This window comes from Micromonospora sp. NPDC050784 (genome assembly GCF_044456765.1).
Classification (GTDB): Bacteria; Actinomycetota; Actinomycetes; order Mycobacteriales; family Micromonosporaceae; genus Micromonospora; species Micromonospora foliorum.
In genome coordinates, this window is the sequence record NZ_JBITGG010000010.1 from 1 (window position 1) to 114747 (window position 114747).

The following is a 114747-nucleotide window of genomic DNA, read 5'->3' on the forward strand; positions in this document are numbered from 1 at the left end:
CGGCGCCGACGAACACGGGGGGCCCCGGGGCCGGGCCTCCGCCCCCCCCCGGGGCCAACCGGGGCGACATGTGTTGCCGGGCGCGGGCCCCCCCCCCGGGGGGGTGGGGGCCCCGCGGGGGGGGCCCCCCCGGGCCCCCCCCCGTCGGTGAACAGATCCCAGGGGTACGCGCGTCTCAGCCGCCGACGGGCGCGGTCTCCCTACCGCCCTGCGGCTGCTCGGGCTTGACCGAACGCAGCAGCACGCTCGCCACGTCGATCACCTCGACCTGTTCGCCGGCACCCTTGCCATTGACCCCGTCGTTGAGCATGGTCGAGCAGAACGGGCAGCCGACCGCGACCGTCTTCGCGCCGGTGGCCATGGCCTCCTCGACCCGGTCCACGTTGATCCGCTTGCCGATCTTCTCTTCCATCCACATCCGGGCACCGCCAGCACCGCAGCAGAAGGAGCGCTCGCTGTTGCGCGGCATCTCGGTCAGGTCGCCCGCGATGGCGTCACCGAGGACCTCACGGGGGGCCGCGAAGACCCGGTTGTGCCGACCCAGGTAGCAGGGGTCGTGGTAGGTGACGCCGCCGTCGACCGGCTGCACCGGCGTGAGCTTGCCGGTGGCGACCAGGTGCGCGAGCAGTTGGGTGTGGTGGACCACCTCGAACTCGCCGCCGAGCTGGCCGTACTCGTTGCCCAGCGTGTTGAAGCAGTGCGGGCAGGTCGCGACGATCTTGCGCTTGGCCTTCTCCCGGCCCTCGAACGCCTCGTTCAGCGTCTCCACGTTCTGTTGGGCGAGCATCTGGAAGACGAACTCGTTGCCGATCCGTCGCGCCGGGTCACCCGAGCAGGTCTCGCCCTCGCCCAGGATCGCGAACGTCACGCCCGCCTCGTTGAGCAGCGTGGCCACCGCGCGGGTGGTCTTCTTGGCGCGGTCCTCGAACGCACCGGCGCAGCCGACCCAGAACAGGTACTCGAAGTCGTCCACCTCGCCGACCCGGGGCACCTCGAAGTCCAGGCCCTTGGTCCAGTCCTCACGGGTGTTCTGCGGGGCGCCCCACGGGTTGCCCTTGTTCTCCAGGTTGCGCAGCATCACGCCGGCCTCGGAGGGGAAGCTCGACTCGATCAGCACCTGGTAGCGGCGCATGTCGACGATGTGGTCCACGTGCTCGATGTCGACCGGGCACTGCTCGACGCAGGCGCCGCAGGTGGTGCAGGACCAGAGCACGTCCGGGTCGATGACACCGCCCTCCTCGGCGGTGCCGATCAACGGCTTGTCGGCCTCGGCGAGGGCCAGCACGTCCAGGTGGGCGAGCTGCGCCTGGGTGGCCTTCTCCTCGCCGGTCAGGTCCTTGCCGCCGCCGGCCAGCAGGTAGGGCGCCTTCGCGTACGCGTGGTCGCGCAGGCTCAGCACCAGCAGCTTCGGCGACAGCGGCTTGCCGGTGTTCCAGGCCGGGCACTGCGACTGGCAGCGACCGCACTCGGTGCAGGTGCTGAAGTCCAGGAGGCCCTTCCAGCTGAACTGCTCGACGTGGGCGACGCCGAACTGGTCCTTCTCCGGGTCCGCCTCCTCGAAGTCGAGGGGCTTGCCCTGGCTGGTCATCGGGCGCAGCGCGCCGAGACCGGAGCCGGCCGGCTTGGCCGGCTCCCGCTTGAAGAAGATGTTGGGGAACGCCAGGAAGCGGTGCCAGGCGACGCCCATGGTGACGTTCAGGGAGATGACGATCAGCCACGTCATCGAAATAATGATCTTGATGGCCGCGGCGACGCTGACGCCGTCCGACCAGTCGGGCAGCACCGCACCGACCGCGTGGCTGACCGGGGTGGCCCAGACCGGGAACTCGAAGTGGTCGGTGGCCACCTTGAAGCCCCGGATCACGAAGCCGAAGATCAGGACCAGCAGCACGATCCACTCGACGAAGTAGCCCTGCCACATCGTCGAGCCGGTGAACCGGGACCGCCCACCCGGACGGGTCGGCCGGTTGCGCAACCGGATCGCCATCAGCACCAGGATGCCGACCAGACCCAGCACCCCGATGATCTCGGTGACCAGACCGAAGATCGTCCAGTGCCCGATGATCGGCAGACCGCCGTCGGTGGTGACCACCTCGAAATACGCCTCGAGCACCAGCAGCGACAGCACGACGAAGCCGACCATCACGAACCAGTGCGCGGCGCCCACCACGCCCCACTTGAGCATCCGGGTGTGGCCGGCCGTCTCCACCAGCATCGTCCTGGCGCGGGCGACCTTGTCGGAGAACCGCTCCGGCGCGGGTTGCCCGAGCCGGATGACTGCCACCATCTTCAGGACCGCACGCACCGCAAGCCACACCGCCACGGCGGTGATGGCGGCCGCGAGGATCGTGGTGACGATCTGGACGCTGCCCATCGAGTTGGCCTCCCCGGTCTGCTGCCTGATGACCTCGCTCTGCTCGGTCATGCAGTGCAGCCTACGCGAAGGTTACCCAGCGGTAACGTGAGTCATCTCGCAGTAGGCCGCGCTGCCTGCGGACACCATAGGGGGCCCCACCCGATCCTGCCGGGTAGGGGCTCGACGAGGTGACGTCAGAGACCGCCGACGCGACGGTCCGAACGGATCAGCGCCAGCGGGAGAGCAAGGCCAGCGAGGCGACCATCGCGCCGAAGCCGACGGCGAGGTTCCAGTAACCCCACGCCATGACCGGGTACTCCTGCTCGGACAGGTAGTAGAGCACCAGCCAGCCGATCCCGACGACGATCAAGGCGACCGCGGTGACCGGCAACCACACCGGGCTAGGCTTGCGCGACGACGCCGTCGTCGTCGGACGGACGTCCGTCGGCGGGGTGTACACCTTCTTCTTACGGACCTGAGACTTGGGCACGGCGCTCTCCAGAGGGGTGACGACCTCGTCCGGCCTGACAACCGGGCGCGGGGGCGACGGTCCATGGCCAATAATGTTCGAGAGCTAGCGTAGTCCCGATTGCCCGCCCGGACCACGAATGGGGTCAGGCAGGTGCACGGAGTGACCGAAAGAGGCGGGACTGTTCGCACCGGCCCGGCCGGCACGGACCGATCCCCGACACGCGGAAGGAACGCTCGGTGGAGTACACATCCGGCGCAACCTCCTGGCAGAAGGTCCTCCGACGGGCCGCCGCCGGGCTGCTGCCCCGGCGACCGCGACAACGCCGTCCGGGCTGGTCGATCGGGGTGCCCCTGATCGCCGCGGCGGCCGGGTTGCTCTTCACCACCACCGCGACCACCGCGGGCGGCACCGCTCTCCGGGAGGACCGGCGCCCGCAACTCAACCAGCTCATCGAGGACCGACGCGAACAGGTCGCCGCCAGCGAGCGCCGCGCCGCCACGCTGCGCGGCGAGGTCGAGCAGCGGACCAACACACTGGCCGGCTCGGACGCCCCGATCAAGGATCAGCAGAATCGCGCTCAGGGCAGCCTCCAGGACGCCGGGTTCACCGCCCTCAGCGGGCCCGGGGTCACGGTCGAGCTGAACGACGCGCCGCAGCTCGACCAGACGCAGTCGGACGCCAGCAACGACGACCTGGTGGTGCATCAGCAAGACGTACAGGCGGTGGTCAACGCGCTCTGGGCCGGCGGAGCAGAGGCCATGTCAATCATGAATGTCCGCGTGCTCTCCACCAGCGCGGTACGCTGCGTCGGTAACACCCTGCTACTTCATGGCCGGGTGTACTCCCCACCGTTCAAGATCGTAGCAATCGGCGATCCCGCTGCCCTCCAGCAGGCCCTCGCCAGCTCTGAGGGAGTCCGGTTGTTCAAGGACGCGGTCGACGACTACCAGCTCGGCTACAAGGAGACGGCCTCCACGGTGCGAGTTCCCGCATTCGAGGATTCCACCGCCCTGCGCTCGGCTACGGTGCCCAAGTGAGCGAGCCGGACGAGCGTCGCGACGGGCGACACCGGGACCAGACCGACGACCCGACCGACTTCCTGCCCAAGTTCGACCGGCCCGAGCCGGCACCCGGCCGACCGTCCCCGGCCAGCAACTGGCCCGAGCCGGTGCTGCACCCTCCACGAGCCGAGCAACCGACGCGGCCGAGCGCCACTGGGCCCGAGCCGACCGGCACCCCGGGCCGCCCCGGTGGCGAAGCCCCGCCGCCCTGGCCGGGCGCCGCAGCCGCCGGGCTGGGCCCGCGCGGCGGCGCCGGGGTCCCCCCCGCGAGCGCCACCAACCAGGGCCCGGTTCGGCCCGCTGCCCCCGGCAACGCCCCGACCCGACCCCCCGCGCCCAGCGCCGCATCCACCCGACCGACCACGCCCAGCGCCGCCCCGACCCGCCCGCCGACCGGCGGCGGTCCACCGGGTGCCATCCCGACCCGACCGCCGACCGCCGGCAACCCGCCGAGTGCCGCCCCGACCCGCCCGGCCACGCCCGGCGGGTTGCCGACCCGGCCGACGGCCTCCGGTACTCCGGGCCGGCCTGCCTCCTCCGGGCCCTCGACGCCGCCGCTGGCCGACTCACCGACCGCGTACATTCCCCAGGTCACCGCCCGGCCCGGCCGATCCACCGGCTCCCCAGCCACCCCGGTCTCACCGGCCGCCCCCGACCGCGTCGCAGCGGCCGGGCAGGGAGGCTTCGCCTCGGCCGGGCCGAGCCGGGTCCCGCCGACCGGGCCGAGCCGAGTCCCACCGAACGTCGCGGACCCGGCAGCCACCGCGCTGATTCCGGCCGTGCCCGCCACACCCGCCACCAGGCCGCCGACCATGGACTCCACCGCGTTGATGGGTGCCGTTCCCCGCACGGCGGTCCCCGACGAGCCGACCGGCGGCAACCCCACCGACCCGCCCCAACCCCGCCGCGGCGAACGGGTGGTCCAACTCCGGCCGCACCAGACGGGCGAGGGCTACAAGAGCGTCTACTCGGAGCTCACCCGCCCGTCGTTCGGCTCGCGACTGCGTACCGGCGTCCGGGTCACCGGCGAGATCCTGATTACCTTCGGCCTGGTGGTCCTGCTCTTCGCCGGCTACGAGGTATGGGGCAAGTCGGCCATCGTCGACGCCCACCAGAACGACCTCAACAACGAGTTGGCTCAGGCGTGGGCCCCCACCGACGACCCGACCGTCGTCCCGTCGGTGGGCCCGAGCGTCAAACCCTCCCCACCGGTACGCGGCAAGCCGCTCGCCGGCCTCTACATCCCGAAGCTGGACAAGAACTGGGTCGTCGTCGAGGGCGTCACTCAGGAGGACATCCGCTTCGCCCCGGGTCACTATCCGACCAGCGCGCTCCCCGGTCAGGTGGGCAACTTCTCCGTCGCCGGCCACCGCAACCGGGCCACCTTCTGGCGGCTGGACGAGCTGGATGAGGGCGACCCGATCGTGGTCGAAAGCAAGACCGACTGGTACGTCTACCGGGTGTCGCAGTCCCGCATCGTCCGGCCGACCCAGGTCGAGGTGGTGGCGCCGGTGCCCGGCGAGCCGGACAAGAAGGCGACCAAGCGGATGCTCACCCTCACCACGTGTAACCCGAAGTTCGACAACTACCAGCGTCTGATCATCCACGCCGAACTGGACCGCACCCAACCCAAGTCCGCGGGCCGCCCGGCGGAGCTGGGAGGCTGACCCGATGTACGCCTTCATCTGGCGCAAACTGCCGTTCGGCCTGGTTGGAAAGTTGACCGGCTCGGTGCTGCTGGTGGCCGCCACGGTGGCCCTGCTCTGGTACGTCGCCTTCCCGTGGGCCGAGCCCCTGCTGCCCTTCGACGACGTGCAGGTCGAGTCCGGCGTACCCGCCGAGACGGGTGGCGGCGACCCGGTGACCGTGGAGACCCCGGCCGGCGACGAGCACGAGCTGCCGTACGACACCGATCAGAACAACCCCGCGCCCCCCTCCCCGAGCAGGTGACCATGCGCGTCCTGGTGATCGACAACTACGACTCCTTCGTCTTCAACCTCGTCCAATATCTGGGTCAACTCGGCGTGGACTGCGAGGTCCGCCGCAACGACGAGATCGACGTCGCCGAGGTGGGCACGGTCGGCGCGGACGGCATCCTGCTGTCGCCCGGTCCGGGCAGCCCGGATCGGGCCGGCATCTGCCTGGACGTCATCCGGGAGTACGCGGGCCAGCTGCCGATCTTCGGTGTCTGCCTCGGCCACCAGGCGATCGGCGAGGCGTTCGGGGCGACCGTGACGCGCGCCCCGGAGCTGCTGCACGGCAAGACCTCCGAGGTACGGCACCACTCGGTCGGCGTACTCGCCGGCCTGCCCGACCCGTTCACCGCCACCCGGTACCACTCGCTCGCGGTGTTGCCCGAGACGCTCCCCGACGAGCTGGAGGTCACCGGCTGGACCGGCTCCGGCGTGGTGATGGCGATGCGGCACCGGACGCTGCCCATCGAGGGCGTCCAGTTCCACCCGGAGTCGGTGCTCACCGAGGGCGGTCACCTGATGCTGGCCAACTGGCTGGCCAGTTGCGGTCACCCCGAGGCGCTGGAGCGCGCGCCCGCGCTGGCCGCCGAGGTCGACGCCCGTCGTCGCGCGGCCTTCGCCACCGCCTGAGCGTCAGAGCCCGCTCACCGGATCGTCGGGACCCGTGCCGGCCGGGTCAGCCGCGCAGCGCGTCCTGGACCGCGGGGTCAGCGGGCGAGCGCACCGCCGGTGGTCGGTCACGTACCGCGTCCCACGCCGCCTTGCCACTGGCGAAGTAGTCCCGAACCGACTTCTCGGCGAGCAGGGCGGCGCCACAACCGTCGCAGCGGGCGGTCACCCCGTCGACGTCGAGGCCGAGCTGCCGGCACAGCGTCACCGCCCGGGACAGGTGGTACGACTGGGTGACGATCAGGGCCCGCTCGACGCCGTACACCTCGCGCGCTCTCGCGCAACTGTCGTAGGTGTCCAGGCCGAACGGGTCGGCCACCACCCGACGCCTGTCGACACCGCGCTCGGCGAGGTACGTCGTCATCACCGCCGGCTCGTCGCCTGACGCGCCACCGCCGTCGCCCGACACGAGGACGACCGTGGCCCGCCCGCTGGCCACCAGCTCGGCGGCGGTGTCCAGGCGGCCGGCGAGACGGTCCCCGGGCCGCTGCCGATCGGCTGCCACCTCGGTGCCGAGCACTATCACCACGTCGGCGGCCGGCGCGTCGGCGGCGGCGTACACGTGGCCGCGTGCGGCGAACGTCGTCCAGAGCCACGGGCAACTGGCGAGCACCAGCACGACGAGGCCCGAGAGGGCCAGGCGGCGGAGGCGTTCAGGCCACCGCCGCACCGGCCCGACCGGGGACGTTTCCGCCTCGGTCACGCCGTTGCCCACGGGTCGCCTAGTCCTGGGGCCGGCCCGGCGGGGGCGGGAACGGCAGACCGATGCCGCCCCCGTTGCCGGGTGTGGTCGGCGTGCCCGTCGGCGTGCCCGTCGGCGTGATCGTCGGCGTCGGGTCGGTCTCCGGCTCGGGCTGACTCACCTTGATGGTCACCCTCGTGCCGGTGGGCTTCTTCTCGTTGCCGTTCGGGCTCTGGTCGGTGACCTTCCCCGCCTGGGCGGCGGGCACCTCCGGCCCGTCCTGCACAGAGACCGTGAAGCCGTCGTTCCGGAGGACGCGGGTGGCCTCCTCCTGGCTCAACCCGACGACGTCCGGCACCTCACGAACCTTGCCGTTGGAGACCGTGAGCTTCACCTTCGTGCCTTCGGGAACGCTCTCGCCCTCGGGCGGCTCGACCTTGAGAACCTCGTCCTGGCTCGCCTCGTCGTTCACCGTCACGACCTCGAACGTGAGGTTCGCCTCATTGAGCCGGGCGATGGCGCTCTCCCGCTTGCTGCCCTTGAGCCCGGCGGGAACGCGCACCTCGGGCTTGCCGCCACAGATCTGAATGATGACCGTGCGGTTCTGCTCCACCTGGGTGGTCGGCGCCGGGTTCTGCTTGACGACCGTGCCCTCGGTGCAGTCACTGGCCAGCACCGCGTCACCCACCTGCGCGGACAGACCGGCTCTCTGGATCTCGGCGATCGCCGCGTCCCGGGTTTTGCCGGTGAGGGTGGGCACCGACTTCAGGTCCTTGTCCTGCTGCATGTTCCAGAGCAGGGCGGCGACCAGGGCGATCACCGCCAGCACGCCGACCGCGCTGAACGTCGCGATCAACCAGGAGGACGCCTTGCGCTGACGCGGGTCGCCCACCCGGGCCGGGATCTGCCGGGTCTGCTGCCCGCCGGCCGGAGCCGGATAGCCGCCCCCACCGCCGGCCGGGGCCATCGCCACCGTCTCCGCCTCGCGCAGCACCGGGGTGGCCAGCACGGGCCGGCCGGCGGCGGCGCGGAGCAGGTCGGCCCGCATCTCGCCGGCGCTCTGGTAGCGGTTGAGCGGGTTCTTCGACAGCGCCTTGAGCACGATCGCGTCGACGGCCGGGGTGACGTCCGGGTTGATGTCGCTTGGCGTCGGGGGCGTCTCCCGTACGTGCTGGTACGCGACGCTGACGGGGCTGTCCCCGACGAACGGCGGGTGCCCGCAGACCAACTCGAAGAGCACGCAGCCAGCCGCGTACACGTCGGAGCGCGCGTCGACGGCCTCGCCGCGTGCCTGCTCCGGGGAAAGATATTGCGCCGTGCCGATCACCGCGCTGGTCTGCGTCATGGTGGTCGCACCGCTGGCCAGCGCCCGGGCGATGCCGAAGTCCATCACCTTGACCTGGCCGGTCTGGGTGAGCATCACGTTGCCGGGCTTGATGTCCCGGTGGATGATGCCGTGGCGGTGGCTGAACTCCAGCGCGGCGCACATGTCGGCGCAGATCTCCAGCGCGCGGCGCGGCTGCAGTCGCCCCTCGGCGCCGAGGACCTCCTTCAAGGTCCGCCCGTTGACGAACTCCATGACGATGAACGGCAGCGTCTCGCCGGTCGGCGCGGTCTCCTCGCCGGTGTCGTAGACCGCCACGATGGCCGGGTGGTTGAGCGAGGCGGCGTTCTGCGCCTCCCGACGGAACCGCATCTGGAACGTCGCGTCCCGGGCGAGGTCGGTGCGGAGCATCTTGATCGCGACGTCCCGACCGAGCCGGAGGTCGCGACCACGGTGCACCTCGGCCATGCCGCCATAGCCGAGCAGCTCGCCGACCTGGTACCTGCCACCGAGCAGGCGGGCCTGCGCTGTCATCGCGTCTGTCGTCCTTCGCTCGTCGTCGTCCCGCCGTCGCCCGGCTGGAGTCGTACCTCTCGACGGTACGACGTCCGGGTCGGATCGTCGCGTCCGTCGAGTCGTAGCGCGCCGGACGCCACGGTGCGCGGCGCCAGCCCGGCGGATACGCCGGCCTGCGACTGCTTCCGTAGGTTGTAGGAAATCACGCCAGAGCAGAGCAGGACCAGCACGGCCAGCAGGATGGCGAGCAGCACCATTCCGGGCCGGGACCGCTGCGGCTGGGGTGACGGCGTCGCCGGGCCGGCCGGTCGGGCGTACGCCGGCGGGTGTTCCTGCCGGGGCGGCCCGGACGGCACCGCGGCCGCGCCGCGTGGGTAGCCGTTCGGTGCGCCCTGCGGTCGGGCGGCCTGGACGGCCGGCGCGACGGCGGTGGGGCGTGGCTGTTGGGCGGGCGCGACCGCGGTCGGCCTCGGCCCGGCCACCGGCGGGCGGGCGGTCGGCGGACGCATCTGGTGCGCCTGCGGCACCTGGGCCCGGCCGGGTGCGGCGGGTGAGGCGGGCGCCGCGGAGACCGGCCCGGAGTTGCCGCCGGCCCGGGCCTGCTGGGAGAGCGCGGCCTTGAGCTGACGGGCGACCCCGGCGAGCGCGGCGGCGCTCGGCCAGCGGGCGGCCGGGTCCTTGGCCAACGCGCGTTCCACCAGGGCGCGCACCTGCGGAGGGATGTCGGCCGGCAATGGTCGGGGCGTCTCCCGGACGTGCCGCATCGCGATGTCGAGCGGGTTGTCGCCCTCGAACGGCCGCCGGCCGGCCAGGCACTGGTAGGCAACCACGCCGAGGGCGTACACGTCGGACGCCGGGGTGGCCACGCCGCCGGTGGCCTGCTCGGGCGAGATGTACGAGGCGGTGCCGAGCACCGAACCGGCGGCGGTGAGCTGGCCGACCAGGTCGGAGCGGGCGATGCCGAAGTCGGTCAGCACCAGCGTGCCGTTCGGCCGGACCAGCAGGTTGCCCGGCTTCACGTCGCGGTGCACGATGCCCTTCTCGTGCGCGGCGTGCAGCGCGTCGGCGGCCTGCGCGACGAGGGCCATCGTCCGGGCCGGAGTGAGCCGGCCGACCCGGCTCAACGTGGACGACAGGGCGTCACCCTCGACGTACTCCATGACCAGGAAGGCGATCTGCTGGTCATTGCCGAAGTCGTAGACGTCCACCACGCCGGGATGGTTGATGGTGGCCATGGTGCGGGCCTCGCCGCGGAACCGCTCGCCGAAGTCCGGGTCGTCGAGCAGCGCGGGGAGGAGGCTCTTCACCGCGACCGTCCGGCCGAGCACCTGGTCGGTGCCGCGCCAGACGTCGCCCATGCCGCCGCTGGCGATCCGCTCGTCGAGACGGTAGCGGTTGCCGAGCTGCACGCCGGGGCTGAGCATGTCAGCGACCCCCTGGGTCGGCGATGGCGGCACGCATGATCTGGCCGGCGATCCGGGCCGCCTCGGCGCTGCCACCGGGGCCGGCCTGCTCCAGCATGACGCAGACCGCGGAGACCGGGTTGCCGTTCTTGTCCAGTGCGAAGCCGATGAACCAGCCGTGGTCTGGCCGGTCCGGGGCGGACTGGGCGGTGCCGGTCTTGCCGCCGACCGTGTAGCCGTTGATCGCGGCCTTTCCCCCGGTGCCGTTCTGGACCACGCTGACCATCATCTCGCGCAGGTCGGTGGCGACCTGCGGCTCGACGGGCTGGCGCAGCTCCCGCGCCTTCGCGGTGTAGTAGCTGGTGGTCCGGTCCGGAGCGAGCAGTTGCCGCACCAGGTACGGCCGCATCTGACTGCCGTTGTTGGCGATCGCGCCAGCGATCATGGCGCCTTCGAGTGGCGTCATCCGGACGTTGTTCTGGCCGATCGAGGACTGGGCCAGCGCGGCCGGGTCGGTGCTGCCGTCCGGGTTCTGCATCGTCCCGGTCTGACTGGCCGCCGTGGGCAGGCCGCCCTCGCCGAGCTGGCCGACGGTCAGGTCCTCCTGCTCGAAGCCGAACTGGCGGGCCTTCTCCTTGAGGGTCTCCGCGCCGAGCCGCACGCCGAGCTGGGCGAAGCCGGTGTTGCACGACTCGGTGACCGCCTCCAGCAGGGTGACCTTCGGCTCCGGGCAGATCGAGGCGGCGGCGTTACGGATCGGGGTGCCCGAGGTGGGCGCGGTGTAGCTGGGACCGGCCGGGATCTGGGTGGTCTTGGTGACGCCGTTCTCCAGCGCCGCCGCGGCCACCACGATCTTGAAGGTGGAGCCCGGCGGCAGCGTCTCGGAGAGCGCGCGGTTCTTCAGCGGACCATCCGGGTCCTGTTCCAGCTTGTTGTACGCCGCCGCTGCCTCGTTGCGGGTATGGCTGGCCAGCGGGTTCGGGTCGAAGCTGGGCATGGAGACCAGCGCCTGGATCGCGCCGGTACGCGGGTCGATGGCGATCGCCGCGCCCCTCTTCGCCCCCACCTCGTTGTTGCGCAGCTGGTCGTACGCCGCGTCCTGAGCCCGCTTCGAGAGCGTGAGCAGCACGTTGCCGCCACCGGTGTCGTCGCCGGTGAACATGTCCTTCAACCGGTCGCCGATCAGCTGGTCGCTGGTGCCGGCCAGGAAGTCGTTCTCCACCCGCTCGATGCCCTGGTCGGCCAGGTTGACCGGCTTGTAGCCGAGCACGTGGGCGTACTTGGCGCCGCCCGGGTAGGTGCGCAGGAACTTCAGGTTGCCGCTGGTCTCCTTGCTGGTGGCCAGGGCCGTGCCGCCGGCCTCAATGTTGCCGCGCTTGCGGTCGTACTCGGCGACCTGGACCCGACCGTTGTAGTCGCTGGTGCGGTATTCATCGGCCTTGTAGGCCTGGATCCAGTTGAGGTTGGCGAAGAGCAGACCGAACAGGACCATGACGACGACGCCGACGCGGCGCAGGGGTGCGTTCACGGCTTGATCACCTCCGTGGGAGCACCGTGCAGCTGCTCGGGCGGGCCACCGCTGGGACGGGCCGCCTTGCCGCCGCCTCCGGTCACCGGTCGGCGGGCGCCGTCGGAGACTCGCAGCAGCACCGCGATGAGCAGCCAGTTGGCCATCAACGACGACCCACCGGCGGACAGGAACGGGGTGGTCTGACCGGTCAGCGGGATGAGCTTGCTGATCCCGCCGACGATCACGAAGACCTGGAGGCCGAGGGTGAACGCCAGACCGCCGGCGAGCAGCTTGCCGAACGAGTCCCGAACGGCGAGCGCGGCGCGCAGCCCGCGCTCCACGATCAGCAGGTAGACGACCAGCAGCGCGGAGAGCCCGAAGAGGCCGATCTCCTCACCGATGCCGGCGAAGATGAAGTCGTTCTGCACCTCGGGCAGGATCTCCGGCTGACCACCGCCCGGCCCGGCACCGAAGAGCCCGCCCGTGCCCAGGGCGAGCAGGCCCTGCACGAGCTGGTAGCCCTTGTTGGTGGGGTCGGCGAACGGGTCGAGCCAGATCTCCGCCCGCACGTAGAAGTTGGCGAACGGCCCGCCGACCGTCGAACCGAGGAAATAGGCGAGGTACGCGCCGCCGAAGAAGAGGACCAGGCCGATCAGCAGCCAGCTGACCCGTTCGGTGGCGATGTAGAGCGTCACCACGAACATGCCGAAGTAGAGCAGCGAGGTGCCCAGGTCCTTCTCGAAGACCAGCACCAGGACGCTGATCAGCCAGACGCCGACCACCGGGCCGAGGTCGCGGCCGCGCGGGAAGTCGATGCCGAGGAAGCGCCGGCTGGCCAGCGACAGCACCTCACGCTTGCGCACCAGGTAGTAGGCGAAGAAGACCAGCAGCGCCAACTTGGCGAACTCACCCGGCTGGATGGAGAAGCTGCCCACCCGGATCCACAGCTTCGCGCCGTTGATCTCGGAGATGCTCGGCGGCAGCACCGCCGGGATCATCACCAGCACGATGCCGGCCAACCCCAGGGTGTACGCGTACCGCGAGATCGACCGGTGGTCGCGCATGATGGCGAGCAGGCCGGCGGCGAGGATCACCGCACCGAGCGTCCAGGCCAGCTGGCGCCCGCCCTGCCCCGCGAAGACGGCCAGGCTCTCCCGCTCGGCCACCGGGGCGTCGCCCAGGTCGATCCGGCGGAGGAAGCCCACCCCGAGCCCGTTGAGCAGGGCCACCGCCGGCAGCAGCGCCGGGTCGGCGAACGGGGCGAGGAACCGGATGACCAGGTGCAGGCCGAGGAAGACCGCGCCGAGCGCGGCGGCCGGCATCCAGAAGTCCGGGGTGACCGTGTCCAGAAGGTTCGCCTCGACGGTCGCCCCGTACGCGGCCACCAGCACCATCGCGAGCAGCAGTAGGGACAGCTCGGCGTTGCGGCGCGACCGCGCCAGGCGTACGCCGGATTGCTCGCCCGCGGTCGCGGGCGAGGGTGCCGGTGTGGCCGCTACGGTCACGGGTGGAGTCCTCAGGATCTCAGCCGACGCTCACTCAGGAGACCGGCAACCGGCCGGGTCGAGCGCCGGCGTGGCCGAGTCGGAGGGCGTGACGTCGGGTGTGGTGGTCGCGCCGGCCCCACCGAGAGCGGTGGTGGCACCGACGGTCGGGCTTGCGGTGACGACCCCGTTGGGAGTCGGCGACGCGTTGGCGCTCGGGCTGCCGTTCGAGGTCGGCGTCGAACCGATCGGAGTCGGCGTGGGCGTGGGCGTGTTGCCCCCGGTGACGCTCGGGTCGAGCGGACAGAGCGGCTTCAGGTTGGGGTTGCTGGGCGTGTCGCTGGTCAGCTCGGCGAGCTGACGCTCGGCGTCCGGCTCACTCTTGGCCCGGATGCCGACTTTGACGGTGTCCTGTGCGGCGACCGTGAGGTCGTCCAGCCGGGTGCCGCTGCGGCGGTGCACGCTGGACAGGTCCATCCCGGCGATCTGACCTTGGACACCGCGGAAGACGGCGACCTGGCCCTCTTCGGTGGCTCCCACGTAGTACTGCCGCTGGGTGTACGTCCAACCACCGAACGCCGCACCGCCGACGATCACCAGCAGGGCCAGCGCCATGGCGGCGGTCCGGACCGGGCGTCGCTTCGGCCGGTCGGCGTCCTCGTCGGAGGCCGCTGGCTCCTCGGGCGCGGCCGGACGCGGCGCGGAGAGCGCCGAGGCTCGGGCGGCCGGAGTCGAGTCGTCGGCGGAGGTCGCCATGCCCCGGTCCCGGGCGGCGGCGCCGCCCACGATCGGGGTCGCCTCGACGATGTCCTGGTCGGTGGCGTCGGCGATGATCACCGTGATGTTGTCCGGCCCACCGCCGCGCAGCGCGAGCTGCACCAGCCGCTCGACGCACTGCTGCGGGTCGGGGTACTCCCGCAGGGTCTCGCCGATGGTCTCGGCACTGACCACGCCCGAGAGGCCGTCGCTGCAGATCAGGTACCGGTCGCCGGGCATCACCTGGCGGACCGAGTATTCCGGGTCGATGTCCCGACCGTCGAGGGCACGGGTGAGCAGCGACCGCTGCGGGTGGCTGCTCGCCTCCTCGGCGCTGATCCGGCCTTCGTCGACGAGCATCTGGACGTACGTGTCGTCCTTGGTGATCTGCGCGAACTCGCCGTTGCGCAACAGATAGGCCCGCGAGTCGCCGATGTGGACCATTCCCAGCTTGCTGCCGGTGAAGAGGGTCGCCGTCAGCGTGGTGCCCATCCCCTCCAGCTGTGGGTTGGCGTCCACCGTGTCGCGGAGTTGTTGGTTGGCGGTGCCCACGGCCGAACGCAACGCATCGACGAGAGCGTCCCCCGGGACGTCCTCGTCGAGCGGCGCCATGGCACCGATGACGATGTTGCTGGCGACGTCACCGGCGGCCATACCGCCCATGCCGTCGGCAACGGCGAGTAACCGCGGCCCGGCGTAGACGGAGTCTTGATTGCCGTCTCGGATCAGACCGCGGTCGCTGTGGGCCGCATAGCGCAGGGTCAGAGTCATGGCCGTAATTCGAGGGAAGTGCGGCCGATCCGGATCGGCACGCCGAGGGGGACGGGGGTTGGTCCGGAGACCTTAGCGCGATCGAGGTACGTGCCGTTAGTCGAGCCGAGGTCCTCGACGTACCACTGCCCGTCACGCGGCACGAGCCGGGCGTGTCGCGCGGAGGCGTAGTCGTCGGTGATGACCAGGGTGGAGTCCTCGGCCCGACCGATGGTGATCTGCGCTTCACCGAGAGTGATCCTGGTGCCGGCCAGCTGACCGGCGGTCACCACCAGCTGGTGCGCCGCTCTGCCCCGCTTCACCTTCGCTGGTTTGGACGCCTGCCCCGTCGAGGCGCCCACCGCGCGTGGCGCGGCCACCAGGCGACCGGACCGGGCGCCCGCGAAGAGGTCCCGGCGGATCACACCGACCACCGTGAACACGAAGATCCACAGCAGGATCAGGAATCCGAACCGGGCAACGGTGATGACCAGTTCCGGCAAGGCGGGTCAGCCGTCCACGCGGAAGGTCAGCGTCGTCGTCCCGAGCTGGACCATGTCACCGGGGTTGAGCGCGACGGCGGAGACCCGCTGCCCGTTCACCATGGTGCCGTTGGTCGAACCCAGATCGGTCAGCACGACCTGGCCGCCGTCGAAATCCAGTCGGGCGTGTCGCCGGGAGATGCCGACGTCGGGCAGCCGCAGGTTGGCCTGGTCGCCGCGACCGATCACCGTCGACCCCATCTGGAGGGGGTAGGTGCGGCCGTCGCCGGAGACCAGCCGCACGTTGCGACCGCCACCGTGCCCGGGCGGCGGGCCGTAGCCACCGCCCTGGTCGTACGCGGGGTAGGCGGGCGGGCCGGCGTCGTAGCCGGGTGCCGACACCGGGGCGACCTCGCCGCCGGTGTAGACCTCGGCCGTGACACGGAACATGCCCGTGTCCAGGCCCTCGCCTCGCTCGATCTCGACGATCACGTCGCCGTAGACCGTCCACGCCTGCTCGCCGATGAACTCCGCCTGCGACTGGGCCAACTCCTGGGCCAGCGCGGCGGCGTACGGCGCCAGCCGACTGTGGTCGAACGGCGAGAGATCGATCACGTAGCGGTTGGGCACCAACGTGCGCCCACCGGCCAGGATCGCCTTGTGCGCCTCGGCCTCCCGCTGCATGGCGTTGAGGATCTCCACGGGGTGGACCACCCCTTTGAAGACCTTGGCGAAGGCCCCTTCGACCAGGCCTTCCAGACGCTTCTCGAAGCGTTGCAGCACGCTCACCGGCTCCTCCTCGGGTCCCGAGGACATGATGGTATCCGGCCGGCGCGCGCGCAGCTCACACGCCGCTCGGCCGGCTGCTCTCGACCCGTTCGGAAGGGCCGGGACTGTCGTGCTAATCTTTCGTCCGCCACGAACGGTAATCGCTCGTGGCGAGCGCCAGGGACAGCGTAGTATTCCCGGGGCCCGTTGGAGACAGCGGGGCCGGGGCGGCTAAAGTGTTCCGGGTTGTGCCACGGGGATGTGGCGGAATGGCAGACGCGCACGGTTCAGGTCCGTGTGCCCGAAAGGGCGTGGGGGTTCAACTCCCCCCATCCCCACCACCGACGAGGGCTCCGCTTGATGCGGGGCCCTTCCGTCATATCGGGGCGTGCCGGACGTCACGCTATGCTCCGATGGATTCTGCCTCCGATGGACCAGGAGTGGCGTGTGAGTGTCGCGTTGGTGACAGGGTCGGGCGGTCTGATCGGCTCCGAGGCGGTCCGGCATTTCGCCGGCCTCGGTCTGGATGTCGTCGGCATCGACAACGACATGCGCCGGTATTTCTTCGGCGAGGACGGCTCCACCTCGTGGAGCCTGGAACGGCTCGGCCGTGACCTGGGTAGCGCGTACACCCACTTCGCGGTGGACATCCGGGACCGCGACGGCCTGGAGCAGGTGTTCAAGAAGTACGGTTCGGACATCGCCGTGGTGATCCACAGCGCCGCGCAGCCGAGCCACGACTGGGCGGCCAAGGAGCCGTACACGGACTTCGACGTGAACGCCGGCGGCACGCTCAACATCCTGGAGAACACCCGCCGGCACGCGATCGAGGCGCCGTTCATCCACTGCTCGACCAACAAGGTCTACGGCGACCGGCCCAACAGCCTGCCGCTCATCGAGTTGGAGACCCGGTACGAGCTGCCCGAGGACCACCGCTGGTACCGGGGCATCACCGAAGAGATGTCGATCGACAACTCACTGCACTCGATCTTCGGCGCCTCCAAGGTCGCCGCGGACGTGATGGTCCAGGAGTACGGGCGCTACTTCGACATGCGGACCGCCTGCTTCCGGGGCGGCACCCTGACCGGCCCGGCGCACTCCGCGGCCGAGCTGCACGGGTTCCTGGCCTACCTGATGCGCTGCGTCATGGAGGGCCGGACGTACAACCTGTTCGGTTACAAGGGCAAGATGGTCCGGGACGCGATCCACTCGCACGACGTGCTGACCGCGTTCGAGGCGTTCTTCCGGGCCCCGCGATCCGCGGAGGTCTACAACCTCGGCGGCGGCCGGCACTCCAACACCTCCCACATCGAGGCGTTCCGCATCGCGGAGGAGATCACCGGCCGCGAGGCGCGGATCAACTACGTCGAGCAGAACCGCACCGGCGACCACCAGTGGTACGTCAGCAGCATGGCCCGGTTCGAGGCACAGTATCCGGACTGGAAGATGACGTACGACGTGCCGATGATCCTGCGGGAGATCTACGAGGCCAACGTGGACAAGTGGGTGGCCCAGTCATGAGGACCCGAACCAAGCGCAACGTGCTCGGCGTCCTGGTCGACGCCACCGACTACGCCTCGGCGACCGACGCGGTGGTGACCGCGGCGCACGAGCGGCGTCCCCTCGCGCTGACCGCGCTGGCCGTGCACGGTGTGATGACCGGGGTGCTCGACCCGGCGCACAACGCGCGGCTCAACTCCTTCGACGTGGTCACACCGGACGGGCAGCCGGTGCGGTGGGCGCTCAACCTGCTGCACCACGCCGGGCTCAGCGACCGGGTGTACGGGCCGACCCTGACCCTGCACGTGCTGTCGCGCTTCGCCGACGAGGGGCTGCCGGTCTACCTGTACGGCTCGACCGAGGAGACCCTCGCCCGGTTGATCCCGGCCCTGGAGCGGATGTTCCCCGCGCTGAAGATCGCCGGGGTGGAGCCGTCCAAGTTCCGTGCCGTCCAGCCCGGCGAGGACGCCGAGATCGCCGACCGGATCCGCTCCAGCGGTGCCCGGTTGGTCCTGGTCGGGCTCGGCTGCCCGCGCCAGGAGGTCTTCGCGTACGCCATGCGGCCGCTGCTCGACATGCCGCTGATGGCGGTCGGCGCGGCCTTCGACTACCACGCCGGGCTGCTGCGCCAGCCTCCGCCGTGGATGCAGCGTGCCGGCCTGGAGTGGTTCTGGCGCCTTGGTCTGGAGCCGAAGCGGCTCTGGCGCCGCTACGTCATCCTCAACCCGGCCTACCTGAGCCGGCTCGCCGCGCAGAAGGTCGGCCTGTGGAAGGCCCGCCCGCCGGCACCGGCCACCGAGCGGCCGGCCACCTTCTCGGTCTGAGCCCGACCCGTACGACGCGAGGCCCCACCCGGCGTTCCGGGTGGGGCCTCGGTCGTGGGGAACCGGTCAGACGGTCAGGGTCCAGGTGTTGATGTAGCCGGTGTCGGCCGAGTAGGTGTCCCGCACCTGGAGTCGCCAGATGCCGTCGGCGGCCTCACCGGACACGTTGGCCGTGTACGTGGCGTTCACGTTGTCGGCGCTGTCCGAGGTGCTGCTGTTCTTCAGCCGGTACGCGCTGCCGTCCGGGGCGAGCAGGTCGATGACCAGGTCACCGCGGTAGGTGTGCACGATGTTCACCGCCACCGTGGAGGCCGAGGAGGCGTTGCGACCGCAGCCGGAGATGGTGATCGAGCTGGTCACCGCCGCGCCGGCGTCCGGGATCGACACGTCGGTGCCGTTGGTGCCGGTGCAGCCGGTGGGCGGCGGCGGGGTGGTGCCGGTGCCCACGTAGAGCAGCAGGTTCGGCGAGCCCGAGCCGGGGTTGCCCACCACGTTGGGGGTCGCGTTGGCCACCAACTGGTTGCGGACCTGAGCCGGGGTCCAGCTCGGGTTGGCGCTGGCCACCAGGGCCGCCGCCCCGACCACGTGCGGCGTGGCCATCGACGTGCCGCTGATCGTGTTGGTCGCGGTGTTGCTGGTGTACCAGGCCGAGGTGATCGACGAGCCGGGCGCGAAGATGTCCAGGCAGGTGCCGACGTTGGAGAACGACGACCGGGCGTCGGTGCTGGTCGTCGAGCCGACCGTGATGGCCTCCGTGGTACGCGCCGGCGAGGTGTTGCACGCGTTCGCGCCGTTGTCGTTGCCGGCCGCCAGGCCGTACGTGACGCCCGAGGCGATCGAGTTGCGGACGGCGTTGTCCAGTGAGCTGTTCGCGCCGCCGCCGAGGCTCATGTTCGCCACGGCCGGCTTGATCGCGTTCGCGGTGACCCAGTCGACGCCGCCGATCACACCGGCGTTGGTGCCACTGCCGGAGCAGTTCAGCACCCGTACGCCGACGAGCTGGACGGCCTTGGCCACCCCGTAGGCGGACCCGCCGACGGTGCCGGCCACGTGCGTGCCGTGCCCGTTGCAGTCGTCCGCCGACCCGCCGTCAACCGCGTCGTAGCCGGAGGTGGCCCGGCCGCCGAAGTCGTTGTGGGAGAACCGGATGCCGGTGTCGATGATGTAGGCGTGCACGTTGCTCGCCGTGTTCGGGTAGGTGTAGGAGCTGTCCAACGGCAGGTTGCGCTGGTCGATCCGGTCGAGGCCCCAGGAGGGTGGGTTGGCCTGCGTGCCGGAGATCGAGACGGTGTGGTTCTGCTCGACGTACGCCACCGCCGGGTCGGCCGCGATCCGCGCCGCCGCGTTCGCGTTCACCTTGACCTCGAAGCCGCGCAGTGCCGCACCGTAGGTGCGGGCCACCGTGCCGCCGTGGCGGCCGGAGAGCCGCTTCGCGGTGTCGCCGACCCGGTCCCGGGCAACGGCGCTGTCCTTGAGTACGACGATGTAGCTGTCCGGCACGGCGGTGGCTCCGCCGGCGGCCCGAACCACACCCACGGGTTCGGCGGCCAGGGCTGGGGTGCCGACGGCCAGCACGGTCGCCGCGGCCACCCCGATCAGTACGGACCTTCGTGGAAGACCCATCTCCTACCTCCCTCTGACCGGTGGTGGAACGTGACCACCGGTCGCAAAGCCAATCGACACTTGCCGATCTAGCTGAGGGTAAGTCAGGCGTCGGGGAGTTGAACATGTCGAAACGGCCATACCTTCGAGTGATGACCCCCTACGGGCCCGGCGTCCGGGGCGAACGGGGGACGGGCCCCGATTCGCCTCGCCGCGATTCGGGAAAGACTCTCGAGCATGGAGAGTCAGCTCACCATCCTGCTCCCGGTCGCCGCCGTCTGGCTGGCCGCCGGCGTCGTTGCCGACGGCCTTCCCCGGCTGCGCAACACTCGCATGCTGCGCCGGCGTACCGGATGGTTGCTGGTGCTGGCCCTCACCGGCCTGGCGCTCACCGCGGCCGTGCTCGGCGGCGGGCTGTTCAGCGCCGGCACCGCGCCGCTCGACCAGGCCGCGGCCGGGCTCACTCTGACCGCCGGTCCGGCACTCGTGGCGACGGTCTGCTCGGTACGACGGATCCGCCGGCTGCGGGCCGGTGCGGGCGCGTTCGCCAGTGCCCCCGCCACCCCCGCGCCGCACGGGCTGCGCGCCGCCGCGGCCCACCCCCTCGTCGGGCTGCCACTGCAGGTCACCGCCCTGGCCACGGTGCCGGCGTTGATCGCGGCGACCGGCACCGACCTCGGAGCCGACCCCGGTGTCACCGGGCCGGCGATCACCGTGGGCGCGCTCGCGGTGGTCGCCATCGGGATCCGCCACGCGCTCCGCCACAACCGCTTCGCCGAACGGGCCCAGCCCGTCGCCGTACGGTCAACGCGGGCGGCTGGCGCTCTGCACGTATAGCAACTCGAGGATCGACCTGGTCGCCTCGAACCAGCGGTCCAGCCAGTCCTGCGAGGGCACGGTGCCCTTCGGCGGCAACTCCATCAGCAGGCCACGCAGCAACGGGTGGTCGGCCAGGGACTCGGGCGGCTCCATCGGCCAGCCCGTCGGCGGGAACGACGGCTCGATCAGCGGGTTCGGGTCCAGTGAGGGCAGCGAGAGCGGCGGATCCGTCGTCTCGGCAGCGCCCTCCCGCCCACTCAACTCCTGGTCGGTCGAGACCACCTCGGTCAGAACGGTGTCCCGACGAGCGCCGCGGTACTTGCCACCGAACCGTTCCGGCTTTGCCGGACCGGTGGTGAGGTTGTCTGAACCGATCGTCGTCATCCGTCTCGCCTACTCGCTCGGTTGCGGGTCGGTGCGGCGGGTCGTCGACCAGCGCCGTACCGATCGGTTCAACGAGACGGGGGCACTCTGGCGACGGGAATCCCGACGGAACCTCGCCGGGCAACGCCACGACGCGACCGTCCGCGGCGCCTCCTGCGCACACGGCAAAGTCCCCGTCCGGCGAACCGGACGGGGACTCCACTGACCAGTCGGTCAGACCGCGCCGAACACACCACCCCGGGTGCCGGCAACGAAGGAGTGCCAGTCACCCGGGGCGAAGACCAGGGCGGGGCCCGCCTTGTCCTTCGAGTCCCGCACTCCGACGGCCCCCGTCACGTACGCCACCTCCACGCAGTTGTCACAGTTCGGCCCGCTCTTCGAGCTCTTGAACCATGCTGCCTGCGTCAGGTCCACGGGGAACCCTTTGGTCGCCATTTCCACAACGGCTCCTCTGCCAGTTTTGCGATGTGTGCGACGGACTCCTCCGGACGTATGGCCGCAGCGCGGATGTGATCGAAGATGAAGCTGTACTTCTGTAGTTCGTCGCTCTTCTCGAGGAAAAGCCCACCCGTGGCGTTCTCCGCGTACACAACATCCGGATCACCGGGCTCAGGGAAGCTGAGGATCGTGAACGTGCCGTCCATGCCGGCATGCGCACCCACCTCGAACGGCAGGATCTGCAGCGTCACGTTCGGCAACTCGGCCACCTCGACCAACCGTTTGAGTTGACCGCGCATCACCTCGTCCCCGCCCACCGGCCGACTTACCACCGCCTCATCGAGCACCACCCACAGATCGACCGGATCGTCCTGGGTCAATAACGACTGACGGCCCAGACGGACACGCACTCTTTGATGCACCTGATCGGCGGTGAAGTCCGGCCGAGCGGCGCGGATCATGGCCCCGGCGTACTCCTCGGTCTCCAGAAGACCCGGAACGACCTGCTGTTCGTACGCCCGGATCGAACTCGCCGCCGCCTCCAGCCCGACGTACGCGCCGACGAGCACCGTGCTGTACGGGTGCCACCAGCCCTTCTGGCGGGCCTCACGGGCGATCTGCACCAGCTCGTCGCTCTCGGCGCCGACCACGCCGTAGATCCGCAGCATGTCCCGCACGTCGCGTGGGGTGGCCGTGGTGTGCCCGGTCTCGATCCGGGAGACCTTCGACGCCGAACACTCCAACTGTTCGGCGACCACCTCGATGGTGATTCCGGCGGACTCCCGCTGCCGGCGCAGCTCGGCCCCGAGCCGCCGCCGTCTGATGGTGGGACTGCGCCGCTCACTCATGGCGCAACCCGTGAGCCACTGGTCCCCGCCGCTGGCTGCTCGACCCCACTCGGGCTACCTCCGGTAACGCGCCACTGGGTGACACCCGCCGGGGGCGCGACCGTCGACCGGCGAGCGTTCGCGACGAAGGGGATGGTGCCGGTCCTCGGCCGGCCGCGACGGGCGAAACCGGCCCTCAGTGTGCCGCCCGGACGCGGATGGCTTCAATAGGCCTTTCGCGCGACACGCTCACGTATCGGCAAAAGTCGACGTGCAACTTGCATGAAGCACGTCCCTGATGCAGTCTGTCCGTATGGCACGGATCACTCAGCGTCTCCGTTCGGTCCCTCGGAGTGGTGACCCCACCGAGCCGGGGACGCCGGGCACGACGCGGGCCCGGCCGACGACAACGAGACCTGCTCCGGGGTAAGGACCCCGCCGCTGCAAGCCGGCAAGCTGCGGCGGCGGGCGCGGTTCCCGGAAGCAACCGGGTGGTGGTCGGGTGGCGGCACGTCACCAGCGGGGTACGGCCCGACCACCGCCATCCGCACCACCGGTTCACGAGGCACGACCCCGTCACCGGCCGAGACGTCCCCCGTTCAGGCACCGCCGGCGCAACCGCCGGCCGATCCTCCCCAGGAGCCCATGTGCTTCCCCGCACCGGTGACGTACTGCACGTGACTCGCGCGGCGAGTGTCCAGTTCCTCAGGCCGATCAAGTTCCGGGTGATCCGGGTGCTCGACTGGCCGACCTATGACGGCTGGCTCTGGCTCGACGGCTACGAGTTGAACGCCGCGGGCGACGCGGTCACCCGACGGTCGATCTTCGTCCAGCGGGAAGGGCTGCAGCAACTGCAGGCCGCCCCCGAACCCCGCCCGCACACCGTGCGGGCCCGCCGCCCGGTCGCGCGTACCCCGCTCCGGGTGGGCTGACCAACCCGAACCGCCGCCGGTGGGCGTGCCGTCGCCATAGAATTGGTACGCCCACCCCGGCACCGTTCTACCCGCTCGTCCAGGACCCTGACCCTGGGATGGTCATGGTCAATCAGCCTGCCCTGCGGCGGCGCCACCGCTCCCGTATCGCCTACGCCTTCGGACTCCTCGCCCTCCTCGGGGCGATGACGACACTCCTGGTCCTCGTCCGCGACCCGGCGATGTCGTCCACCCGGCTGACCGCTCCGGTGCCCGCACCGGAGATCACCGTGCTCGACTCCGACCCGCCGACGGGCGACGGCCAGTCCGTCTACGAGCAACCCGACTGGACCGACACCGACGCCCCGGCCGACCACGCCGGTGGCGCCGACCCGACCGGGTCGGTGTCCGGCCTGGGTGCCGGCGGCCAGTCCGGCGGCCGTCAGGAACTCACCGAGGCAGCTCCGGCCGGGCACAGCGCCACGGACATCCGCCGCTCCCTGTTCTGGTCCGGCATCTTCGGCCTGGCCATCTCGCTGGCCGGCATCGGCCTCGTCGGTACCCGCCGCCGGATGTGGTGACCAGCGGTCACGGCGTGCTCGTCACCGTCGGGGTCGGCGTGGTCGGGTTCGCCCCGGTCGGAGGCTCGGCCTGGGAGATGATCAACAACACCTCGTCGTCGGTCGACACCGACGTGCCCGCCCCCGGCTCGGTGCCCACCACCGTCCCCGGTGGCAGCTCCGACGGGCGGTACACCACCCGATAGGTCAGGCCGAGCCGAGCCAGCAGCCCTTCGGCGGTGGCCTGCGGCAGGCCGGCGAGCGGTGGCACCGGCACCTCGTCCGGTGCGTCCGTGGTCGCCGCCGGGCTACTCGGCGACTCACTGGTGGGCGCCGCCGACGTGGTGGCTGCGCTGGTCGGCGGGGCGCTCGGCGCACTGGTCGGCGGAACGGACGGGGTGGACCCCGGATCGTCCCGGTCGTCATCCTGCTGGGAACGCACCAACCAGAGCGCGCCCCCGAGCAGACCGGCGAGCAACAGCGCCAGTACGCCCCAGAGGATCGGCAACCACCACCGCCGACCACCCTGCTCCTCGACGTACCACTCGCCGGCGGGGTCGTCCGGCCGGGGCGAGCGCACCTCGGCCCGCCCGGACCACGCCGGGGGTATCGGCGCCGTCCGGTCGGCCGGCGGAGCCGGCCCGGTGCCGGCGGACCGGTCGATCGGCATGGTCTGGTCGGGCGACAGGTCGGGACGAGCCGGGACGGTCCGGTCGATCGGCGCCGTCTCGTCCGGGTCGGCGGCGGGAGGCTCCTGGCGGTCGTCGCTCATCGCACGTCCTTTCCCCAACCCGGACGGGCGTCCTGGCCCTCGACCGCCAACCTAGTCGCCCACACCACCATCGGCGGTGATCAGCGTGCCGAGCCGCGCCGGGCGCCGGCGCGGCAGAGCGTCGGGAGGCTCGACCCGCCGGCCCGGACTCAGGGCGTGGGTTGCGTGGTCGGCTGGCCGACGGAGCCACACCAGATGCTGACCTGGTCGTTCCACCGGGCCGGGCCGTCCTCGGCGGGCTCCTGCCTGCTGACCTTGCCAGTGCGTCCGCTGACGTAGCGCGGGTAGAGGCCCTCGTCGACCAACTCGTCGGCGGCGTCGGCGCAGCTCTTGCCGACCACGTCCGGCACCTCGGCGGCCGGCGCCGGTCCGGCTACCTGGAGTTGCACAGTCGTCCCCCGGGCCACCTCGGTGCCCACGGCCGGTGTGGTGCTCTCGACCGTACGACCGACGCCGCCACCGAAGACCAGACGCCATCCCAGCCGCTGCTTGCGCAGGGTCTCCCGGGCCTGCTCGAAGTCGGTGCCGATCAGCGGTGGCACGGTCAGGCCGGTCCCCTTGGTCGAGGTGGCGGAGGTCTGGACCGCCGACGGTGTCGGCCGTCCGCTGCTCGGCCGGGGTGCGGTGGCCCGACTGGTCGGCGCGCCAGCCGTGGTCGTGACGGCCAGCGGATCACCAGAGGGTGCCTCGTCCTCGCCGGCCAGCAACCAGCCACCGGTCGCGCCGACGGCGGCGAGCAGCACCGCCGCCAACCCACCACCGAGCACGACGCTGGCACGGCCCGCACCGCCACCGGCGGCATTCTGCTGGCCCGTGTTCGTGTCCGTCATAACGCCCACCGCCTCATCACCGGCGACCGTACCGCCCGCCGCCCAATCCGCCGCACCGGCGGTCCACACCGGCGGGTTGTTGCGACTCGCCGCGCCGACGACGGGACGTTACGCTGCCCGGCATGGCCAGACAGGGCTGGGGAGTGTCGATCGCGACGGCGATCGGGGTCGCTGCCGGCGCGGGTGCCGCACAACTGGGCTTCGGCTACGGGCTCGGCGTCATCACCTGGACGCCCACCGATGCCGGTGCGACCGACACAGCCTGGGCGGACGGCCTCGCCTGGGCCACCTGGCTCGCCGCCAGCTCGACGGTCCTCGGCGCGGTCTGCGCGCAGCGGCTCCACCAACGGAACGTCCCAGCACGGACCGCGATCTCTCCGCAGTCCACGACTGACGCGCGCCACGAGGGCCCGCAGACCGCGACCGATGCGCGCCTCGATGGCCCGCAGCTCGGCGATCGGGCTCTGGAGCACGAGACCCCGGGTGACGAGCGCCGACGGACCGTGGAGGCCGCCCCACCGGGGGTGCCGGAAACTCCGCCGCCGGTGGCCGAGCCGCACGACCGTGGCGGCCTCCTGCGGCGGGTGGCCCTGGCGCTCGGCGCCGGGTTGGGCGGGCTGGTCACGGTTCTGTTGATCGCCGTACCCGCGCGGGTCGCGACCGGCGCGGACACCGGCACACCGCAACGGACGGCCGCCGTACAGGCGGTGCTGGGCATCCTGATCGGCGCCCTCGTCGCGATCTGGGCGCTTCGCTCCCGAGCCGCCGCGGCCAACGTGACCGCGACGGCCGCCTGGCTCTGGCTGCTCGCGGTGGTCTCGGTGATCGACGGGGTACGCGTCGGACGAGGGTTGACCGGCGCGCAACTCGGCACCTGGCAGTTCGACCCGGACCACGCCCGGTACTGGATCGGGGGCCAGCTCTACTGGCCCGGTGCGTTGCTGGCACTGCTGCCCGCGCTGCTGATCGGCGTACTGGCCGCCCGGCGGACCGCCCGCTCGGGCGGGCACCGCGTGGGCGCGGCGGCCTCCGGCGCGGCTGGCCCGGTGCTCGTCGCGCTCGCCTACCTGACCACCCTGCCGCACTGGTCGACGCTGGGCCCCGCGCAGCTGTCCACCCAGCTGATCGCCCCGTACGCCGTGATCGCCGGCATCGGCGGCTCGGTGCTGGCCGCCCGCCTCGGCGAGCGAGCGGAGCGGAACCACCCAGCCGAGCCGAACCAGGCAGCCGGCCGGAGTGCAGCCGAGCGGAGCCGCTGGGCCGGCCGGAGTGCGGTTGCTCGGGACACTGTGGCCGATCCGATCCCGGTCGCCGAGACCGACCCCGCGCCGCCGGTCCCCGGCTCGGCGGCCGGACCCACGGCCCCGACGACCGGCACCGGAGCCCCGACCACCGGACCCACGGCCTCGACGACCGGACCCGCGGCGCGGCGCCGGAAGGCCGACGGTGCACCGCAGACGCCCGGGACGGACTCTCTGCCGGGCGAGGCCACCGCCGCACCACAGGTGCCCGCCCCACGTACGGACCCGGACCTCACGGAAAAGTCCCGTCCCGCGGAATCGGCAACGGCCGAGAACCGCGCCCCAACCAGCCGGCAAACCCGAGCATCCCGCCGCACCATCCGCCCCACCACCGACTAGACCCCCCAGGGCCCAGCCCTCCCCCCGTTGATCATGAAGTTATTGCCATCTCGCTCGGCGTGTCATGGCAATAACTTCATGATCAACCCGCGTTCGGGCGGGGGTGGGAGGGGTGGGGTGAGGGCCGGCGGGGTGGGGTGAGGCCGGGTTAGGGGACTGGCCAGGTGTGGACGGGTTGGTTGGTGCGCTGGAGTTCGGCGTAGCGCTGGACCATGTGGTGCAGCGCGGCCGCCCGGTCCATGCCGTGGTGCCGCTCCGCCGCCCAGACCGCCTCGGTCTGCCAGACGGCGCCGTTGCGGCCGGTACGGCAGCGCTGCTCGATGATGCCGAGCAGCCGGTCTCGCTGCGCCGGGGCGACACCGAACCCGTCCAGGCCGGCGGCGGCGGTGGGCAGCAGTTGCTCCAGGACCAGCTTGGTGACCGGCACATCGCCGAGCCCGGGCCAGTGCAGCACGGCGTCGAGGCCACGTCGGGCTGCGGCGTGGAAGTTCTCCTCGGCGGAGCTGAAGGTGAGTTGGCTCCAGATCGGTCGGTCGGCCTCGGCCAGACCGCGTACCAGCCCGAAGTAGAAGGCCGCGTTGGCCAACATGTCCACCACTGTCGGACCGGCCGGCAGCACCCGGTTCTCCACCCGCAGGTGGGGGCGGTCGTTCATGATGTCGTAGACCGGCCGGTTCCACCGGTAGACCGTGCCGTTGTGCAGCCGCAACTCCCCGAGCTGGGGCACACCGCCGGCGTGTAGGACCTCCACCGGGTCCTCGTCCTCGCAGATCGGCAGCAGCGGCGGGAAGTACCGGACGTTCTCCTCGAACAGGTCGAAGATCGAGGTGATCCACCGTTCGCCGAACCACACCCGCGGCCGTACGCCCTGGGCCTTGAGTTCGTCCGGGCGGGTGTCGGTGGCCTGTTGGAACAGGGCGATCCGCGTTTCGGCCCACAGTTGGCGGCCGTACAGGAAGGGGCTGTTCGCTCCGACCGCCACCTGCACGCCGGCGATGGCCTGGGACGCGTTCCAGTAGTCGGCGAAGCTGTCCGGGGCGACCTGGAGGTGGAACTGGAGGCTCGTGCAGGCGGCCTCGGGGGCGATCGAGTCGGTGTGCGTCCGCAACTGCTCGACGCCGCGGATGTCCAGCTCGATGTCCTCGCCCCGGGCGCCGACGATCTGGTCGTTGAGCACCCGGTAACGCTCGTTGGTGGAGAGGTTGTCCTCGATCAGGTGCCCCTCGGTGAGGGTGGGCAGGATGCCGACCAGGACGATCTTCGCGTCGGATCTGGCGGCGCGCTCGTCGGCCCGGGAGAGACTGCCGCGCAGGTCGTGCTCGTAGTCGGCGAAGCCGGTGCCCTCGATCAGTCGGGGCTCGGCGTTGAGTTCCAGGTTGAACTGCCCCAGCTCGGTCTGGAAGAGGGGGTCCGCGATGTCGGCGAGGATCTCCTCGTTGCGCATCGCCGGCTCGGCGGCCGAGTCGACCAGGTTGAGCTCGATCTCCAGGCCGGTCATCGGCCGGTCGGCGTCGAAGCCGAAGTCGTCCAGCATCAGGGCGAAGACGTCCAGGCACCGCCGCACCTTCTGCCGATATCGGACGCGATCATCCCGGGTGAAGGCGCCCTCTGAGACGTCCCTGCCCATGTGTCCTCCCGACGGCCGGCGCGGTCGGGATCCTGCCGTCCCGGAAGCGCTTTGTGAAGCATCCACGGTAAGAGCGCCCAGCTGACGGGGCCAGAGGCCGACAGCGGTGATCCGACGTCGACCGGCGTGGACGCGCTCGTGGCGCCATCTGTACCCCGTCGTCGACCGGCTGGACCCGATGGCGGTGCGAACAACCCGTGACAATTACCACGAGCGGGTACGACGCAGGGCCCGCGCCGACGTACGGCGCGGGCCCTGCGTACCGGATCACCGGGAGGATCCCCCCTGGCCCTCCGGTGATCCTCGGGGATCAGGCCTGGCGAACGGCCTCGCCCTCGATCTCAATCTTGATCTTGCGGCTGACCAGCACGCCGCCGGTCTCCAAGGCGACGTTCCAGGTCAGGCCGAACTCCTCGCGGTCGATCTCGGTGCTCGCGGAGAAGCCGAAGATGTCCTGGCCGAACGGGCTGCGGCCGACACCCTCGAACTCCACCTCCAGCTCGACCGGGCGGGTGACGTCCTTGATGGTGAGCTCGCCGGTGAGCACGAACTCGCCGCCGCGACGGGACTTGACCCCGGTGCTGCGGAACTCGAGCGTCGGGAACTTCTCGGCATCCAGGAACTCCGGGCTGCGCAGGTGCGCGTCGCGGTCGGCCTGGGTGGTGTCGACGCTGGCGGCCTGAATGGTGGCGACGACCGACGACTGCAGCGGGTCCTCGGCAACGGTGATGGTGGCGGTCGCCTCGTTGAATTCGCCGCGGACCTTGCTCACCATCATGTGCCGGGCAACGAAGCCGACCCGCTTGTGCGCCACGTCGAGCGCGTAGGTGCCGGCCGCCGGGATGGTGAGGCCGTCCCAGTCGCGGGTTACCGCATCGATGCTGCTGGTCATGGTGCTGTCCTCCAGAAGATTGTTTAATAGCCCAACGACTGCCTGAGCAACTATAACTGCAACAACATTCCCCGTGTCAAGCACTGGTATGCTGAACGGGTGACCAACGTCTTCGACGATCCCCGGATCACCGCCGTCGGCCTGCTCTTCGAGGCACACGCCGGGCTGTCAGCCCGGTTCAACGCCCAACTCGAGGAGCACGGCCTCTCCGCGGTCGAGTTCGAGGTCATCACCCGACTGGCCCGCTCGCCGGGCAACCAACTACGCATGACCGACCTGGCCGCGCAGACCTCTCTGTCGACCAGCGGGGTGACCCGCGTGGTGGACCGGATGGAGCGCGACGGGCTGATCACCCGCCGCGCCTGCCCGAACGACCGACGCAGCTCGTACGCCGTGGTCACCGCCGCCGGGATGCAACGGCTGAACGAGACGCTGCCCGGGCACCTGCAGATGATTGAGCAGTGGTTCACCGGGCAACTCGACCCCGAGGCGCTCGCGGCCCTCCTCGACGGATTGCGCCGGGTCCGTGACGCCGCGCATCCGTGCGCCACCGCCGGCAGTGACGACGCCAGCCCGGAGCAGTTCGCCGCCGCCGACGGCGCCCCCCGACGGCACTGAGAAGCACCCGCTGCCGGGCGATGGCAGCGGCAGAAAGACCGGCAGAACTGGCCCAGCCAAGCTGGAGGATTCGGTCCAAGGCGACTTTCTGCCACCGCGCCGGTGGCAGGCTTCCTGCACCGGGGATCACCGGGGGGTGACGGCGCGGGCGATCAGCGAGGGGTAGCACCAAAGGGGGCTCTTCGCCCGCGCCACTCTCCCGTCGCGGTCGGGGCAGGCGCAGGCTACGTAGCCGGTCCGCCCCGGGCGGCGATCAGCGCGTAGAGCAGGCCCGACTCCTGCGGCAACAGCCGGATGCCGCTCTCCACACAGACCCGGTCCAGTCGATCGAGCACCGCCGGGTCCGCAGTGCTCGCGGCCAGGCCCACCAGCGCCTCCACCGCGTCGCGGCGATCCTGCCCGGCATGGTCGGCGGCGGCGGCGAACCACTCGGCAGCCAACTCCCGGTCACCCCGGTGCAGCGCCAGGTTGCCCTCGATCAGCGCACAGAGCCCGACCTCCGGCCCACCCCAGGCCAGCACCGCGTCGTCCGAACGCGGTCGCGGCACGGTCGGACGCGCCGGCACCGCCTCCACGCCCCCGGCGCGCAACTCGGTCAGCACCTCGGTCGCCTCCGCGACCCGCCCGTCCTGGGCGAGTGCCAGCCCGACGGTCCCGAGCACCCGACGGCGGCGTCCGGGATCACCCAGCTCGGACAGCGCCGCGATCGCCCTCCGGCCACGGTCGATGGCGTCCGCGTACCAGCCCTCCAGGCGTGCGACCTCGGCGCGATTGGCCCAGCCCAACACCCGCAGTCGCTGCTCTCCACTCTCGGCGGCAAGGCGGTCCACCGCCGCGAGCCGGCGGCGGGCCGCGGCCAGGTCGCCCGCGCGGATCTCGTGCCAGGCGAGGCTGTTCTGGGCCACCGCCAGGTCCCGGGTCCGACCGTTGCGGGCGGCCAACCGCAGCAGCGCCTCGGCCTGCTCGCGAGCCTCGTCCTGCCGCCCCACCGAGATCAGCAGAGTGCCGAGCACGTTTCGCGCCTCCAACTCCCCGGTGACGTCGCCGGCCTGCCGGAAGGTGTCGAACGCCGCGCGGGCCGTCGACAGCTCCTCGGCACCCGCGCCGTGCTCGGCCGCGAGCCGGGCGACGCCGAGGGTGGCCCAGCCACGCAGGAGAGGGTCGGCGTCGGCGGTACGAGGGTCCGCCAGCAGCCGCCGCAGCCACTGCCGCCCGACGACATCACGCCCGCGGAACCGCCACCAGCGGGTCAGGCAGGCGGCCAGCCGCAGCGCGGTCAACGGGTCGTCGGTGGCCGCGTGGGCCAACGACGAGCTGATGTCACTGCTCATCTCGTCCAGCCGGTGCACCGCGTCGGGTACCCGTGGGCCGACCAGGTCGCTGGCGGTCCGCGCCACCAGGCGCGCGATGACCTCCGCATGTCGACGCCGGATACAGGTCAGCTCACCCGCACCGGCCGCCTGCTCGACGGCGTAGTCACGGACCGCGTCGAGCAGCCGGAACCGGAACGACCCGGTTCCTCGTACGCTCAGCAGCCCCAGCTCGACGAAGCGGTCCAGCAGCGGAACCGGGTCGATCGCCACCGTGCCGTCCCGGTCGGCCTCGTCGGCGAGCATCTCCTCGGCCAACTCCACCGACCAGCGGTTGCCGAAGACGGCCAGCTGCCGCAGCGCGGCCCGCTCGTCCGGCGCCAACAGGCGGTAGCTGAACGCCACCGCGTCCCGCAGGGTGACCGCGACGGAGACCGCCGCACCGGAGTCTGGTCCGCTCGTCCGGCTGGTGAGCGCCTCCGGCGCGTCCCAGCCCGGGTGGGCGGACGCGTCGGCGGGAGTGGCCAGGTCGAGCACCCGGTCGCCGTACCGGTCGAGCAGTTCGGTGAGGTCGAGGAGTCGGCCCCGGGCGGCCATCAGCTCGATGGCCAACGGCAGCCCTCCCAACCGGCGCACCAACGCGGCGAGCGCCGGCAGCTCGGCGGGGGTGGGTGGCTCCCGGCGGACCTGGGCGAGCCGGGCGGTGAACAGCGCGACCGCCGGCCACGATTCGAGTCCGGCGTGTTCAGAGTGTTCGGCCTCCGGTGGTGGCACGTCGAGCGGCGCGACCGGCCACACCCGCTCACCGGGCAACCCGACCGGATGCCGCCCGGTGACCAGCACCCGAAGCGACGGCAGTGCGCCCATCAACCGGTGCAGGGTCGCGGCCACCGGGCCCGGGGCGTGCTCCACCGCGTCCATGACCAGCAACGTCGGCCGTCCGGCGAGCAGCGCCACGAGTTCGGACAGGCGCGCCACGCCGAGCACGGACATCGAGGCGGCGAGCACGTCCGGACCGTCCGAGCCCTCGCCGACCAGCACCCCGGCAACGCCGGCCGGGTGGGCGGAGGCCACGAGGTGCGCCACCGACGTGGCCAGGGCGGTCTTACCGACGCCGGCCAACCCGACGAGGCTGACCAACCGGGGCCCGCGCTCCGCGGTCAGCATCCCGGCCAGCTCGGTGAGGTCGCGCTCCCGGCCGATCAGCGCGACCGGCGGCGGAAGCGCGACCGACGGGTCGGCGGGTGCGTCCGCCGACGTGGCGTTGCCGCTGACCGCGAAGGTCGTGGAGGTGGCCTCCGGCGGGGCCTGCTCGGCACCGGCGCCGCGGGCCGCGGCCAGGAACGCCGCCAGGCTGGTGCCGGTCAGCGCCAACGCCCCGGCGAGCAACTCGACAGTGGTGCGTTGTGGCCGGATCGACCGGCCACGCTCCAGGTCACGCACCGTCCGCACACCCACCCCGGCCCGGGACGCCAGCTCGGCCTGGGTCAGGCCGGCGGCGCGCCGATGCCCGCGGAGCAGCTCCGGCAGATGGGTACGTCCAGCCGGGCTCCGCGACCGGTCATGATCCGGAGTCATGGGCACGAAGAGTACGGATGGACTCCGACGGTCGGCAGTCGAACGTCGGGCTACTGACGCCCGCTCGCCGAAACCCGACAGCCGTACGGACAGTCCGTCCGGAACGACTGGCCGATCAGTTCGGTTGGAGCACTCAGAGACCCAGATCCCGGGCGATGATCATGCGCTGCACCTCGCTGGTGCCCTCGCCGATCTCCAGGATCTTGGAGTCCCGCCAGAACCGGGCCACCGGGTACTCGTTCATGAAGCCGTATCCGCCGTGGATCTGGGTGGCCTCCCGGGCGTTGTCCACCGCAATCGTGCTGGCGTGCAGCTTCGCGATGGCGGCCTGCCGCTTGAACGGCTCGCCGGCCAGCATCCGCGCGGCGGCGTCGTAGTACGCCAGACGGGCGGTGTGTGCCTTCAGCTCCATGTCGGCGATCTTGAACTGGATGGCCTGGTTGGCGCCGATCGGCTGACCGAAGGCGTGCCGCTCCTTCGCGTACTTGATCGACTCGTCGACACAGCCCTGCGCGAGGCCGACGGCCAGCGCGGCGATGGCGATCCGACCCTCGTCGAGGATCCGCAGGAACTGCGCGAAGCCCCGCCCCCGGGGGCCGAGCAGGTTGGCGGCCGGCACCCGGCAGTCGTCGAAGGTCAGCTCGTGGGTGTCCGAGGCGGTCCACCCCACCTTGGAGTAGCCGGGCGCGACGGCGAACCCGGGCGTGCCGGTCGGCACGATGATCGTCGACAACTCCTTGGAGCCGTCCGGGTTCGTGCCGGTCACCGCGGTGACCGTGACCATGGCCGTGATGTCGGTCCCGGAGTTGGTGATGAACGCCTTCGAACCGTTGATCACCCACTCGTCGCCGTCCAGCACCGCCCGGGTCTGCGTGCCGGCGGCGTCCGAGCCGGTGCCCGGTTCGGTGAGACCGAAGCCGGCCAGCGCCTCGCCGCTGAGCAGCCGGGGCAGCCAGGTCGCCTTCTGCTCCTCGGTGCCGAAGCGGTAGATCGGCATCGCGCCCAGCGAGACCGCCGCCTCCAACGTGATGGCCACGCTGGAGTCGACCCGGGCCAACTCCTCCAGCGCCAGACACAGCGCGAAGTAGTCGCCGCCCATCCCGCCGTGCTCCTCGCCGAAGGGCAGGCCGAACAGGCCCATCTTGCCCATCTGCCGGATCACCTCGTACGGGAAGGTGTGCTGCTCGTAGTGCTCGGCGATGACCGGGGCGACCACCTCGCGGGCGAATTCCCGCACGCTCTCGCGCAGCGCCGCTTGTTCGTCGGTGAGCCGGAAGTCCATCTCATCCTCCTGTAAGGACGGTCCACCTCGGCGCTCGTGACACCGGGGGCGGGTCGCTGTGCGGGCCTGAGCCGATGATCAGACCGGGGTGACGCCGTGCCGACGGCGGGAGAAGTGCCGGTCCTTGGTACGCGCCGCCGCGAATCGACGGACCAGCTCGGTGCGCAGGTCGTGTGGCTCTACGATGGCGTCCACCACCAGTTCGCTGGCGAGCCGGACGACGTCGATGTCCTGCTCGTACTCGGCGCGCTTGGCGGCGACGAAGGCGGTCCGCTCGTCCTCGTCCGCAATGGCGGCGATCTTGTTGGCGTAGACCGCGTTCACGGCGGCCTCGGCGCCCATCACGGCGATCTTCGCGGTCGGCAGCGCGATGGTGGCGTCCGGCTCGAACCCGGGACCGGCCATCGCGTAGAGACCGGCGCCGTACGCCTTGCGGACCACCACGCAGATCTTCGGCACGGTCGCCTCGGAGATCGCGGTGATCATCTTGGCGCCGTGCCGGATGATGCCCTGCTTCTCCACCACGCTGCCGACCATGAAGCCGGGCACGTCGCTGAGGAACAGCAGCGGCACGTTGAACGCGTCGCATAGCTGCACGAACCGGGTGGCCTTGTCGGCCGAGTCGACGAAGAGCACGCCGCCCTTGAACATCGAGTTGTTGCCGACCACACCGACGACCTGACCGTCGAGACGGCCGAAGCCGACTGTCAGCTCCTTGGCCCAGAGCGCCTGGATCTCGAAGAACGAACCCTCGTCGAGCAGGCCCTTGACGTACCGTCGCATGTCGAACGCCTGCCGCTCGCTGGCCGGCACCAGCGCGGCCAGGTCGGCCTTCGCGGGCGCGGCGACCGCCGGTGCGGTCGGCGGCGCCTGCGTCCAGTTCGCCGGCAGGTACGACAGGTAGGTCCTCACGACGTCGAGCGCGTCGGCCTCGGTCTTGCAGAGGAAGTGCCCCACGCCGGACTCGGCGGTGTGCACCTTGGCCCCGCCCATCGCCTCCAGGGTGGTCTTCTCGCCGGTGACCATCTCGACCATCCGGTCGGAGCCGAGATACATGCTCGCGTTGCCGTCGACAAGCGCCACCACGTCGCAGAACGCCGGGATGTACGCCCCACCGGCGGCGCTCGGACCGAACAGCGCGCAGACCTGTGGGATGGAGCCCGAGGCGCGGACCTGGTTCCAGAAGATCTTCCCGGCGCCACGCCGGCCGGGGAAGAGATCAACCTGATCGGTGATCCGGGCACCGGCCGAGTCGACCAGGTAGACCATCGGCACACCGGCGCCGTACGCCCGCTCGATGATTCTGATGATCTTCTCGACGGTGCGGGCGCCCCAGCTGCCGGCCTTGACGGTGGAGTCGTTGGCCATGAGACAGACCTGCCGGCCGTCGATCGTGGCGGTGCCGGTCACGACGCCGTCGGCGGGCAGTCCCTCGGCGAGCGCGTTGGCGTAGAGGCCGTCCTCGACGAACGAGCCCTCGTCGACCAGGAGCGCGACCCGCTCACGGGCGAAGAGCTTGCCCTTGGCCGCGTTGGCCGCGTGGTACTTGTCCGCGCCGCCGGACCGGGCCCGCTTGCGCAGCTGCTCCAGTGCCTCACCGTCGAGCGTCACGCCGACTCCTCCGCCATACTGACCTGAACGATCGTTAGGCTAGCGCATCGACACGGCCGTCGGCGACCTACGAGCGAACCAGACAGCCGGGCCGAGAGCAAGACATTGAAAAACATGAATCAATATCGCTAGGCTCCTGGCACCCCCTCCTCCCGGATTGGAGTCAGCGATGACCTCACGACTCAGTCGGCTCGCGGTCGCCCTGGTGGCGACGGCAGGTGCCGCCCTCGGCGTCACGGTCGCCAACCCCGCGCCCGCGTCCGCCGCCATGACCATCTGCTACAACACCAGCCAGGCGGGCAGCTTCGCCGGCATCGCCGGCCAGGCCGCCTCGATCTGGAACAACGCCACCGTCAACCTGACGCTCTCCGCCAACTGTGGCTCCAACCTGCGGATCTACCAGATCACCGGCGGCGGTTCCTACGCCCAGCGGACCAGCCTCGGCAACGGCCGGGTCTACATCGACACCCAGCAGGCCGCGCAATACAGCCCGCTGCGGATCATGACGCACGAGATCGGGCACATCCTCGGCCTGCCGGACAACTACAACGGGAACTGCGCGATCCTGATGTCCGGCGGCAGCGCCGGCACCAGCTGCACCAACCCGTACCCGAGCACCACCGAGGCGAACCGGGTCAGCAGCCTCTTCGCCGGCACGTTCAGCGCCACCGACCGCAGCGCGGACATCTTCCGCGACAGCTGGCCGAGCGTGCTCACCCCGGTGAGCTGACCAACCTGGCACGTGGAAGGGGCCGGCGCGTGCGCCGGCCCCTTCGTCGCGCGGACGGTCAGCTCGGCAGCGGCGTCAGCCGGGTACGCGGGCCGGCCCGCAGCACACCGGACGGCAGCTTCTTGCCGAGCAGCTCCTCGGCCAACTCCGCCACCTCGATGAGAGCCGGCAGGTCGATGCCGGTATCGACGCCCATGTCGTGCAGCATGTGCACGGCCTCCTCGGTGGCCAGGTTGCCGCTCGCCCCCGGCGCGTACGGGCAGCCACCGAGGCCACCGACGCTGGCGTCGAACTCGGTCACCCCCAGCTCCAGCGCGGTCAACAGGTTGGCCAGTGCCGTACCCCTGGTGTTGTGGAAGTGCAGCAGGACCGGCACGTGCGCGTTGCGATCGCGTACCGCGGTCAACAGCTCGCGGACCCGACGCGGGGTGCCCATTCCGGTGGTGTCACCGAACGCGACCCGGTCCGCGCCGTCGCGGACCACCCGGTCCACGATCCCGGCCACCCGCTGCGGGTCGATGTCCCCCTCGTAGGGGCAGCCGAAGCTGGTCGCCACGATCACCTCGACCCGCGCCGACGCACGGTGCAGCAGGTCGATCAGCTCGGCGATGTCGTCAAGCGACTCGTCGGTGGACCGGTTGACGTTGCGCCGGTTGTGCGTGTCACTGGCCGAGACCACCACCTCGATCTCGGTGAACCCGGCGGCGAGGGCCCGCTGGGCGCCCCGGGTGTTCGGCACCAGCGCGGAGTACCGCACCCCGTCGGCCTTCACCGCCCGCTGCCACACCTCGTCGGCGTCGGCCATCTGCGGAATCGCCCTGGGGTGCACGAACGACACCGCCTCGATTCGGCGTACGCCGGTGCCGGAGAGGGCGTCGAGCAGCCGCACCTTGGCGTCGACCGGGATCGGGTCCTCGTTCTGCAACCCGTCCCGCGGCCCAACCTCACGGATCGACACGAAACTCGGCAGGTCCGCCATAAGGGGTCACCTCACTGTGACGAAAGCAGTGCTTAGGGGTCCTCCCAGCATGCCACTCCCGCTGTTGATCAAGAGGTTTGCGTCATCCGCGGCGCAAGTCCTGACGTAAACCTCTTGATCAACAAGGGCGGGGTCAGCGCATGCGGGAGACGATTCCGGTGTCGTAGGCGCCGGAGAGGAACTCTTCGTTGGTCAGCAGCTCGGCGAAGAAGGGGACGTTGTTCTTCGGGCCTTCGATCTGGAAGGCGGCCACCGCCTCCTTCGCACGTTCGAGCACCTCGTCGCGGGTCGCGCCGCTGACGATCAGCTTGGCCAGCAGGCTGTCGTAGAACGGGGTGACCGTGTTGCCCTCGGTGTAGCCGGAGTCCACCCGAACACCCTCGCCCGCCGGCTCGACCCACGTCCTGATCACACCGGGGCCGGGCAGGAACCGCTTCGGGTCCTCCGCGTTGATCCGCATCTCGATGGCATGGCCGCGCGGGGTCAACGCGTCCGGGTCGAACGTCGGCGCCAGCCCGGAGGCCACCCGCAGCTGCTCCTCGACCAGGTCGATGCCGTAGACGTACTCGGTCACCGGGTGCTCCACCTGCAACCGCGTGTTCATCTCCAAGAAGAAGAACTCTCCGGTGGTTGGGTCGAGCAGGCACTCCACCGTGCCCGCGTTGCGATAGCCGACCGCCTCACCGGCCCGCACCGCCGCCGCCAGGAGACGGGACCGCAGCTCCGGCGAGACCGCCGGCGACGGGGACTCCTCGACCAGCTTCTGGTTGCGCCGCTGCACCGAGCACTCCCGCTCGCCGAGCGCCACCACCCGACCATCGGCCAGGCCGAGGATCTGCACCTCGACGTGCCGTACCCGGGGAAAGTACCGCTCGATCAGCACCGAGCCGTCGCCGAACATCCGCTCGGCGAACGCGCGCACCTTGTCGTACTCGGTGCGCAGCGCGGCCTCGTCGACGGCCACCCCCATGCCCATGCCGCCACCGCCGGCGGCGGCCTTGACCATCACCGGGTAGCCGATCCCGGCGGCGGCGGTCACCGCCGCGTCCAGGTCGGCCGCCGGGTCGGTGGTGCCGGGCGCGACCGGAACGCCGGCCGCCGCCATCAGGTTCCGGGCATTGATCTTGTCGCCCATTGCGGTGATCGCGTCCGCGTCGGGTCCGACCCAGATCAGGCCGCTCGCCTCGACGGTACGGGCGAACTCGGCGTTCTCCGACAGGAAGCCGTACCCGGGGTGGATGGCCTGCGCGCCCGTCGACTTCGCGGCGGCGAGGATCGCCTCGGTGTTGCGGTAGCTCAGCGCCGGGTTCGGTGGACCGATGAGGACCGCCTCGTCCGCCTCCGCGACGAACGGCAGGTCGGCGTCGGCCTCCGAGTGCACCGCGATCGCGCGAATGCCGAGCCGCTTGGCGGTCCGGATGATCCGGCGTGCGATCTCGCCCCGATTGGCGACCAGCAGTGACTCGATCATGTTTCCTCCCGGCGTCCGGATGGTGGGACGATGTCAGGGAATCATGACCGGCACGGTTCTGACGAGTCGGCTCAGGCCAGCAGTGCGGCCAGGGTCGCGCCGCGCAGCAGCTCGGCGCGGCGTCGCCGGTCCACCTCGCCACCGAGGAACGGGGTCGAGTTCATCAGGCCGAACGCCGCGTGCGCGAGCACCCGCGCCTCACCGTCGGGCATGCCCGGGTGCAGCGCGGTGAGCACGGTCACCCACTCCTCGACGTAGAGCCGTTGCAGACGACGGATCCGCCGCCGTGGCTCCTCGGGCAGGCGGTCCAACTCGTGCAAATGCAACGCGATCACCGCCGGGTTGGCCAGCGCGAACTCGACGTGGAAGTCGATCAGCGACTCCAGCACGCCGCGCGGGTCGTCCGAGCCCCCGGCGGCGCGTTCCCGCCCACCGGCCAGCAACCCCTCACTGACCGGGATCAGCGCGGCGGCCAGCATGGCCTCCTTGCCGGCGAAGTGGTGGTAGAGCGCCGGACCGGTGACCCCGGCGGCCGCGCCGATGTCGTCCATCGACACGCCGTGGTAGCCGCGCGCCGCGAACAGACCTACCGCGATCTCCAGGATCTCGTCCTTGCGGGACCTGCGCCGGCCCGCACCCGCCGCACCCCGTGCCTGCTGCTCCACCGTCACCGGGCAAGCCTAGACCGCGAGGCGCCCGCGTTGGGTTGCCGGTCGGGTCCGCCCACCCGCGGCCGGCCGCCCCTGACCTGGCCAGGGGCGGCCAGTGAGGGTCAGTCGTCCTGGTCCAGGTCATGCTCCGCGCGCACCGCGGCGGCCTCCGTGGGCCGATCGAGCAGATCCAGCGTCCGAGCCAGCAGCCAGGCCGTCTGGCGAACCTGCCGCGAGGCGGCCGGCAGCCCACCGAGCACACGGCGCAGCAGCGGTTCCGCCTCGGCCGGCCGGTCCAGGCGCAGCAGCAACTCACCGACCAGGACCTCCACCTGGGCCGCCTCGCCGAACGCCTCGATCGACCGCAACCGGTCCGGCACCCCGGTAAGCCGGCCCAGCGCCTCGTCCAGCCGGTCCTCACCGGTGAGCACCCGCGCTCCGGCCTCGGCCGCCATCGCCAACTCGTACGTCACCGGCGGCTCGGCCTGCCCGGCCAGCTTCGCCGCCAACCCGTCCACCACCTCGAGGGCGCGCAACGCCGCGTCCCGGTCGTCGGCCCAGAACCAGGCGTACGTCTCCCGCCGGCGGGCGCGCAGCTCGTCCAGCGGCAGGTCACCGAGCCGGTACGCCTCAGCGGCGGCGGCGAACCGCTCGCCCGCCGCCGCGTCCCGGTCGGCGTCGTAGAGGATCCCGCCGGCCTCCTCCAGCACCTGCGCCCGGTGCGGAAGGTTGTCTGGTCCATCCAGGTTGTTGGCCAACTGTTCCAGCAGGGCCAACGCCGGGTCGATCTCACCAAGTCCGGCGTAGACGCCGGCCAGCAGGTGCCGGCAGCGATCGGCCTCCGCCTGGGCGCCCAGCCGATCCAGACCCAGCACGGCCTCCTCGGCGACCTCGGCGGCCTCGGCGAGTCGGCCCACCATCCGGTACGCGTTCGCCAGCTCCCACCGCAGGAACGCGTCCCCCTCGGCGCCCCGCTCCACGCACAGCGTCACCGCCTCGACGAAGTCGTCCACCGCGTCGACGGCCCGGCCGGCCGACAGCAACGCCCGCGCTCGGGCGACCCGGACGGGCAGCTCCGCGTCGGCCGGTGCCGCCTCCAACGCCTCGTCGCAGGCCGCCACGGCGTCCGCCGGATCGTCGACCAGCCGCGCGTAGGCCAGGCAGGCACCCGTGAGCAGCTCGTCGACGCCCAGCTCCCGGCCGATCCGGCGAGCCTCGTCGACGACGGCGCGGGCCTCGTCGACGCGGTCCAACTGCTCCAGCAGGTGCCCCCGGTGCAGTGCGATCCGGGCCATCAGGTGCTGGTCACCGCCCGCGTCGGCCGGTACCCGGTCGAGCGCGGCGAGCGCGTCCGCCCAACGCTCGCGATGCAGCAGCGCCAACGCCACCCGGTCGTGTCCGGCCGCCCGCTGCTGGGCGTCGCCGAGCCGGTCCAGGACCTCGGCCGCCTCCCGGGCCAGCAGCAGACCTTCGTCGCCGTCCTCGTCGGAGCGGGTCAACAGCACACCGAGCCGCCCGGCGACCGTCTGGGCCGGCACCTCCTCGCCCGCCTCCCGGTACAGCTCCAGCGCCGCCCGATTCAGCTTGACCGCACCCTCGATGTCGTCCTCGTCGCCACGCTCGGCCGCCCGCAGCGCCAGCCGGTGCGCGGACGTGCGTGCCGGCAGCTCAGCGGAGCCGAACCGGTCGTCGAAGGCGATCAGCGCCGCCCGGAAGGTGGCCCGGTCGTGCCGGCCCCAGCTCTGCTCCGCGAGGTCCAGCAGCTCGTCCGGCTCGGCGTCGACGGGCACGGTCACGGCGGGTCGTTCACCCTTACCGGTTCGCACGCGTTCGGTGGACGACGCCGGTGTGCCCGGCCCGACGATCGGCTCGTCCCCGACCGGACGGGCCGGGCGGGCCGGGCGGCGGCGAACGCTCGCCGACAGCGGCACATGTTCCCCGCTCGCCTGCACGGCCAGCCGGCGGGCGATCCACTCCGACTGGTGGGTGGTGCCGTTACGGGCGTCGAACCGGGCGGCCAGACCGGTCGCGGTGTCGGCCAGCTCGTCCGCCAACGACGCCGCCGCCACCTCAGCGGCCGGCCGACCCTCGGCGGCCCGGCGGTACACGGTCGACGCGCCGGCCTGGCGCAGCGCCGCGGCGGCGGCCGCCGCGAAGTGCATGGCGGCGGCCGGCGACGGCGGCCGGTCCAGCCAGTCCAGGTGCCGCTCGACCAGCTCGACCGCCCGCGCCCCGTTGCCGGTCAGCGTGCAGAACTCGACGTGGTCCGCGATGTCCCACAGGTTGGCGAGGTTGCCGCGCAGCCGGCGGTACGCCTCCCGGTGCGCGTCCCGCGCCTCCTCGGCCCGCCCGGTCCGCAGGTACGGCAGGAGCAGCGCGGTGAGGATCGACTGCGGCTGCTCGTTGCAGTTGAGCCGGCCGGCGAGCACCGGTTCGGCCAGCTCCACCGCGTCGGCGTCCCGCCCGGTGTCGGCGAGGTAGCCCACCTGGCTCGTCGGGTCACAACCGGCGCAGTCGGACAGGTCGTCGCGCGGGGTGGTCTGCCAGAGCCGGTACCAGTGCGCGGCCACCTCGGCGTCGCCCACGTGGTCGGCGACCCGGAACCGGTGCTTGTGGACGGTCTGCAGGCTGTGCCCGCCAGCCCGGTAGCGGCGTTCCATGTCGTCCAGCACTGCGTACGTGCGGTCGAGCGGCACCTCCGGGAAGTTCAGCAGGCCGTTGACCATGTACTTGAAGTGCCAGAGCAGGTTGTGCAGGTGACGCTGGTGGTACGGCTGCGGGTCCCGGTCGAACTCGGACAGGCACCAGGAGAAGGTCACGAAGGACTTCGCCGGCTCACCGCCGTAGATGTAGCCGGTGGTGGCCTGCATCCGGGTGACGAACGCGAGGTGCCGGTCGTCGGCGGCGTCCACCCGGCGCAGCAGCTGCTCCAGCGCGGCGATCTGCCCCGCCCCGTACGGCATGTCGGAGATGCCGCGCAGCATCCGCCACAGATCCTCGTCGCTCATGCTCACTCCCGTCCCGGGACAGCCCGGCCGAGCAGGCCGAGGAAGGAATCGTTCAGCAATGCGGCGTCGGCCGCGCGGATCGGATGGTGGCCGAGCAACAGCGCCTGCCCGTACAGCGCCTCGACGGCGAGGCCGACCAGCTCCGGGTCGCTCAGCATGGCCACCCGTCGGACCAGCGGGTTGCGGTGGTTGAGCACCAACTGCGGACGGTCCGGTGGGGCGGTGGCGGCGAGCGCGTCGAGCACTCCACCCCACAGCTCGTCGGCCCGGTCCCGACTGGCCGCGAGCTGGTCGTTGAACGCGGCCGACCTGCTGACCAGGTAGAGCGCGGGCAGCGACACCGGGTCGTACGCCCGGATGACCACCTCGCAGCCGGAACGCTCGACGGCCCGCTGCGCCGCCGCGAGGAACGGTCGCAGCGCCAACTCCACCTGCGGGTCGAGCGCGTCGAACCGGGTGGTGAGGTCGCTGGGCTCCAGCCGCTCGATCAGCACCGAGCGGTCCACCGCCGGCAGCCGCTCGATCAGCTCGGTGTCGTACGTGTAGCCGGCGTTCACCACCGCCAGGTCCTGCGCGGCGGCCACCGCGGCGAGCTGACGGAACTCGTCGAGGCTCGCCGCGTAGCGGACCACGCCGTAGCGCTCGCGGAACTCGGCGAGGGTGAGCGTGCCGACGTTGGTGTCCATGGGCCACCACCTGTCGACCAGCCGGAGCATCTCGTCGTCGTGCAGCGCCAGGGCCTTCACGCCGAGGTGGTGCACCTGGAGGAACTCGGCCAGCCGGTGCGGGTCGTGCCGGGCCAGCCGGACCAGCCAGCCGCGGACCTGGTCGCCGAGCGCCTCCCGGGTCGCGGTCAGCAGAGTGTCCTCGTAGAGGGCCTCCCGGCTGGCGGTCGGGCGCAGCTCGGTCGCGTCCACCACGCAGTGCGCGAAGAACGCCCACTCCGGCAGCAACCCGTCGGCGTTCTCGGTGAGCAGCATCCGCTTGAGGTAGACGCGGTGCCCGGCTCGGGCCGCCGGGTTCACCGGGGTCGGGAGGATGACGGCGACGCCGGTCAGCCCGGCCTCCGGCACGGCCAGCGGCAGCACGTCGAACGGGTCCACGCCGAGCGTCTCCCGGGCGTACCGGATCAGCGCCGCGCGGTCCAGTGGCGCACCCGGCGTGGTCGGCCAGGGCGGTTCCCCGGTGGTGGTGACGACGTCGCCGACGCGGACGGTGACCGGCAGCAGCGCGCCGAAGAGCCGGGCCAGGTCGGTGACGGTCGGGGTGGTGAACCACTGGTCCGCGTCGCGGCGGGGCACCAGCGTGACGGTGGTGCCCGGCTCGGCGCGGGCGGCCTCCGGCGGGGCCACGGTCACCGCGTAGCGGCCGTCGGCGTACCCGGTCCAGCGGACCGTGGGGTTGTCGCCGTGCCGGGTGAGCACCTGGATCTCGTCGGCCACCAGGAAGCAGGAGAGCAGGCCGATGCCGAACTGGCCGAGGAACTCGTGTCGGGAGAAGCCCAACTCGTCGCGCTTCGAGCTGCGGCCGATGGTGGCCAACAGCTCGTGCACCTGCGCCTCGGTCAGGCCGATGCCGGTGTCGTGGACCCGGAGCGTGCCGTCGCCGGTGCTGTCCGGGGGTTCGATGCGGACCAGCGCCGGCGCGTCCGGTTCGGCCCCGCGCCGGGCGGTGATCGCGTCCACCGCGTTCTGGAGCAGTTCGCGGACGTAGACCCGCGGGCTGCCGTAGAGGTGATGACTGAGCAGGTCGACCACGCCACGTAGGTCAACCTGGAAAGTGTGGTCCACGCCTGATGTCTCCCCGGTCCCGATGCCGGCGCTCACCGTACCCATGATCACCGACAGGCGCGGTCCCCTTTTCGCCCGCGCGACTTGACCCTCGACCCGGTCGAACCGGCACGGTCGCCGGCATGACTTCCCCCGCTCTGGGCCGGGACTTCCGGCTCCTGTGGTCCGCGGCCGTCTCGTCCCGGTTCGGAGACGCGCTGCGTACCCCGGCACTGGCCCTGTTGGCCGCGACCGTGACCCGCGACCCACGGGTCATCGCGGCGGTCACCGTGGCGGCACAGTTGCCGCCGTTGCTCTTCGGCCTGCTCGGCGGCGTGTACGCGGACCGCTGGGACCGCCGTCGGACGATGGCAGTGGTCGACGGGGTACGCGCTGTCGTGGTGGCCGCGCTGGCCGTGGTGGTCGCGCTCAACCGGGTCAGCGTCCCGGTGCTGCTGGTGGCGGCGTTTCTGCTCGCCACGATGGGCACTCTCTTCGACTCCGCCTCGTTCGCGCTGCTCCCCGCGTTGGTGCCGCCGGACGCGCTGCCCCGGGCGAACGGCCGGCTCCAGGCGGGGTCCGCGGTGGCCGGTGGCTTCCTCGGGGCACCCGCCGCCGGTGTCCTGTTCGCCGTCGCACCGGCCCTCCCGTTCGCCCTCGACGCCGTCACCTTCACGGCGGCCGCCCTGCTCGTGCTGGCCCTCGCCCCGGTCGGGAACGCGAACGCACGGCCGAGAACCCGGCGCGGCTCGGTGTGGAGCGAGATCGTCGAGGGGCTGCGCTGGCTGCGGGCGCACCGGACCCTGTGGCGGGTCACAGTGCTCACCGCCGCGAGCAACCTGGCGATCAGCGGAATCATGGCGGTGCTGGTGCTCTACGCGCTGGACGTGCTGCGGGTGCCGCCGGCCGGGTACGGGCTGTTCACCGCCGCCGCCATCGTCGGAGGCGTGGCGGGAGCACTCGGTGCGGGGCGGCTCGCCGCCCGGCTCGGCACGGTGCCGGCGCTGCGCGTCGTGCTGGCCGTGGAGACCGTGGCGCTGACCGGCTTCGCGCTGGCCCGGCACCCGGTGTCGGGCGGGATCGCGCTGGCCGTCTTCGCCGCCGGCACTGTGGTGTGGAACAGCCTGTGGGCGTCGTACGGGCAGCGGAACGTGCCGAGCGAACTGCTCGGCCGGGTCGGTGCGGCCCAGCGGATGGTCGGTCTGCTCACCGCACCGCTCGGGGCGGCGCTCGCCGGGTTGGCCGCCGCGGCGTACGGCACGGTGCCGGTGGCGGGCGCGGCGGCGGGGACGTTCGCGCTTGTCACGCTCGCCGCCTGGCGGACGCTGCGACCGGTCGCCCCCGCCGTGTTGAGCCGCACGGCCTAACCCGGCGTCCGCTCCCGGTGCGACAGCCCGGACAGGCGCAGCGCGATCCGCCGACGGGCCGGTGGGACGGCACCGAGCAGCCGGAGCAGCACGTCCCGGGCCGGCCGACGGGCCGGGGAGACGCCGGCCAACCTGGTCAGCCCGGCGGCGAAGCTCAGCACGTCCTCGGCCATCGGCCGTTGCCGGGCGGTGTAGTCGTCGAGCAGCGTCTCCGGGCCACCGCCGAGCACGTCCGCCACTGCGGTGCCGAGCGCGACCGCGTCGCAGATGCCGAGGTTCATGCCCTGCCCGCCGGCCGGGCTGTGCACGTGACCGGCGTCGCCGGCCAGCAGCACCGGCCCCGCTCGGAAGGTGTCGGCGATCCGGTGGTGCACCCGGAACCGGGAGCCCCAGAGCACCTCGGTCACCCGGTCGGGTCGTCGCGCCGGGCCGCGCTCGTCGAGCAGCGCCTGGAGGTAGGCCGCGTCCGGTTCGGCCGGGGCGGTCTCCACGGCGGCGACCAACCGGACCACGCCGCCGGGGAGGGGTGCCCAGACCAGCGGTCCGGAGCGGGCGAGGAAGAGCGCCGCCTCGTCGCGGGGCAGCACGCTGCGCACCCGCACGTCGGCGAGCACGAAGGACTCCTCGTCGCTGCCGCCGGTGAAGCCGATGCCGGCCAACCGCCGGACCGTGCTGTGCAGGCCGTCCGCGCCGACCACGAACCGGGCGCGCAGCGCCTCCCCGTCGACCTGCGCGAGCATGCCGTCATCGGCGGGGCTGAGCCCGGTGAGCTGGCACGGCCGTCGTATCTGGACACCGAGTTCGGCCAGCTCCTCGGTGAGCACGGCCTCGGTGACCGCCTGGGAGACCAGCAGCGCGTAGGGGAAGCGGGACGGCAACTCGTGGAACGGCACCGACAGCAGCACCCGGTCCCGGTCGCGCACGGTGAAACGCGGCGTCCGCACCGCCTGGGCGATCAGCGGCGCCGCGGCGCCGATCCGGTCCAGCACCTCCAGGGTGTACGCGTGCACGACGGCGGCGCGGGAGGTCGTCGGCGGCTCGGCCAACCGGTCCAGCACCGTCACCTCGACCCCGCGCCGGGCCAGTGTCAACGCGGTGGCGAGACCGGTGGGGCCGGCGCCCACCACCAGGACGTCGGTGCTCGTGGGCAGCATGGCCACCTCCAGAAGACCGTTGCCAACGTCTGTTGGCAAACACTTGTTGGCAAAGCTAGAGCCCGCTCGATTGCGTGTCAACAGTTGTTGGCATACGGTCGTTGGCATGACCCCGTCCGCCCAGACGACCCAGCCCCGCCGCTCCGACGCCACCCGGGCGGCGATCCTGCGGGCGGCCCGGGAACGGTTCGCGGCGGACGGCTACGAGCGCGCCACCATCCGGGCCATCGCCGCCGACGCCCAGATCGACCCGTCGATGGTCATGCGCTACTACGGCAGCAAGGAAGGGCTCTTCGCGGCGGCGGCAGAGTTCGACCTACGCCTGCCCGACCTGACCTCGGTGCCGCCCGCTCGACTCGGTGAGGTGCTGGTCCGGCACTTCCTGGCCCGCTGGGAGGGTGACGAGACCCTGGTGGCGCTGCTGCGGGCCGCCAGCACCAATCCCGGCGCGGCCGAACGCATGCGCGGCATCTTCGCCGACCAGCTCACCGCCGCCGTGGCCACGTTCGGCGGCGATCCGGCGGTGACCGCCCGACGAGCCGGCCTGGTGGCCAGTCAGGTCCTCGGCCTCGCCTTCACCCGGTACATCGTCCGCCTGCCGCCCATGGTGGACACCACGCCGGAGGAGTTGGTCTCCTGGGTCGCGCCGACCCTCCAGCGCTATCTGACCGGAACGCCACCGAGCTGACCCAACCTTTTGCCACCTCCCGTGCGTCTGCCAGGTGACGCGTACACCGCGACGGCCGGGAGGGGGGCGGATGGCGCCGACGAGGGACGACGGACGCGACGGCTACCTCACCTTCGTGGAGAACCACCAGCACCGGCTGCTCCGCGCGGCCTACCTGATCTGCGGCAACCGGCACCAGGCCGAAGACCTCCTCCAGGACGCACTGCTGAAGCTGGCGCTGCGCTGGTCCTCGGTCCGCGACGGCGACCCCGCCGCGTACGTGCGGGCCATCCTCTACCGGGACTCGGTGTCGTGGTGGCGTCGCCGACGGCGGGAATGGCTCAGCGCCGCACCGCCGGATCAGGTGGCCCACGACCGGGACGGCGCGCTACGGCTGACGATGCACGACGCGCTGGGCCTCCTGCCACCACGGCAGCGGGCCGTACTGGTGTTGCGCTACTACGAGGACCTGACCGAGGTCGCCACCGCCGAGGCGCTCGGGGTGACCGTCGGCACCGTGAAGAGCCAGTGTCACGCCGCGCTGCGCCGACTCCGCGAGGTCGCCCCGGACCTCGCCCGCGATGCCCGACCGCGCCGAGGCTCGGCCGATCTGGCCGGCGGCCTGGAGGTGAACCCGTGAACGAGCAGGAACTGCGCCGACTGCTGACCGTCAGCGTCGAGGACGTGCTGCCCAGCCAGCCGGCCGCCGCAGGGTGGGAGCGGGCTCGGCGGACCCGGCGTACCCGGCGGGCCGTCGGAGTGGTCGCCCTGGCCGTGGTGCTGGTCGGTGGCGGCACGGTGGCGGCGCTGCGACCGCCCGCCGATCCGGCGCCGGTCCCTCCGGTCGGCCCCACGGTGACCCCGACCGTCGACCCCACCCACGCGGGTCCGGTGCAGAAACCGCCCGCCGAGCTGACCTACCCGCCCGATCCGTTGGCCCGGCTCGGTGACCCGGCGACCGTGCCGCTCTCCGAACGACCGGTCCAGCGGGCACTGGCGCTGTTCCAGCCGGTGGACGAGGAGTATCACGCGGACGGCCCGGTCCGGGTGCTCGGCAACGACGGCGTGGTGCGCAGCCTCGACGTGGTGACGTTGGCACCGAGCCGGGACGCGAGCGGCAACGAGGCGCCCGCCCTGAAGCCGGGGGTGCTGTCGCCGGACGGCCGGTCGGCCGCGTTCGCGCAGACCAAAGAGCTGATCATGATCGACCTCACCACGGCGGCCGTCCGCCGGATACCGCTCGACGGCTACCTGGAGCTGGTGGTGTGGGCGCACGACCGGGTGCTGGTCGGGGGCGACGACCGGACGTACGCGGTGGACCGGACCACCGGGGCGGCCAGCACGATCGACGTGTCGACCTGGGAGTTGATCGCGCCCGACCCGGCCGCCGGCCGCGAGGCCCCGTTGGTCGACGTGTACGGCGAGAGGACCAGCCTGAAGCTCCGCAGCAGGACCGCCCGGGAGGGTGAACTCCGCTCCGAACAGCCGGTCACCGGCTCGGCGCTGCCGTCGCCCTACCAGGTCAACGAGTTCTACGGCCGGGGCTGGCTGCACGGCGAGCGACTGGCCCGGGCAGCCTGGATCACCAGCAACGAGATCGACGGTGCCGAGGGGGCAGCCGTGCTGGACGCGCGGACCGGCGCCGTGCTCCACGTGCTCGACCTGGGCCGGGAGCGCGCCAAGGGCTGCTGCGAGGTCCTGGGCTGGGACAACAAGGGTGCGGTGCTACTCCGACTGGAACCGGCCGCCCTGGCGCGCTGGCACCCGGAGACCGGCGAGATCACCGGTATCGTCCGCGACCTGCGCGGCGTGATCGCACTCGCGGGCTGAGACACCGTCCCCGCGCGACGTTCACTGTCACGCGGGGACGGTCGTGCCGGTCAGGCGGCCAGGCCGCCGGGCTGGTCGCCCTTGACGACTGGTGCCCGGACCAGGTTGCCCCACTCGGTCCACGAGCCGTCGTAGTTGCGCACCTGCGGGTAGCCCAGCAGGTGCCGCAGCACGAACCAGGTGTGGCTGGACCGCTCGCCGATCCGGCAGTACGCGATCACGTCGTCGTCGGGGCTCAGCCCGAGCTGGTCGGCGTAGATCGCCTTCAGCTCGTCGGCGGACTTGAACGTGCCGTCCTCGTTGGCGGCGGACTTCCACGGCTTGCTGACCGCGCCCGGGATGTGCCCGCCGCGCAGCGCACCCTCCTGCGGGTAGTTCGGCATGTGCAGCGTCTCGCCCGTGTACTCACTTGGCGACCGGACGTCGACAAGTGGCCGGCCCGAGGCGACGTGCGCCATGACCTGCTCACGGAAGGCCCGCAGCGGCGCGTCGTCACGGAGCGGCACCGGGTAGTCGGCGCGCGGACGAGCCGGCTTGTCGCGGGTCAGCTCGCGTCCCTCGGCGATCCACTTCTGCCGGCCGCCGTCGAGCAGCCGCACATCGGCGTGGCCGAAGAGCGAGAAGACCCAGAGGGCGTACGCCGCCCACCAGTTGAAGTTGTCGCCGTAGAAGACGACCGTGTCGCCCCGGCCGATGCCCTTCGCGGCACACAGCTCGGCGAAGCTCTTCGCGTCCAGGTAGTCCCGGGTCACCTGATCGTTCAGCTCCAGGTGCCAGTCGACCTTGACGGCGCCGGGAATGTGACCGGATTCGTAGAGCAGCACGTCCTCGTCGGACTCGACGACGACGAGACCCTCGTCGCCCAGATGCTCGGCCAGCCACTCGGTGGTGACAAGCCGCTGCGGGTCGGCGTACGACTGGAGGCGGGGATCGGGATCGTTCGGCACAGACATGATCCCCAAGGTACGCCGGATCGCCCTCGACGACCGCTGTAACGGGACCGGCCCACCACCCGCACGGGATGGTGGGCCGGCCGGCCGGCGCTCTACTGGTCGCCGGCCTGCGCCAAGTTGCTCGGCGGCTGGTTGCCGACGAAGAAGATGAAGGACGCCGAAGTCGACTGGATGCCGTTCCGGTCGATGCTCCAGACGGAGAGCATGGTCAGACCGGCCTTGGTCGGCGTCCAGGTCACCGACGCGGTGCCGTCGGCCGCCGCGGCCACGGTGCTGGTCGCCGTGTTGAAGCTGTAGCGGTAGCTGACCACGTCGGGCTGGCGTGGGGTGAAGGTGAAGACACCGGGCACGCCCGGCCCCCCGCTGGTGCCACCCTGCCGGTAGACCGTCGCGGTGATCTTCGGGGTGGTGGACAGCACGAAGGTGCTCGTCGTGGTGGCGGTCACACCGTCGGCGGTCACACTGGTCACGGAGAGCGTCCGGTTGCCGCCCCGGGTCGCGGTGACGGTCAGCGCGGCGGTGCCGTCGGCCGCCGCCTCCACCGTCTGCTCGGGGTCGCCGTCCAGCTGGAACCGGTAGCGGACCACCCCTGCCATCTGCGGCTGCACGGTGAACGTGGTCGGCACGCCGATCTCGGTGAGTCTGCCGGTGACGATCGGCGCGACGTCGCTGGCCCGGAACTCGTACCGCGCCTCGGGCGACCTGTTCCCGGCCGCGTCCAGGCTCCACACCACGAGGGTTCTGGGTCCCGCCGTCGGGCGGAGCGTGACCGTGGCCGATCCGCCGGGTTGGTCCGCCGGCACCGTGTGGACACCATCGCCGCCGAGCAGCTCGTACCGGAAGCCGACCGCGTCCGGGGTCGCCGCCGCGTCGAAGGTGAACTGACCCGGCAGCGCCGGGTGCCAGCCCTCGACGGGGAAGTCGGTTGAGGTGACGACCGGCGCGACCTCCGGACCCTGGAAGTCGGTCCGGAGGTAGCAGAGGCCACTCCACTCGCCGGTCGCCTGGCTGTCCGTCGCCCGGACCTGCCACGCGTACACCCGGTCGTGGGTGAGCGTTTCCCGTTCGAAGAGGGCGCTCTCCCGATCGCCCTCCCGGCCGTTGAATCCGAACCGCTCGACGCGAGCCGCCGGCTCGTCCACCGGCCAGAGCGCGAAGGTCGCGGTCAACCGGTCGGTGCCACCGTTCACGTCGACGTCCGGGTCGTGCAGGATGGCGGAGAGCACCAGGTCGTCGTTCTGCCACAACTGGTACGGCTCGGCCGTCGTACACGGCTCGCCGGAGGTTTGCAGCTCGGTCGGCACACCCGGCGGCTGGTTGTCGCCGACGGAGAGCGCGTACCGGACGTCGTTCGCTGCGGCCGGCGCGGCCGTGAGCGTGAGCGTCCCGGCGGCGACCGCCACGGAGAGCCCCGTGGCCAGCAGTGCCCGGACCGGTCTTGCGGATGTCGTCGTGCCAGGTATGAGGGTCATCCCTCATCCACCTTTCCCCGATGTCCCCGCCTTCCGATCAGCGGGGGCAGCGGATGCTATCGAGGACGGCGGACATCGGGCGACCCCGATTCGATCGACCAATCCACAGTGGAGGCGGATCGACCTGTTCAGGCGCGGCGGTGGACGATCCGACCGGCGACCACGGTCACCAGGCAGGTGCCGTCGACGCCGTGCACCGCGAGGTCGGCCCGCCCGTCCGCGCGCAGCGTCGGCGCCACGGCGGTGGGCAGCACCAGCAGGTCGCTCCGCTCGGCGGCGGCGCGCAGCGCCGGGTCGGCCAGGTGTTCGGCCAGCACCGCCGTCACCCCGGTACGCAGCAGCGCGTGCACCCGCTCGCGCGGGGTCGGCGCGGGCGGCAGCGGTCGGTCGTGCAGCAGACCCGGCCCCAGCGTGCCGGGCCAGCGGCGAACCCGGGCACCGGCGTACGCGGAACTCAGCTCGACCAGCGGACCGACGGCCTCGACCCGGTCGCCACTGACCAGCACGGCGTGCTCCGGCACCGGCTCGCCGTCCCGGTCGCGGCGCAGCAGTGCCGCGGTGTGCAGGGTGAGCACGCTCAGTCGACGAGCGGGCCGAGTTGCGGGCGCTTCGCCGTCACCGTGTCGCCGGACGACCGACCGGTCAGCCGCCGCTTCACCCAGGGGGCGAGGTGCTGGCCGGCCCACCGCAGGTCGGCGGCGCGGGCGGCCAGCCACGGCGAGGGCGCCGGGTGCGGCGGGACCATCAACCACTCCTCGTCGCAACCAACCCCGAGGGCGTTCAACACCTGCCCGGCGACCCGGCGGTGGCCGGCCGGGGAGAGGTGCAAACGGTCGGTGCTCCAGAGCATCGGGTTGAGGAACGTGTCGTCGGCGTACAGGTCGACCATAATGGCGCCGTGCCGCTCGGCGGTCTCACCGACCGCCTGGTTGAGCAACTGCACCCGGGGGGCGACGAGGCGTTGGCCGGGCAGTCGGGCCATCACGTCCGCGAACCGGAAGAGGAGCACGTCCGCGCCGCCCGAGCGCAGTTGCCGGACCACCTCGTCGAAGCGGGCGACAAGCGTGTCCGGGTCGAAGGTGCGACGCAGCACGTCGTTACCGCCGGCCGCGAAGCTGATCAGATCCGGCTTCATCGCCACGGCGGAGGGCACCTGCTCGGCGACCACGCTGGGGAAGAGCCGGCCCCGGATGGCCAGGTTGGCGTACCGGAAGTCGGGCCCCGCGTCGGCGGCGAGCCGGGTCGCCACCAGGTCCGCCCAGCCCCGGTAGGTGCCGTCCGGGTACGCGTCGTCCATACCCTCGGTGAAGCTGTCCCCGACCGCGACAAAACTGCGCCAGCGCACCCGCGCCTCCCTCACGCCACCCGTTGCCTGCGGCGACCAGTCTGTCACCGCAGGAACGCGCGGTACCGCCCCGAATCCACGACGTGTCGGAGGTCATGGCGCACACGACGGGCGGGACCGGCCACCCCCGTGAGTGGCCGGTCCCTCGTACCCGGTGACGCTGCACCGCTGGCTCAGCCCAGCAGGCCGCCCCACGGCTGGCCGGCGGGTACCGACGCGGTGGCCAGCACCCGGCCGTTGGCCGCATACCGGACCAACCGGTAGGCCGGCGCGCCGTCGGCCGGGGTCGCCGCGTTGACCTGCACCACCAGACCGCCGTCGGCCAGGACGACCCCGTCGATGGCTTGGCCGTGCCCGGTCGGCTGCTTCCACGCCGGGTCCAACGGCGCCAACTCGGTGACGGCCCCGCTGGCGGCGTCGAGCCGGTAGTTGCGGAACCGCTCGCTGCACCCACATCCACCGGGGCTGAGCGTGTGGGCGCTGATCACCAGCGTCCGGCCGTTGCCGGAGATCGCAGCCACCCCACCGATGGCGAGGCCGGCGGGGATGCGCGGGGTGATCGAGCGGGTGCTGCCACGCTCGTTGCGGATGCTCAGCGCCCGATTGGTGAACTGGGCGATCCATCCACCGGACGCCGTCGGGCACTTCGCCTGGTGGGTGGCGAGCACCTTCCGGCCCGTCCCATCGGCGTTGATCGCGATGACAGTCCAATCCTCCACCCGGCCCAGGCCGTACAGCACCCGCCCGGAGTCGAGCCAGCTCGGCTCGCAGGTCAGCTGGCCCTGGGTCGGGATGACGTGCCGCTTCGTGCCGTCGAACCCGCTGATCACCAGGCGACGGGCGGACCCTTCCACCCAGGCCGCCCGTCGGCCGTCCGGCGAGACGGCGAGCGGGCCGCCGAGCGTGCCGTTCTCGGGACGGCCCGAACGCACCACCTGCCACGTCCCAGCAGGGGTACGCCGCCAGATCCGGGCTGGGTCGTTCTGCTTCTGGCCGTGCTCCTCTTCGGTGTACCAGGTGAGCTGCGGCCACTGCGTCGAGCCCACGGCCGGGCGGGCCGGCGCAACAGCCGGCGCCGCCGGAGCCGCATCCGGCACGGAGCCGCCCGTGCCGGCGGCCGAGGTGTCGCCGGCTGCGGGAGTGGCGGTGGCGGTTTCGGCCGGAGCGGGCGCGGCCTTCGGGTCGGCGGTGCCGCAGGCAGCGGCACCGAACGTCAGGAGCAGCAGGGCGGCCGTACCGGCGAGCGCGCCGGAACGGCGGGCCGAGGCGGAACGGGTGGTGTGGGTGAACGGGCCGAGGTTCATCGTATTCATCCTTTGTGGAGGCTTACCGTGCCTGACACCACCCAAGACGAGCCCCTGGCCGTGGCGAGTTGCCGCCGCAGAGCGCAACTACCGGACAGTCGGATCCGCTCACACCGGCAACCTTTTCCGCAGCTCACCGACGGTGATCAACACCGGCCCGCCAGCGGTACGCAGACGCAGGAAGGGCGGGCCACCCGAGGGTGGCCCGCCCATCTCGCGCTGATCGTCAGTCGACGACGGCCAGGATCTGCATATCCTTCAGACTCACCGGCTCGGCGGTCTCAGAGATCTTCTTCCCGTCCTCGTCGACCAACAGCACCGCGTACCCGTTGCCGGCCTTGACCCGCACGACCATCGACCCGTCCGACTGGAAGTAGACCTGCTGCACGGCGCGCCCGCCCACTGGCAAGGTGACCTGCTTGCCACTGCGGGTGTCCAGTACCGCGTTGACCCGCAGTTCACGAGCGATGTCGCCGGACTCCTCGCCGGGCTTCCTCCGCAGCAGAGCGATCCGAGAGCCGTCCGAGGACAGGCTGGCGATGTCGTGGGTGAGCCAACTGTTCATGGAGAAGCCGGGAACAACCCGCTTCTTCGTGCCGTCAGTGGCATAGAGGGTGACCCCGATGTCGACGGCTACGGCGATGGTTCGACCGTCCGCCGACCAGAGGGCGTGGCAGCCATCGACTTGACCGGGCCACCAGGTGACGGTCCGCTTGTCGCTGCGGGTGTCCAGCACCCCGCGCCGAACGGGCCCACCTGTCGCCGGGGCGGCCTCCACGAACAGCAGGTGCCGCCCATCCGGCGACCAGACCGGGGAACAGCTGCTCGCCACGTCCGAGCGCATCTCCTGCCTGTCGGAGCCGTCGGCGTCGGCGACGACGAGGGTGCTTTCGTTGCTGTCGTCACTCTCCACCCAGGCCACTCGGCGCCCGTCCGGCGAGATGCTCGCGTTGCTCGCTGCCGGGCCTGCGGGCAGAGCCAGCAGTCGCACCGGACTGTCGCCAGGTCGCCAGGACCGCAGGTTCGCCGTCTCCGCCTCGACAACCGTGGCGGGGCCGTAGAAGAGCTTGCCGAACTGCACGGACGGGGTGTTGCTGCCCGTCCCGCCGCTGGGCGGGGTGCCGGCCGGGTCGCCGGCGCTGGTGGAGGGCGTCGGGGTGGGCGACGAACTCGGCGACGGCGACGCGGTGACCGACGGGGTGTCGGCGGGCAGCGGGTTCGGGGACTGGTCCGGTCGGATGGCGAAGGCGGTGCCCGCCGCCGCGGCGATCAGCACCAGCGCGGCGGCCGACGTGGCCACCGCCCGTTGGATACCGAGCCGGCGGGACGTACGCAGCGTGCGGTCCCGCAGGTCGACCGAGGTGACCTCGTCGGCCAGGGCGGTCAGGTCGAGCCGGAGGCGCTGGTCGTTCATCGGGTGCTCCCTTCCAGGACGTACAGCTCGGCGAGTTCGGGCGCGACGGCGCGCAGCCTGGCCAGTGACTTGGCCGTCTGGCTCTTCACGGTGCCGACCGTGACGCCGAGCAGGTCCGCCGCCTCCGCCTCGGTGCGGTCCTCGAAGAACCGCAGCACCAGCACGGCCCGTTGCTTCGGGGAGAGCTTCGCCAGTGCCGCCCGTAGGGTGAGCCGCAGACTGGTCTGGTGGGCGTGGTCCGGGGCCGAGTCGCCTCCGCGTGGCTCGGGCAGGTCGCCCGGCATCGACTCGGGTACCCGGCGCCGTCGCCACCAGGACACCTGTAGGTGGTACATGATCTTGCGGGTGTACGCCTCGGCGTTGCCGCTGTGGTGCAGGCGGTTCCAGGAGCGGTGGGTCCGGGCCAGGGCCGACTGGACGAGGTCCTCGGCCAGGTGCTGGTCGCCGGTGAGCAGGTAGGCCGAGCGCAGCAGCGCTGGCGTGCGGGTACGAACGAACGAGTCGAACTCACTCAGCAGAGGGTCCACACGGGCCGATCCTTGGGGTCAGGGTGCGGTGGGCTTGGTGTCATTGCAGACGTCGGCAACGGTGCCGATGGTTGCCGGCGGCGGTTGCCGCGCGGATCGAAATGGATCGCTCATCCTGTCGCACCGGTCGTAGGCTGCTCGGATGCTGCTACGCATGTCGACCCTGTTGCTGCGGACCCTGCGCGAGGATCCGGCCGACGCGGAGGTGCCGAGCCACCGGCTGCTGCTGCGCGCCGGCTACATCCGTCGTGCCGCACCGGGCGGCTACACCTGGCTGCCGCTGGGCAAGCTGGTGCTGGATCGGATCACCGAGGTGGTGCGGGGCGAACTGCTCGCGATCGGTGACCAGGAGGTGCACTTCCCGGCGCTGCTGCCCGCCGAGCCGTACCGGACGAGCGGCCGGTGGACGGAGTACGGCGACGACATCTTCACCCTCGCCGACCGGCGCGGCGCCGAGCACCTGTTGGCGCCCACTCACGAGGAGATGGCGGCGCTGCTGGTCAAGGACCTGTTCACCTCGTACCGGGACTTCCCGGTGACGCTGTTCCAGGTGCAGACGAAGTTCCGCGACGAGGCGCGCCCGCGTGCCGGGTTGCTGCGCGGCCGGGAGTTCCTGATGAAGGACGCGTACTCCTTCGACCTGGACGAGGCGGGGCTGCGGGACGCGTACGGGCGGCATCGCGCCGCGTACCGGCGGATCTTCGACCGGTTGGGGTTGGACTACACGGTGGTGCAGGCGATGTCCGGCGCGATGGGGGGTTCCGCGTCGGAGGAGTTCCTGGCGGCGACGCCGGTCGGCGAGGACACCTTCGTGGGCTGCACCTCCTGCGACTACGCGGCCAACACCGAGGCGGTGGCCACCCGTGCGCCCAGCGCGGTTGACCCGAGCACGCGGCCGGCCGTCGAGGTGCACGACACTCCGGAGACCCCGACGATCGCGAGCCTGGTGGAGTTGGCCAACGCGCGCCGGTTGGGCGGTCGGGACGACTGGACCGAGGCCGACACCCTGAAGAACGTCGTCTTGTCCGTTCGTCAGCCGGGCGCAGACCGGGCCGAGCCCTTGGTCGTCGGTCTGCCCGGTGACCGGGAGGTCGACCTGAAGCGGGTCGCTGCCGCACTGCACCCCGCGCAGGTGTCCGTCTTCGAGGAGTGGGCCGAGCATCCGGAGTTGGTTCGCGGCTACCTCGGGCCGCAACTGCTCGACAAGTTGGGCATCCGTTACCTGGTCGATCCTCGGGTGGTGGCCGGGTCGGCCTGGCTGACCGGGGCGAACGAGCCGGGCCGACACGCGACCGACGTGGTGTGCGGCCGGGACTTCACTCCCGACGGCACCATCGAGGCGTCCGACGTCCGCGCCGGTGACCCGTGTCCGGACTGCGAGGCGGGCGAGCTGACCATTCGGCGGGGCATCGAGATCGGCCACATCTTCCAGCTCGGCCGCCGATTCACCGACGCCTTCGCGGTCGACGTGCTCGGGCCAGCCGGCAAGCCGATCCGGCCGACCATGGGCTGCTACGGGATCGGGGTTTCCCGGGCGGTGGCGGCGGTCGCCGAGCAGCACCACGACGACCGGGGGTTGGTCTGGCCGGCGGCGGTCGCGCCGTGTGACGTACACCTGGTGGTCGCGGGCAAGGGCCCGCAGCTCGATGCGGCGCTGGAGCTCGGCGGACGCCTCGCCGCCGCCGGCCTGCGGGTGCTGGTCGACGACCGCACGCACGTCTCGGCCGGGGTCAAGTTCACCGACGCCGAGCTGATCGGCATCCCCCGGGCCGTCGTGGTCGGCCGCCGGCTCTCCGACGGGTACGTCGAACTGCGCGAGCGGGCCGGTGACGGGCGCACCGAGCTGCCGTTGGACGGTCTGGTGGATCGACTCGTCCACGAGGTGGCCGAGGAACGTGCGAGCCTGGTGTAGCTGCGGCGTCACGGGGTAGTGCAGTCGGATCGGGTGGATACGTCTTCGGAGGCTCTCATGACCGGTTACCGGGTCAGTGACGTGATGACCAAGCAGGTCGTTTACCTGCCGGCCGAGACCACCCTGGACGAGGCGGCCAGGGTGATGAAGGAGGCCGACATCGGTGATGTGGTGGTCACCGACGGCGCCAGCCTCGCCGGCATGCTCACCGACCGCGACATCGTGGTGCGGGCCGTGGCGGAGAACAGCTCCCCTGCGGCCACCACCATCGGCTCGATCGTGACCCGTGAGGTCGTCATGATCGAACAGCACTGCACGGCAGGTGAGGCGGCGGCGCTCATGCGGGATCGGGGCATCCGACGCGTGCTGGTCTGTGACAGTGATCGCAAGCTGGTGGGGATCGTCTCCCTCGGTGACCTGGCAATGCAGCTCGACCCCACCAGCGCGCTCAGCGAGATCAGCGAGCAGTCGCCCACGGTGTGACCGAGGCTCTCCCACGACGGCGGTAGCCTCGACGCATGGCTGACATGCCGGCCCGACTGGCCGAGATCGTCGACGAGTTCGCCGCCGCGCCGCGCGACCTGGTGTTGGAGATGCTCCTGGAGTACGCGGACGTCATCCCGGCGCTGCCGGAGGGCGCCGCGGAGCGCGAGGGCATGGAGCAGGTGCCCGAGTGTCAGACGGCGTTCTTCCTGCGCGCCCGGGTGACGCCGGAGGGCACCGTGGAGACGCTCTTCGACTGCCCACCGGAGGCGCCCACCACCCGGGCGTTCGCTGGGATCCTCGCCGAAGGGCTGGCGGGGGCGAGCGCCGAGCAGGTGCTGGCCGTGCCGGACGACCTCTACCAGCGGATGGGGCTGGCGCAGGCGATCAGCCCACTGCGGATCCGCGGGGGGACGGCGATCCTGGGCCGGCTCAAGCGGCAGATCCGGGAACAACTCGCCTGACCACGAGGTTGCCACCGATCATGGAGATCGAGATCTACGCGGACGTCATCTGCCCGTGGTGCTACATCGGCAAGCGCCGCCTGGATGAGGCCCTCGCCAGCTACGAGGGCGAGGTGACGGTCCGCTACCGACCGTTCCAGCTCGACCCGTCGCCGGTGCCGCAGCCCCTTCCACTGGTGGAGGCGCTGGCCGGCAAGTTCGGCGGCCCGGAGCGCGCCCGACAGATGGTCGACCACGTGACCCAGGTCGCGGCGGCGGACGGGCTGCGGCTCGACTACGACCGCGCGGTGATCGCCAACACCTTCGAGGCGCACCGGCTGGTCTCCTGGGCGACCGACCAGGGCAGGGCGGCCGACATGGTGGAGGCGCTCTACCAGGCGCACTTCAACCACGGGGTCGACGTCGGGTCGCGAGAGGCGCTGGCCTCCCTGGCCGGCGAGATCGGCCTGGACGCGGCCGACGCGCGCAGGTTCCTCGACTCCGACGAGCGCGTCGCCGACGTCGCCGCCGACCTGGCCGCCGCCCGGGATCTGGGCATCACCAGCGTGCCGACCTTCGTGCTGGCCGGAAAGTACGCGGTCTCCGGCGCGCAGGAGGTGCAGACGTTGCTCGCCGCGCTGGCCGAGGTCGAGCAGCGCGAGTCCGCCGCCCACTCACACTGAGTGACCAATGACCGGTAGCGGGCATCGATGATCACGATGTTTCACGTGCAACGACATCGATGCCGATGGCTGGTCAGGCCGGCCTGGCCAGCCCTTCCACCACCTGCGCTCCCGGCAGCGCGCCCAACGCCGGCCCCGGCAGCGCGATCTTGCTGCGCCGTACGCCGGACCCGATGATCACGTGCGGTGTGGCGATGACCCGCGCGTCGACCAGGATCGGCCACTGCGCCGGCAAGCCGATCGGGGTGATGCCGCCGTACTCCATGCCGGTCAACTCGACCGCGTCGGCCATCGGAGCGAAGCTCGCCTTGCGGACGTCCAGCGCCCGGCGAGCCACCCCGTTCACGTCGGCCCGCGTCGTGGCCAGGACGATGCAGGCCGCGTAGCGGACCACGCCCTCGCGTTTGCCCGCCACCACGACGCAGTTGGCCGACACGTCCAGCCCCACCTCGTACGCGGCGCAGAAGGCCGCCGTGTCGGCGAGGTCGGCGTCGATCGGCGCGACCAGCACGTCGTTGACGTCCACCGGCGCCTCGACCGGCCACTGCGCGATGGCCTCCGCGACCGGCGGGGCGAGCAGATCCAGGCGGGCGCGGGCCGGTTCGGTCTTCAGCGTTCCCATCACGGGTGCGATCCTCGCATCCGCGGCGCTGAACCGCCCGGCGGCTCCCCGGCCGCCCGGCGACGCCACCGGCCCGGGCCGGATCGATCCGGCGCTCAACTGCCGGCGAGGAAAGCGTTGTCGCGCATGAAGGAGCGGTCGCGGGCAGCCGCCAACTCCTCCTCGCGCTGGGCCTTGGCCCGTTGCAGCTCCAGATCCTCGAACGCGTGCCGGACACCCAGCCGGATCACGCCGTAGAGGAAGACGAAGCCGAAGACGTAGAGGATCACCGTGGTGACGACAGCGAACATGGCGTCACGGTAAGACGAACGTGAACCGTTGTTGCTCTCATTTCCGCCCGGTTCCCCCGTACGTGTCGGCCAGGTGGTCGGCCCACGGGAGGCGGCCGAATCCACGGATCACCCGGCCGGCCGCACGCCCCCGCCCACCACGACCCGGCCGGCCAGCAGCGCCCCGAGCAGCGCCAACCCCGCGGTCACCACCAGCGTCGTCGTGTAGCTGGCCGGGCCTGGCGCACTTCCCGCCGCCAACACGGCCCCGGTCAGCGCGAGCACGGTCGCCGCGAAGAGAGAGTCGCTCAGTTGCAGTGACGAGCTGTTGCGGCCCTGCTCACCAGGCGCGGACAACTCCAGGGTGAGCACCGACAACGACGGATAGAGCAGCCCCATGCCCAGACCCGCGACCGCCCAGCCGAGCACGGCGACGGCCACCGGCAGCTCGGGCCGGACGGCCAGCGCGACCGTCGCGGTGCCGACGGTGATGCAGATCGGCCCGGCGCGCGGCAGGCTGGCGCGCGACGCCGGCACCGGGATCCGGCCCTGCAACCAGGAACCCGCCGACCACGCCAGCGCGCCGACGGTGAGAACCAGCCCGGCCGCGGTCGGCGAGAGACCCCGTTCCCGGGAGAGCATCAACGGGATGACCACCTCGGCACCGACGAACGCCGCCGACGCCAGGCCACGCAGCCCCACGACGGTGGGCAACCCTCGCGCGGCCCGGAGAAACCCGGCCGGCAGCAGGCGCGGCGCACAGACCAACAGGCCGACCACGGCGAACGCCACCAGCACCAGGGCGGTGGCGCCGCGCTGCTGTCCCCCGATGTGCAGCAGTGCGGCACTCACCGCGGCCCCGCAAGCCCAACCGATCCGCGCGGCCGCACCCGCCGGCGGGCTCGTTGCCGCACTCTGGGCCAGCGACCGCAGGCCGGGATGGATCAGCAGCACCGCCGGCACGGCCACCGCCGGCACCGCCAGGAACACCCACCGCCAGTGCACGTGCTGCACGATCAGGCCGGCGACCGCCGGCCCGACCAGCGACGGTACGACCCACGCCGCCGCGAACGCCGCGAAGATCCGCCGGTGCAGTTCCTGCGGGTACGCGTGCCCGACGATCACGTAGAGCGCCACCGAGAGCAGCCCGGAACCGAAACCCTGCACGACCCGCCCGACGACCAGGGCGCTCATCACGGGGGCGGTCCCGGCGATCAGCAACCCGACCACGAACCACCCAACGCCGTGCCACATCGGCCCCCGTGGACCCCGGGCGTCGCACCAGATGCCCGAGACCACCATGGCCAGCACACCGGTGGCGAACGGGCCACCGAACGCGATTCCGTACAGCGCCAACCCGTCCAGGCTGCGCGCGACGGTCGGCATCGCCGTACCGACCGCCAACGCCTCGAACGCGAGGAGTGAGATCAACGCGACGCTGCCCACCGTCATCGCGCGCAGCCGGGGTGCGAAGAGTCCGGGTGCGGCGGGTGCGGCGGTGACAACTGTGCTCGGCATCGACCGAGCATGCGACCTCAACCCTGATTCAGGTCAACCGTCAGGTGAGCCGGCTCTCATCAGGCGTCCTGCAGCGCCTGTCCGACACCGCGCACCAGTCCGGAAAAATGTTGGTCTGCCAGCAGGTGACCAGCGGTGATCACCACGGCGATCGGCCACTCGATGACCTGTAGCGCGGCGAGCACCCCCAGCCCGGCGTAGTAGGCGACCTTGTCCGGGGGCGGCACCGCCACCTCACCCAGCATCGGCAGTTGAACCCGCCGGCTGTACATCTTGACGTTCTCCCGTGAACCGTTGAGATGTCGCGTCAGCGTGCTCATGCCGGCCTCCCCATGTCCGGTGATGGTCGTCGGTTTCCACGGCCCACCCCGTCCATGCGCCAGCGACGGCGGAAAATTCCGCCGCTCACGGGGCATAACGGATGGCAGGTCGGGAAGCCAGGCCGCCGGACGTGAGTGCGGTGGGAGGACGACATGGCCAAGGTCAGGACCAGCGGCAACAGGGGCCCGTCCAGCCGTACGCCTCGATGACGGCGGCGGGTCGCGCTGCCGGCCGCATCCTGCCGTCCTTCGGCGTACCGCACCTGATCGGCGAGGCGTCCCGGACGGTCAGCTCGGCCGCGACCCGGCTGGCCCGGACGGCCGGGCTGACGCGGCGTCGGGTCTGGTCCCGGCCGGGCCGCCACCACATCGAGGTGCACGGTGTCTGCCAGGACGGCGGAAACCGGCTGGCCCGTCAGGTGGAGGGCGCGCTGGAGCGGATGCCCGGGGTTGCCTGGGCCCGGGTCAACGCACCCTCCGGCCGGGTGGTGGTCGCCGTCCAGACCCCCGAGCCGACGATGCGCGACCTGATCGCCACGATCGAACGGGTCGAGCGGACCTGTGACCACGAACCCGACCCGGAGATCCCACCGCCGCACCCACCGGAGGAAGGGCCGCGCACCCCGCGCACCCTCGGCGCACTCGCCTCGGACGCGCTGGGTCTGACGCTCTCGGCGGCCACCCGGATCCTCCCGTTCGCGCCGCTGCCCGGCGAGGTGGCCGGCCTGCTCTCCGCAGTGGATCTTCAGCCGAAGGTGCACGAGTTCATCGGCAAGCGGCTGCGCTCCGACCCGCGCGCCGACCTCCTCTTTCCACTGGCCGAGGCCGTGGTGCAGGGCCTGACCGGCCGCTGGACGGGGATCGTCCTGGACGGTGCGCAGCGGGTGGTGCAGTGGGGCGAGGCGCGGGCCCAACTCTCCGCCTGGGAGCGGGCCGAGCCACGACTGACCGGCGACGCCGAACGCGCCACCGCCCGCTGGCCGGTGATCGACCGCCCACGGCCGAAGCCGGACGGCCCGGTCGAGCGGTACGTCAACCGCATGCTCGCCGCGGGCACGGCCGCCGGCGCGGCGGCGGCGCCGTTCGCCGGGCCGAAGCGGGCCATCGCGCTGGGCCTGTCCGCGCTACCCAAGGCGCCCGGCAGTGGCCGCGAGGGGTACGCGGCTCAGCTCGGCCGGATGCTGGCCCGACGCGGCGTGATCGCCATGGACCGGAGTGTGCTGCGGGAACTGGACCGGATCGACACGCTCGTGCTCGACGCCGCGGTGCTCGGCTCGGACCGGGGCGTACTGGCCGATTTGGCGCCGGCGTCCGACGCGGACGTCGACCAGGTGGCCGAGCGGGCCTTCGCGTTGTTCGACCCGGACGACCCGGCCGCTTCCCGTGCGGCGGACGGCTGGCGGCTCGCGCCGCTGGACCGGATGCCCGCGAGCGATCCGGACGACATCCCGGACGCGGCCCGGCTGCGCTCCGCCGGAGGCCAACTCCTCGGCCTCGCCCACGGCGACCGGCTCGCCGCCCTGTTGCGGGTCGAACCGGAACCGGCGCCGGGCGTCGACGGCCTGCCCGCCGCCGCCCGACACGCCGGCCTACGGCTGGTCGTCGCCGGAGGTGACGAGCAGCGGTACGGCTTCGCCGACGCGATGCTGCCCGGCGGGGACCAGTTGGCCGAGTCGGTACGCACGTTGCAGCGCGACGGCGCGGTGGTGATGCTGGTTTCCGCGGACCGGAAGGCGCTCGGCGCGTCCGACTGCGGTCTCGGGTTCGCCGCGCCGGAGGAGCTGCCGCCGTGGGGCGCGCACCTGCTGGTCGGCGCCGACCTGCGGGTGGTGACGCTGGTGATCGAGGCGACCGGGGTGGCCCGGCGCACGGCTCAGCAGAACATCCGGCTGGCCATGGCCGGCACCGGTCTCGGGGCGCTGGGGGCGTTCACGGCCCCGCCGCCCCAACTGCCACACCGGGCGCTGGTGGCGGTCAACGGCGCGGCCGGGTTGGCCTTCGCCAACGGGGTCTGGCAGGCCCGCCGGTTGCACGACCAGTCGGACACCCCGGCGCCGGTGGCAACCGCCTGGCACCTCATGCCCGTCGGTACCGTGCTCGACCACCTACGCTCCACCCCGGACGGGCTGGCCAGCGCCGAAGCGCAGCGCCGACGCCACGGCTCCGGTGACAACGGCGGCGCCGCACCTGGAGGTGGTGGACTGCTGCGCGCCTTCGTGGACGAGTTGTCCAACCCGCTCACTCCGGTGCTGGTCGCCGGGGCGGTGCTCTCCGCGTCGTTCGGCTCGCTTGTCGACGCCGCGCTGGTGGGCAGCGTGGTCGGTGGGTCCGCCCTGATCGGGGCGGTGCACGAGCGCAACACGGAGCGGTCGCTGGCGGCGCTGCTGTCGCGGTCGGCAGTGACCGCACGGGTCCGTCGGGACGGCGCCGAGCAGCTTCTCGCCGCCGAAGACCTGGTCCTCGGGGACGTCATCACCCTCGAACCGGGCGACTCGGTGCCCGCCGACTGCCGGGTGCTCGAGTCGGTGGGCCTGGAGGCCGACGAGTCGTCGCTGACCGGCGAGTCGCTGCCGGTCGCCAAGTCCAACCGACCGGTGGTCGCCGCCGCCATCGCCGACCGCCACTCGATGCTCTACGACGGCACCACCGTCGCCGCCGGGCACGGCACCGCCGTGGTGGTGGCGACCGGCAACGACACCGAAGCCGGGCGCAGCCTGGCGTTGGTACGGCAGGCACCCCCGACCAGTGGGGTGGAGGCTCGGCTCGGCTCGTTGACCAGCGCCGCCATCCCGGTGGCGGCCGGTTCCGCGGTGGCGGTGGCCGGCGCGGGTCTGCTTCGGGGCGTACCCCTGGCCGAAACGGCGGCGACCGCCGCGAACCTCGCCGTGGCGTCGGTGCCGGAAGGGCTGCCGTTCCTGGTCAGTGCGGCGCAGCTGGCCGCCGCCCGGCGGCTGGCCGAGCACGGCGCGTTGGTGCGTAACCCGCGCACCATCGAGGCGCTGGGCCGGGTGGACGTGCTCTGCTTCGACAAGACCGGCACCCTCACCGAGGGCAAGCTGCTGCTCGCCGGGGTCGGCGACGGCGTCGGTGACCGGTACGCGCCGGTGGACCGGTTGGACGACCGACTCCGGATGACGCTGGCCGCGGCGCTGCGGGCCACCCCCGCCGCGAAGAATCCGGAGGAGTTGGCGTTGCAGACCGACCGGGCGGTCCGGCGGGGTGCCGGTGAGGCCGGGGTGGTGGAGCAGACCGGTGCGGCCGGGTGGCGGGCCGCCGGGGGGCTGCCGTTCGAGCCGTCCCGCGGCTACCACGCGAGCATCGGGCAGACCGATGGTCAGCTGTTGTTGAGCGTCAAGGGCGCGCCGGAAACGGTGCTGCCGCGCTGTTCGTCCCGGCGCACCGACGGTCGTCAGGAGCCGCTGGACGACGCCGGCCGTGCCGAGCTGGAGCGGATGCTCGCCGATCGGGCCGGGGCCGGAAACCGGATCCTGGCCGTCGCGGAGTGCCCGGTGAACGACCCGAAGGTGACGGACGGGGACGTTCGAGGGCTGACCTTCGTGGGTTTCCTGGCCCTCGCCGACGGTGTCCGGGAGAGCGCCGCCCCGGCGGTACGCCGGATCCGGCAGGCCGGTGTGCACACCATCATGATCACCGGTGATCACCCGGCCACCGCCGAGGCGATCGCCGCCACCATCAGCGAGCACGACGAGCAGCGGGTGGTCACCGCCGGCGAACTCGACCAACTGGACGACGACGCGCTCGCCGAGCGGTTGGCCAACACCGACGTGGTGGCCCGCTGCACTCCGGCCCACAAGGTGCGGATCATCCAGGCGTTGCAGAAGTGCGGCCGGACCGTGGCGATGACCGGCGACGGTGCCAACGACGCGCCGGCGATCCGGCTGGCCGACGTCGGCATCGCCCTCGGCCAACGGGGCACCCCGGCCGCCCGCGCGGCAGCCGACCTGGTGGTCACCGACGACCGGCTGGAAACCATCATCGCGACCCTGATCGAAGGACGGGCGATGTGGTCGTCGGTGCGGCACGCGCTCAGCATCCTGGTTGGCGGCAACCTCGGCGAGATCGCGTTCAGTGTGCTCACCGCCGCGGCGACCGGCCGCTCCGCGCTCACCGGACGACAACTGCTGCTGGTCAACCTGCTCACCGACCTCGCACCGGCGCTCGCCATCGCGGTCCGGCCACCCGCGTCGGACCGCACCGACGCGCTGCTCCGGGAGGGCCCCGACACAGCGCTCGGTGAGAGCCTCACCAGGGAGATCGGGCTGCGGGCGGCAGCCACCACGCTGGGCGCGACCGCGGGCTGGACGTTGGCCCGCTACACCGGACGCCGTCAGCGGGCCGGCACCGTCGCCCTGGTCTCCCTGGTCGGCACCCAACTCGGGCAGACCATCCTGGCCGGCGGCACCAGCCCGGCCGTGCTGGCCTCCACGGCGGCGTCCCTGGGCGTGCTGGTCGTGGTGGTGCAGACGCCGGGGGTGAGCCAGTTCTTCGGCTGCACCCCGCTCGGGCCGGTGGGCTGGACCATCGGGGCCGGGTCGGCGCTCGGCGCGACCTTCGCCAACGGCGCGCTCACGAAGCTGGTGGAACGTCTCCCGGCAGCCCGCCCCAACCGGACCGGATCCGGTGCCGGGCCTGCGGCGGACGGTGGTTCCGCCGACTGACCGGCGGCGCGCGGTGCCGGGTGGAAGCCGATTTCTCGGTGCTGGTGGTCCGCGCCCCACCAGCACCGAGGCGGCTTCATGCGGCGGCGATCACGCCCGTGGCCCGTAGGTCAGGCGGCGCAGGACGATCTCGGCGGGGCCGGGCCGCTTGCGCTTGTCGAGCTGACGCGCGATCAGGACGGTGGCGAGCCAGACGGCCACCGCGATGATCAGACCGGTCACCGTGGGGCTGCCGAACCGGTCGCCGAGAGCGAGCGTGTAGGGCGCCAAGAGGACGAGCCAGGCCACGGACTGGAACAAATATCCCGACAGGGAACGCTGGCCCAGGGCTGCGAGAGCGCCGACGACCGGGCCGGATCGGGTGACTCGCATGGCGATCAGGCCGAAGACGGCCACGTAACCCGGTCCGGCGAACATGCCGCTGGCCCCGTGGAGCAGCAGCATCAGACCGGCCGCCGACTCGTCGACGTGCAGCCATCCGGCACTGACCAGGGCGGCCGGGAGGCCGCCGGCGACTGCGCTGCCGAGGCCGAGGACGGCGGTCCAGGTGAGCAGGGTCCGGTGCCGGGCCGGCTCTTCGAGGACGCGGCGGCGAGCGGCCCACATGCCCAGCCAGGCGATCATGATGAAGGGCAGGACGGTCAGCGTGTGCACCGGCCATTCGCCGAGGCGGTCCAGCACGGACGCGACGTAGTCGGTCGCGGCGAGGGAGTCGACGTGGCCCGACGGCAGCGGCGCCGACCCGCTCGACCCGCCGAGGATGCCGCTCACCACCATGACGCCGATGACCAGCAGTTCGACCGCCGCGAGCGCCCAGAGCACCAGCACGACGCGGTGGAACCGGTCGCCGCGGCGCAGCAGCAACAGGGTCATCGCGATCCCGACGATCCCGTACGCGCCGAGGAAGTCGCCGTAGTACAGCAACGCGGCGTGCGCGAAGCCGAACACGAATAGCCAGAGGTTACGACGCAACAGCACGGAGCGGACCTGCTTCGCCGTGGCACCGGAGGCGTCCTGACGGCGGGCGAGTTGGACGAGGCCGTAGCCGAACATCACCGCGAAGACCGGATAGCCGCGGGCGTGGACGAGTTCGAAGAGCAGGAAGTTGAGGCCTCGGTCGACGCCTTCCGGCGTGGCGTCGAGACCGGGCTCGCCGGCGAAGACCACTCCGGCGACGTTGGCCAGCGCGATGATCAGCAGCATCGCTCCTCGGGCCAGGTCCGGCGCGAGGGCACGCTCGGCGCGCAGCACCGGCCCTCTCGATGTCCGCGGTGCGGTGTCAACGCTCATGGTCGTCTCCCCGTGACTCGACATTAGTTTCAGAGAGAAAGTATCACTCGTACACTAATCCTGTCTGTCATGATGTTGACGTAACCTTCCGGGCGAACGTGGGAGCCCATGACCAGCGACGATTTCGTTCCGGCGCCACTGCGCCGGCTGTGGGGCATGTCAGAGTCGTCGCGCCTCGGACGGCCCGCGTCCCTCGACGTCAACGTGGTGGTCGCCGCGGCGGTGGAGATCGCCGACCGCGACGGGCTCGACGGCGTGACGCTTCCCAAGGTCGCCAAGAGCCTCGGCTTCACGAGCATGTCGCTCTATCGGCACGTCGGCTCCAAGGACGAACTGCTCACCCTCATGGCCGACGCCGCACTGGGCCCACCGCCGGACATCGCCGCCGCCGACTGGCGGGAAGGGCTGCGCCGTTGGGCCTTCGCGCACCGGGCGGTGCTTCAGCGTCGGCCGTGGTTGACGCGCGTGCCCGCCGCCGGACCGCCCTCCGGTCCGCACCAGATCGCCTGGATGGAGGCCGCGCTGGCGGTCATGTCCGGCACCCCCCTGGACTGGGCGCACAAGATCGGTGCGATGTCACTGATCAGCGGCTACGTGGTCCAGTCGGTACGGCAGTACGGCGAACTCGCCGAGGGCAGGGCCGCCGGCCAGGGTCAGGCCGACGCCGAACGCGACTACGGCCGGGCGCTTGCGCGACTCGTCGACCCCGACCGCTTCCCCGAGACAGCCCGGCTGTTCTCCTCGACGCTGTTCGAGGCGCCACCATCCGACACCCCCGACGCGGCGATCGCCGACGCGGACTTCTCCCTCGGGCTGGAGCTGATCCTCGACGGCGTCGCCGTCCGGATCGCGCGCTCCGACCCCTGAACCCACCCGCGTGCTCTGGCCGGTTCATGAGCGGCTTCAGCGGCTGAGCCGCATGCCGACGGCTCACCGGGGTACCGAAGCCGGAGGAGGTGGCCACGATGGCGGAGCAACCGCAGGTGACGTTCATCGGTACCGCGACGACGGTGCTGCGGATCGGCGGCTTCACCCTGTTGACCGACCCGAACTTCCTTCACCGGGGTCAGCGGGCGTACCTGGGCAAGGGGTTGTGGTCGCGCCGGCGCACGGACCCGGCGTTGCGGATCGCCCAACTCCCAGAACTGGACGCGGTGGTCCTCTCCCACCTGCACGGCGACCACTTCGACCGGGTGGCCCGTCGGGATCTGGACCGCGAGCTGCCCATCGTCACCACCCCCGCGGCGGAACGAAAGCTGCGCCGCTGGGGCTTCCGGGCCGCCCAGGGCCTGCCGACGTGGTCGTCCCGGGAGCTGCACCGCGACGGTACGACCCTGCGCCTGACCTCGATGCCCGGGCAGCACGGCCCAGGTGCGCTTGACCGGCTGATGCCCGACGTGATGGGCACGATGATCGACGTGGAGCGTTCCGGGCGGCGGGAGTTCCGGCTCTACGTCACCGGCGACACCCTCAACCGGCCGCTACTCAGCGCCATCCCCGAACGCTTTCCGGACATCGACGCGATGCTGATCCACCTCGGCGGCACGAAGGTCGCCGGGATCCTGCTCACCATGGACGCCCGCCAGGGTGCGGACCTGGTGGAGCTGGTCCGTCCGCAGCTGACCGTGCCGATCCACTACGACGACTACCCGGTGTTCCGCTCCCCGCTGGCGCACTTCGTCGACGAGGCCCGCCGCCGTGGCTGGGCTAAGCAGGTGCGCACCATCGCCCGCGGTGAGACCGTCCCGCTCACACACGCCTGACCGCACTGCCGGTCGCCGGCCTACGCGAATCGCCGCCGCCCGGCGAACCGGCGGCGGCGATCATTGACAGGCGCTATGGTCAGCTGCGCTCGGAAATGGCCTCGATGAGGTCGCCGACGGGGCGCTCCGGCAGGGATCGGGCCACATCGGCCACCGCCACGATGCCCACCAGCTCGTGGCCATCGATCACCGGCAGTCGGCGTACCTTGTGCTGCCCCATGGTGCGCAGGATCTCGGCCGCGTCGTCGTCCGCGCCGATGGTCACCGCCTCGCCCTGGGCCAGCTCACCGGCCGTCACGTTGGCCGGGTCGCGACCCTCGGCCAGCACCTTCACCACGATGTCGCGGTCGGTCAGCATGCCCTTGAGTCGGTTGTCGTCGCCGCAGATCGGCAGAGCGCCGACCCCCAGCTCGGCCATCCGCTTCGCGGCCGACTTCAAGTCGTCCTGCTCGCGGACACAGGTCACGTCGTTCGTCATGATCTCGCGTGCCGTAGGCATTGGTCTGACACCTCACTTCCGGGGGGTTGTTGCCGTTTCTCCTACCCCGGTCGGTCACCGCCATGCCGCCTGCTTCGCTGTTACCGCTCGTCGGCGTGGAAAGGATCCCGGGCCGGGCCCTGCTCGGCCCAGCAGTGGCCGCCCCTGAACTCCACACCAGGGATGTCGTCGACGAGCCGGCTGATGTCCGCGACACTGGCCAGCGAGGCGGTGAGATCGGCCCCCAGCTCCTCGGCGGCTGTGTCGACGTCGTCGTCCTCAGTGGACCAGTCGATGTCGGCGGCGCGCAGATCGGCAACCGCGTGGCCGGTCACGGCAGAGGGATCAGTGACGATCACGTCGATCCGGCAGTAGATGTGCATGGTGATCGCCGGTGACTGTTCGCTCATCCATGGATGATGGCAGCTGGCAAAAGGTGCTGGTGGAGCCCAGGGGACTCGAACCCCTAACCCCTGCCTTGCAAAGGCAGTGCTCTGCCAGTTGAGCTAGGGCCCCGTGAGTGGCCGCGGCGACGATTCCTCGTCGCTGAGCCGAACGATCAGCGCAGGTCGGGCGCGGTGGTCGCCTCGTGCCACAGGGCACGCTCGTCGTTCGATGCCTTGATCTTGTTGAACACGACGGCGGCCACACCGACGACGCCAGCCAGAATCAGCAGCTTCTTGAACATGGGGCAACCCCTCAAGCTCGACTACCGTCGGACGACATGCGGTGGGGCTAGATGGAATCGAACCATCGACCTCAGAGTTATCAGCTCTGCGCTCTAACCGACTGAGCTATAGCCCCGCGTTGCGACGAGCAAGATTAACCCATCCGCTCTGCCGGCCCCAAATCGGGGTCCGCGCCTGCGAGCCGGGCCCGTCGCCGCCTGCAAAACCTACCCGAGTACGGGACGCCGGAGCGACCGCTTTCCGCGGTGCCCCGGCGTCCCGGTCACTCAGTCCCGCTCGGCGAGAGTCAGCTCGATCCCGCCGACCAGGTCGGCGCAGACGTTGTAGACGAACGCGCCCAGCGTGGCCAGCGCGGTGAACAGCACCACGTTGACCAGCCCGATCAGCGCCGAGCTGAGAATCACGCCCTTGGCGGTGATCTGGAAGCCGCTGGTGCTCTGCCCGCCGCCGGCGTTGACCAGATCGCTCAGGCTTCCGTTGACGCTCTCGAAGACACCCATCGCGTCCAGCGCCAGGTAGAGCACCGAGGTGGCGACCACCACGACGATGAAGAGCACCACCGACACGGCGAATGCGAACTTCATCACGGACCACGGGTCGATCCGCTTCAGGTTCAGCCGGGCCCGGCGCGGCCCGCGGGAGGCGGCCGAGCTGACCGACGTACGCGCCGCGCGCACCGCGTCACCGACGCGGGCGGCCCCGACGGCGGACGCGTTGCCAATCCCCGGTGGCAGGCCACCGCCGCTGGCCGGGCGGCCGGCAACGCCGGGACGCGCGGTATCCGGCTGCGGTTGGGTCATCCCGGGTGTGATCCGCGGCTGGGTGCCGGTGGACCCGGTTGACGCCGCCTGACCGGGCCGGACGCCGATCGGCTGGGTGGTCGTCGGACGGGCCGAGGGTGCCGCCGCCGGACCCGGAGGATTGGCGGCGGCCGACGTCGGTGCCTCGGCGCTGGGCGCCTCGGTCTTCTCGCCCGACCCGCCATCCTCGCCCGGCTGCTCCGGCGGGGGTGTCATACCTGGAGCCCTGGTGAACTTCGGGGCAGGCGCGTCGGCGGGGACCGTCGCCCGGCCCACGGCCGCGCGGCCGGTCGCTGGTGTGCCGCCCTTGGCGGCCTCCTCGTCGACCGGTTTGGCCGAGGTCCCCGTGTTCCCCGACTTCGCCTGTGTCTCCGTCATTCAACTAGTCCTGTTCGTCAGGCTCGTCGGCATTGCGAGCAATCGCCACGATAGTCACGCCGTCCGGGAGGTCCATCAGCTTGACCCCCATTGTGTTCCGGTCACGCGTACGGCGTACAGGCTTCACCGGAGTCCGAATGACACCACCATTGCTGGTGATCGCGAACAGCTCGTCGTCCGGATCGATCACCACCGCGCCAACCAGACCACCGCGCCGTTCGGTGATCTTCGCGGTCAACACGCCCTTACCTCCCCGGCCCTGCACCGGGTATTCCTCAATCGGGGTGCGCTTCGCATATCCCCCGTTCGTGGCCACCAGAACGTCCAAACCTTCCCGCACGACTTCCATGGCGAGCAGGACGTCGTCGTCCGTGAAGCGCATGCCGATCACACCCGAGGTGGCCCGGCCCATCGGCCGCAACGCCTCGTCCGAGGCGTTGAACCGGATCGCCTGCGCCTTCTTCGAGACCAGCAGCAGGTCGTTCTCCGGCGCAACCAGCGCAGCACCGACCAGCTCGTCCTCATCGCGCAGGTTGATCGCGATGATGCCGCCGGAACGGTTGGAGTCGAACTCCTCGAGCCGCGTCTTCTTCACCAGGCCGTTCTTCGTGGCCAGTACCAGATAGGGGGCTACCTGGTAGTTCGGGATCTCAATGATCTGCGCTATCTGCTCGTCGGGTAGGAAGGCGAGCAGATTGGCCACGTGTTGGCCCTTGGCTACCCTACTGGCCTCCGGCAACTCGTACGCCTTGGCCCGGTAGACACGGCCCTTGTTCGTGAAGAACAAGATCCAGTCGTGGGTCGAGCAGACGAAGAAGTGGCTGACGATGTCGTCCTGCCGCAGCGTGGCACCGCTGACGCCCTTACCGCCGCGCCGCTGCGAGCGGTACAGGTCAACCTTGGTCCGCTTGGCGTACCCGGTGCGGGTGATCGTGACGACCACGTCCTCGCGGGCGATGAGGTCCTCCATCGAGACCTCGCCGTCGAACGGGATGATCTGCGTCCGGCGGTCGTCGCCCCACTTGGCGACGATCTCGCCCAGCTCCTCCGAGACGATCTTCCGCTGCCGCTCCGGCTTGGCGAGGATGTCCTTGAGGTCGGCGATCTCGATCTCGAGCTTGGCCAGGTCGTCCACGATCCGCTGCCGCTCCAGGGCGGCGAGCCGGCGCAGCTGCATGTCCAGGATCGCGGTCGCCTGGATCTCGTCGATCTCCAGCAGCCGGATCAGGCCCTGCCGCGCGTCGTCCACGGTCGGCGAGCGCCGGATCAGGGCGATCACCTCGTCCAGCGCGTCCAGCGCCTTGCCCAGGCCGCGCAGGATGTGCGCCCGCTCCTCGGCCTTGCGCAGCCGGAACGCGGTCCGCCGCCGGATCACGTCGATCTGGTGCTCGACGTAGTAGCGGATGAACTGCGCCAGGTTGAGCGTGCGCGGCACGCCGTCGACCAGGGCCAGCATGTTGGCGCCGAAGGTCTCCTGGAGCTGGGTGTGCTTGTAGAGGTTGTTCAGCACGACCTTCGCGACCGCGTCGCGCTTGAGCACCAGCACGATCCGCATGCCGGTACGCCCGGAGGACTCGTCGCGGATGTCGGCGATGCCGGCGAGCTTGCCCTCCTTGATCAGCTCGGCGATCCGCTCGGCGAGGTTGTCCGGGTTGACCTGGTAGGGCAGCTCGCTGACGACCAGGCAGGGGCGGCCCCGCTTGTCCTCCTCGACCTCCACCACGGCGCGCATCCGGATCGAGCCGCGACCGGTGCGGTACGCGTCCTGGATGGCGGTGGTGCCGACGATCAGGCCGTGGGTCGGGAAGTCCGGGCCCTTGACGATGCCGAGCAGGGCTTCGAGGGTGGTCTCCTCGTCCTCCTCCGGGTGCTCCAGGCACCACTGCACCGCCGCGCCGATCTCGCGCAGGTTGTGCGGCGGGATCTTGGTGGCCATGCCGACCGCGATGCCCTCGGAGCCGTTCACCAGGAGGTTGGGGATCCGCGACGGCAGGATGGTGGGCTCCTTGGCCCGGCCGTCGTAGTTGTCCTGCAGGTCGACGGTGTCCTCGTCGATGTCCCGCAGCATCTCCATGGCGAGGGGGTCGAGCTTGCACTCGGTGTATCGCATGGCGGCGGCCGGGTCGTTACCCGGCGAGCCGAAGTTGCCGTTGCCGTCGACCAGCGGGTAGCGCAGCGACCAGGGCTGCGCCATCCGGACCAGCGCGTCGTAGATCGCCGAGTCGCCGTGCGGGTGGAACTGACCCATCACGTCACCGACGACGCGGGAGCACTTCACGTAGCCGCGGTCCGGGCGGTAGCCGGAGTCGAACATCGCGTAGAGGATCTTGCGGTGGACCGGCTTGAGGCCGTCCCGGACGTCCGGCAGTGCGCGACCGACGATGACGCTCATCGCGTAGTCGAGGTAGGAGCGCTGCATCTCCACCTCGAGCCCGACCGGTTCGATCCGGTCGTGCGCGACCACCGCGGCGATGGCCTCGGCGGGGACCTCGGGCTCGTTCGGTGTGGACTCGGGAGAATCGGTCACTGTATACCCTTATCAGACTCAGAGTCGTTTTCGTGCTGTGGATAACGGCTGTGGATACCGGCCAAGCTGTGGATAACTCTGTGGACCGCCGGATCGGCCGGACACTGCCCGGCCGATCCACCGCAGTCCGTCAGATATCCAGGAACCGCACGTCCTTGGCGTTGCGCTGGATGAACGACCGGCGCGCCTCGACGTCCTCACCCATCAGCACACTGAACAACTCGTCGGCGGTCGCCGCGTCGTCGAGAGTGACCTGACGCAGGGTACGCGTCGCCGGGTTCATCGTGGTTTCCCACAGCTCGGGATAGTTCATCTCGCCGAGGCCCTTGAAGCGCTGGATGTCGTCCGGCTTGGCGTTCGGCTTCTTCTGCTGGCGCAGCGCGATCAGGCCGTCCCGCTCGCGGTCGGAGTACGCGTACTGGGCGTCGTCGCCCTTCTTGTTCCACTTGATCTTGTAGAGCGGCGGGGCGGCCAGGTAGACGTGCCCCATCTCGACAAGCGGACGCATGAAGCGGAACAGCAGGGTGAGCAGCAGCGTCTGGATGTGCTGGCCGTCGACGTCCGCGTCGGCCATCAGCACCACCTTGTGGTACCGCAGCTTCTCCATGTCGAAGTCGTCGTGGATGCCGGTGCCCAGCGCGGTGATCAGCGCCTGGACCTCGTTGTTCTTCAGCACCCGGTCGATCCGGGCCTTCTCCACGTTGAGGATCTTGCCGCGGATCGGCAGGATCGCCTGGGTCCGTGGGTCGCGGCCCTGCTTGGCCGAGCCGCCGGCCGAGTCACCCTCGACGATGAACACCTCGGACTCGCGGGGGTCGGTCGACTGGCAGTCGGCCAGCTTGCCCGGCATCGAGCCGGACTCCAGCAGCGACTTGCGCCGGGCCAGCTTGCGCGCCTGCTGCGCGGCGATCCGGGCCCGGGCCGCCTGGGAGGCCTTCGTGATGATCATCTTGGCCTCGGCCGGGTTGCGGTCGAACCAGTCGACCAGCCGGTCGTTGCAGACCCGCTGCACAAAGCTCTTCACCGGGGTGTTGCCCAGCTTGGTCTTGGTCTGGCCCTCGAACTGCGGATTGGCCAGCTTGACCGAGATGATCGCCGCGAGGCCTTCGCGGATGTCCTCACCGGAGAGCTTCTCGTCGCCCTTGAGCAGCTTCTTGTCGGTGCCGTACCGGTTGACCACGCTGGTCAGCGCGGACCGGAAGCCCTCCTCGTGGGTGCCGCCCTCGTGGGTGTTGATCGTGTTGGCGAAGGTGTAGACCGACTCGCCGTACGACTCGTTCCACTGCATGGCGATCTCGAGGGACATGCCCTCCTCCTCGGCCTCGAACTCGACCACTGTCTTGTGGATCGGGCTCTTCGAGGCGTTGAGGTGCCGGACGAAGTCCGCGATGCCGCCCTCGTAATAGAAGGTGACCTCGCGCTGCCGGCCGTCCTCCTCCTCGGCCACCCGCTCGTCGAGCAGGTGGATGCGGAGGGCACGGTTGAGGAAGGCCATCTCCTGCAGCCGCCGGTAGATGGTCTGGAAGTCGAAGTCGACGGTCTCGAAGACGTCGGGGTCGGGCCAGAAGGAGACCGCCGAGCCGGTGCGGTCGGTGGTCTCGCCCTTCTCCAGTGAGCCGGGCTTGGAGTTGGTGTAGTGCTGCCGCCACACGGAGCCGGACTTGTGGATCTCGACGAACATCTTGGTGGAGAGCGCGTTGACCACGGAGACACCGACGCCGTGCAGACCGCCGGAGACCGCGTACGCCTTGCCGTCGAACTTGCCACCCGCGTGCAGGATGGTCAGCGCGACCTCGACACCGGGCTTCTTGAGCTTCGGGTGGAGGTCGACCGGGAAACCACGGCCGTTGTCGGTGACCCGGACGCCGCCGTCGGCGAGCAGCACCACGTCGATGGTGTCGCAGTATCCGGCCAGCGCCTCGTCGACCGCGTTGTCGACGACCTCCCACACGAGGTGGTGCAGACCGCGCTCGCCGGTGGACCCGATGTACATACCGGGCCGCTTGCGAACCGCCTCCAGCCCCTCGAGAACGGTGATCGACTCTGCGCCGTACTCCTGCTTGTCCTGCGCTGCCACCCTCGGCCACTTTCTCGCGTCAGCCGCGCCGGTAGGGGCGCGTCGGGCGCGGGTTCGGCGGACAGGACGCGACGTCGGCGCGCGGACCGGTGCCGGAGACCTCCGGACAGCGGGTCGAACGCGCCGGTCGCCGCGGTTGCCCGCGGATCGCGATCGGCTCGACCCGACGTCGAGAATGAATCTGGGGCCACCGGCCCCGTCCCACTCCCGCACCGGGTCTTCGTCTCGCTGTCAATCCTACTGTGCCCGGAGGACAGAACCACCACTCGGCACCCTCAGAGAGGCGGCTGAGAAGTCCATAGCCGGCAGAACCCCGCCGCCCACGACTCCCCCCACACGCCAGGCCCCCATCGCACGCGCCGCCCCGGAACGGGTTGACCCGCGGTCGGGCGGGTCGGGGGTCGCGGCCGAAGCGTCCGTGCCGTACGTTTGCGGCGCCCCGGAACCAGCCTTGATCTTTACCGGTTGGAACCGGGACGATCGACCCGATCGACCCGACACGTGCTCTTTAAGAGGTGACAGATGGGGCTGGACAACGTCGCGGTGCACTGGCCGCGGACCGGCCGCTTCTACGATCCGGTCGCGCCGGCCGAGTTCGTCGACTTCGGCGAGATCGTCGATCTGCCGCGGATCTCCGCGCCGACCGCGGCGCTGGCCGAGCTCATCGCGAAGACCGGCACCATCCGGGCGACCGCGTACACCGAGTTGGTGGATCTGCTGCTCGGCCTCGAAGGTGTGTTGTATGCCACAGACGCCGCCGCCGAGGACGAGGACCCGGTGATCGACCCGGACGGGTGCTCCTGGATCGCGAGCGGCATCGAGCGCTTCGTGGCCGCGCACCGCCCGAACGGCGAAGCGGTCACCTTCGAGTCGGTGAGCACCGTGCTGCGCTCCCTGCTCGGCGACGGTCGGTTGGCCGAGCAGCAGCTGCGCTGGCTGGAGAGCCGGCTGGACGCGCTGCGCGACGAGCGCGGTGACCCGCCGCAGTGGAACTTCACCTGCGCAGAGCTGGGCGTGCTGGCGGCGTTCTACCGGCGCTGCGCCGAGCGCGGGTTCGCCGTCTACGCCGACGCCTGAGTCGCCGCGTCGGTCTCCGCGGCGGCCGGTCGGTTGGCGGCCGAGATCAGTTGCGTGAGCACCGCGTGCAGGTGTTGCAGGTCCTCGACGGGCAGCCCGAGCCGCTGCACGATCGCGGCCGGGATCAGCTCGGCCTGACTCCGCAGCGCGGCACCGCTGGCGGTGAGGGTGACGGCGAGGCTGCGCTCGTCGCTCGGGTCGCGTTCCCGGCGCAGGTAGCCGGCCGCCTCCAGCCGCTTGAGCAGGGGTGACAGCGTGCCCGGGTCGAGCTGGAGCAGGCGACTGAGGTCGCGACCGGACAACGGCGCGTGCTGCCAGAGCGCCAACATCACCAGGTACTGCGGATGGGTCAGCCCCATCGGCTCCAGCAGCGGCCGGTAGACGGCCACCACGCTGCGCGCGGCGACCGAGAGGGCGAAACAGACCTGCTGCTCCAGGGCCAGCGGGTCGACGCCGTCCGGTCGTTCGCTCATCGGTTGCCCTCTCTGCGCACGATGACTATCGTACCGATAATTGGTGCGCCAACCATTGGTACCCCAATGGTCTGCTCGTGCGACGGGCGAGCACCGACGAGGCGACGCGGGAAAGAGGGCGGCAGATGAGCGAGGACGGCGCGGTCACCAGGGCCCCCGGCGAGGGCGGCCGATTGATGCGCTGGGCCTTCCGGCACCTCGCCGGCCCGGCCGAGGGTGTGCAGGGCGCGGTGCAGGGCGGCTCGGCCGAGGCCCGCGAGGCGTGGAAACACGACCTGGCCGAGCGCAAGCGCTTCACCCGGGAGCAGCGGGAGCGCAAGAGGGCAGCCCGCGAGGCGGCCCGGCGCGGTTGAACGGCCGACTCAGCCGTAGGTGTCGCGCGGGCCCCGGCCGCGTACCCGGCGTGGGCCCTTCCCCCAGGAGGGCGCGGCCGGGCCGTGGATGTGCAGCTTGCGCACCACGTTGTGACCGACCTCGCTGGCGATCTGCTTGAGCAACGAGCCGGCGAGCAGCCGCAGCTGGGTGGCCCAGGCGGTCGAACGGGCCTCCACGGTCAGCTCGCCGTTCTCCAACTTCACCGGGCGACTGTTCTGCGCCACCTCTCCGCCGACGACCCGCTCCCAGGCGCCGAACACGGTGGCCTCGGCCGCCGGCTGCTGCCAGCCACGCGCCTTCACCAGCCGGTTCAGCACCGCACTGAGTGGCTGTGGATCACGCGGGTCGGGGCCGGGACCGGAGTAGCCGCGCAACCGCCGCCCCGAGCCGCCGGCAGCGTCGCCACCGCCGGGGGAACGCCGGGCGCGGGCCGCCGCCTGCCGACGGGACAGCGCCGCGTCGAGCACCGCCCGGGCCAGCTCCGGCCCGCTGGCGGCCGCCGCCGGCTCACCGCCCGCCGCTCCCTCCGCCGCCTTCGGGGTACGCGCTGCCGGGCCGTCGCCGGCCGCTGGTCGTTTGGGGCGTGGCTCATCCGACACGGCGTACCGTCCCTTCGCCGACCTGATAGCGGGTGCCACGCAGCGCGGCCGGCACGTCATCGTCCACCGCGCAGGTGACCAGCAGCTGACTCGCCCCGCCCACCAGTTCCGCCAACCGCTCCCGGCGGCCGGTGTCCAACTCCGCGAAGACGTCATCGAGCACCAGCACCGGCTCGATGCCGTCGGCGCGCAACAGGTCGTACCCGGCCAGCCGCAGCGCGAGCGCGAACGACCACGACTCGCCGTGGCTCGCGTACCCCTTGGCAGGTAGCGGACCGAGGCTCAGGGCCAACTCGTCGCGGTGTGGGCCGACCAGTGTGGTGCCCCGCTCGATCTCGGCGGAGCGGGACGCGGCCAGGGCCGCCGTCAGCGCCTCGGCCAGAGCGGCCCGGTCGGTGGTCGGCTCGGCCAGCTCGATCGACGGCCGGTAGGCGATGCTCGCCGCGCCCCGACCGGCGGCCACCGCGTCGTACGCCTTGGCCACGTGCGGGGTGAGCGCGGCCACCAGCTCCAGGCGGCCGGCGAGCAGCTCCGCGCCGTGCTGGGCCAGGTGGGTGTCCCAGACGGCGAGGGTGCCGAGGTCACCACCCCGGGACCCACCGGTCTTGCGGGCCAGGTACGCGGTGCGCAGCAGGGCGTTGCGCTGCTTGACGACCCGCTCGTAGTCGGCCCGCACGCCCGCGTACCGGGGCTGGCGGTTGACCAGCAGGTCGTCCAGGTAGCGGCGGCGCTCGGCCGGGTCGCCCCGGACCAGCTCAAGATCTTCCGGGGCGAACAGCACCAGTCGCAGCGCCCCGAGCACGTCCCGGGCCCGCCGCGCCGGCGAGCGGCCCAGCCGAGCGCGGTTGGCCTTGCCGGGCACGATCTCCAGCTCGACCAGGAGTTCGCGGCCGTCGTGCACCACCGCGCAGCGGATCACCGCCGACGTGGCGCCCATCCGGACCAGCGGGGCGTCGGTGGCGACCCGGTGTGAGTCCAGGGTCGCCACGTAGCCCAGCGCCTCGACGAGATTGGTCTTGCCGACGCCGTTGGCGCCGATCAGGACGTTCGCCCCCGGCTGGAGGTCGACGGCCACCCGCTCGTACGAGCGGAAGTCGACAAGTTCCAGCCGGTGAACGTACACAGGTTGTGGATACCGCTCAGCGCTTGTGGACGGCGTGGCCACCGAACTGCTGACGCAGCGCGGAGACGGCCTTCATGGCGGGCGAGTCGTCCTGCCGCGAGGCGAACCGGGCGAACAGCGAAGCGGTGATGACGTTCAGCGGAACGGCCAGCCGGACCGCCTCGTCGACCGTCCACCGGCCCTCGCCGGTGTCCTCCGTGTAGCCACTCAGGTCGGCCAGCTCCGGGTCCTCGTCGAGCGCCCGGTCCAGCAGGTCAAGCAGCCAGGAACGGACGACGGTGCCCTCGCGCCAGGACTTGATGACGCCCGGCACGTTGGTCACCAGCTCCGAGGCGGCCATCAGCTCGTAGCCCTCGGCGTAGGCGTGCATCAGGCCGTACTCGATGCCGTTGTGCACCATCTTCGAGTAGTGCCCGGCGCCGACCGGCCCGGCGTGCACGAAGCCGAACTCGCCCTCCGGCTTGAGCGCGTTGAAGATCGGCATCAGGCGGTCCACGTGCTCCTGGGCGCCGCCGACCATCAACCCGTAGCCGTTCTGCCGGCCCCAGACGCCGCCGGAGACCCCGACGTCCATGTAACCGATGCCGCGCTGGTTGAGCCGCTCGGCGCGGGGGGCGTCGTCGCTGAAACGCGAGTTGCCGCCGTCGATGATGATGTCGCCCTCGCCGAGCACCTCGGCGAGCTCGTCGATCGTGGCGTCGGTGACACCGGCGGGCACCATGACCCAGACCGCGCGCGGCGACTCAAGCTTCTCCGCCAGGCCGGCGAGGGTCGTGACGTCGCTGATCTGCGCGTTGTGGTCGAAGCCGACCACCTCGTGCCCGGCCGAACGCAACCGCTCCCGCATGTTGCCGCCCATACGGCCGAGTCCTACTAGGCCGAGCTGCATGTGTTTCTACCTCCGTGGATCTGGGTGTTGCTGGGCGCGATCAGCGCGAGACGCGGATCGGCATGATGAGGTACCGGTACCCCGGAATGACCTCGCCATCCTCGCCAGCGGGAGAGATCACCGCGGGCTTGAAGGCGTCGACGAAGGAGAGCACGGCCGTCTGGGCGCCCAGGTTTGCCAGACCGTCGATGAGGTACTGCGGGTTGAAGCCGATGGTCAGCGGGTCACCGGTGAAGGTGGCCTCCATCGCCTCGCTGGCCCGGGCCTCCTCGGAACCGCCGGCCTCGACCACCAGGCCGTCTGCGCTGAAGCTGAGCAGCACCGGCGTCGTCCGTTCGGCGACCAGCGCGACCCGCTTGACCACCTCGATCAGCGTGCTGACCGGCACCCGGGCCGCGGCGTTGTGCGTGGCCGGGAAGAGCGACCGCACCGGCGGGTAGTTGGCGCCGTCGAGCAGCCGGCTGGTGGTGCGTCGGGTGCCACCCGCGAGGCCGACCATGCCCTCGCCCGCGGCGCCCTGGGCGAGGGCGAGGGTGACCTCGCCGCCCAGCGGCCCGAGGGCCTTGGCGGTGTCGTTCAGGGTGCGGGCGGGCACCAGGGCGTTGATGCTCACGTCGGGGTCGTCCGGCCGCCACTGGATCTCGCGCAGCGCCAACCGGTAACGGTCGGTGGCGAGCATCGACAGCGTGTTGCCGGACAGCTCGACGCGGACACCGGTCATCATCGGCAGCGTCTCGTCGCGACCGGCAGCGATCGCCACCTGGGACACCGCGGTGGCGAACGCGGCGGCGTCGACCGTGCCGGCGCTCTGCGGCATCTCGGGCAGCGCGGGGTAATCCTCCACCGGCATGGTGGGCAGGGTGAACCGGGCGCTGCCACAGACCAGCTCCAGGTGCGCGCCGACCGCGGCGATGTCGACCGGCTTGGCCGGCAACGCCTTGGTGATCTCGGCGAGCAGGCGGCCGGAGACGAGCGCGGCGCCGTCGGCGTCGCCCTGCACCTCGACGGTCACCTGGCTGGAGACCTCGTAGTCGAACCCGGAGACCCGCAGGTTGCCGTCGGTGACGCGGAGCATCACCCCGGCGAGCACCGGTACGGATGGCCGGTTGGGCAGGCTCTTCGCGGTCCACGCCACAGCCTCGGCGAGCGCGTCGCGCTCCACTCGGAACTTCATCAATGCCTCCGCGTCGACGTCAGCGACAACTCTCTCATGCCGACCGCTGCCTACCGTCCCGCCCGACCGTGCGGGTACCCATCGCACCTTAGGGCGCGGGGGTATCGGCTGTGCGCCCGACCCCATGGATCGTGTCGATGCTGACCGGCTGATCCGACAGCGTTCGGCCCGATCCACAGAAAGCCCAACGGTGATGATTGGTTTTTGTTCTCTTAGAAGAGATAACTCATCGTCTTCATCGCACCTGTGCAAACTGTGGAAAACCGAGGTCTGCGCAGGTCAGACAGGTTATCCACCGGTGATTTAGCTGTGGAGAACCGGGGGTACAACCGGCTTGTGTGTCCACAGCCCGGCGACGCCGGCCGGTTGTCCACCGTTGTCCACCGGTTGTCCACCGGTAATCCACCGACTTTCTCCCCAAGCCTGTGGATCGCGGGGAAGATCACCATTGCCGTCGTCCCCAGAACCTTCAACAGCCCGTACACAGGTTGATGATGATCGGTGGATAACCCGACCGTCGTCCCCAGGCGTCCACAGCTTCGTACACAGGGTTTCTCCACAGCCTGTGGGTAACTGGCGGAGGACGGACCGTAGTTATCCACCGACGGTGGATAACGAGCTGTGGACAACGAGTGGAAGGCGAGGCGGTCACGGCCTCGATGCTGTGGTCTCCACCATGTCGAGAGTCCAGCTGGCGGACCAAAAACAACGCCCGACCGGAGATCCGGCCGGGCGTGTCCCGGGCTGTGCGCCGCCGTACGGCGGTCGTACGCCTCAGCTGTTCTGCTTGATCCGGTTGGTCAGCTCGGCGATCTGGTTGTACAGCGAGCGGCGCTCCGCCATCTGCTGACGAATCTTGCGGTCGGCGTGCATCACAGTGGTGTGGTCCCGGCCGCCGAACGCCTGCCCGATCCGGGGCAGCGACAGCTCGGTCAACTCCCGACACAGGTACATGGCCACCTGGCGGGCGTTGACCAGCACCCGGGACCTGGACTGGCCGCGCAGGTCCTCCAGGCTCACCCCGAAGTAGTCCGCGGTCGACGCCATGATCTGGTCGGCGTTGATCTCCGGACCGGCGCCGTCGGGCATGAAGTCCCGAAGCACCTCCTCGGCCAGCGACAGCTCGACCGTCGACCGGGTCAGGCTGGCGAAGGCGGTCACCCGGATCAGGGCGCCCTCCAGCTCCCGGATCGAGTTCGACACCCGGGAGGCGATGAACTCCAACACGTCCGGCGGGGCGTACATCCGCTCCTGCGCCGCCTTCTTCTGCAGGATCGCGATCCGGGTCTCCAGATCCGGTGGCTGGATGTCGGCCAGCAGCCCCCACTCGAACCGGGTTCGCATCCGGTCCTCCAGGGTGGCGAGCTGGCGCGGCGACCGGTCCGAGGTGATCACGATCTGCTTGTTGGCGTTGTGCAGCGTGTTGAAGGTGTGGAAGAACTCCTCCTGGGTGCGCTCGCGGTTCTCCAGGAACTGGATGTCGTCGATCAACAGGATGTCAACGTCGCGGTAGCGCCGCTGGAACGCGCTGGTCTTGTCGTCCCGGAGCGAGTTGATGAAGTCGTTGGTGAATTCCTCGGTCGAGACGTACCGGACCGAGCGGGCGTTGCCGAGCGTCGTGGCGTAGTGCCCGATGGCGTGCAACAGGTGCGTCTTGCCCAGCCCGGAGTGCCCGTAGATGAACAGCGGGTTGTACGCCTTGGCCGGCGACTCCGCCACCGCGACGCTCGCCGCGTGGGCGAAGCGGTTGGACGAGCCGATGACGAACGTCTCAAACATGTACTTCGGGTTGAGCCGGTTGCCACCGGTGTCGGCACCGGGCAACCGGCGGTCGTCGCGGCCACCTGTTCGGTGGTCCACCGCGCTGCGACCCGGGCCGCTGTCCGTTCCGCTGTCCCGAGGGAGCGAACGGATCACGTGCTGGTCGCGCGGCGACGCGGAGTCGTCCCGGTAGCGGGGCTCGTAGGGCCGGGTGTCCGGGCCGGGTGGGTCCAGGCGGGCGGCCTGCTCGTCGTAGCCGCGCCGGTCCGGACCCGGTCGAGGCGAGCGCATGGGCTCCGCGAAGGCGGCGCTGAACAACGCCTCCTGCCCGTCCCTGCTGGCGGGGATCAGCCCCGAGCGGTGCCCGTCGACGGGCGGCGCGAGCGGCGGACCCGCCGGTGCGGGCGGCGGACCGGGATCGGTCGCACGCGGCGCGGGCGACTGCTCGGGGATCATCGCGTCGGCCGACGGCCGAGAGCCCTGGTCGTCGTCGAAGGGTGCGACGCCCGGACCGTCGATGTCGAGCGGGCCGGGCTCCGGGGCGCTGCGGTAGACGGTGCCGGCCGGTCGGCCGGAAGCGTCCTCGGCCACCCGGACGGTGACCGCGACCTGGATCGGCCGGCCGAGCCGGCGGGTCAGTGCCTCGGTGATCGCCGGGCGCAGCCGTGACTCGATCACGTCGCGGGTGAACGCGTCCGGAACGGAGAGCAGTGCGGTGTCCTCGACGATCGCTCGCAGCCGGGTCAGTCGGAGATAGGCACGCTGCTGCGCGGAGATGATCTCGTCGGCGAGCTCGTCGGTCGCCGCTAACCACACTGCGGCAAGGTCGGTCGTACCGGCCACCGTCGTGCCACCCCCTCGCTTCTGCTCCCGGCCGCCGCTGTCTGCCAGCCGGCCGTCCCGGGCCCGCCGCGTTCGCGGGTGGAACAACACCCACCCGGACGGTCGACCGGTGGTCATCCACAAGTTATCCACAGCCTGTGTACCGACCGATTGTGGCCGCCGCCGGACGCGGGTGGGACCTGCCCCTGCCTGAACGGGCGCTGAAGCGGGTTCACCGTGCCGAACGATTCACTGCCGTGTCCGGTCTTGCCTGCGCGACGACCGGAGCTTCCGACGCTCACCGCAATCGGGCACGGTAACAGCGTTGTCCCTGCGCCATCAACCGGCGACGCGGCGGCGCCCTTGTCGGCATCAGCGAAAACCGCCCTCCGGCCTCGGGCGCGTCCCGTTGTCCGCTGCTCGGGGTGTTTGACGGTCATTGCCCCCCTGCGTAGGCTGGAACGGCTGCTTTCTCGCCCTCTGCTAGGGTGATGGGTGCTTGCTGTCCGCGGTCGCATCCCCGCACCGCCGAGGTCCCGCTCCGCCGGACAGCACCGATCGTGGGCCACCCTCGAGGTGGCCTGGACCACCACACGACCCCGGCGATCCCTTCGCGCGGGGCGCGTACGAAAACGGAGAGCCTGACGTGAGCAAGCGCACCTACCAGCCGAACAACCGCCGGCGCGCGAAGACCCACGGCTTCCGGCTGCGCATGCGCACCCGTGCCGGCCGTGCCATCCTGTCGAGCCGTCGCGCCAAGGGTCGCACCACCCTGTCGGCCTGAGCCGACCGGGCCGGTCCAGGGGACGTGGGCAGTCGTGCTGGCCGCCGCACAGCGACTGCGGCGCAGCACTGACTTCGCCGCAGCGGTTCGCGGTGGCCGACGCGCCGGACGTGGCGCCGTCGTGGTCCACCTGGCCATGCCGGTGACCGCCGACCCCAGCACACCGACCTCGCCGGAGCCGGTACGGGACAACAGTGCGGAGCAGTCGTCCGTGCCGTCCCGTGCCGGCTTCGTCGTGTCCAAGGCGGTCGGCAACGCGGTGACCCGTAACCGGGTCCGGCGCCGACTGCGGGCACTGGTCCGGGAACGGCTGACCGCCCTGCCCGCCGGCAGCACCCTGGTAGTCCGGGCGCTCCCGGCCGCGGCGCAGGCGTCGTACCCTCGGCTCGCCACCGACCTGGACGCCGCCATCGCGGTCGCCAGATCCCCCCGCGAGCGGCGGTCCCGATGAGCGGCACCGAGCAGAGCAGCCCCCGCCCCTCGACAACCGGTGCCAAGGTGCTGATCGCGCCCATCATCGCGTACCGTCGGTGGATAAGTCCGGCACTGCCGGCTCGCTGTCGGTTCTACCCGTCGTGCAGTGCGTACGCCCAGGAGGCGGTCGTTCGGCACGGCGCGCTCCGGGGAGCCGTGCTGGCGGTCCGGCGGTTGTTGCGCTGCCACCCCTTTCACCCTGGTGGATATGACCCGGTGCCGGAGCCGGGCGGCCGCCGCCGTGCTGATGTGACTGGAGCCCCGAATTGAGTCTGAGTCTCGACTGGATCTACTACGCGATTTCGTGGATCCTGCTGACCTGGCACTCTGCCTGGGACGCCATCGGGGTGCCCGTCGGCGCGGTGATCGGCACCAACTTCGCCTGGATCCTGTCCATCATCTTCCTGGTGGTCACCGTCCGGGTGATCCTGTTCCCGGTCTTCGTCAAGCAGATCAAGTCGCAGCGGGCGATGCAGGCGCTCCAGCCCAAGGTCAAGGAGCTTCAGGAGAAGCACAAGGGTGACCGGGAGACGCTCCAGAAAGAAATGATGGAGCTCTACAAGAAGGAGAAGGCCAACCCGCTGATGGGTTGCCTTCCGATGTTCCTTCAGATCCCGGTCTTCCTGGGCCTCTTCCACGTGCTGCGCCGGCTTGACCCGTTCAAGGGCGAAGACAAGAAGACGATCTACGGCTGGACCGTCGACCAGTTCAACAGTGCCTCGCACGCCAAGCTCTTCACGGCCCCGCTCGCCGGCAAGTTCGGCTCCACCGCCGACGAGCTGGCGCGGCTGAACGCCAACGGCAACACCACGAAGATCATCGCCGGCATCCTGGTCCTGGTCATGATCGCGACCACCTACCTGACCAGCCGTCAGATGATCCTCAAGACCGGCTGGGCCGAGGACCCGCAGCAGCGGATGATCCAGCGACTGATGCTCTACGGCATCCCCGCCTCGCTGCTGATCTCCGGCGCGATCTTCCCGATCGGCGTCATCATCTACTGGGTCACCAACAACCTCTTCACCCTCGGCCAGCAGCAGTGGGTGCTGCGGAAGTTCCCGCCGCCGGTGACCGCCAAGAAGGCCGTCGCTCCCGCCGCCGCCCGCAACCCGGTCCAGCCCGCCAAGTCCGGTGGCCTGTTCGGTCGCGGCAAGACGGCCCCGCCGGCGCCGGTCAAGGCGACCGCCCCCAAGGTGGCCGGGCCGAAGCCGGGCGCCAAGCCGGTGAACAACCCGAAGAAGAGCCGCCCCGCCAAGCGGCAGGGCTGACCTGCGAGGGCCGCCGTCGGATCACCGGCGGCGGCCCGTTCCGCACCGCGCAGCCGCCGTACGGCCGGCGCCGGGTGGAACCGACCGCGCACCGCGCGGCCACGGGCGACACTGCCCGTACAGACGTGCCCGTGGGCACCGGCGACCTCCCGCCGGCCCCGGGAAACCAGTCGGACCCGACGGTCCGGCCGAGCGAGTACGGAGATGAGACCGTGACCGAGACCAGCATCCCCCGCGCCGAGCAGTCCCTGGACGAGGAGGAGACCGCCACGCTCGCGGTGGACGGCGACGACACCGAAGCCGATGACACCGAGGCGGACGACGACACCGACACCGCCGCTGGCACCCGGGTGAAGAAGGCTGTGGGCGAGGGCGACCTGTTCCGGCAGAGCGAGATCGCCGCCGACTACGTCGAGGGCCTGCTCGACATCCTCGACTACGACGGCGACATCGACGAGTTGGTCGCCGCCGGCCGTCCGATGGTCGAGGTGGTCGGCGAGCGGCTGCAGAATCTGGTCGGTCAGCGCGGGGCCACCCTGGAGGCGCTCCAGGAGCTGACCCGCCTTGCCGTCTTCCGGCAGACCGGTACGCCGAGCCGTCTGCTCCTCGACGTCGGTGGCTACCGCGCGAACCGCCGCAAGGAACTCGCCGCGGTCGCCAAGAACGCCGTCGAGAAGGTCAAGGAGTACGGCGAGCCGGTCCGCCTGGAGGCGATGTCCGCGTTCGAGCGCAAGTGCGTGCACGACGTCGTCAACGCCATGTCCGGCGTGGCGAGCGAGTCCGAGGGTGTGGAGCCGAACCGGCGCATCGTCGTACGGCCGGCGGACTGACCGGGTGACCCACGACGACATCACGGCCGACGCCGTGTCCGGCCCGGGCGGCACGCCGCCCGGGCCGTCCGCTGTCCGCCCCGCCACCGCCGACGCCGAACCGACCGGGCGAGAGACCGCCCCGTCACCGGCCGACGCGGCGCTGCCGCCCGAGCTGGCTCCGGCCGCGCTGACGCTCTTCGGCGACCGTCTCGACCTGGCCGCCGCGTACGCCGAACTGCTGGCCACCGACGGGGTGATCCGCGGCCTGATCGGCCCCCGGGAGGCCCCCCGCATCTGGGACCGGCACCTGCTCAACTGCGCAGCGGTCGCCGAGCGGATCCCGTCCGGCGCGACGGTGCTCGACGTGGGATCCGGCGCCGGCCTGCCGGGTCTCGTCCTGGCCATCGCCCGCCCCGACCTCACGGTCACCCTGATCGAGCCACTCGCCCGACGGACCTCGTTCCTGATCGAGGTCGTCGAGCGACTCGGCCTGGCCAAGTCGGTACGGGTGTTCCGCGGCCGGGCCGACGAGGCCGCCAGCGGTTCGAGCGGCCGGGATCCGATCAGTGGAGACGTGGTGACCGCGCGCGCGGTCGCGCCCCTGGATCGGCTCGCGGGCTGGAGCCTTCCCCTGGCGGTTCGCGGTGGTCGGCTGCTGGCGCTCAAGGGCTCGTCCGCCGCGGCCGAGATCGAGGAGCACGCCGAGGTGGTGGCGCGACTCGGCGGCGGGGAGCCGACCGTGCAGCTCTGCGGCGTCGGGGTGATCGATCCGCCCACCACGGTCGTGGAGATCGTCCGCGAGCGGATGGTGGGCCCTGCCCGCCCGGCGGCCAAGAAACGCGCCCGGGGTGGACGCGCCCGTCGAGGGTGACACTTCGCGCCATCGGGCTTCCGGCCGGTGGGTTGCCTCGTTGTACCGGTACGGATGGACGAGGGGATGAGAACCCGACGTGGACCGGCCGCGCCCGTCCGCCGTAGGCTGACCGCGCGTCGATAGTGTGGAGCGGGTGACGGACGTCGCGGGTCTCCGACCGCTCCCGTGGGCCGTACGCTCCGGGATGCGGGCGTGGATGCGGCCAAGTTGACCGGGGCGCGGACCGACCATCCGAAGCGGGCAGGGATGACAGGTGCATGACGACGGCAGGTACGACGATCCACGCGTGACCGGGTCGACCAGCGATCCCGTTTCACGTGAAACCGACTACCCGAGCTGGTCGCCCGGCGCGACCGGGTCACCGACCCGACCTACCGACAGCGATCCGCCAGCAGCGCTCGACCCCCCGTCGGGCTCGGTGCGGCCAGAGGGCTCGGCCATTCCGGACCCGGCGAGTGTTCGCCGGACGCCGGAGGCGTCGGGCCGACCGGTAAACGCCGCCGAGGTGCGGTCGACCTCGGGTCGCCGCAACACCGCCGCGGCGGTTCGCTTCGAGGCGGCCGTCCCGCACCAACCCACCGCGGCCGTCGTTCGGGACGCCGCGCCGGTGGTCGCCGACGCACCGGTCGCTTCGACCGAGTCGTTGGCTGCCGTGGCGGCCGACCCCACGTACGTTTCACGTGAAACCCCGACGCGCGAAGAGGATGACCCACCGTTGGCTATGGAGGCGATGCGCGCCGTGCAGATCCTGAATCCCAGTGGCGAGGTGACCATGCCTCGGCCGGACCGGACCCGGGTCATGTGCGTCGCCAACCAGAAGGGCGGCGTGGGTAAGACCACCACCACCGTCAACCTTGCGGTGGCGCTCGCCCTGCACGGCAACCGGGTGCTCGTGGTCGACCTCGACCCGCAGGGCAACGCCTCGACCGGGCTCAACGTCCCACACCACACCGGAATCCCCGACGTGTACGACTGCCTGATCAACAGCGTGCCGCTGGCCGAGGTGGCACAGGCGGTCGAGGGCATCCCCAACCTCTGGTGCGTACCCGCGACCATCGACCTGGCCGGCGCGGAGATCGAGCTGGTGTCGGTGGTGGCACGGGAGTCGCGCCTGGACCGGGCGATCGCCGCGTACCCGGGCGAGTTCGACTACGTCTTCATCGACTGCCCGCCCTCGCTCGGTCTGCTCACGGTCAACGCTCTGGTTGCCGCGCAGGAGGTGCTGATCCCGATCCAGTGCGAGTACTACGCGCTGGAAGGGCTCAACCAGCTGATCAACAACATCAACCTGGTACGCCAGCACCTCAACCCGAAGCTCGATGTCTCCACCATCCTGCTGACCATGTACGACCGTCGCACCCGGTTGGCCGACGCCGTCGAGCAGGACGTCCGGAACCACTTCGGCGACAAGGTTCTCCAGGCGGTCATCCCCCGCAACGTCCGGGTCTCCGAGGCGCCGAGCTACGGCCAGTCGGTGATGACCTACGATCCCGGTTCGCGGGGCGCCACGAGTTACTTCGAGGCCGCCCAGGAAATCGCCGAGCGGGGCGTCAAGGAGCCGGTGGGCCGGAATGCGTAGTGCGGACGAGTCGCTGGGAGGCGTGGCATGAAGAACCGTCCTCGGGGCGGCCTGGGTAGGGGCCTGGGGGCGCTGATCCCGACCGGGCCGGCGCCGGGTGCCGCTGGCACCGCGACGGCCGAGCCGGAGAACGAGTACATGGAAGAGGCGGGCAGCCTCGCCGTCGCCACGGTGCCTGCCGGGGCGCCGGCCCACGAGCCGGAGCCGGTGCTCAGCCCGGTGCCCGGTGCTCGATTCGCCGAGATCCCGGTCGACGCGATCATGCCCAACCCGAAGCAGCCCCGTCAGGTCTTCGACGAGGAGGCACTGGAGGAGCTGAAGACCTCGATCCAGGAGGTCGGCTTCCTCCAGCCCATCGTCGTTCGGCAGCTCGACGACGAGAAGTACGAACTGGTGATGGGCGAGCGGCGCTGGCGGGCCGCCCAGGCGGTGGGGCGGGAGAGCATCCCGGCGATCGTCCGGGACACCCGGGACGACGCCATGCTCCGCGACGCCCTGCTGGAGAACATCCACCGGGCCAACCTGAACCCGCTGGAAGAGGCCGCCGCCTACCAGCAACTGCTGGAGGAGTTCGGGGCCACCCACGAGGAGTTGGCCCGCCGGATCGGCCGGAGTCGCCCGCAGATCTCCAACACCATCCGACTGCTGAACCTGCCCGCACAGGTGCAGCGGCGAGTCGCCGCCGGCATCCTGTCCGCGGGGCACGCCCGCGCTCTGCTGAGCCTCGACGAGGCGGAGGCACAGGAACAGCTGGCCCTGCGGATCGTGGCCGAGGGCCTGTCGGTTCGGGCGACCGAGGAGATCGTGGCCCTGGCACTGAACGACGGGCCGGCGAAGGGTCAGGCCGCGAAGCGCCGCCCGAAGGCGCACGCTCCGGCCCTGACCGATCTCGCCGATCGGCTGTCCGACCGGTTCGACACCCGGGTGAAGGTGGACATCGGCCGGAGCAAGGGCAAGATCACGATCGAGTTCGCAACGGTGGACGACCTTGAGCGGATCGTCGGGATCATCGGCGTGCAGCAGGAGGAGAGCGGCGAGGACTGAGCCCGCCCTCTCGCCGACGGCCGCGCTACCCACCGGGAGCGCGGCCGTTCCGCATCCCGGGTCGTCGCGTTTCACGTGAAACAGCGGTCGGCCTGATGCGGGGATCGGCCTTCCCTGCGGACCGTCGACGTTCTGGGCTTGCCCAGCCAACCCGGCGTCCCGCTTTGACCCCAGGATGAGTGGGCGGTGTGGTGGGCGGATGGGGTCGCGCTGTCCCGCAGGTTGCGAAGCACAAGCCGCAGCCGCAGCCGGCGGCGATGGGCGATCGACGGCATGCGGCGGCGGCATGCGGCGGCGGCATGCGGCGGCGGCATGCGGTGGACGGACGCGGCGGTGGCGAGGGCGGTAGCGAGGGCGGCGGACGGACCCGGCTGCGGCGACAGGCGGCGGACGCGGCTGCGGCGACAGGCGGCGGACGCGGCGACGGCGACAGGCGGCGGACCGACGCGGCGGTGGCGAAGGCGGTAGCGAGGGCGGCGGACGGACCCGGCTGCGGCAGGCGGCGGACGTGGCGGCGTGTGGCGACGGCGTGGCCGGTGATGGGTGTGGTGATGGGCGGCGAGCGCGGAGGTGGCGAGTGCCTGGTGGCCTCCGGCTGGCACGCCTGGGCCGACACCCCCCTACCGCGGCACCGAATCCACCGGCGCCCCGTCCGACGGGTCGAGGGCGCTGCACTTCCGGTAACCCGCCGCCGTGCGCTGCAGCGGCGACGACGTACGCCCGGCCAACCACGGTCGCGGACGTGTTGGCGGACGGGGTGGCGGGCGACGCGCAGCGGGCGCCGGGGCGGGTGCGGGTGGCGAGCGGATCCGCTAGACGCCTCGCAGAAGACTCCGGGATGGTCCACTCGACCGCAACCACCCCCTGCACGGCCCGAAGCGTCAGCGAGCCACTGAGTGGCGTGTAACGACGCCTTCGCCGTCACCCTCGGGTGGGCCGAGGCTCTCGGTCGCGGTCAGTCTGGTCGGAGCGTCCCTCGCCTCGACCTTGGCGGCGGGTTAGCCGAGTCGACGAATCGCCGGCCCGGGCTCGCCGCCCTGCGCCGTTTCACGTGAAACCGCGATAGCGGCTCGGTCGGACCGATCGAACTCTGGAGTCGAAGTGACGGTACAAGCAGAGTCGCCCTGGCTCTCAGGCGCTCGACGCCGGCGCTCCAGCTCGAACTACCCATCCCGTCCACAGCATCCGGCGTCCAGAGGTCCAATCCAGGCGTCCGGGCGCACGGGCCGGGGGTCGGGCCGACGCGGGTCCGCGTACGAGCGAGGCGGTCGTCCGCCGACGAGTGCAAAACGAGTTAGCGGGCGGTCATCGGCGGCGGGGCAACGCGTCGGCGGCGGCAGGCGGTGTCGATCGGAGTGCGCCCGTCCAATTCCGTCCCCGGGGCCATCGACCCCACCGATTTGGCGGCTCGCGGACAACGACCGACCGGCCGAAAAGTTATCCACACCGGTTGTCCACAGGCACCCCCCGTTTCACGTGAAACAGCGCGTGGGAGCGGGTGTGAGCCTGTGGATGACGGCCTGTGTTCAGGATCTCGGCAGCCTGTGGATATCGCCTCTCGCTGCCCGCGCGACCGCGCCGGCTCGGTCGACGACGTGCACCGATCCGGTAGCCCGCGACCGCTCAAACAGGTAGGGACAGCGGTGCCAGACTCGGTTAGGGTCAGCGTCGTGCACGACACCCCTCCCTCAGTCCCGGACTTCACCCAGTGGCCGTCATTTCCCTTCGAGGGCGACCTCCACGTGAAGCAACTCGATGATCCGGTCCCGGTCGAACCGCCCCGGAAGGGCGAGGGTCTCCGGGAATGCACCGCCTGCAACGCACCCGACGACGCCTACATCTGGGTGGGCGAGCGGTGGCGGGTCCGTGCCATGGACCGGCCCACCGGCCTGCCCATGGTGCTCATCCTGGAATCGCGGACTCACCTCGACCTCGGCGACCTGCCGAACCTGCTGGCCGCCGAGCTGGGGGTGATGACCGTACGCCTGGAGCGAGCCATCCGGTCGCTCGACGGCGTGGCGCGGGTGCACGTCAACCGCTGGGGCGACGGCTCGGCTCATCTGCACATGTGGTTCCTCGCCCGTCCGTACGGGCGTCTTCAGTTGCGGGGCACGTTCCTGTCCCTGTGGGATTCGATCCTGCCGCCGATCTCCGAGGCGCAGTGGCGGGAAAATCTGGCACTGGTCGCTGCCTGGCTCGCCGAGTTCGGTGGCCGCCCGCTCGCCGAGCCGCCCCGCATCCAGTGGCAGGCGCCGTCCAGTCTGCTGGCCCAATCCGCTGCCGCGGATGCCGCCGCCGCAGCGGAGGCTGCCTCAGCGGCAGCAGCCGGGGTGGAGGCGGTCTCGGTCATCGAGGCGGCAGAGGAGATCCCGGAGCCGGCGCTCGACTCCACTCCCGGTCCGACCCACGCCGACACCGCGCTCCCGGCCGAACCAGCCCCGGACCCGGACGCCGCTGCCGGCTCGACGGCGACCACGGTCACCGACCAAACGGCTGAACCCGCTCGGACGGCCACGGTCACCGGACCGGCGACCGAGCCCGCTCAGACGCCATCCGCCACCGCCCTGTCCGGCACCCCGGCGTCCGGCACCCCGGCGTCCGGCACCCCGGCCTCCACCGCCGCAGCACCCGGCCGCACAGCGTCCGGCATCGCCGCCAGGGTGGGCACGAGCGCCGAGGGACCCCACCTTGGCCCGGCGGAGGCGCCCGGCGACGGACCCCAGGCTGGCCCGGCGAAGGTCCCCACCGACGGGTCCCACGTCGACCCGGCGGGGACGCCTACCGACGGGTCCCACGGCGGCCCGGCGATCCGCACCGCCGACAAGGCTGTCGCGGGTCCCGCCAACCCGGCCGCGTACAACCCCGCCAACGAGTACACCGCCGGGGAGACCGTCACGAAGACCGTCCCCGAGGACGGCGTCACGGGCACCGGCGCTCCGGGCGCAGCCGCGCGCACCAACGGCAACGACGCACCCGACGTACGCGCGAGCCACTGATCTGGAACCGACCATGAGGTTGGCCCCGACCGGCCAACCTCATGGTCGACCCGGGGGGGCGGGTGCGCTCGACCGAGCGGGTTGCCGGGTAGGTCAGTGAGTGGTGAGGCGGGCCGCTGCTCGGGCGACCAGGGTGCCGAGGAGTCGGCCGAAGTCCAGTCCGGCCGCCTGTACGGCGAGCGGAAGCAGTGACGTCTCCGTCATGCCCGGCGAGACGTTGACCTCCAGCACGTGCGGCTGGCCGGCCGCGTCCACGATCACGTCGACGCGGGAGAGATCCCGTAGACCGAGCGCGGTGTGCGCGGCGAGGGCCACGTCAGCGACCGTGGCAGCCACCTCGGGGTCCAGCCGGGCGGGGGCGTGCCAGGTGGTCCGCCCCGCGGTGTAGCGGGCGGCGTAGTCGTACACGCCGTTGCGCGGCACGATCTCCACCGGCGGTAGCGCCTGCGGGCCGTCGCCGAGGTCGACGACGGAGACCGCCACATCCATCCCCGGCACGTACCGCTCCACCAGCGCCGTGGAGTAGTACGCGAAGCAGCCGACCATCGCGGCGGGCAGCGCGGCGGCGTCCCGGACCACCGCGCCGCCCAGCCCGGAGCCGCCCTGCGCCGGCTTGACCATCAGGGGTACGCCCAGCCGGTCGACGATCCGGTCCAGGACGGCGACCGCGCCGAGTTCGGAGAAACGGTCGTGCGGGAGCGCCACCCAGTCCGGGGTGGGGATGCCGGCCTCGCGGAGCACCGCCTTGGCCGAGGGCTTGTCCCAGGCGACCCGGGAGGCCCGAGCGTCGCAGCCGACGTACGGGATGTCGCACAGATCCAGCACCCCGCGCAGTGAGCCGTCCTCGCCGGTCGCGCCGTGCAGTGCGATCACCACCGCGTCCGGTGGGTCGGCCGCGAGCGCCGGCAGCAGGGCCACGTCCGCGTCTCGCAGTTCGGCCTCCACCCCGACGGCGCGCAGCGCGTCGAGCACCCGACGACCGGAGCGCAGCGACACATCCCGTTCGTAGGAGAGCCCACCGGCGAGCACCACGACGCGCAGGTCGGCCGAGATGGCGGAATTGGTCACGAGGAGGTGCTCGGCGGTCGTACCCATGCCGGCATCATGCCAAGTCGGGCCCGGGCACGTCGGAGCCGGCCCGGCCGCGTCGGCCGGCGGCGCCACCCACGGCGCCGAAGACCCGGCGCATGGCGATCTCCTGCTCCATGACCCCGGCCAGCCGGCGGACGCCCTCGCGGATCCGCTCCGGCGGCGGGAAGCTGAAGTTGAGCCGCATGGCGTCGGTGCCGGTGCCATCGGCGTAGAAGCCGGTGCCGGGAACGTAGGCGACCCGGGCGGCGACCGCTCGCGGCATCATGGCCTTCGAGTCGAGCCCGTCGGGCAGGCTGGCCCACACGAAGAGACCGCCGGCCGGGGTGGTCCAGCTGGTGCCCTCGGGCATCAGGTCGGCCATCGCGTCGAGCAGGGCGTCCCGGCGTTCCCGGTAGACCTCGCGATAGACCTTGAGCTGCTGCCGCCAGGGCATGGTGCTCAGATAGGTGGCCACCGCGGCCTGGGCGAAACCGCTGGGGCAGAGGATCTGCGCCTCGCTGGCGATGACCAGTTTGTCGCGGACCGCGTGCGGCGCCAGGATCCAGCCGACCCGCAGCCCGGGGGCGAAGGTCTTGGAGAACGTGCTGAGGTAGAAGACGCCATCGCGGCGGCGGGCCCGCAAGGGGGCCGGGGCCTCACCCTCGAAACCCAGCTGACCGTACGGGTCGTCCTCGACGACCAGCAGGCCGGCGCGCTCGCAGATGTCGAGCACCCGCTCCCGGCGCTCCTCGCTGAGCGTCACGCCGGTCGGGTTCTGGTAGGTGGGGATCGTGTAGAGGAACTTGACCCGTCGGCCCGCGCGGGCCAGGTCGGCGATGGCCGTCTCCAGCGCCTCCGGGATCAGCCCGTCCGCATCCATCGGTACGTGGACGACCTGCGCCTGGGCGGCCTGAAACACGCCGAGCGCACCGACGTACGTCGGCCCCTCGGCGAGCACCACGTCACCCGGGTCGAGGAAGAGTCGAGCCACCAGGTCCAGGGCCTGCTGCCCGCCCACGGTGACCACGACGTCCTCCGGGGAGGCCCCGCACGCGGCGTCGATCCCGGAGAGCGACATCACCTCGCAGATCCGCTCGCGCAGCTCGAGGGTGCCCTGGCCGATGCCGTACTGGAGGGTGGTCACGCCGTGCTCGGAACCGAGCCGGCCGAGCATCTCGCCGACCGCGTCCAGCGGAAGCGCGGCGATGTACGGTGCGCCACCGGCGAGCGAGACGACCTCCGGACGACTGGCCACCGCGAACAATGCTCGGATCTCGGAGGCGGTCATCCCGCGTACCCGCCGGGCGTACCGGTCGGTGTAGTCGTCGAGTGTCGTGCCGGTCATGACCTCACCTCGATCGCTGCTCGGGTGGCTCCCGCCCCGGGTACCCCGCACACCGCTGACCATGGCGGCGGGCACACCGATTGTCGATCCTAGTCGGCCGGAGTCGTGCTGCCGCCGTGCCGAGGCAGATCGACCACATGGCGGACCGTCCTCGGCGTCCCCCACTGCGGTGAGCATTCGCGCGTCCCCTCCCGTATCACCGATCGGCGGCGTACGATCGCTCGTCGGGGGCAGGAAGGCGGCGCTGTCGTTCCATGCCGGTCTCACCACCGAGCCTATTGTGGGGATGCGCCATATGTCGCGACGTCTGGTCAGCCTGACCCTCGACACCTTGGAAGACCTCCCGCGCCCGTGCCGGCAGTGCGTCTACTGGGAGCTCGATCCAGTCTCCGCGGACCGGGCCTGTGCCGCTGGCGACCCAGGCCTGGAGAAGGAGGCGTGGGTCTCCCAGACGCTCCTGGAGTGGGGCTCCTGCGGCAAACTCGCGTACGTCGACGGCATGCCGGCCGGCTTCGTGATGTACGCCCCGCCCGCCTACGTGCCCCGTTCGATGGCGTTCCCGACCTCACCGGTCTCCGCGGACGCGGCACTGTTGATGACCGCCAACGTGGTCGCCGCGTTCTCCGGCGGCGGGTTGGGCCGGATGCTGGTGCAGGGTGTCGCCCGGGATCTGACCAAGCGCGGGATCAAGGCCATCGAGGCGTTCGGCGACGCCAAGTTCGGCGACGCGGACGACCCCGCCGGCGGTTGCGTGGCCCCGGTCGACTTCTTCCTTTCCGTGGGCTTCAAGACCGTACGTCCGCATCCGCGTTTCCCCCGGTTGCGCCTTGAGCTGCGGACGGCGCTGAGCTGGAAGTCCGACGTCGAGTACGCGCTGGAGAAGCTGCTCGGGTCGATGAGCCCCGAGACCCTGCTCCGGCCGGTTCGTCCCGCCCCGGCCACCCGCTCCACCAACGGCTGACGCCCGGCGGCGGATCAGTCGACCACCGTGCCGGCGGCCACCACGGCACGCAGTTCGCTGACGTCGAGCGACCCGGTCGGGACGTCTCGTTCGATCGGGTAGTACATCCGCTGCACCGCGGCCACGATCGCCTCCACCACCCGGTCCCGGAACCGGGGGTCGACAAGGTGGGCGCGGTCCGTCGGCGAGGTGAGGTAGCCGACCTCGACCCGGACGGCGGGCATCCGCGTCAGTCGCAGCAGCTCCCACGTCTTGGCGTGGGTACGGCAGTCCCGCAGCCCGGTGCGGGCGACGATCTCCCGCTGCACCAGCCCGGCCAGGCGTTCACCGGTCGCCGAGGTCACCCCGTTGTCGGTGCCGTAGTGGTAGGTCGCGACACCCTCCGCATCCGGGTTGGCGTGGCCGTCCAGGTGCAGCGAGATGAACACGTCGGCGCCGAGCGAGTTGGCCAGCAGGGCCCGGTCGGTGTCCGGCAGGCAACTGTCGGGCGACGGGCCCCGGGTGAGCTGCACCCGCACCCCGGTGGCGGCGAGTCGCCCCTCCAGTCGGCTGGCCAGGTCGTGCACCAGGTCCGCCTCCGTCCAGCGCAGCGAGCCGTCGGGCACCACCATCCCGGGGTCGGTGCCCCCGTGCCCCGGGTCGATGACGACCGTCTTGCCGACCAGCGCCGGCCCGGACTGCCGGATCGCGTCGGACTCACGGAGCCACTGCGGGCGACCGCCGACCACCTTGCGACCGATCCGGCGAAGCGCGTTCATGGTGTGTGGGCCGCAGGAGCCGTCCGGGGTGAGCCCGACCTCGCGTTGGAACTGGGCAACCGCGCGGGACGTCCGGACACCGTAGATGGCGTCCGCGCGGCCCACGTCGTACCCCATCTCCAGCAGTCGCTCCTGCAGCGACCGGACGTCCTCGCCGGTCAGCGGCTCGGGGACCGCGTGGTAGAGGGTGCGGGCACCGAGCCGCCAGCGGGCGGCGTCCAGAGCGCGCCAGGTCTCCGCTCCGACCCGGCCGTCCACGCTGAGCCCCCGTGACTGCTGGAACGCGCGGACCGCCCGTTCGGTGTCGAGGTCGAACTCGTCGGTGTGCGGGCCGGCGGCGGCGAGCAGGTCGAGGCCGGTCAGGATGGTACGGATCTCCGTGACCGCGGGTCCCCGGTCACCGGGTCGGATCGGACGCACGCACGACCCCCTCTGCACGACGCTGCCTGGCCGGGCGGCCCAGGCTTGAGGCTATGCGCTCCGGGGCGGCGAGGTGGCTCGGCCGAGAAAAACGCGGCCGGTAAGACACCGAACCCCGCACCCGACGAGCGGGTACGGGGTTCGGTTGATTTTTTTGCTGGTCAGAGGGCCGACTCGATGAGCCGGACCAGCTCGCCCTTCGGCTTGGCACCGGCGATCGACTGCACCGGCTGGCCGTTCTTGAAAACGGTGAGCGTCGGCACCGACATCACCCGGTAGGCCCGGGCGGTCTCCGGGTTCTCGTCGATGTTGAGCTTGACGATGCTGACCCGGTCGCCCATCTCGCCGGCGATCTCCTCGAGCAGTGGCGACACCTTGCGGCACGGCCCGCACCACTCGGCCCAGAAGTCCACCAGCACTGGCTTGTCGGCCTGCAGCACGTCAGCGACGAAGCTCTTGTCGGTGACCGCCTTGGTATTTCCCACTATGCCCCTCCTCCGGGATGTGTTTCCTTGCTTCAGCTGAGCGTCGCGATGAACCGTTCGGCGTCGAGCGCTGCGGCACAGCCGGTGCCGGCCGCGGTGATCGCCTGACGGTAGGTGTGGTCGACCAGGTCACCGGCGGCGAAGACGCCGGGCACGTTGGTGCGGGTGCTGGGGGCGTGGACCTTGACGTAGCCCTCGTCGTCCATCTCGACCTGGCCCCGGAACAGCTCGCTGCGAGGGTCGTGACCGATGGCGACGAAGACGCCTGTCACGTCCATCACCTTGGTCTCGCCGGTGTGCACGTTACGGACGCGTACGCCGGTGACCTTGCCGTCGTCGCCGAGGATCTCCTCGACGGCGCTGTTCCACTCGACCTTGATCTTCTCGTTGCTCAGCGCGCGCTCAGCCATGATCTTGCTGGCGCGGAACGAATCGCGGCGGTGGATGATGGTGACCGACTCGGCGAAGCGGGTGAGGAAGCTGGCCTCCTCCATCGCCGAGTCGCCACCGCCGACGACCACGATGTGTTGGTTGCGGAAGAAGAAACCGTCGCAGGTGGCACACGAGGAGACGCCGTGGCCCAGGAATTCCTGCTCACCGGGCACGCCCAGCGGACGCCAGGCCGAACCGGTGGAGAGGATGACGGATCGCGCCCGGTAGGCGGTCTCGCCGACCCAGACGGTGCTCACCGCGCCGGAGCCGGCGTCGCCGGTGTCCACCAGCTCGACCCGGGTCACGTCGTCGGTGAGGAACTCGGCGCCGAACCGCTCGGCCTGCTTGCGCATGTTGTCCATCAGCTCGGGGCCGAGGATGCCGTCGGCGAAGCCGGGGAAGTTCTCCACCTCGGTCGTGGTCATCAGCGCGCCGCCGGACTGCACGCCCTCAATGATCAGCGGCTTCAGGTTGGCGCGTGCGGCGTAGACCGCCGCGGTGTAGCCGGCCGGCCCGGAGCCGATGATGATCAGGTTGCGGACCTCGTCCACTGCCGTCTCCCGAGTTGTGTGTGTTCGGCGTCGGCGCGAGCACCGATGCTGATCCGAGTTGCCGACGCCTGGGTGGGGCCGGCAGCTGACTTCCAGAACGTCATCGTACGAACCGGGGATTCCCGAGCCGGGCATCCGGTGGGTCAGGTCACGTGGGCGGTCATCGTGCCATTGACCGTGGATTCACCCTACCCGCGCCGAATACCGGCTGTCCGAGCCGGACCCAGGCACTCCGCACTCCGGGCCGCTCACCCAGGCCCACCGGGCTCCGGTCGCATCGGTGAAGTGGATGACCAGCGCCTGATCGCCCTGGAACCGCGCGTAGTCGACCACCTCGACCACCAGTGGGGCCGATCCGTGCTCTGCCGCGACGCTGGCCAGACAGGTGGTCAGCGCGGCCTCGTCGGTCAGCCGAACCAGCTGGTCCGACCCGTCGGGAGAGGGACGGCGTCCGCCCTCGGCATCCACCTCCGGCTGCTCGCCCGGGGTGTTGCCGGTGGCCCGGCTGGCAGCCGGTGCACTCGGCGCGTTCGTGTCGTAGGCGTTGCCGAGGGTCTGCGGGGTGTAGTTCGTACCACTGCGCAGTCCCGGCCCGGTGGTGCGAACCGTTCCGGCCCCCGCGGCGCCCTCGGGCGCGCTGGCCGGCTGGTTCATGGCGTTGGTGCCGCCGGAGTCGTCCGACGTGCGTATCGACAGCTGGTTGAGGCCCAGTGCGACGGCGATCACGGCGATCGCGGCGGCGGCCACGGGTGCGCCACGGCGGGCCCAGCCGCGCCGGCGGCGGCCCGGGCCGGTGGACGCCCAGCGCCCCGACCCAACGGGCGTGCGGACGGGCGGCCGGCGATCGGCACCGCCCTGCGCCGGTACGACCACCGGCGTCGCCGCGTCAACGTCCGGATCGGCGGCGGATGCCCCCTCGATCGAGGTGTCGTTCGTCGTCTCCACCGAGGCCAGCGCGGCCAAGAGGCGGTCGGTGATCGCCGATGGCATCTCCGGGGACGGCTCGGCCCAGCGGGTCAGGTCCGTCCGGACCTCGGTGAGGGCGGGGGCCAGCAGCGCGTACGCCTCGGCCCAGGACGGGTCCGCGGAGACCAGTTGGGCTACCTCGTCCTGCTGCGGGGTGCCGTCCAACGCCCCGCCGAGGTAGTCAGCGAGGAGGTCGGCGTCGACCTCCCGGAACCCCTCGGTCGTCACGTGTCCTCCTGGTTGGCGTCCCGCCGGTACCGGCCTGACCCCGATCCGACGCCCTCCACCGGGCCGGGGTTCCCCGGCGTGACGCCCGGCACGCCCGTGATCGGGGCGGCCGGGTCCGGTCGGGCCGAAGGCGTCGCGACGGCAGTGGGCCGGAGGTGCCCGAGCAGCACGGCCAGCCGCGCCCGGCCCCGGGCACACCGGCTTTTCACCGTTCCCTCGGCGACGCCGAGGATGCGAGCGACCTCGGCGACCGGATAGCCCTGTACGTCGACCAGTACCAGCGCGGCGCGTTGCTCAAGGGGCAGCGCGGCGAGCGCCTCGCGGACCACCAGCACGGTGTCGTGGTCCGTTGTCGGGGCCGCCGGCTCCAGCCCGCCGGTGCCGTCCTCGGCCCGGTTGCCGTCCGGCAGCGGCACGGTGGGATGCGCCTGCCGGCGTCGGATCCGGTCCAGGCAGGCGTTGACCACGATCCGGTGCAGCCAGGTGGTGACGGCGGAGTCGCCGCGGAACCGGGCCGCCGCCCGATGCGCCGACAGCAGGGCGTCCTGGAGTGCGTCGGCCGCCTCCTCGCGGTCGCCGAGCGTCCGCAGGGCCACCGCCCACAACCGGTCTCGGTGCCGGTGGAACAGCTCGGCGAAGGCGTCCCGGTCTCCGGCGACGTGCGCGCGCAGCAGCTCCAGGTCACGTGCGGCGGCACGCCCGTCCATCACCGCGTCCAGCGAGTGCGGTGCCCGGATCGTGGTGCCCGGCTCACGACCCCTGGACCGTAATCTCCTGCACCCCCAGCTTGAACCCACCCTCGGCCGGAGCCAACTCGGTGATCCAGAACAGCAGGTACTGGTATTTCTGGTCGGCGTCGAAGCCGTTGAACGTCATGGTGGTGCCGTCGTGGTCCTCGAACGGCTGGCCGATGGCGGTCTTGTAGCTCGCGACCAACTGCTTGTCACCGCTGGAGCTGGACGGCGGGTTGGTCGTGCCGGCGAGCAGTTGGGCGGACGCGTTGGTGGCCGACAGCACTGCCTGCACCGACTTGACGGTGTGCGGCTCGCCGAGGTCGATCCAGACGCCCATGCCCTTCTTCAGGTTGCCGAAGTTGGGCCGGTCCCGGTAGGTCTCGGTCTCCCAACCCTTGTCCTCGTCACCGTCGATGACCTTCTCGGCGCCGTCGACCTCGCTGCGGTTCTTGCTGTCCGGGTCGATGATCCGGACGTCCTTCACGGTCAGCTTGCGCGCCGTGGCGGCGGCCGGGGTGGCGCCACCGGCCGGGGCACTGGAGGTCGGCGCGGCGACCGGGTTGGACTGCGGGTCCTTGTCGTCGCCGCCCAGCGCGACGATCCCGATCAGGAGACCGACCAGGGCGACGGCCAGCAGACCGGCGATGCCGACGGCGACCTTGCGACCCCCGGCCGCGGCCAGCGGCGACGGCTCTTCCCCGGTGTCGGCGGCGAACCGCAGCGGCCCGGTGTTGTCGAGGTAGTGCTCCTCCTCGGCCGGCACGTCCAGTCGCGCCAACTCGGCGGCGAGCACGTCTGACGACGGCGGCGCGATCTCGGCGTCGAGGAGATCCATGGTCAGGTCGTCGAGGTACGCGGGAACGCCCGCGCGAACCTGACGCGGTGCCGCGATGGCACCCGCAGCGTCCCGGACAGCGTCCGGAATGGCGGCGCGGCCGTGGCCGGCGGTGGCGCCGCGCAACGGTGCCTCGGCGTGCGGCCAGGAGCCGGTCAGTGCGAAGTAGAGGACCCCGCCGACCGCCCGGATGTCGTTCTCCTGGCTGTCGGCGCCGTCGGTGCGGGCGTCGGCCAGGACCACTCGGCCCTCGTCACTGATCATGACGGTGCCGGGGTGGACGTTGCCGTGCACCATGCCGGTGGCGTGCACCGCGGCGAGCGCGCTCGCGACGGCGTTGCCGATCGCGGTGGCCCGAGCCGGGTCCAGGGGGCCGTCGGTCGCCAGGTCCCGCAGGGACTGCCCGTCGACCCACTCGCGCACCACGTACGCCCGGTCGGCCTCGTCGATCGCGTCGTAGACGCCGACCAGGTTGGGGTGGATGACCCGGCTGGCCGCGACGGCGGCCTGAAGCATCTCGGTGGCGGAGTCGCCACCCGGGTAACGCAGCACCACGGCGACGGGACGGCGCAGGATGACGTCGACCCCGCGCCAGACCAGCCGACCCGCACTGTCGTTGTTGATGTGCTCAACCAGTTCGTACCGCTCGGCGAGGACTTCACCGGCCGTGGGAGCACCGAAGGTCATGACCGGAGGAGCGCTTTCGTCCGCCTCCTGACCCTCGCCGACCTGGGTCACCCGTCCTCCCTCGGTGATCGTGTCGATCGATGAACCCGAACTGCTGGGCATGTGGCTTCCCGCTCTGCCGTTGAAGGAACCGGCCGACCGGTGTCGACGCCCAGCGTCGGCCCCTGCCGTACCCGTCGAGAGCGACCTTACCCGGGTTGCCCGTCTCTCCGACATGTCATCTTCCCGCCGTACCTGGCGGGGTTCCGGCAGTCGGCGAACTCGTCCGGTTACGACCGTTGTCAGCCACGTTGCTGGCACATGTACTAGCTAATCTACGGCTTCACCGCAAGTGACCGACGCCGGGGCTGGGCTGGCGTGGCGCTCGCGCTGCCTCGTACGTTCCCACCGATCGGGTTGCCACCCTCATCCGTACGGTTGGTTATCCACAGGCTGAAGGGGTGGCTGACCGGCGAATCGCGGAGTTATCCACAGGTACATCCCCAGCCTGGTGATCCGTGGTCACGGTCCGTATCAGTGCGAACTTGTTGTAATCAGATACGGACGTTCAGCGACCGAGACGGCGGCGAACCATTCCGACCACCTCGGTGATCTCCCCGATCCGCAGCAGCATGGCCAGACCCAGGTAGGTCCCGCCGATCACCACGCCGCCGATCACCAACTGGAAGATCGCCTCCAGGCGGCTCGGGGTGTCGTCGCCCGGCAGCAGCTTCACCACCAGGAGGCCGACCACTGCCGAACCCAGCGCCGCGGCCGCCACCCTGCCCCCGGTCCGCATGATCTCGCCGAGGCCGATGCGGCCGACGCGGGGACGGAGCAGCCAGGCGGACGCGATTGCTGCCGCCAGGTAGGAGACCGCGTTGCCGATCATCATCCCGGCACCGGCGAAGCTCGCCGAGAAGGCCACGAAGAGCACGATCTGCACGCCGACCCGCAGTGCCACCACTGGAATGTTGATCAGCGCGGGAGTGCGGGTGTCCGGCAGCGCGTAGAACGCGAAGGTGAAGAGTTGGCTGACCGCGAACGGGACCAGCGCCAGCGCCGCCGCCAGCAGCACGACGGAGGTAGCGGTTGCGTTCTCCTCGTTGAACGCGCCGAACCGAAACAGCGTGAACGCGATCGGGGTGGCAAGGACGGCATAGCAGACCGCGATCGGGGCGAGCACCGCCGTGACTGTGCGGGTGCCCCGCGACAGGTCGGCGGCGACGTCGGCGTACCGGCCGTCGGCGGCGGCCGCGCTCATCCGGGGCATCAGCGCCGTGATGATCGAGACAGCGATGATGCCGTGCGCGGTCATCAGAAGCAGGAAGACGTTGTTGTAGATCAGTGGGCCGGCAGCGTTCTCCTTGCCGGCCCGGTTCAACAGGTTGAACAGCACGATCAGGCCGACCTGGCTCACCGCGACGTAGCAGATCATCCACGCGCCGAGCCGGCCCAGCTCGCGCAGCCCGAGCGCGCGGAAGTCGAAGCGCAGCTTCCAGCGGAAGCCGACCTTGCGCAGCGCCGGCAGCAGGCCCATCGCCTGGATGGCGACACCAAGCAGGGTGCCACCGCCGATCAGCAGGATCCGCCCGGTGGTCATGTCCCCTGGCCGGACGATCTCCGCGCCGAATATGGCGATGTAGAGGCCGGCGGTGCCGATCACCACGAGGTTGTTCAGGATCGGCGCCCACATCGGGGCGGCGAAGTGCCCCCGGGTGTTGAGCACCGCGCTGATCAGCGCGCTCAGCCCTGAGAAAAAGATCATCGGCAGCATCAGGCGGGCCAGCCCGGTGACCAGCTTCGAATAGTCGTCGGTCGACTCACCGCTGCCGTAGAGCCAGGTCAGCGTCGAGGCGAACGCGACCGCGAGTAGCGCCGCCACGCCGAGGGCAAGAATCGCCAGGGTCAGCAGCCGCTGGGCGTACGCCTGACCGCCGTCGGTGTCGACCTTGCGGCGGCGCACCAGTACCGGGATCAACACACTGGTGAGCACGCCGCCGAGCAGGAACTCGTAGACCATGCCGGGCAGGATCTGCGCGGTGGTGTACGCGTCACCGACCAGCGCGCCGCCGAGCGCCGCCGCGATCACCAGGTTGCGCAGGAAGCCAGTACCCCGGCTGACCAGGCTGCCGATCGCCATCACCGCGCTGTTGGCCGCCGCGCTCGCCTCGCCCACCTGTTCCTGCGGTGGCGCGGTCGACTCCATGGCCGGCTGGTTCAGCGGCTCGGCGGAGATGAACGTGGCGCCGTCCCCAGGACGGGCGCCGGCGCCGCCATCGTTCGCGGCGTTGGCGCTGCGGTAGAGCCCGCCGCTCATCTCCAGCCTCCCAGGGGTACGTCGAGCCGGACACCGACCCGCACGCCACAGACCATAGTCAACCCCCACCCGTTACCCGCGCCCGGCGGATCGGATCACACCCCGGCCCGATAAGCTGGCGATCCCATGTCCGAAGCCTCCGCTCCTCACGCCGCCGACCGCCGCGAACTCACCGCCGCGCAGCGCAACGCCGTCGCCGAACTGCTCCGGGTGTCCCCGGTCGCCGACGAGTTGGGCCGCCGCTTCGTCCGCGCCGGTCACGAGTTGCACCTGGTGGGCGGTTCGGTGCGGGATGCCCTGCTCGGTCGACTCGGCGACGACCTCGACTTCTGCACCGACGCGCACCCCGACGAGACCCTGCGGATCATCAAGGGCTGGGCCGAGTCGATCTGGGAGACCGGTCGGGAGTTCGGCACCATCGGCGCTCAGCGCGACGGCCTCCGGCTGGAGATCACCACCTTCCGCGCGGAGTCGTACGACCAGGTCAGCCGCAACCCGGTGGTGGTGTACGGCACAAGTCTCGACGAGGACCTGAAGCGGCGCGACTTCACCATCAACGCGATGGCGGTCAGCCTGCCCGACCACCGGTTCACCGACCCGCACGGCGGGCTGGACGACATTTCGGCCAAGGTGATCCGTACCCCGAGCACGCCGGGTGAGTCGTTCGGCGACGACCCGCTGCGGATGCTGCGGGCCGCCCGGTTCGCCGCGCAGCTACGGTTCGCCGTGCACCCCGACGTGCACGTGGCGATGACCGAGATGGCCGCCGACCTGGACCGGATCACCGCCGAGCGGATCCGCGACGAGTTCACCAAGCTGCTCTGCGGCGCCGACCCGATCACCGGCCTGCGGTTGTTGGTCGACACCGGGCTGGCCGAGCGGTTCCTGCCGGAGCTGACCGGGCTGAAGCTGGAGATCGACGAGCACGCCCAGCACAAGGACGTCTACGAGCACACGTTGACGGTCGTCGAGAACGCCGTCTCCTACGAGGATGAGGGCTGCGACTTCATCCTGCGGATGGCCGCCCTCCTGCACGACGCGGGCAAGCCGGCGACGAAGGCAGTCGGGTCCGACGGTCGGGTCAGCTTCCACCACCACGAGGTGGTCGGCGCCCGACTGACCAAGGCCCGGATGAAGGCGATGCGGTACCCGAAGGAGGTCACCGCGAAGGTGACCGCGCTGGTCGCGCTGCACCTGCGCTTCTACGGGTACGGGCGGGGTGAGTGGACCGACTCGGCGGTGCGGCGTTACGTCGCCGATGCCGGTGACCTGCTGCCCCGCCTGCACAAGTTGACCCGTTCGGACTGCACGACCCGCAACCGGCGCAAGGCCGCCCAGCTCGCGGCCGACTACGACGCGTTGGAGGATCGGATCGCCCGGATCGCGGCGGAGGAGGACCTGGCGCGGGTCCGACCCGACCTGGACGGCAACGCGATCATGGAGTTGCTCGGCGTACCGCCGGGGCCGGTGGTCGGGCGGGCGTGGAAGCACCTCAAGGAGCAGCGCCTCGAGCACGGCCCGCTGGACCGCGACGCCGCCGAGGCGGAGCTGCTGCGCTGGGCCCGCGCCGAGGGTCTCATCGGCTGACGGTCGCCGTCGCGTCTCAGGCGCTCCATCGTTACGACGAAACGGGCTCGTATCGACCGAACGGCTGAGGTGAGCCGCTTCGACATTCATCCATGATGTCCAGACGTCCGTCGGCAGCCGGTGACCACCACCGCCGCCGAATTTCCGCCCGCCCGACTTTCGGGTCGGACGGGCGACGACCAACGGGGAGATCATCAAGTGAATCGTCGTGGCGTGATACGCCGCTCGGCGGTGGCGAGCCTTGCTCTCGCCTCCGCAACCCTCATCGTCAGCGCCGGCACCGCTGGTGCCGCGCCGGCAGACCCGCCCTCCAGCCAGCGACCGCAGGTGCGCGGCGCCAGCACCCCGCAGGCGGTGCCCGACCGGTACATCGTGGTCCTCAAGGACAAGAAGGCCACTCCCAAGGAGACCAAGGCAGCCGCCTCCGCACTCGCGGCGGCCAATGGAGGCACCGTTCGTCGGGTCTTCAGCAGCGCCCTGAACGGATACTCGGCGGCCATGAACCGGCGACAGGCGGAGCGACTGGCCGCCGACCCGGCCGTGTCCTACGTGGAGCAGGTCCAGGTCTTCTCGGCCACCGACACCCAGCCCAACCCCCCGTCCTGGGGTCTCGACCGGATCGACCAGAGCGGCTCGAAGCGCGACAACAGCTACACGTATCCGACGACCGGCAACGGTGTCACCGCCTACGTCATCGACACTGGCATCGACATCGCCCACCAGGACTTCGGCGGGCGCGCTCGATACGGGTGGGACGCTGTCGACCAGGACGACGTGGCCCAGGACTGCGACGGGCACGGCACGCACGTGGCCGGCACCGTGGGCGGCACCACCTTCGGCGTGGCGAAGGCCGTCCAGCTCGTCGCCGTCCGTGTCCTGAACTGTGCGGGCAGCGGCACCAGCGAGCAGGTCCTCTCGGGCATCGACTGGGTCACGGCCAACGCGGTGAAGCCCGCCGTGGCCAACATGAGCCTCGGGTTCAACGGCAACAACCAGGCCGTCAACGACGCGATCAACCGGTCGATCGGCACCGGTATCACCTACGCCGTGGCCGCGGGCAACAGCATGCAGGACGCCTGTAACGTCTCGCCGGCCAGCGTGCCGGCCGCGATCACCGTGGGCGCCACCGACAAGATCGACTTCCGGGCCTGGTTCTCGAACTACGGCAGTTGCGTCGACACCTACGCTCCCGGCGTGAGCATCGTCTCCGCTGCTGCCGGCACCGGCGACGGCACGCTGTCGATCAGCGGCACGTCGATGGCCTCGCCGCACGTGGCGGGCGCCGCGGCGCTGCTGCTCCAGAACAACCCGAACTGGACGCCGCAGCAGGTTCGCGACCAGATCGTCACCGGCGGTGTCGCTGGCGCCGTGCACGACCCGGCGGGGGCGACGGACCGGCTGCTCAACGTGCGCAGCACCTCCCCGGCGCGCAGCTCGCACGGCCTGCGGGCTCGCTCCAACGGCAAGTTCGTCTCCGCCGACGGTGCGGGCACCAAGCCGCTCGCCGCCGTGGGCCCGGCATTCGGGGCCTGGGAGAAGTACGACATCGTCGACGCCGGCAGCGGCCTGGTCGCTCTTCGCGCCAAGGTCAACGGCAAGTACGTCTCCGCCACCGCCGCGGGCACCAAGCCGTTGGTGGCCGAGGGCCCGGCGGTCAGCACGTGGGAGCAGTTCCAGCTGATCAACAACACCGATGGCACGGTGAGCCTCAAGGCGAAGGTCAACGGAAAGTACGTCTCGGCGCCGAACAGCGGTGCGGCGTTGACCGCGAGCGCGCCGTCGATCAGCACCTGGGAGAAGTTCTTCGTCGAGGCACCGGCCCCGGTGGTCAGCATCAAGTCGGTGGCGAGTGGCAAGTTCGTCTCCGCGGACGCTGCCGGTAGGGACCCGCTGGCCCCGATGGCCACCTCGGTCAGCACCTGGGAGAAGTTCGAGGTCGTCAACCTGGAGGGCGGGTTCTTCGGCTTCCGCGCGTTGGTCAACGGCAAGTACGTCTCCGCTGAGGGCGCCGGCACCACGCCGATGCGGGCCAGCGGTCCGGCCATCGGCGACTGGGAGGTCTTCGACTTCCTCGACTACAACGCCAACGGATCGGTCTACCTGCGTGCCTACGTCGACGGGGAGGCGGTCAGTGCTGGCGATGAAGGCCGCGCTCAGCTGATCCCCAACAAGACGATCGACTGGGAGAGCGAGACCCTGGGCCTCGGCATCGGCGAGCAGTTCGTCGTCGACCCCGCCTGACCCGGTTCGCAACCCCCGGCGCCCGCCGGCACCTCTCCCTCGGGAGGGTGCCGGCGGGCGCCGCTCGTTACGCGTCTTCCGTCAGATCAGCGCGCGACCGCGTTTCCGTCGACCGTGTTGGCGCCGTTGGCGGGCGCGGCCGCGTCGGCCCGGCCGGCCGCGAACCGCGCCAGCAGCCCGGGCAGGTCGATCCCGGTGAGGTCGCTGCCGAGCTGGAGGCCCTGGGCCACGTTGCCGGCCACCGACTTGGTGAGCGACGACGCGCCGTCGGTGGAGATCACCGTCATCTTGTCGATCGCCCCGATCGGCGCGCTGGCCGCCTCGACGACCTGCGGCAGCACCTTGACCAGCAGGTCCAGCACGGCCGCCTCGCCGTACGCGGCGAACGCCTCGGCCTTGCGGGCCATCGCGTCCGCCTCGGCCTCACCCTTCGCCAGAATGGCCGCGGCCTCGGCCTGACCCTCCCGCTCGACCGCCTCGGCGATGGCGGAACGCCGCCGCTGCTCGGCTTCACCTTCCTTGGCGCCCTCGATGGCGTTCGCCTCGGCGAGTGCGGCGCGTCGGGCCCGCTCACCCTCACCGGTGAGGCGGGCCTGCTCGGCGGAGGCCTGCGCGGCGGCGATGACGGCCTGGCGCTGCGCGTCGGCGTGCAGCACGGCCGCGTTGCGGGCCGCCTCGGCCTCCTGCTCCACCTTGTACCGGGCCGCGTCGGCCGGCTTGCGAACCTCGGTGTCGAGTTGGCGCTGCTTGAGTTCGGCGTTGCGCTCGGCAACCTTCTGCTGCTCGGAGAGGATCGCCTGGTCCCGCTCGGCCTGGGCGAGCGGTCCGGCCGCCGCGGACTTCGCCTTCGCCGCGTCGATCTCGGCCTGGATACCGGCCTGCTTGAGGGCCAGGTTGCGGTTGGCCTCGGCGATGGCCTCCTCGGCGAGCAGCCGCTCCTGCTCGGCCTGCTGCCGGGCCCGCGCCTCGGCGATCGCCGCGTCCTTGAGCACCCGGGCGGCCTCGGGTCGGCCCAGGTCCTGCAGGTAGGAGCCTTCGGCGAGGATGTCCTGGAGCTGGAAGGTGTCCAGCACCAGACCCTGGTTGGTCATCGAGTGCTCGGCCTCCTCCGCGACCGCGCTGGCGAACGCCGCCCGGTCCCGGATGACTTCCTCCACGGTGAGCCGGCCGACGATCGAGCGCAGCGCGCCGGCCAGCACCTCCCGGGTGAAGTTGTCGATCTCGTCCTGCTGGTGCAGGAACCGTTGCGCGGCGGCCCGGATCGCGTCCTCGGTGCCGCCGACCTTGACGATCGCCACCCCGTGCAGGTCGGCGCGGATGCCCTGCTTGCTCACGGCGCCCCGGATGCCGACGTCGATCCGCCGGCTGGACAGGTCGAGCGACTGGAGCTTCTGCACCACCGGCAGCACGAACACCGAGGCGCCCAGCACGACCTTCTGCCCGGAGTTGTCGGTGGATCGCCCACCGTCCGCGGTCTGCGTGGTGCGGCCCTTGCGACCCGTGACGATGAACGCCTCGTTCGGGCCGGCCACCTTGATCCGGGAGAGCACGAAGAGCACCAGGACGAGCGCGAGGAGGACCGCGCCACCGATGGCGATGAGTAGGGCCATATAAGGAGTCCCGTCTACGAGGGGGAGGTCAGTAGGTCTCTACGTGCACGCTGGTCTCGCTGAGCGCCTGCACGACGAAGACCTGGGCGCCGATCGGGATCGGCTGGTCCGCGCGGGCGCTGAGCTTGACCGGTTGGCCGGCGAGGCGGATGCGGACCTCGCCGTACCCGTTGGCCGGCACCGGGGTGACGACCAGGCCGAGCGCGCCGACCAGGTCGTCACGGGTGGGGGTGGGGTCGGTGCGCATGTTCCGCGCCGCCCGGCTCAGCCGGGACGCCAACCACCCGGTGGGCACGGCCGCGAGCACGCCGCCGGCCACCGCCCCGACGACCATGCCAGGTGTACGCGCACCGAGCAGTTCGTTGACGATGGCCGCGCCGAACCCGAACGCCCCGGCGAAGCCGGCGACCGTCTCGATCGAGATCGGCCCGTCCACGTCGGCGTGCCCGAAGTGGAGCATCTCGGTGCCGAGCAGGGCGAGCGCGAGCACACCGATGCCCGCCCCGCCGATGATCAGGAAGATGAGCGTCCCCGTTGCCACGACCTTGACGGTATCGACGCCGCGCAACGGCGAACGGCCCGGCAGGACCCGAGATGATCTACCGATTCGGGCTGGCTGATGATGATCGAAAAGGGGGAGCGCCTATGGGCCTCGGCGAGTTATCTTCTGCGCCGCCGGCCGTTGCTTCGCCGGCCGCAAGCTCTACCTGGGCTTTCGTGACCGCGATCGGACCCGCGCCGAGCGGGCCGCAGCGGCGGAGGCGATCCGGGCCGCCGAGGAGTGGCGTTCAGCCCGACGCTGGTAGCCGGGCCGGTGAAGGAGTCCGCATCGGGGAGAATGGGCGGATGCGCTGGAGTGTGCTCGACTCACCGATCGGTGAGTTCTCCGTCGCCACCGACGGCACGAGCGTCTGCGGCGCGCACTTCGGCCGGGTCGAGGCGGCCACCGAGGAGCCTGACCAGGCGCTGTCCCGGCAGGCCGTCGACGAGCTGCGGGCGTACTTCGCCGGGGAGTTGACCGCGTTCACCGTCCCGGTGTCGGTGCCGCGCGGCTCCGACTTCGAGCGCGCTGTGTGGCGGGAGATGACGCGGATTCCGTACGGGGAGACGCTGACGTACGGCGAGGTGGCGCGACTGGTCGGCGATCCCGGAGCCGCACGGGCGGTGGGGGTCGCCTGCAACCGCAACCCGGTCCCGGTGATCGTGCCGTGTCACCGGATCGTCGGCGCGGGCGGCAAGCTGGTCGGTTTCGGTGGGGGCCTGCCCCGCAAGGTCAAGTTGTTGGAGTTGGAGGCCGGGGTCGCGCTGCGACACGCCTGGTCCTGAGCCGTCCCGCGGTAGCCGTCCGCGCCCGGGGGGCCTACCCGGCGCTGGGCGACCCTTCCGTTCCCGGCGGCGGGTGAGGTCCGGCCGGGCCACGGCGGGTCGACCGGGGTCCGCGGCCGGAAGAAGGCGTCGGCCGGTGGCAGGGCCAGCAGGACGAGCGCGACGAGTATCGCCACCGGCGCGCCCAGGCCCAGGGTGAGCAGCAGGGGCTCCAGCCACGCCGGCATGCCGTCTCGCGCCATCGCGGTGATCCGGTCGATGTTCTCGGCGGAGTACATGGAGGAG

General features: G+C 71.3%; 100 protein-coding genes, 3 tRNA genes and 1 pseudogene (1 of these 104 only partly in view). 39 read left to right on the top strand and 65 right to left on the bottom strand.

Translation table 11 applies throughout. The features are described 5' to 3' along the window. Positions 1-175 precede the first annotated feature (175 nt). Together ACIBD9_RS15390 and ACIBD9_RS15395 are read right to left on the bottom strand one after the other, a co-directional pair. Positions 176-2374: a (Fe-S)-binding protein gene (locus ACIBD9_RS15390; RefSeq protein ID WP_396718439.1), complete on the bottom strand. Its 2199-nt coding sequence runs from the start codon at positions 2372-2374 to the stop codon at positions 176-178. 208 nt (positions 2375-2582) lie between these two features. After that, positions 2583-2846, bottom strand: coding sequence for a cell division protein CrgA (locus ACIBD9_RS15395; protein ID WP_030331997.1), 264 nt, complete (start codon positions 2844-2846; stop codon positions 2583-2585). Between the two features lie 218 nt (positions 2847-3064). Here ACIBD9_RS15395 and ACIBD9_RS15400 point away from each other — a divergent pair, with 218 nt between their 5' ends. The 4 genes from ACIBD9_RS15400 to ACIBD9_RS15415 are packed head-to-tail and all read left to right on the top strand — an operon-like array spanning position 3065 to position 6492. After that, entirely contained in the window at positions 3065-3865 is an 801-nt protein-coding gene (locus tag ACIBD9_RS15400; RefSeq protein WP_396718038.1) for a DUF881 domain-containing protein, read from the top strand. Continuing rightward, on the top strand, positions 3862-5556 hold the full coding sequence (locus tag ACIBD9_RS15405; protein ID WP_396718040.1) for a class E sortase: 1695 nt from the start codon (positions 3862-3864) through the stop codon (positions 5554-5556). Before ACIBD9_RS15400 ends, ACIBD9_RS15405 begins: the two co-directional genes overlap by 4 nt. A gap of 4 nt (positions 5557-5560) precedes the next feature. Next, positions 5561-5839, top strand: a complete 279-nt coding sequence (locus tag ACIBD9_RS15410; protein ID WP_238660648.1) for a hypothetical protein — start codon at positions 5561-5563, stop codon at positions 5837-5839. A gap of 2 nt (positions 5840-5841) precedes the next feature. After that, on the top strand, positions 5842-6492 hold the full coding sequence (locus ACIBD9_RS15415) for an aminodeoxychorismate/anthranilate synthase component II (RefSeq protein WP_238660647.1): 651 nt from the start codon (positions 5842-5844) through the stop codon (positions 6490-6492). A gap of 46 nt (positions 6493-6538) precedes the next feature. Here the strand turns inward: ACIBD9_RS15415 and ACIBD9_RS15420 are convergent, their stop codons facing one another. Genes ACIBD9_RS15420 through ACIBD9_RS15455 form a run of 8 tightly spaced genes read right to left on the bottom strand, consistent with a single transcriptional unit; the run spans position 6539 to position 16254 of the window. Next, positions 6539-7234 carry a vancomycin high temperature exclusion protein gene (locus ACIBD9_RS15420; RefSeq protein ID WP_396718042.1) on the bottom strand — a complete coding sequence of 232 codons (696 nt, stop codon included), beginning with the start codon at positions 7232-7234 and terminating at the stop codon, positions 6539-6541. A gap of 19 nt (positions 7235-7253) precedes the next feature. Then, on the bottom strand, positions 7254-9071 hold the full coding sequence (gene pknB, locus ACIBD9_RS15425; protein ID WP_396718044.1) for a Stk1 family PASTA domain-containing Ser/Thr kinase: 1818 nt from the start codon (positions 9069-9071) through the stop codon (positions 7254-7256). After that, on the bottom strand, positions 9068-10477 hold the full coding sequence (locus ACIBD9_RS15430; protein ID WP_396718046.1) for a protein kinase: 1410 nt from the start codon (positions 10475-10477) through the stop codon (positions 9068-9070). The genes pknB and ACIBD9_RS15430 overlap by 4 nt, the downstream gene beginning before the upstream one ends. A 1-nt stretch (position 10478) precedes the next feature. Next, entirely contained in the window at positions 10479-11984 is a 1506-nt protein-coding gene (locus tag ACIBD9_RS15435) for a peptidoglycan D,D-transpeptidase FtsI family protein (RefSeq protein ID WP_396718049.1), read from the bottom strand. Further along, entirely contained in the window at positions 11981-13471 is a 1491-nt protein-coding gene (locus ACIBD9_RS15440; RefSeq protein WP_396718051.1) for an FtsW/RodA/SpoVE family cell cycle protein, read from the bottom strand. The genes ACIBD9_RS15435 and ACIBD9_RS15440 overlap by 4 nt, the downstream gene beginning before the upstream one ends. A gap of 30 nt (positions 13472-13501) precedes the next feature. Continuing rightward, positions 13502-14977 carry a protein phosphatase 2C domain-containing protein gene (locus ACIBD9_RS15445; RefSeq protein WP_396718053.1) on the bottom strand — a complete coding sequence of 492 codons (1476 nt, stop codon included), beginning with the start codon at positions 14975-14977 and terminating at the stop codon, positions 13502-13504. Beyond that, positions 14974-15459: an FHA domain-containing protein gene (locus ACIBD9_RS15450; protein ID WP_238660894.1), complete on the bottom strand. Its 486-nt coding sequence runs from the start codon at positions 15457-15459 to the stop codon at positions 14974-14976. Before ACIBD9_RS15450 ends, ACIBD9_RS15445 begins: the two co-directional genes overlap by 4 nt. Before the next feature lie 6 nt (positions 15460-15465). After that, positions 15466-16254, bottom strand: coding sequence for a DUF3662 and FHA domain-containing protein (locus ACIBD9_RS15455; RefSeq protein WP_007454122.1), 789 nt, complete (start codon positions 16252-16254; stop codon positions 15466-15468). A gap of 207 nt (positions 16255-16461) precedes the next feature. Between ACIBD9_RS15455 and ACIBD9_RS15460 the strand changes: the two genes are divergently transcribed. The 3 genes from ACIBD9_RS15460 to ACIBD9_RS15470 all read left to right on the top strand — a co-directional run bounded on the left by ACIBD9_RS15460 (position 16462) and on the right by ACIBD9_RS15470 (position 18530). Then, positions 16462-16547: transfer RNA gene (locus ACIBD9_RS15460), tRNA-Leu, on the top strand. A 64-nt stretch (positions 16548-16611) separates the two neighbouring features. Continuing rightward, entirely contained in the window at positions 16612-17727 is a 1116-nt protein-coding gene (locus tag ACIBD9_RS15465) for an NAD-dependent epimerase/dehydratase family protein (protein WP_396718056.1), read from the top strand. Next, positions 17724-18530: a WecB/TagA/CpsF family glycosyltransferase gene (locus tag ACIBD9_RS15470; protein WP_387175337.1), complete on the top strand. Its 807-nt coding sequence runs from the start codon at positions 17724-17726 to the stop codon at positions 18528-18530. The genes ACIBD9_RS15465 and ACIBD9_RS15470 overlap by 4 nt, the downstream gene beginning before the upstream one ends. Positions 18531-18596: 66 nt before the next feature. On the opposite strand, the gene ACIBD9_RS15475 is transcribed toward ACIBD9_RS15470, so the two are convergent. Next, the gene (locus ACIBD9_RS15475) at positions 18597-20153 is read right to left on the bottom strand and encodes a S8 family peptidase (RefSeq protein ID WP_396718058.1); all 1557 of its coding nucleotides are present in this window, start codon (positions 20151-20153) and stop codon (positions 18597-18599) included. Between the two features lie 216 nt (positions 20154-20369). Between ACIBD9_RS15475 and ACIBD9_RS15480 the strand changes: the two genes are divergently transcribed. Further along, positions 20370-20969 (top strand): hypothetical protein, encoded by a 600-nt coding sequence (locus tag ACIBD9_RS15480; RefSeq protein WP_396718061.1) that lies wholly within the window; start codon positions 20370-20372, stop codon positions 20967-20969. Here ACIBD9_RS15480 and ACIBD9_RS15485 read toward each other — a convergent pair. From ACIBD9_RS15485 to ACIBD9_RS15495, 3 genes are all read right to left on the bottom strand, one after another. Continuing rightward, a complete protein-coding gene (locus tag ACIBD9_RS15485) occupies positions 20937-21335 on the bottom strand; it encodes a hypothetical protein (protein ID WP_396718063.1) in 399 nt (132 codons plus the stop codon). The two genes, ACIBD9_RS15480 and ACIBD9_RS15485, sit on opposite strands and share 33 nt — an antisense overlap. Positions 21336-21548: 213 nt before the next feature. Next, a complete protein-coding gene (locus ACIBD9_RS15490) occupies positions 21549-21770 on the bottom strand; it encodes a DUF397 domain-containing protein (protein ID WP_091396369.1) in 222 nt (73 codons plus the stop codon). Continuing rightward, positions 21740-22621 carry a helix-turn-helix transcriptional regulator gene (locus tag ACIBD9_RS15495; protein ID WP_091396372.1) on the bottom strand — a complete coding sequence of 294 codons (882 nt, stop codon included), beginning with the start codon at positions 22619-22621 and terminating at the stop codon, positions 21740-21742. Before ACIBD9_RS15495 ends, ACIBD9_RS15490 begins: the two co-directional genes overlap by 31 nt. A gap of 626 nt (positions 22622-23247) precedes the next feature. Here ACIBD9_RS15495 and ACIBD9_RS15500 point away from each other — a divergent pair. Further along, positions 23248-23532: a hypothetical protein gene (locus ACIBD9_RS15500; protein WP_091396374.1), complete on the top strand. Its 285-nt coding sequence runs from the start codon at positions 23248-23250 to the stop codon at positions 23530-23532. A gap of 98 nt (positions 23533-23630) precedes the next feature. Next, positions 23631-24092 (top strand): hypothetical protein, encoded by a 462-nt coding sequence (locus ACIBD9_RS15505; protein WP_396718066.1) that lies wholly within the window; start codon positions 23631-23633, stop codon positions 24090-24092. Between the two features lie 7 nt (positions 24093-24099). Here ACIBD9_RS15505 and ACIBD9_RS15510 read toward each other — a convergent pair whose 3' ends face one another. Continuing rightward, a complete protein-coding gene (locus ACIBD9_RS15510; RefSeq protein WP_396718068.1) occupies positions 24100-24843 on the bottom strand; it encodes a PASTA domain-containing protein in 744 nt (247 codons plus the stop codon). Between the two features lie 149 nt (positions 24844-24992). Continuing rightward, on the bottom strand, positions 24993-25673 hold the full coding sequence (locus ACIBD9_RS15515; protein ID WP_396718070.1) for a PASTA domain-containing protein: 681 nt from the start codon (positions 25671-25673) through the stop codon (positions 24993-24995). A 122-nt stretch (positions 25674-25795) separates the two neighbouring features. Here ACIBD9_RS15515 and ACIBD9_RS15520 point away from each other — a divergent pair, with 122 nt between their 5' ends. Further along, entirely contained in the window at positions 25796-27313 is a 1518-nt protein-coding gene (locus ACIBD9_RS15520) for a hypothetical protein (RefSeq protein WP_396718073.1), read from the top strand. A gap of 148 nt (positions 27314-27461) precedes the next feature. Here the strand turns inward: ACIBD9_RS15520 and ACIBD9_RS15525 are convergent, their stop codons facing one another. Then, positions 27462-28940 carry a glutamate--cysteine ligase gene (locus ACIBD9_RS15525; protein WP_396718075.1) on the bottom strand — a complete coding sequence of 493 codons (1479 nt, stop codon included), beginning with the start codon at positions 28938-28940 and terminating at the stop codon, positions 27462-27464. A 310-nt stretch (positions 28941-29250) separates the two neighbouring features. Further along, a complete protein-coding gene (locus ACIBD9_RS15530) occupies positions 29251-29832 on the bottom strand; it encodes a YceI family protein (protein WP_091396394.1) in 582 nt (193 codons plus the stop codon). A gap of 99 nt (positions 29833-29931) precedes the next feature. On the opposite strand from ACIBD9_RS15530, the gene ACIBD9_RS15535 reads away from it, so the two are divergent. Further along, positions 29932-30450, top strand: a complete 519-nt coding sequence (locus ACIBD9_RS15535) for a MarR family winged helix-turn-helix transcriptional regulator (protein ID WP_396718078.1) — start codon at positions 29932-29934, stop codon at positions 30448-30450. A 224-nt stretch (positions 30451-30674) separates the two neighbouring features. Here the strand turns inward: ACIBD9_RS15535 and ACIBD9_RS15540 are convergent, their stop codons facing one another. The 3 genes from ACIBD9_RS15540 to ACIBD9_RS15550 all read right to left on the bottom strand — a co-directional run bounded on the left by ACIBD9_RS15540 (position 30675) and on the right by ACIBD9_RS15550 (position 36231). Next, the gene (locus ACIBD9_RS15540; RefSeq protein ID WP_396718081.1) at positions 30675-33338 is read right to left on the bottom strand and encodes an ATP-binding protein; all 2664 of its coding nucleotides are present in this window, start codon (positions 33336-33338) and stop codon (positions 30675-30677) included. A gap of 133 nt (positions 33339-33471) precedes the next feature. Continuing rightward, on the bottom strand, positions 33472-34620 hold the full coding sequence (locus ACIBD9_RS15545) for an acyl-CoA dehydrogenase family protein (RefSeq protein ID WP_387175317.1): 1149 nt from the start codon (positions 34618-34620) through the stop codon (positions 33472-33474). A gap of 78 nt (positions 34621-34698) precedes the next feature. Next, complete coding sequence (locus ACIBD9_RS15550) at positions 34699-36231, bottom strand: acyl-CoA carboxylase subunit beta (RefSeq protein WP_396718084.1); 1533 nt, start codon at positions 36229-36231, stop codon at positions 34699-34701. Positions 36232-36400: 169 nt separating this feature from the next. Between ACIBD9_RS15550 and ACIBD9_RS15555 the strand changes: the two genes are divergently transcribed. Next, positions 36401-36961, top strand: a complete 561-nt coding sequence (locus tag ACIBD9_RS15555) for a snapalysin family zinc-dependent metalloprotease (protein ID WP_396718087.1) — start codon at positions 36401-36403, stop codon at positions 36959-36961. A gap of 58 nt (positions 36962-37019) precedes the next feature. Here ACIBD9_RS15555 and ACIBD9_RS15560 read toward each other — a convergent pair whose 3' ends face one another. The 5 genes from ACIBD9_RS15560 to ACIBD9_RS15580 all read right to left on the bottom strand — a co-directional run bounded on the left by ACIBD9_RS15560 (position 37020) and on the right by ACIBD9_RS15580 (position 44859). Then, positions 37020-37940, bottom strand: a complete 921-nt coding sequence (locus tag ACIBD9_RS15560) for a hydroxymethylglutaryl-CoA lyase (RefSeq protein WP_396718090.1) — start codon at positions 37938-37940, stop codon at positions 37020-37022. Positions 37941-38073: 133 nt separating this feature from the next. Further along, the gene (locus ACIBD9_RS15565) at positions 38074-39411 is read right to left on the bottom strand and encodes an acetyl/propionyl/methylcrotonyl-CoA carboxylase subunit alpha (protein ID WP_396718092.1); all 1338 of its coding nucleotides are present in this window, start codon (positions 39409-39411) and stop codon (positions 38074-38076) included. 71 nt (positions 39412-39482) lie between these two features. Continuing rightward, positions 39483-40082, bottom strand: coding sequence for a TetR/AcrR family transcriptional regulator (locus ACIBD9_RS15570; RefSeq protein ID WP_112601222.1), 600 nt, complete (start codon positions 40080-40082; stop codon positions 39483-39485). A 101-nt stretch (positions 40083-40183) separates the two neighbouring features. Continuing rightward, the gene (locus ACIBD9_RS15575) at positions 40184-43069 is read right to left on the bottom strand and encodes a hypothetical protein (protein WP_396718094.1); all 2886 of its coding nucleotides are present in this window, start codon (positions 43067-43069) and stop codon (positions 40184-40186) included. Positions 43070-43071: 2 nt separating this feature from the next. Then, positions 43072-44859: an HSP90 family protein gene (locus ACIBD9_RS15580; protein ID WP_396718097.1), complete on the bottom strand. Its 1788-nt coding sequence runs from the start codon at positions 44857-44859 to the stop codon at positions 43072-43074. A 122-nt stretch (positions 44860-44981) separates the two neighbouring features. Here ACIBD9_RS15580 and ACIBD9_RS15585 point away from each other — a divergent pair, with 122 nt between their 5' ends. Further along, entirely contained in the window at positions 44982-46205 is a 1224-nt protein-coding gene (locus ACIBD9_RS15585; protein ID WP_396718099.1) for an MFS transporter, read from the top strand. Here ACIBD9_RS15585 and ACIBD9_RS15590 read toward each other — a convergent pair. Then, positions 46202-47398 carry an FAD-dependent oxidoreductase gene (locus ACIBD9_RS15590; protein WP_396718102.1) on the bottom strand — a complete coding sequence of 399 codons (1197 nt, stop codon included), beginning with the start codon at positions 47396-47398 and terminating at the stop codon, positions 46202-46204. The genes ACIBD9_RS15585 and ACIBD9_RS15590 overlap by 4 nt on opposite strands. A 67-nt stretch (positions 47399-47465) precedes the next feature. On the opposite strand from ACIBD9_RS15590, the gene ACIBD9_RS15595 reads away from it, so the two are divergent. From ACIBD9_RS15595 to ACIBD9_RS15605, 3 genes are all read left to right on the top strand, one after another. Next, positions 47466-48047: a TetR family transcriptional regulator gene (locus ACIBD9_RS15595; RefSeq protein ID WP_396718105.1), complete on the top strand. Its 582-nt coding sequence runs from the start codon at positions 47466-47468 to the stop codon at positions 48045-48047. Between the two features lie 70 nt (positions 48048-48117). Further along, complete coding sequence (locus tag ACIBD9_RS15600) at positions 48118-48666, top strand: SigE family RNA polymerase sigma factor (protein ID WP_396718106.1); 549 nt, start codon at positions 48118-48120, stop codon at positions 48664-48666. Beyond that, on the top strand, positions 48663-49856 hold the full coding sequence (locus ACIBD9_RS15605; protein WP_396718108.1) for a hypothetical protein: 1194 nt from the start codon (positions 48663-48665) through the stop codon (positions 49854-49856). Before ACIBD9_RS15600 ends, ACIBD9_RS15605 begins: the two co-directional genes overlap by 4 nt. Positions 49857-49906: 50 nt before the next feature. Here ACIBD9_RS15605 and ACIBD9_RS15610 read toward each other — a convergent pair whose 3' ends face one another. The 7 genes from ACIBD9_RS15610 to ACIBD9_RS15640 form a co-directional block, all read right to left on the bottom strand. After that, a complete protein-coding gene (locus tag ACIBD9_RS15610; RefSeq protein ID WP_238659438.1) occupies positions 49907-50809 on the bottom strand; it encodes a sulfurtransferase in 903 nt (300 codons plus the stop codon). Positions 50810-50901: 92 nt separating this feature from the next. Beyond that, positions 50902-52281: a hypothetical protein gene (locus tag ACIBD9_RS15615; protein WP_396718109.1), complete on the bottom strand. Its 1380-nt coding sequence runs from the start codon at positions 52279-52281 to the stop codon at positions 50902-50904. 128 nt (positions 52282-52409) lie between these two features. Next, positions 52410-52856, bottom strand: coding sequence for a hypothetical protein (locus ACIBD9_RS15620; RefSeq protein ID WP_396718112.1), 447 nt, complete (start codon positions 52854-52856; stop codon positions 52410-52412). Positions 52857-52858: 2 nt separating this feature from the next. Further along, positions 52859-53626 (bottom strand): SGNH/GDSL hydrolase family protein, encoded by a 768-nt coding sequence (locus tag ACIBD9_RS15625; RefSeq protein ID WP_396718114.1) that lies wholly within the window; start codon positions 53624-53626, stop codon positions 52859-52861. 173 nt (positions 53627-53799) lie between these two features. Then, complete coding sequence (locus ACIBD9_RS15630) at positions 53800-54930, bottom strand: hypothetical protein (RefSeq protein ID WP_396718116.1); 1131 nt, start codon at positions 54928-54930, stop codon at positions 53800-53802. A gap of 226 nt (positions 54931-55156) precedes the next feature. Further along, complete coding sequence (locus ACIBD9_RS15635; RefSeq protein WP_396718118.1) at positions 55157-56344, bottom strand: TolB family protein; 1188 nt, start codon at positions 56342-56344, stop codon at positions 55157-55159. Next, positions 56341-56871, bottom strand: a complete 531-nt coding sequence (locus tag ACIBD9_RS15640) for a SigE family RNA polymerase sigma factor (protein ID WP_238661470.1) — start codon at positions 56869-56871, stop codon at positions 56341-56343. Before ACIBD9_RS15640 ends, ACIBD9_RS15635 begins: the two co-directional genes overlap by 4 nt. A gap of 142 nt (positions 56872-57013) precedes the next feature. Here ACIBD9_RS15640 and ACIBD9_RS15645 point away from each other — a divergent pair, with 142 nt between their 5' ends. Genes ACIBD9_RS15645 through ACIBD9_RS15660 form a run of 4 tightly spaced genes read left to right on the top strand, consistent with a single transcriptional unit; the run spans position 57014 to position 60392 of the window. Further along, positions 57014-58783 carry a proline--tRNA ligase gene (locus tag ACIBD9_RS15645; RefSeq protein ID WP_396718121.1) on the top strand — a complete coding sequence of 590 codons (1770 nt, stop codon included), beginning with the start codon at positions 57014-57016 and terminating at the stop codon, positions 58781-58783. A gap of 57 nt (positions 58784-58840) precedes the next feature. After that, entirely contained in the window at positions 58841-59266 is a 426-nt protein-coding gene (locus ACIBD9_RS15650; protein ID WP_030487636.1) for a CBS domain-containing protein, read from the top strand. Positions 59267-59301: 35 nt separating this feature from the next. Next, entirely contained in the window at positions 59302-59730 is a 429-nt protein-coding gene (locus tag ACIBD9_RS15655; RefSeq protein WP_238661472.1) for a SufE family protein, read from the top strand. Between the two features lie 20 nt (positions 59731-59750). Next, the gene (locus ACIBD9_RS15660) at positions 59751-60392 is read left to right on the top strand and encodes a DsbA family protein (protein WP_396718124.1); all 642 of its coding nucleotides are present in this window, start codon (positions 59751-59753) and stop codon (positions 60390-60392) included. Positions 60393-60465: 73 nt separating this feature from the next. Here ACIBD9_RS15660 and ACIBD9_RS15665 read toward each other — a convergent pair whose 3' ends face one another. The 4 genes from ACIBD9_RS15665 to ACIBD9_RS15680 form a co-directional block, all read right to left on the bottom strand. Continuing rightward, a complete protein-coding gene (locus ACIBD9_RS15665) occupies positions 60466-61014 on the bottom strand; it encodes a YbaK/EbsC family protein (protein ID WP_396718441.1) in 549 nt (182 codons plus the stop codon). A 95-nt stretch (positions 61015-61109) separates the two neighbouring features. Beyond that, a complete protein-coding gene (locus ACIBD9_RS15670; protein ID WP_030331904.1) occupies positions 61110-61304 on the bottom strand; it encodes a hypothetical protein in 195 nt (64 codons plus the stop codon). A gap of 108 nt (positions 61305-61412) precedes the next feature. Beyond that, complete coding sequence (locus ACIBD9_RS15675; RefSeq protein ID WP_396718127.1) at positions 61413-62801, bottom strand: MFS transporter; 1389 nt, start codon at positions 62799-62801, stop codon at positions 61413-61415. Positions 62802-62860: 59 nt separating this feature from the next. Beyond that, positions 62861-63121: a hypothetical protein gene (locus tag ACIBD9_RS15680; protein WP_396718129.1), complete on the bottom strand. Its 261-nt coding sequence runs from the start codon at positions 63119-63121 to the stop codon at positions 62861-62863. Positions 63122-63327: 206 nt separating this feature from the next. Here ACIBD9_RS15680 and ACIBD9_RS15685 point away from each other — a divergent pair, with 206 nt between their 5' ends. Continuing rightward, a complete protein-coding gene (locus tag ACIBD9_RS15685; protein WP_396718444.1) occupies positions 63328-67800 on the top strand; it encodes an HAD-IC family P-type ATPase in 4473 nt (1490 codons plus the stop codon). 90 nt (positions 67801-67890) lie between these two features. Here ACIBD9_RS15685 and ACIBD9_RS15690 read toward each other — a convergent pair whose 3' ends face one another. After that, a complete protein-coding gene (locus ACIBD9_RS15690) occupies positions 67891-69090 on the bottom strand; it encodes a DUF418 domain-containing protein (RefSeq protein WP_396718130.1) in 1200 nt (399 codons plus the stop codon). A 108-nt stretch (positions 69091-69198) separates the two neighbouring features. On the opposite strand from ACIBD9_RS15690, the gene ACIBD9_RS15695 reads away from it, so the two are divergent. Together ACIBD9_RS15695 and ACIBD9_RS15700 are read left to right on the top strand one after the other, a co-directional pair. After that, positions 69199-69957 (top strand): TetR/AcrR family transcriptional regulator, encoded by a 759-nt coding sequence (locus ACIBD9_RS15695; RefSeq protein WP_396718132.1) that lies wholly within the window; start codon positions 69199-69201, stop codon positions 69955-69957. A 98-nt stretch (positions 69958-70055) separates the two neighbouring features. Further along, a complete protein-coding gene (locus ACIBD9_RS15700) occupies positions 70056-70853 on the top strand; it encodes an MBL fold metallo-hydrolase (protein ID WP_396718134.1) in 798 nt (265 codons plus the stop codon). 79 nt (positions 70854-70932) lie between these two features. Here ACIBD9_RS15700 and ACIBD9_RS15705 read toward each other — a convergent pair whose 3' ends face one another. From ACIBD9_RS15705 to gyrB, 8 genes are all read right to left on the bottom strand, one after another. Further along, complete coding sequence (locus ACIBD9_RS15705; RefSeq protein ID WP_091396513.1) at positions 70933-71352, bottom strand: CBS domain-containing protein; 420 nt, start codon at positions 71350-71352, stop codon at positions 70933-70935. A gap of 80 nt (positions 71353-71432) precedes the next feature. Next, positions 71433-71741 carry a hypothetical protein gene (locus ACIBD9_RS15710; protein ID WP_396718136.1) on the bottom strand — a complete coding sequence of 103 codons (309 nt, stop codon included), beginning with the start codon at positions 71739-71741 and terminating at the stop codon, positions 71433-71435. A gap of 30 nt (positions 71742-71771) precedes the next feature. Continuing rightward, a tRNA-Ala gene (locus ACIBD9_RS15715) sits at positions 71772-71847 on the bottom strand. Between the two features lie 43 nt (positions 71848-71890). Then, the gene (locus ACIBD9_RS15720; protein ID WP_209444550.1) at positions 71891-72019 is read right to left on the bottom strand and encodes a DLW-39 family protein; all 129 of its coding nucleotides are present in this window, start codon (positions 72017-72019) and stop codon (positions 71891-71893) included. A 42-nt stretch (positions 72020-72061) separates the two neighbouring features. Beyond that, positions 72062-72135: transfer RNA gene (locus tag ACIBD9_RS15725), tRNA-Ile, on the bottom strand. 151 nt (positions 72136-72286) lie between these two features. Continuing rightward, positions 72287-73198, bottom strand: a complete 912-nt coding sequence (locus ACIBD9_RS15730; protein WP_396718138.1) for a DUF3566 domain-containing protein — start codon at positions 73196-73198, stop codon at positions 72287-72289. A 4-nt stretch (positions 73199-73202) separates the two neighbouring features. After that, positions 73203-75725 (bottom strand): DNA gyrase subunit A, encoded by a 2523-nt coding sequence (gene gyrA, locus ACIBD9_RS15735; RefSeq protein ID WP_124776802.1) that lies wholly within the window; start codon positions 75723-75725, stop codon positions 73203-73205. Positions 75726-75855: 130 nt separating this feature from the next. Beyond that, positions 75856-77802, bottom strand: a complete 1947-nt coding sequence (gene gyrB, locus ACIBD9_RS15740) for a DNA topoisomerase (ATP-hydrolyzing) subunit B (protein ID WP_238657700.1) — start codon at positions 77800-77802, stop codon at positions 75856-75858. A gap of 522 nt (positions 77803-78324) precedes the next feature. On the opposite strand from gyrB, the gene ACIBD9_RS15745 reads away from it, so the two are divergent. Further along, positions 78325-78879, top strand: coding sequence for a hypothetical protein (locus ACIBD9_RS15745; RefSeq protein WP_238657701.1), 555 nt, complete (start codon positions 78325-78327; stop codon positions 78877-78879). Here ACIBD9_RS15745 and ACIBD9_RS15750 read toward each other — a convergent pair. Continuing rightward, positions 78864-79352, bottom strand: coding sequence for a MarR family winged helix-turn-helix transcriptional regulator (locus tag ACIBD9_RS15750; protein WP_396718143.1), 489 nt, complete (start codon positions 79350-79352; stop codon positions 78864-78866). The genes ACIBD9_RS15745 and ACIBD9_RS15750 overlap by 16 nt on opposite strands. Positions 79353-79477: 125 nt before the next feature. Here ACIBD9_RS15750 and ACIBD9_RS15755 point away from each other — a divergent pair, with 125 nt between their 5' ends. After that, positions 79478-79705 carry a hypothetical protein gene (locus tag ACIBD9_RS15755; protein WP_396718146.1) on the top strand — a complete coding sequence of 76 codons (228 nt, stop codon included), beginning with the start codon at positions 79478-79480 and terminating at the stop codon, positions 79703-79705. Between the two features lie 9 nt (positions 79706-79714). On the opposite strand, the gene ACIBD9_RS15760 is transcribed toward ACIBD9_RS15755, so the two are convergent. The 5 genes from ACIBD9_RS15760 to dnaA form a co-directional block, all read right to left on the bottom strand. Continuing rightward, complete coding sequence (locus tag ACIBD9_RS15760; RefSeq protein ID WP_396718149.1) at positions 79715-80326, bottom strand: DUF721 domain-containing protein; 612 nt, start codon at positions 80324-80326, stop codon at positions 79715-79717. Continuing rightward, the gene (gene recF, locus ACIBD9_RS15765) at positions 80316-81449 is read right to left on the bottom strand and encodes a DNA replication/repair protein RecF (RefSeq protein WP_396718152.1); all 1134 of its coding nucleotides are present in this window, start codon (positions 81447-81449) and stop codon (positions 80316-80318) included. Before recF ends, ACIBD9_RS15760 begins: the two co-directional genes overlap by 11 nt. Positions 81450-81465: 16 nt before the next feature. After that, positions 81466-82338, bottom strand: a complete 873-nt coding sequence (gnd, locus tag ACIBD9_RS15770; RefSeq protein ID WP_112583933.1) for a phosphogluconate dehydrogenase (NAD(+)-dependent, decarboxylating) — start codon at positions 82336-82338, stop codon at positions 81466-81468. Between the two features lie 40 nt (positions 82339-82378). Beyond that, positions 82379-83512: a DNA polymerase III subunit beta gene (dnaN, locus tag ACIBD9_RS15775; protein WP_124774224.1), complete on the bottom strand. Its 1134-nt coding sequence runs from the start codon at positions 83510-83512 to the stop codon at positions 82379-82381. Between the two features lie 774 nt (positions 83513-84286). Next, positions 84287-86233 carry a chromosomal replication initiator protein DnaA gene (gene dnaA / locus ACIBD9_RS15780; protein WP_396718157.1) on the bottom strand — a complete coding sequence of 649 codons (1947 nt, stop codon included), beginning with the start codon at positions 86231-86233 and terminating at the stop codon, positions 84287-84289. A 508-nt stretch (positions 86234-86741) separates the two neighbouring features. On the opposite strand from dnaA, the gene rpmH reads away from it, so the two are divergent. The 9 genes and pseudogenes from rpmH to ACIBD9_RS15825 all read left to right on the top strand — a co-directional run. Further along, entirely contained in the window at positions 86742-86879 is a 138-nt protein-coding gene (gene rpmH / locus ACIBD9_RS15785; protein WP_007453904.1) for a 50S ribosomal protein L34, read from the top strand. A 34-nt stretch (positions 86880-86913) separates the two neighbouring features. After that, the gene (gene rnpA / locus ACIBD9_RS15790) at positions 86914-87330 is read left to right on the top strand and encodes a ribonuclease P protein component (protein WP_387175246.1); all 417 of its coding nucleotides are present in this window, start codon (positions 86914-86916) and stop codon (positions 87328-87330) included. After that, complete coding sequence (gene yidD / locus ACIBD9_RS15795; protein WP_396718160.1) at positions 87327-87623, top strand: membrane protein insertion efficiency factor YidD; 297 nt, start codon at positions 87327-87329, stop codon at positions 87621-87623. The genes rnpA and yidD overlap by 4 nt, the downstream gene beginning before the upstream one ends. Before the next feature lie 2 nt (positions 87624-87625). Further along, positions 87626-88621: a membrane protein insertase YidC gene (gene yidC / locus ACIBD9_RS15800; RefSeq protein ID WP_396718446.1), complete on the top strand. Its 996-nt coding sequence runs from the start codon at positions 87626-87628 to the stop codon at positions 88619-88621. 212 nt (positions 88622-88833) lie between these two features. Continuing rightward, positions 88834-89451 (top strand): R3H domain-containing nucleic acid-binding protein, encoded by a 618-nt coding sequence (locus tag ACIBD9_RS15805; RefSeq protein WP_091397533.1) that lies wholly within the window; start codon positions 88834-88836, stop codon positions 89449-89451. 4 nt (positions 89452-89455) lie between these two features. After that, the gene (gene rsmG, locus ACIBD9_RS15810) at positions 89456-90304 is read left to right on the top strand and encodes a 16S rRNA (guanine(527)-N(7))-methyltransferase RsmG (protein ID WP_396718162.1); all 849 of its coding nucleotides are present in this window, start codon (positions 89456-89458) and stop codon (positions 90302-90304) included. A gap of 256 nt (positions 90305-90560) precedes the next feature. Beyond that, positions 90561-91886: an AAA family ATPase gene (locus ACIBD9_RS15815; protein WP_396718164.1), complete on the top strand. Its 1326-nt coding sequence runs from the start codon at positions 90561-90563 to the stop codon at positions 91884-91886. 27 nt (positions 91887-91913) lie between these two features. Beyond that, complete coding sequence (locus ACIBD9_RS15820; protein ID WP_396718167.1) at positions 91914-92930, top strand: ParB/RepB/Spo0J family partition protein; 1017 nt, start codon at positions 91914-91916, stop codon at positions 92928-92930. A gap of 1895 nt (positions 92931-94825) precedes the next feature. Continuing rightward, positions 94826-95195 (top strand): annotated as a pseudogene (locus tag ACIBD9_RS15825) (hypothetical protein); the annotation flags it as partial. Between the two features lie 824 nt (positions 95196-96019). Here the strand turns inward: ACIBD9_RS15825 and ACIBD9_RS15830 are convergent. Both ACIBD9_RS15830 and ACIBD9_RS15835 read right to left on the bottom strand, forming a co-directional pair. Then, positions 96020-97021, bottom strand: coding sequence for a D-alanine--D-alanine ligase (locus tag ACIBD9_RS15830; RefSeq protein ID WP_396718170.1), 1002 nt, complete (start codon positions 97019-97021; stop codon positions 96020-96022). A gap of 7 nt (positions 97022-97028) precedes the next feature. After that, positions 97029-98342, bottom strand: coding sequence for a PLP-dependent aminotransferase family protein (locus tag ACIBD9_RS15835; RefSeq protein WP_238681542.1), 1314 nt, complete (start codon positions 98340-98342; stop codon positions 97029-97031). Positions 98343-98637: 295 nt separating this feature from the next. Here ACIBD9_RS15835 and ACIBD9_RS15840 point away from each other — a divergent pair, with 295 nt between their 5' ends. After that, the gene (locus ACIBD9_RS15840) at positions 98638-99303 is read left to right on the top strand and encodes a GNAT family N-acetyltransferase (RefSeq protein WP_091396576.1); all 666 of its coding nucleotides are present in this window, start codon (positions 98638-98640) and stop codon (positions 99301-99303) included. A 14-nt stretch (positions 99304-99317) separates the two neighbouring features. On the opposite strand, the gene ACIBD9_RS15845 is transcribed toward ACIBD9_RS15840, so the two are convergent. The 7 genes from ACIBD9_RS15845 to murJ form a co-directional block, all read right to left on the bottom strand. Further along, a complete protein-coding gene (locus ACIBD9_RS15845) occupies positions 99318-100481 on the bottom strand; it encodes an N-acetylmuramoyl-L-alanine amidase (protein WP_396718172.1) in 1164 nt (387 codons plus the stop codon). 161 nt (positions 100482-100642) lie between these two features. Beyond that, positions 100643-100966 (bottom strand): thioredoxin, encoded by a 324-nt coding sequence (gene trxA, locus ACIBD9_RS15850; protein ID WP_053651673.1) that lies wholly within the window; start codon positions 100964-100966, stop codon positions 100643-100645. A gap of 32 nt (positions 100967-100998) precedes the next feature. Continuing rightward, positions 100999-101949, bottom strand: coding sequence for a thioredoxin-disulfide reductase (trxB, locus tag ACIBD9_RS15855; protein ID WP_396718176.1), 951 nt, complete (start codon positions 101947-101949; stop codon positions 100999-101001). 183 nt (positions 101950-102132) lie between these two features. After that, positions 102133-103143: a hypothetical protein gene (locus ACIBD9_RS15860; protein ID WP_396718178.1), complete on the bottom strand. Its 1011-nt coding sequence runs from the start codon at positions 103141-103143 to the stop codon at positions 102133-102135. Then, positions 103140-103850, bottom strand: a complete 711-nt coding sequence (gene sigM, locus ACIBD9_RS15865) for an RNA polymerase sigma factor SigM (RefSeq protein WP_396718181.1) — start codon at positions 103848-103850, stop codon at positions 103140-103142. The genes ACIBD9_RS15860 and sigM overlap by 4 nt, the downstream gene beginning before the upstream one ends. A 43-nt stretch (positions 103851-103893) precedes the next feature. Then, on the bottom strand, positions 103894-105501 hold the full coding sequence (locus ACIBD9_RS15870) for a protein kinase family protein (RefSeq protein ID WP_396718184.1): 1608 nt from the start codon (positions 105499-105501) through the stop codon (positions 103894-103896). 445 nt (positions 105502-105946) lie between these two features. Then, positions 105947-107698: a murein biosynthesis integral membrane protein MurJ gene (gene murJ, locus ACIBD9_RS15875; protein ID WP_396718187.1), complete on the bottom strand. Its 1752-nt coding sequence runs from the start codon at positions 107696-107698 to the stop codon at positions 105947-105949. Between the two features lie 126 nt (positions 107699-107824). Between murJ and ACIBD9_RS15880 the strand changes: the two genes are divergently transcribed. Together ACIBD9_RS15880 and ACIBD9_RS15885 are read left to right on the top strand one after the other, a co-directional pair. Next, on the top strand, positions 107825-109285 hold the full coding sequence (locus tag ACIBD9_RS15880; RefSeq protein ID WP_396718190.1) for a CCA tRNA nucleotidyltransferase: 1461 nt from the start codon (positions 107825-107827) through the stop codon (positions 109283-109285). Between the two features lie 213 nt (positions 109286-109498). Next, positions 109499-111526, top strand: coding sequence for a S8 family serine peptidase (locus ACIBD9_RS15885; protein WP_396718193.1), 2028 nt, complete (start codon positions 109499-109501; stop codon positions 111524-111526). Between the two features lie 86 nt (positions 111527-111612). Here the strand turns inward: ACIBD9_RS15885 and ACIBD9_RS15890 are convergent, their stop codons facing one another. Beyond that, entirely contained in the window at positions 111613-113136 is a 1524-nt protein-coding gene (locus tag ACIBD9_RS15890; protein ID WP_396718195.1) for a flotillin family protein, read from the bottom strand. 28 nt (positions 113137-113164) lie between these two features. Then, positions 113165-113722, bottom strand: a complete 558-nt coding sequence (locus tag ACIBD9_RS15895; RefSeq protein ID WP_396718448.1) for a hypothetical protein — start codon at positions 113720-113722, stop codon at positions 113165-113167. A 260-nt stretch (positions 113723-113982) separates the two neighbouring features. On the opposite strand from ACIBD9_RS15895, the gene ACIBD9_RS15900 reads away from it, so the two are divergent. Beyond that, a complete protein-coding gene (locus tag ACIBD9_RS15900) occupies positions 113983-114462 on the top strand; it encodes a methylated-DNA--[protein]-cysteine S-methyltransferase (RefSeq protein WP_396718197.1) in 480 nt (159 codons plus the stop codon). On the opposite strand, the gene ACIBD9_RS15905 is transcribed toward ACIBD9_RS15900, so the two are convergent. After that, positions 114348-114747, bottom strand: the 3' portion of a protein-coding gene (locus ACIBD9_RS15905; RefSeq protein WP_396718199.1) for a hypothetical protein. It continues 383 nt past the right edge of the window; the window shows 400 of its 783 coding nt (coding positions 384-783); its start codon lies off the right edge, out of view; its stop codon occupies positions 114348-114350. The genes ACIBD9_RS15900 and ACIBD9_RS15905 overlap by 115 nt on opposite strands.

Coding starts and splice junctions, on each gene's coding strand:
- ACIBD9_RS15545 (WP_387175317.1), bottom strand. CDS start 34,620: ATGGACTTCCGGCTCACCGACGAACAAGCGGCGCTGCGCGAGAGCGTG.
- ACIBD9_RS15665 (WP_396718441.1), bottom strand. CDS start 61,014: ATGGGAACGCTGAAGACCGAACCGGCCCGCGCCCGCCTGGATCTGCTC.
- ACIBD9_RS15515 (WP_396718070.1), bottom strand. CDS start 25,673: ATGACGGACACGAACACGGGCCAGCAGAATGCCGCCGGTGGCGGTGCG.
- gnd (WP_112583933.1), bottom strand. CDS start 82,338: ATGCAGCTCGGCCTAGTAGGACTCGGCCGTATGGGCGGCAACATGCGG.
- ACIBD9_RS15520 (WP_396718073.1), top strand. CDS start 25,796: ATGGCCAGACAGGGCTGGGGAGTGTCGATCGCGACGGCGATCGGGGTC.
- dnaA (WP_396718157.1), bottom strand. CDS start 86,233: ATGACCACCGGTCGACCGTCCGGGTGGGTGTTGTTCCACCCGCGAACG.
- ACIBD9_RS15470 (WP_387175337.1), top strand. CDS start 17,724: ATGAGGACCCGAACCAAGCGCAACGTGCTCGGCGTCCTGGTCGACGCC.
- ACIBD9_RS15600 (WP_396718106.1), top strand. CDS start 48,118: ATGGCGCCGACGAGGGACGACGGACGCGACGGCTACCTCACCTTCGTG.
- ACIBD9_RS15670 (WP_030331904.1), bottom strand. CDS start 61,304: ATGTTCGCTGTCGTCACCACGGTGATCCTCTACGTCTTCGGCTTCGTC.
- ACIBD9_RS15415 (WP_238660647.1), top strand. CDS start 5,842: ATGCGCGTCCTGGTGATCGACAACTACGACTCCTTCGTCTTCAACCTC.
- ACIBD9_RS15720 (WP_209444550.1), bottom strand. CDS start 72,019: ATGTTCAAGAAGCTGCTGATTCTGGCTGGCGTCGTCGGTGTGGCCGCC.
- ACIBD9_RS15840 (WP_091396576.1), top strand. CDS start 98,638: ATGTCGCGACGTCTGGTCAGCCTGACCCTCGACACCTTGGAAGACCTC.
- ACIBD9_RS15650 (WP_030487636.1), top strand. CDS start 58,841: ATGACCGGTTACCGGGTCAGTGACGTGATGACCAAGCAGGTCGTTTAC.
- ACIBD9_RS15390 (WP_396718439.1), bottom strand. CDS start 2,374: ATGGGCAGCGTCCAGATCGTCACCACGATCCTCGCGGCCGCCATCACC.
- ACIBD9_RS15540 (WP_396718081.1), bottom strand. CDS start 33,338: ATGACTCCGGATCATGACCGGTCGCGGAGCCCGGCTGGACGTACCCAT.
- ACIBD9_RS15495 (WP_091396372.1), bottom strand. CDS start 22,621: ATGAGTGAGCGGCGCAGTCCCACCATCAGACGGCGGCGGCTCGGGGCC.
- ACIBD9_RS15525 (WP_396718075.1), bottom strand. CDS start 28,940: ATGGGCAGGGACGTCTCAGAGGGCGCCTTCACCCGGGATGATCGCGTC.
- ACIBD9_RS15505 (WP_396718066.1), top strand. CDS start 23,631: ATGGTCATGGTCAATCAGCCTGCCCTGCGGCGGCGCCACCGCTCCCGT.
- ACIBD9_RS15555 (WP_396718087.1), top strand. CDS start 36,401: ATGACCTCACGACTCAGTCGGCTCGCGGTCGCCCTGGTGGCGACGGCA.
- ACIBD9_RS15690 (WP_396718130.1), bottom strand. CDS start 69,090: ATGAGCGTTGACACCGCACCGCGGACATCGAGAGGGCCGGTGCTGCGC.
- ACIBD9_RS15890 (WP_396718195.1), bottom strand. CDS start 113,136: ATGGCCCTACTCATCGCCATCGGTGGCGCGGTCCTCCTCGCGCTCGTC.
- ACIBD9_RS15465 (WP_396718056.1), top strand. CDS start 16,612: ATGCTCCGATGGATTCTGCCTCCGATGGACCAGGAGTGGCGTGTGAGT.
- ACIBD9_RS15710 (WP_396718136.1), bottom strand. CDS start 71,741: ATGAGCGAACAGTCACCGGCGATCACCATGCACATCTACTGCCGGATC.
- yidD (WP_396718160.1), top strand. CDS start 87,327: ATGAGCGGCACCGAGCAGAGCAGCCCCCGCCCCTCGACAACCGGTGCC.
- ACIBD9_RS15615 (WP_396718109.1), bottom strand. CDS start 52,281: ATGACCCTCATACCTGGCACGACGACATCCGCAAGACCGGTCCGGGCA.
- ACIBD9_RS15700 (WP_396718134.1), top strand. CDS start 70,056: ATGGCGGAGCAACCGCAGGTGACGTTCATCGGTACCGCGACGACGGTG.
- ACIBD9_RS15485 (WP_396718063.1), bottom strand. CDS start 21,335: ATGACGACGATCGGTTCAGACAACCTCACCACCGGTCCGGCAAAGCCG.
- ACIBD9_RS15560 (WP_396718090.1), bottom strand. CDS start 37,940: ATGGCGGACCTGCCGAGTTTCGTGTCGATCCGTGAGGTTGGGCCGCGG.
- ACIBD9_RS15445 (WP_396718053.1), bottom strand. CDS start 14,977: ATGACTCTGACCCTGCGCTATGCGGCCCACAGCGACCGCGGTCTGATC.
- ACIBD9_RS15705 (WP_091396513.1), bottom strand. CDS start 71,352: ATGCCTACGGCACGCGAGATCATGACGAACGACGTGACCTGTGTCCGC.
- ACIBD9_RS15680 (WP_396718129.1), bottom strand. CDS start 63,121: ATGAGCACGCTGACGCGACATCTCAACGGTTCACGGGAGAACGTCAAG.
- ACIBD9_RS15820 (WP_396718167.1), top strand. CDS start 91,914: ATGAAGAACCGTCCTCGGGGCGGCCTGGGTAGGGGCCTGGGGGCGCTG.
- ACIBD9_RS15635 (WP_396718118.1), bottom strand. CDS start 56,344: ATGAACGACCAGCGCCTCCGGCTCGACCTGACCGCCCTGGCCGACGAG.
- ACIBD9_RS15575 (WP_396718094.1), bottom strand. CDS start 43,069: ATGAGCGACGAGGATCTGTGGCGGATGCTGCGCGGCATCTCCGACATG.
- murJ (WP_396718187.1), bottom strand. CDS start 107,698: ATGAGCGGCGGGCTCTACCGCAGCGCCAACGCCGCGAACGATGGCGGC.
- ACIBD9_RS15480 (WP_396718061.1), top strand. CDS start 20,370: ATGGAGAGTCAGCTCACCATCCTGCTCCCGGTCGCCGCCGTCTGGCTG.
- ACIBD9_RS15835 (WP_238681542.1), bottom strand. CDS start 98,342: ATGACCGGCACGACACTCGACGACTACACCGACCGGTACGCCCGGCGG.
- pknB (WP_396718044.1), bottom strand. CDS start 9,071: ATGACAGCGCAGGCCCGCCTGCTCGGTGGCAGGTACCAGGTCGGCGAG.
- ACIBD9_RS15675 (WP_396718127.1), bottom strand. CDS start 62,801: ATGCCGAGCACAGTTGTCACCGCCGCACCCGCCGCACCCGGACTCTTC.
- ACIBD9_RS15880 (WP_396718190.1), top strand. CDS start 107,825: ATGTCCGAAGCCTCCGCTCCTCACGCCGCCGACCGCCGCGAACTCACC.
- ACIBD9_RS15695 (WP_396718132.1), top strand. CDS start 69,199: ATGACCAGCGACGATTTCGTTCCGGCGCCACTGCGCCGGCTGTGGGGC.
- ACIBD9_RS15595 (WP_396718105.1), top strand. CDS start 47,466: ATGACCCCGTCCGCCCAGACGACCCAGCCCCGCCGCTCCGACGCCACC.
- ACIBD9_RS15585 (WP_396718099.1), top strand. CDS start 44,982: ATGACTTCCCCCGCTCTGGGCCGGGACTTCCGGCTCCTGTGGTCCGCG.
- ACIBD9_RS15410 (WP_238660648.1), top strand. CDS start 5,561: ATGTACGCCTTCATCTGGCGCAAACTGCCGTTCGGCCTGGTTGGAAAG.
- ACIBD9_RS15655 (WP_238661472.1), top strand. CDS start 59,302: ATGGCTGACATGCCGGCCCGACTGGCCGAGATCGTCGACGAGTTCGCC.
- ACIBD9_RS15900 (WP_396718197.1), top strand. CDS start 113,983: ATGCGCTGGAGTGTGCTCGACTCACCGATCGGTGAGTTCTCCGTCGCC.
- sigM (WP_396718181.1), bottom strand. CDS start 103,850: ATGGACGGGCGTGCCGCCGCACGTGACCTGGAGCTGCTGCGCGCGCAC.
- ACIBD9_RS15490 (WP_091396369.1), bottom strand. CDS start 21,770: ATGGCGACCAAAGGGTTCCCCGTGGACCTGACGCAGGCAGCATGGTTC.
- ACIBD9_RS15455 (WP_007454122.1), bottom strand. CDS start 16,254: ATGTCCTCGGGACCCGAGGAGGAGCCGGTGAGCGTGCTGCAACGCTTC.
- ACIBD9_RS15610 (WP_238659438.1), bottom strand. CDS start 50,809: ATGTCTGTGCCGAACGATCCCGATCCCCGCCTCCAGTCGTACGCCGAC.
- ACIBD9_RS15510 (WP_396718068.1), bottom strand. CDS start 24,843: ATGAGCGACGACCGCCAGGAGCCTCCCGCCGCCGACCCGGACGAGACG.
- ACIBD9_RS15745 (WP_238657701.1), top strand. CDS start 78,325: ATGGGGCTGGACAACGTCGCGGTGCACTGGCCGCGGACCGGCCGCTTC.
- ACIBD9_RS15475 (WP_396718058.1), bottom strand. CDS start 20,153: ATGGGTCTTCCACGAAGGTCCGTACTGATCGGGGTGGCCGCGGCGACC.
- dnaN (WP_124774224.1), bottom strand. CDS start 83,512: ATGAAGTTCCGAGTGGAGCGCGACGCGCTCGCCGAGGCTGTGGCGTGG.
- ACIBD9_RS15730 (WP_396718138.1), bottom strand. CDS start 73,198: ATGACGGAGACACAGGCGAAGTCGGGGAACACGGGGACCTCGGCCAAA.
- ACIBD9_RS15660 (WP_396718124.1), top strand. CDS start 59,751: ATGGAGATCGAGATCTACGCGGACGTCATCTGCCCGTGGTGCTACATC.
- ACIBD9_RS15630 (WP_396718116.1), bottom strand. CDS start 54,930: ATGAACCTCGGCCCGTTCACCCACACCACCCGTTCCGCCTCGGCCCGC.
- ACIBD9_RS15750 (WP_396718143.1), bottom strand. CDS start 79,352: ATGAGCGAACGACCGGACGGCGTCGACCCGCTGGCCCTGGAGCAGCAG.
- ACIBD9_RS15755 (WP_396718146.1), top strand. CDS start 79,478: ATGAGCGAGGACGGCGCGGTCACCAGGGCCCCCGGCGAGGGCGGCCGA.
- ACIBD9_RS15870 (WP_396718184.1), bottom strand. CDS start 105,501: ATGCCCAGCAGTTCGGGTTCATCGATCGACACGATCACCGAGGGAGGA.
- ACIBD9_RS15685 (WP_396718444.1), top strand. CDS start 63,328: ATGACGGCGGCGGGTCGCGCTGCCGGCCGCATCCTGCCGTCCTTCGGC.
- ACIBD9_RS15565 (WP_396718092.1), bottom strand. CDS start 39,411: ATGATCGAGTCACTGCTGGTCGCCAATCGGGGCGAGATCGCACGCCGG.
- ACIBD9_RS15430 (WP_396718046.1), bottom strand. CDS start 10,477: ATGCTCAGCCCCGGCGTGCAGCTCGGCAACCGCTACCGTCTCGACGAG.
- ACIBD9_RS15830 (WP_396718170.1), bottom strand. CDS start 97,021: ATGGGTACGACCGCCGAGCACCTCCTCGTGACCAATTCCGCCATCTCG.
- ACIBD9_RS15645 (WP_396718121.1), top strand. CDS start 57,014: ATGCTGCTACGCATGTCGACCCTGTTGCTGCGGACCCTGCGCGAGGAT.
- ACIBD9_RS15530 (WP_091396394.1), bottom strand. CDS start 29,832: ATGACCAGCAGCATCGATGCGGTAACCCGCGACTGGGACGGCCTCACC.